General features: G+C 66.0%; 106 protein-coding genes and 3 rRNA genes (1 of these 109 only partly in view). 59 read left to right on the top strand and 50 right to left on the bottom strand.

Annotated elements, in window-relative coordinates; all coding sequences use genetic code 11:
* On the top strand, positions 1-718 hold the 3' portion of the coding sequence (locus ACEN9K_RS00545) for an IclR family transcriptional regulator (protein ID WP_134164958.1). Its footprint begins 26 nt before the window's first position; the window shows 718 of its 744 coding nt (coding positions 27-744); its start codon lies off the left edge, out of view; its stop codon occupies positions 716-718.
* Positions 719-831: 113 nt separating this feature from the next.
* Positions 832-2019 (top strand): 4-hydroxybenzoate 3-monooxygenase, encoded by a 1188-nt coding sequence (locus ACEN9K_RS00540; protein WP_134164884.1) that lies wholly within the window; start codon positions 832-834, stop codon positions 2017-2019.
* Between the two features lie 40 nt (positions 2020-2059).
* Here the strand turns inward: ACEN9K_RS00540 and ACEN9K_RS00535 are convergent, their stop codons facing one another.
* On the bottom strand, positions 2060-2599 hold the full coding sequence (locus ACEN9K_RS00535; RefSeq protein ID WP_018769775.1) for a TetR/AcrR family transcriptional regulator: 540 nt from the start codon (positions 2597-2599) through the stop codon (positions 2060-2062).
* A gap of 57 nt (positions 2600-2656) precedes the next feature.
* Between ACEN9K_RS00535 and ACEN9K_RS00530 the strand changes: the two genes are divergently transcribed.
* Complete coding sequence (locus tag ACEN9K_RS00530) at positions 2657-3712, top strand: FAD-dependent monooxygenase (RefSeq protein ID WP_018769774.1); 1056 nt, start codon at positions 2657-2659, stop codon at positions 3710-3712.
* Between the two features lies 1 nt (position 3713).
* Here the strand turns inward: ACEN9K_RS00530 and ACEN9K_RS00525 are convergent, their stop codons facing one another.
* From ACEN9K_RS00525 to ACEN9K_RS00505, 5 genes are all read right to left on the bottom strand, one after another.
* Positions 3714-5507, bottom strand: coding sequence for an ABC transporter permease (locus ACEN9K_RS00525; RefSeq protein WP_495635030.1), 1794 nt, complete (start codon positions 5505-5507; stop codon positions 3714-3716).
* 23 nt (positions 5508-5530) lie between these two features.
* Positions 5531-6595: an ABC transporter ATP-binding protein gene (locus ACEN9K_RS00520; RefSeq protein WP_018769772.1), complete on the bottom strand. Its 1065-nt coding sequence runs from the start codon at positions 6593-6595 to the stop codon at positions 5531-5533.
* A gap of 45 nt (positions 6596-6640) precedes the next feature.
* On the bottom strand, positions 6641-7717 hold the full coding sequence (locus tag ACEN9K_RS00515; protein WP_026265846.1) for an extracellular solute-binding protein: 1077 nt from the start codon (positions 7715-7717) through the stop codon (positions 6641-6643).
* A 168-nt stretch (positions 7718-7885) separates the two neighbouring features.
* On the bottom strand, positions 7886-8320 hold the full coding sequence (locus tag ACEN9K_RS00510) for an acyl-CoA thioesterase (RefSeq protein ID WP_018769770.1): 435 nt from the start codon (positions 8318-8320) through the stop codon (positions 7886-7888).
* A gap of 77 nt (positions 8321-8397) precedes the next feature.
* On the bottom strand, positions 8398-8901 hold the full coding sequence (locus tag ACEN9K_RS00505) for a GNAT family N-acetyltransferase (RefSeq protein ID WP_018769769.1): 504 nt from the start codon (positions 8899-8901) through the stop codon (positions 8398-8400).
* A gap of 156 nt (positions 8902-9057) precedes the next feature.
* Between ACEN9K_RS00505 and ACEN9K_RS00500 the strand changes: the two genes are divergently transcribed.
* From ACEN9K_RS00500 to ACEN9K_RS00490, 3 genes are all read left to right on the top strand, one after another.
* Positions 9058-9573: a MarR family winged helix-turn-helix transcriptional regulator gene (locus tag ACEN9K_RS00500; RefSeq protein ID WP_043425008.1), complete on the top strand. Its 516-nt coding sequence runs from the start codon at positions 9058-9060 to the stop codon at positions 9571-9573.
* A 76-nt stretch (positions 9574-9649) separates the two neighbouring features.
* Positions 9650-9964 carry a hypothetical protein gene (locus ACEN9K_RS00495; protein ID WP_018769767.1) on the top strand — a complete coding sequence of 105 codons (315 nt, stop codon included), beginning with the start codon at positions 9650-9652 and terminating at the stop codon, positions 9962-9964.
* Positions 9961-10953: a serine/threonine-protein kinase gene (locus ACEN9K_RS00490; RefSeq protein WP_144601158.1), complete on the top strand. Its 993-nt coding sequence runs from the start codon at positions 9961-9963 to the stop codon at positions 10951-10953. Before ACEN9K_RS00495 ends, ACEN9K_RS00490 begins: the two co-directional genes overlap by 4 nt.
* On the opposite strand, the gene ACEN9K_RS00485 is transcribed toward ACEN9K_RS00490, so the two are convergent.
* The gene (locus ACEN9K_RS00485; RefSeq protein ID WP_018769766.1) at positions 10950-11627 is read right to left on the bottom strand and encodes a histidine phosphatase family protein; all 678 of its coding nucleotides are present in this window, start codon (positions 11625-11627) and stop codon (positions 10950-10952) included. The genes ACEN9K_RS00490 and ACEN9K_RS00485 overlap by 4 nt on opposite strands.
* Positions 11628-11760: 133 nt before the next feature.
* Complete coding sequence (purB, locus tag ACEN9K_RS00480; protein WP_018769765.1) at positions 11761-13203, bottom strand: adenylosuccinate lyase; 1443 nt, start codon at positions 13201-13203, stop codon at positions 11761-11763.
* Positions 13204-13370: 167 nt separating this feature from the next.
* On the opposite strand from purB, the gene ACEN9K_RS00475 reads away from it, so the two are divergent.
* Positions 13371-13673 (top strand): hypothetical protein, encoded by a 303-nt coding sequence (locus ACEN9K_RS00475; RefSeq protein WP_018769764.1) that lies wholly within the window; start codon positions 13371-13373, stop codon positions 13671-13673.
* A complete protein-coding gene (locus ACEN9K_RS00470) occupies positions 13673-15019 on the top strand; it encodes a hypothetical protein (RefSeq protein WP_495635029.1) in 1347 nt (448 codons plus the stop codon). Before ACEN9K_RS00475 ends, ACEN9K_RS00470 begins: the two co-directional genes overlap by 1 nt.
* Before the next feature lie 31 nt (positions 15020-15050).
* Here the strand turns inward: ACEN9K_RS00470 and ACEN9K_RS00465 are convergent, their stop codons facing one another.
* Together ACEN9K_RS00465 and ACEN9K_RS00460 are read right to left on the bottom strand one after the other, a co-directional pair.
* Complete coding sequence (locus ACEN9K_RS00465; protein ID WP_495635028.1) at positions 15051-15959, bottom strand: hypothetical protein; 909 nt, start codon at positions 15957-15959, stop codon at positions 15051-15053.
* 195 nt (positions 15960-16154) lie between these two features.
* A complete protein-coding gene (locus ACEN9K_RS00460) occupies positions 16155-16580 on the bottom strand; it encodes a phage holin family protein (RefSeq protein ID WP_495635027.1) in 426 nt (141 codons plus the stop codon).
* 105 nt (positions 16581-16685) lie between these two features.
* On the opposite strand from ACEN9K_RS00460, the gene ACEN9K_RS00455 reads away from it, so the two are divergent.
* From ACEN9K_RS00455 to ACEN9K_RS00435, 5 genes are all read left to right on the top strand, one after another.
* Positions 16686-17804 carry a histidinol-phosphate transaminase gene (locus ACEN9K_RS00455; protein ID WP_495635026.1) on the top strand — a complete coding sequence of 373 codons (1119 nt, stop codon included), beginning with the start codon at positions 16686-16688 and terminating at the stop codon, positions 17802-17804.
* Between the two features lie 150 nt (positions 17805-17954).
* Positions 17955-19187: a pyruvate dehydrogenase (acetyl-transferring) E1 component subunit alpha gene (gene pdhA / locus ACEN9K_RS00450; RefSeq protein WP_018769759.1), complete on the top strand. Its 1233-nt coding sequence runs from the start codon at positions 17955-17957 to the stop codon at positions 19185-19187.
* The gene (locus ACEN9K_RS00445; protein WP_018769758.1) at positions 19187-20167 is read left to right on the top strand and encodes an alpha-ketoacid dehydrogenase subunit beta; all 981 of its coding nucleotides are present in this window, start codon (positions 19187-19189) and stop codon (positions 20165-20167) included. The genes pdhA and ACEN9K_RS00445 overlap by 1 nt, the downstream gene beginning before the upstream one ends.
* A 7-nt stretch (positions 20168-20174) precedes the next feature.
* On the top strand, positions 20175-21644 hold the full coding sequence (locus ACEN9K_RS00440; RefSeq protein ID WP_056392469.1) for a dihydrolipoamide acetyltransferase family protein: 1470 nt from the start codon (positions 20175-20177) through the stop codon (positions 21642-21644).
* 15 nt (positions 21645-21659) lie between these two features.
* The gene (locus ACEN9K_RS00435) at positions 21660-22277 is read left to right on the top strand and encodes a phosphatase PAP2 family protein (RefSeq protein ID WP_026265843.1); all 618 of its coding nucleotides are present in this window, start codon (positions 21660-21662) and stop codon (positions 22275-22277) included.
* A 3-nt stretch (positions 22278-22280) separates the two neighbouring features.
* Here the strand turns inward: ACEN9K_RS00435 and ACEN9K_RS00430 are convergent, their stop codons facing one another.
* The 5 genes from ACEN9K_RS00430 to ACEN9K_RS00410 all read right to left on the bottom strand — a co-directional run bounded on the left by ACEN9K_RS00430 (position 22281) and on the right by ACEN9K_RS00410 (position 26071).
* Complete coding sequence (locus ACEN9K_RS00430; protein ID WP_018769754.1) at positions 22281-22616, bottom strand: hypothetical protein; 336 nt, start codon at positions 22614-22616, stop codon at positions 22281-22283.
* Between the two features lie 179 nt (positions 22617-22795).
* The gene (locus ACEN9K_RS00425) at positions 22796-23224 is read right to left on the bottom strand and encodes a universal stress protein (RefSeq protein ID WP_018769753.1); all 429 of its coding nucleotides are present in this window, start codon (positions 23222-23224) and stop codon (positions 22796-22798) included.
* Between the two features lie 43 nt (positions 23225-23267).
* The gene (locus tag ACEN9K_RS00420; RefSeq protein ID WP_056392471.1) at positions 23268-24560 is read right to left on the bottom strand and encodes an aminotransferase-like domain-containing protein; all 1293 of its coding nucleotides are present in this window, start codon (positions 24558-24560) and stop codon (positions 23268-23270) included.
* Between the two features lie 69 nt (positions 24561-24629).
* Positions 24630-25196, bottom strand: a complete 567-nt coding sequence (locus ACEN9K_RS00415) for a GerMN domain-containing protein (RefSeq protein ID WP_223993104.1) — start codon at positions 25194-25196, stop codon at positions 24630-24632.
* Between the two features lie 317 nt (positions 25197-25513).
* Positions 25514-26071 carry an NAD(P)H-dependent oxidoreductase gene (locus tag ACEN9K_RS00410; protein WP_018769750.1) on the bottom strand — a complete coding sequence of 186 codons (558 nt, stop codon included), beginning with the start codon at positions 26069-26071 and terminating at the stop codon, positions 25514-25516.
* A gap of 119 nt (positions 26072-26190) precedes the next feature.
* Between ACEN9K_RS00410 and ACEN9K_RS00405 the strand changes: the two genes are divergently transcribed.
* The 7 genes from ACEN9K_RS00405 (at position 26191) to ACEN9K_RS00375 (ending at position 34279) form a co-directional block, all read left to right on the top strand.
* Positions 26191-26802, top strand: a complete 612-nt coding sequence (locus ACEN9K_RS00405; RefSeq protein WP_395858357.1) for a TetR/AcrR family transcriptional regulator — start codon at positions 26191-26193, stop codon at positions 26800-26802.
* Positions 26803-26938: 136 nt separating this feature from the next.
* On the top strand, positions 26939-27067 hold the full coding sequence (locus ACEN9K_RS00400) for a hypothetical protein (RefSeq protein WP_018769748.1): 129 nt from the start codon (positions 26939-26941) through the stop codon (positions 27065-27067).
* 90 nt (positions 27068-27157) lie between these two features.
* Entirely contained in the window at positions 27158-28141 is a 984-nt protein-coding gene (locus ACEN9K_RS00395; protein ID WP_056392475.1) for an ABC transporter permease, read from the top strand.
* Between the two features lie 2 nt (positions 28142-28143).
* Positions 28144-29133, top strand: a complete 990-nt coding sequence (locus tag ACEN9K_RS00390) for an ABC transporter permease (protein ID WP_018769746.1) — start codon at positions 28144-28146, stop codon at positions 29131-29133.
* Complete coding sequence (locus ACEN9K_RS00385) at positions 29130-31328, top strand: ABC transporter ATP-binding protein (protein WP_495635025.1); 2199 nt, start codon at positions 29130-29132, stop codon at positions 31326-31328. The genes ACEN9K_RS00390 and ACEN9K_RS00385 overlap by 4 nt, the downstream gene beginning before the upstream one ends.
* A 49-nt stretch (positions 31329-31377) precedes the next feature.
* Positions 31378-33093: an ABC transporter family substrate-binding protein gene (locus ACEN9K_RS00380; protein WP_056392480.1), complete on the top strand. Its 1716-nt coding sequence runs from the start codon at positions 31378-31380 to the stop codon at positions 33091-33093.
* Between the two features lie 124 nt (positions 33094-33217).
* A complete protein-coding gene (locus ACEN9K_RS00375) occupies positions 33218-34279 on the top strand; it encodes a Gfo/Idh/MocA family protein (protein WP_495635024.1) in 1062 nt (353 codons plus the stop codon).
* An 84-nt stretch (positions 34280-34363) separates the two neighbouring features.
* On the opposite strand, the gene ald is transcribed toward ACEN9K_RS00375, so the two are convergent.
* Positions 34364-35482, bottom strand: coding sequence for an alanine dehydrogenase (gene ald, locus ACEN9K_RS00370; RefSeq protein ID WP_026265840.1), 1119 nt, complete (start codon positions 35480-35482; stop codon positions 34364-34366).
* A gap of 234 nt (positions 35483-35716) precedes the next feature.
* On the opposite strand from ald, the gene ACEN9K_RS00365 reads away from it, so the two are divergent.
* A complete protein-coding gene (locus ACEN9K_RS00365; RefSeq protein ID WP_056392484.1) occupies positions 35717-36937 on the top strand; it encodes a PucR family transcriptional regulator in 1221 nt (406 codons plus the stop codon).
* Positions 36938-36953: 16 nt separating this feature from the next.
* Here the strand turns inward: ACEN9K_RS00365 and ACEN9K_RS00360 are convergent, their stop codons facing one another.
* The 3 genes from ACEN9K_RS00360 to ptsP are packed head-to-tail and all read right to left on the bottom strand — an operon-like array spanning position 36954 to position 39921.
* Positions 36954-37763 (bottom strand): alpha/beta fold hydrolase, encoded by an 810-nt coding sequence (locus tag ACEN9K_RS00360; protein ID WP_495635023.1) that lies wholly within the window; start codon positions 37761-37763, stop codon positions 36954-36956.
* 5 nt (positions 37764-37768) lie between these two features.
* Positions 37769-38191: a helix-turn-helix domain-containing protein gene (locus ACEN9K_RS00355; RefSeq protein ID WP_495635022.1), complete on the bottom strand. Its 423-nt coding sequence runs from the start codon at positions 38189-38191 to the stop codon at positions 37769-37771.
* A 44-nt stretch (positions 38192-38235) separates the two neighbouring features.
* Positions 38236-39921 carry a phosphoenolpyruvate--protein phosphotransferase gene (gene ptsP, locus ACEN9K_RS00350; protein WP_495635021.1) on the bottom strand — a complete coding sequence of 562 codons (1686 nt, stop codon included), beginning with the start codon at positions 39919-39921 and terminating at the stop codon, positions 38236-38238.
* A gap of 161 nt (positions 39922-40082) precedes the next feature.
* Between ptsP and ACEN9K_RS00345 the strand changes: the two genes are divergently transcribed.
* The 6 genes from ACEN9K_RS00345 (at position 40083) to ACEN9K_RS00320 (ending at position 46533) form a co-directional block, all read left to right on the top strand.
* Complete coding sequence (locus ACEN9K_RS00345) at positions 40083-40811, top strand: TetR/AcrR family transcriptional regulator (protein WP_026265838.1); 729 nt, start codon at positions 40083-40085, stop codon at positions 40809-40811.
* A gap of 87 nt (positions 40812-40898) precedes the next feature.
* The gene (locus tag ACEN9K_RS00340; protein ID WP_495635020.1) at positions 40899-42962 is read left to right on the top strand and encodes a PTS mannitol transporter subunit IICBA; all 2064 of its coding nucleotides are present in this window, start codon (positions 40899-40901) and stop codon (positions 42960-42962) included.
* Positions 42962-44125: a mannitol-1-phosphate 5-dehydrogenase gene (locus tag ACEN9K_RS00335; RefSeq protein ID WP_495635019.1), complete on the top strand. Its 1164-nt coding sequence runs from the start codon at positions 42962-42964 to the stop codon at positions 44123-44125. The genes ACEN9K_RS00340 and ACEN9K_RS00335 overlap by 1 nt, the downstream gene beginning before the upstream one ends.
* A gap of 179 nt (positions 44126-44304) precedes the next feature.
* Positions 44305-44796 (top strand): GNAT family N-acetyltransferase, encoded by a 492-nt coding sequence (locus ACEN9K_RS00330; protein WP_495635663.1) that lies wholly within the window; start codon positions 44305-44307, stop codon positions 44794-44796.
* Positions 44797-44837: 41 nt separating this feature from the next.
* Positions 44838-45278: a MarR family winged helix-turn-helix transcriptional regulator gene (locus tag ACEN9K_RS00325; protein ID WP_056392494.1), complete on the top strand. Its 441-nt coding sequence runs from the start codon at positions 44838-44840 to the stop codon at positions 45276-45278.
* Positions 45279-45306: 28 nt separating this feature from the next.
* Entirely contained in the window at positions 45307-46533 is a 1227-nt protein-coding gene (locus tag ACEN9K_RS00320; RefSeq protein WP_018769732.1) for an MFS transporter, read from the top strand.
* Positions 46534-46652: 119 nt separating this feature from the next.
* On the opposite strand, the gene ACEN9K_RS00315 is transcribed toward ACEN9K_RS00320, so the two are convergent.
* From ACEN9K_RS00315 to rraA, 3 genes are all read right to left on the bottom strand, one after another.
* The gene (locus ACEN9K_RS00315; protein ID WP_026265837.1) at positions 46653-48092 is read right to left on the bottom strand and encodes a sugar porter family MFS transporter; all 1440 of its coding nucleotides are present in this window, start codon (positions 48090-48092) and stop codon (positions 46653-46655) included.
* Between the two features lie 200 nt (positions 48093-48292).
* Complete coding sequence (locus ACEN9K_RS00310) at positions 48293-49957, bottom strand: MDR family MFS transporter (RefSeq protein WP_142070177.1); 1665 nt, start codon at positions 49955-49957, stop codon at positions 48293-48295.
* A gap of 71 nt (positions 49958-50028) precedes the next feature.
* Positions 50029-50550 carry a ribonuclease E activity regulator RraA gene (gene rraA, locus ACEN9K_RS00305; protein WP_495635018.1) on the bottom strand — a complete coding sequence of 174 codons (522 nt, stop codon included), beginning with the start codon at positions 50548-50550 and terminating at the stop codon, positions 50029-50031.
* Positions 50551-50693: 143 nt separating this feature from the next.
* On the opposite strand from rraA, the gene ACEN9K_RS00300 reads away from it, so the two are divergent.
* The 6 genes from ACEN9K_RS00300 to ACEN9K_RS00275 all read left to right on the top strand — a co-directional run bounded on the left by ACEN9K_RS00300 (position 50694) and on the right by ACEN9K_RS00275 (position 56229).
* The gene (locus ACEN9K_RS00300; protein ID WP_495635017.1) at positions 50694-51977 is read left to right on the top strand and encodes an MFS transporter; all 1284 of its coding nucleotides are present in this window, start codon (positions 50694-50696) and stop codon (positions 51975-51977) included.
* A 137-nt stretch (positions 51978-52114) separates the two neighbouring features.
* The gene (locus ACEN9K_RS00295; RefSeq protein WP_134164906.1) at positions 52115-52723 is read left to right on the top strand and encodes a TetR/AcrR family transcriptional regulator; all 609 of its coding nucleotides are present in this window, start codon (positions 52115-52117) and stop codon (positions 52721-52723) included.
* A 288-nt stretch (positions 52724-53011) separates the two neighbouring features.
* Positions 53012-54211, top strand: a complete 1200-nt coding sequence (locus tag ACEN9K_RS00290; protein WP_018769726.1) for an NAD(P)-dependent malic enzyme — start codon at positions 53012-53014, stop codon at positions 54209-54211.
* Positions 54212-54305: 94 nt separating this feature from the next.
* Positions 54306-54809, top strand: coding sequence for a DUF456 domain-containing protein (locus ACEN9K_RS00285; protein WP_018769725.1), 504 nt, complete (start codon positions 54306-54308; stop codon positions 54807-54809).
* Between the two features lie 40 nt (positions 54810-54849).
* The gene (locus tag ACEN9K_RS00280; protein WP_134164907.1) at positions 54850-55242 is read left to right on the top strand and encodes a nuclear transport factor 2 family protein; all 393 of its coding nucleotides are present in this window, start codon (positions 54850-54852) and stop codon (positions 55240-55242) included.
* Positions 55243-55251: 9 nt separating this feature from the next.
* A complete protein-coding gene (locus ACEN9K_RS00275; RefSeq protein ID WP_478222682.1) occupies positions 55252-56229 on the top strand; it encodes a hypothetical protein in 978 nt (325 codons plus the stop codon).
* A gap of 13 nt (positions 56230-56242) precedes the next feature.
* On the opposite strand, the gene ACEN9K_RS00270 is transcribed toward ACEN9K_RS00275, so the two are convergent.
* A complete protein-coding gene (locus ACEN9K_RS00270; RefSeq protein WP_495635016.1) occupies positions 56243-56902 on the bottom strand; it encodes a LysE family translocator in 660 nt (219 codons plus the stop codon).
* 107 nt (positions 56903-57009) lie between these two features.
* Here ACEN9K_RS00270 and ACEN9K_RS00265 point away from each other — a divergent pair, with 107 nt between their 5' ends.
* Complete coding sequence (locus tag ACEN9K_RS00265) at positions 57010-57465, top strand: Lrp/AsnC family transcriptional regulator (RefSeq protein WP_081620204.1); 456 nt, start codon at positions 57010-57012, stop codon at positions 57463-57465.
* Positions 57466-57483: 18 nt separating this feature from the next.
* On the opposite strand, the gene ACEN9K_RS00260 is transcribed toward ACEN9K_RS00265, so the two are convergent.
* From ACEN9K_RS00260 to ACEN9K_RS00250, 3 genes are all read right to left on the bottom strand, one after another.
* Positions 57484-57996, bottom strand: coding sequence for a hypothetical protein (locus tag ACEN9K_RS00260; protein ID WP_377204916.1), 513 nt, complete (start codon positions 57994-57996; stop codon positions 57484-57486).
* 140 nt (positions 57997-58136) lie between these two features.
* Positions 58137-59612 (bottom strand): WXG100 family type VII secretion target, encoded by a 1476-nt coding sequence (locus tag ACEN9K_RS00255; RefSeq protein ID WP_495635015.1) that lies wholly within the window; start codon positions 59610-59612, stop codon positions 58137-58139.
* Between the two features lie 99 nt (positions 59613-59711).
* Positions 59712-60179 (bottom strand): Lrp/AsnC family transcriptional regulator, encoded by a 468-nt coding sequence (locus tag ACEN9K_RS00250; protein ID WP_018769718.1) that lies wholly within the window; start codon positions 60177-60179, stop codon positions 59712-59714.
* 325 nt (positions 60180-60504) lie between these two features.
* Here ACEN9K_RS00250 and gluQRS point away from each other — a divergent pair, with 325 nt between their 5' ends.
* Positions 60505-61404, top strand: a complete 900-nt coding sequence (gene gluQRS, locus ACEN9K_RS00245; RefSeq protein ID WP_495635014.1) for a tRNA glutamyl-Q(34) synthetase GluQRS — start codon at positions 60505-60507, stop codon at positions 61402-61404.
* A 9-nt stretch (positions 61405-61413) separates the two neighbouring features.
* Entirely contained in the window at positions 61414-62037 is a 624-nt protein-coding gene (locus tag ACEN9K_RS00240) for an HD domain-containing protein (RefSeq protein ID WP_495635013.1), read from the top strand.
* On the opposite strand, the gene ACEN9K_RS00235 is transcribed toward ACEN9K_RS00240, so the two are convergent.
* The 3 genes from ACEN9K_RS00235 to ACEN9K_RS00225 all read right to left on the bottom strand — a co-directional run bounded on the left by ACEN9K_RS00235 (position 62004) and on the right by ACEN9K_RS00225 (position 65030).
* Positions 62004-62552: a flavodoxin domain-containing protein gene (locus ACEN9K_RS00235; RefSeq protein WP_495635012.1), complete on the bottom strand. Its 549-nt coding sequence runs from the start codon at positions 62550-62552 to the stop codon at positions 62004-62006. The genes ACEN9K_RS00240 and ACEN9K_RS00235 overlap by 34 nt on opposite strands.
* A 90-nt stretch (positions 62553-62642) precedes the next feature.
* Positions 62643-63959, bottom strand: a complete 1317-nt coding sequence (locus ACEN9K_RS00230; protein WP_495635011.1) for an ATP-binding protein — start codon at positions 63957-63959, stop codon at positions 62643-62645.
* A gap of 123 nt (positions 63960-64082) precedes the next feature.
* Positions 64083-65030 carry an L-lactate dehydrogenase gene (locus ACEN9K_RS00225; RefSeq protein ID WP_495635010.1) on the bottom strand — a complete coding sequence of 316 codons (948 nt, stop codon included), beginning with the start codon at positions 65028-65030 and terminating at the stop codon, positions 64083-64085.
* A 90-nt stretch (positions 65031-65120) separates the two neighbouring features.
* Here ACEN9K_RS00225 and ggt point away from each other — a divergent pair, with 90 nt between their 5' ends.
* Positions 65121-66974, top strand: a complete 1854-nt coding sequence (ggt, locus tag ACEN9K_RS00220) for a gamma-glutamyltransferase (RefSeq protein WP_495635009.1) — start codon at positions 65121-65123, stop codon at positions 66972-66974.
* 82 nt (positions 66975-67056) lie between these two features.
* Here ggt and ACEN9K_RS00215 read toward each other — a convergent pair whose 3' ends face one another.
* From ACEN9K_RS00215 to ACEN9K_RS00180, 8 genes are all read right to left on the bottom strand, one after another.
* Complete coding sequence (locus ACEN9K_RS00215; protein ID WP_134164919.1) at positions 67057-68571, bottom strand: amino acid permease; 1515 nt, start codon at positions 68569-68571, stop codon at positions 67057-67059.
* A gap of 27 nt (positions 68572-68598) precedes the next feature.
* On the bottom strand, positions 68599-70014 hold the full coding sequence (locus ACEN9K_RS00210) for an aspartate ammonia-lyase (RefSeq protein ID WP_056391096.1): 1416 nt from the start codon (positions 70012-70014) through the stop codon (positions 68599-68601).
* 40 nt (positions 70015-70054) lie between these two features.
* A complete protein-coding gene (locus ACEN9K_RS00205; protein ID WP_495635008.1) occupies positions 70055-71095 on the bottom strand; it encodes an asparaginase in 1041 nt (346 codons plus the stop codon).
* Between the two features lie 30 nt (positions 71096-71125).
* Positions 71126-71833 (bottom strand): FadR/GntR family transcriptional regulator, encoded by a 708-nt coding sequence (locus ACEN9K_RS00200; RefSeq protein ID WP_495635007.1) that lies wholly within the window; start codon positions 71831-71833, stop codon positions 71126-71128.
* A 42-nt stretch (positions 71834-71875) separates the two neighbouring features.
* Positions 71876-72511 carry a DedA family protein gene (locus ACEN9K_RS00195; protein WP_495635006.1) on the bottom strand — a complete coding sequence of 212 codons (636 nt, stop codon included), beginning with the start codon at positions 72509-72511 and terminating at the stop codon, positions 71876-71878.
* A 9-nt stretch (positions 72512-72520) separates the two neighbouring features.
* On the bottom strand, positions 72521-73276 hold the full coding sequence (locus ACEN9K_RS00190) for a phosphatase PAP2 family protein (RefSeq protein ID WP_223993053.1): 756 nt from the start codon (positions 73274-73276) through the stop codon (positions 72521-72523).
* A gap of 83 nt (positions 73277-73359) precedes the next feature.
* Positions 73360-73977: a uracil-DNA glycosylase family protein gene (locus ACEN9K_RS00185; protein WP_018771934.1), complete on the bottom strand. Its 618-nt coding sequence runs from the start codon at positions 73975-73977 to the stop codon at positions 73360-73362.
* Positions 73978-74107: 130 nt separating this feature from the next.
* The gene (locus ACEN9K_RS00180) at positions 74108-75346 is read right to left on the bottom strand and encodes an HNH endonuclease (protein WP_495635662.1); all 1239 of its coding nucleotides are present in this window, start codon (positions 75344-75346) and stop codon (positions 74108-74110) included.
* 300 nt (positions 75347-75646) lie between these two features.
* On the opposite strand from ACEN9K_RS00180, the gene ACEN9K_RS00175 reads away from it, so the two are divergent.
* Positions 75647-76159 carry a hypothetical protein gene (locus ACEN9K_RS00175; protein ID WP_134164923.1) on the top strand — a complete coding sequence of 171 codons (513 nt, stop codon included), beginning with the start codon at positions 75647-75649 and terminating at the stop codon, positions 76157-76159.
* A gap of 17 nt (positions 76160-76176) precedes the next feature.
* Here the strand turns inward: ACEN9K_RS00175 and ACEN9K_RS00170 are convergent, their stop codons facing one another.
* A complete protein-coding gene (locus ACEN9K_RS00170) occupies positions 76177-76560 on the bottom strand; it encodes an RNA-binding S4 domain-containing protein (RefSeq protein ID WP_018771931.1) in 384 nt (127 codons plus the stop codon).
* Positions 76561-76714: 154 nt separating this feature from the next.
* Between ACEN9K_RS00170 and ACEN9K_RS00165 the strand changes: the two genes are divergently transcribed.
* On the top strand, positions 76715-77071 hold the full coding sequence (locus ACEN9K_RS00165; RefSeq protein WP_495635005.1) for a hypothetical protein: 357 nt from the start codon (positions 76715-76717) through the stop codon (positions 77069-77071).
* A 46-nt stretch (positions 77072-77117) separates the two neighbouring features.
* On the opposite strand, the gene ACEN9K_RS00160 is transcribed toward ACEN9K_RS00165, so the two are convergent.
* From ACEN9K_RS00160 to ACEN9K_RS00145, 4 genes are all read right to left on the bottom strand, one after another.
* Positions 77118-78245, bottom strand: a complete 1128-nt coding sequence (locus tag ACEN9K_RS00160; RefSeq protein ID WP_495635004.1) for a sulfite oxidase — start codon at positions 78243-78245, stop codon at positions 77118-77120.
* A 106-nt stretch (positions 78246-78351) separates the two neighbouring features.
* Positions 78352-79227: an SDR family oxidoreductase gene (locus ACEN9K_RS00155; RefSeq protein ID WP_495635003.1), complete on the bottom strand. Its 876-nt coding sequence runs from the start codon at positions 79225-79227 to the stop codon at positions 78352-78354.
* Positions 79228-80232: an aldo/keto reductase family protein gene (locus ACEN9K_RS00150; RefSeq protein ID WP_018771927.1), complete on the bottom strand. Its 1005-nt coding sequence runs from the start codon at positions 80230-80232 to the stop codon at positions 79228-79230.
* A 54-nt stretch (positions 80233-80286) separates the two neighbouring features.
* On the bottom strand, positions 80287-80964 hold the full coding sequence (locus tag ACEN9K_RS00145; protein WP_495635002.1) for a hypothetical protein: 678 nt from the start codon (positions 80962-80964) through the stop codon (positions 80287-80289).
* Between the two features lie 144 nt (positions 80965-81108).
* Here ACEN9K_RS00145 and ACEN9K_RS00140 point away from each other — a divergent pair, with 144 nt between their 5' ends.
* The gene (locus ACEN9K_RS00140; RefSeq protein WP_223993039.1) at positions 81109-81507 is read left to right on the top strand and encodes a YchJ family protein; all 399 of its coding nucleotides are present in this window, start codon (positions 81109-81111) and stop codon (positions 81505-81507) included.
* Here ACEN9K_RS00140 and ACEN9K_RS00135 read toward each other — a convergent pair whose 3' ends face one another.
* The 3 genes from ACEN9K_RS00135 to ACEN9K_RS00125 form a co-directional block, all read right to left on the bottom strand.
* Positions 81508-82341 carry a TIGR04086 family membrane protein gene (locus ACEN9K_RS00135; protein ID WP_223993038.1) on the bottom strand — a complete coding sequence of 278 codons (834 nt, stop codon included), beginning with the start codon at positions 82339-82341 and terminating at the stop codon, positions 81508-81510.
* Between the two features lie 64 nt (positions 82342-82405).
* Positions 82406-84406 (bottom strand): acyl-CoA dehydrogenase family protein, encoded by a 2001-nt coding sequence (locus tag ACEN9K_RS00130; RefSeq protein ID WP_018771923.1) that lies wholly within the window; start codon positions 84404-84406, stop codon positions 82406-82408.
* Between the two features lie 61 nt (positions 84407-84467).
* Positions 84468-84770: a hypothetical protein gene (locus ACEN9K_RS00125; protein ID WP_026266177.1), complete on the bottom strand. Its 303-nt coding sequence runs from the start codon at positions 84768-84770 to the stop codon at positions 84468-84470.
* A gap of 269 nt (positions 84771-85039) precedes the next feature.
* Here ACEN9K_RS00125 and ACEN9K_RS00120 point away from each other — a divergent pair, with 269 nt between their 5' ends.
* From ACEN9K_RS00120 to ACEN9K_RS00105, 4 genes are all read left to right on the top strand, one after another.
* A complete protein-coding gene (locus ACEN9K_RS00120; RefSeq protein ID WP_268002180.1) occupies positions 85040-86497 on the top strand; it encodes a DUF3375 family protein in 1458 nt (485 codons plus the stop codon).
* The gene (locus tag ACEN9K_RS00115; RefSeq protein WP_495635001.1) at positions 86490-87302 is read left to right on the top strand and encodes a DUF4194 domain-containing protein; all 813 of its coding nucleotides are present in this window, start codon (positions 86490-86492) and stop codon (positions 87300-87302) included. The genes ACEN9K_RS00120 and ACEN9K_RS00115 overlap by 8 nt, the downstream gene beginning before the upstream one ends.
* Entirely contained in the window at positions 87299-90772 is a 3474-nt protein-coding gene (locus ACEN9K_RS00110; protein WP_495635000.1) for an ATP-binding protein, read from the top strand. Before ACEN9K_RS00115 ends, ACEN9K_RS00110 begins: the two co-directional genes overlap by 4 nt.
* Positions 90773-90989: 217 nt before the next feature.
* Positions 90990-91619 carry a hypothetical protein gene (locus ACEN9K_RS00105; RefSeq protein ID WP_495634999.1) on the top strand — a complete coding sequence of 210 codons (630 nt, stop codon included), beginning with the start codon at positions 90990-90992 and terminating at the stop codon, positions 91617-91619.
* Positions 91620-91673: 54 nt separating this feature from the next.
* Here ACEN9K_RS00105 and ACEN9K_RS00100 read toward each other — a convergent pair whose 3' ends face one another.
* Positions 91674-92168, bottom strand: coding sequence for an FBP domain-containing protein (locus ACEN9K_RS00100; protein ID WP_018771917.1), 495 nt, complete (start codon positions 92166-92168; stop codon positions 91674-91676).
* A gap of 351 nt (positions 92169-92519) precedes the next feature.
* On the opposite strand from ACEN9K_RS00100, the gene ACEN9K_RS00095 reads away from it, so the two are divergent.
* The 7 genes from ACEN9K_RS00095 to ACEN9K_RS00065 all read left to right on the top strand — a co-directional run bounded on the left by ACEN9K_RS00095 (position 92520) and on the right by ACEN9K_RS00065 (position 100949).
* Positions 92520-93608 (top strand): iron-siderophore ABC transporter substrate-binding protein, encoded by a 1089-nt coding sequence (locus ACEN9K_RS00095; protein ID WP_134164932.1) that lies wholly within the window; start codon positions 92520-92522, stop codon positions 93606-93608.
* A 13-nt stretch (positions 93609-93621) separates the two neighbouring features.
* The gene (locus ACEN9K_RS00090) at positions 93622-94701 is read left to right on the top strand and encodes a FecCD family ABC transporter permease (RefSeq protein WP_495634998.1); all 1080 of its coding nucleotides are present in this window, start codon (positions 93622-93624) and stop codon (positions 94699-94701) included.
* The gene (locus tag ACEN9K_RS00085; protein WP_495635661.1) at positions 94701-95732 is read left to right on the top strand and encodes a FecCD family ABC transporter permease; all 1032 of its coding nucleotides are present in this window, start codon (positions 94701-94703) and stop codon (positions 95730-95732) included. Before ACEN9K_RS00090 ends, ACEN9K_RS00085 begins: the two co-directional genes overlap by 1 nt.
* 1 nt (position 95733) lies before the next feature.
* Positions 95734-96546 carry an ABC transporter ATP-binding protein gene (locus ACEN9K_RS00080; RefSeq protein WP_268002176.1) on the top strand — a complete coding sequence of 271 codons (813 nt, stop codon included), beginning with the start codon at positions 95734-95736 and terminating at the stop codon, positions 96544-96546.
* A 59-nt stretch (positions 96547-96605) separates the two neighbouring features.
* Positions 96606-97628 carry a siderophore-interacting protein gene (locus tag ACEN9K_RS00075; protein WP_495634997.1) on the top strand — a complete coding sequence of 341 codons (1023 nt, stop codon included), beginning with the start codon at positions 96606-96608 and terminating at the stop codon, positions 97626-97628.
* A gap of 180 nt (positions 97629-97808) precedes the next feature.
* Positions 97809-100004 carry a CBM96 family carbohydrate-binding protein gene (locus tag ACEN9K_RS00070; RefSeq protein ID WP_495634996.1) on the top strand — a complete coding sequence of 732 codons (2196 nt, stop codon included), beginning with the start codon at positions 97809-97811 and terminating at the stop codon, positions 100002-100004.
* Between the two features lie 99 nt (positions 100005-100103).
* Positions 100104-100949 (top strand): SGNH/GDSL hydrolase family protein, encoded by an 846-nt coding sequence (locus ACEN9K_RS00065; protein ID WP_026266174.1) that lies wholly within the window; start codon positions 100104-100106, stop codon positions 100947-100949.
* A gap of 14 nt (positions 100950-100963) precedes the next feature.
* Here the strand turns inward: ACEN9K_RS00065 and ACEN9K_RS00060 are convergent, their stop codons facing one another.
* Positions 100964-101269 carry a YciI family protein gene (locus ACEN9K_RS00060; RefSeq protein ID WP_018771909.1) on the bottom strand — a complete coding sequence of 102 codons (306 nt, stop codon included), beginning with the start codon at positions 101267-101269 and terminating at the stop codon, positions 100964-100966.
* Positions 101270-101329: 60 nt separating this feature from the next.
* On the opposite strand from ACEN9K_RS00060, the gene ACEN9K_RS00055 reads away from it, so the two are divergent.
* Together ACEN9K_RS00055 and ACEN9K_RS00050 are read left to right on the top strand one after the other, a co-directional pair.
* Positions 101330-101827 (top strand): MarR family winged helix-turn-helix transcriptional regulator, encoded by a 498-nt coding sequence (locus ACEN9K_RS00055; RefSeq protein WP_026266173.1) that lies wholly within the window; start codon positions 101330-101332, stop codon positions 101825-101827.
* 43 nt (positions 101828-101870) lie between these two features.
* Positions 101871-102632 (top strand): SGNH/GDSL hydrolase family protein, encoded by a 762-nt coding sequence (locus ACEN9K_RS00050; protein WP_018771907.1) that lies wholly within the window; start codon positions 101871-101873, stop codon positions 102630-102632.
* 30 nt (positions 102633-102662) lie between these two features.
* On the opposite strand, the gene ACEN9K_RS00045 is transcribed toward ACEN9K_RS00050, so the two are convergent.
* Genes ACEN9K_RS00045 through ACEN9K_RS00035 form a run of 3 tightly spaced genes read right to left on the bottom strand, consistent with a single transcriptional unit; the run spans position 102663 to position 105386 of the window.
* On the bottom strand, positions 102663-103439 hold the full coding sequence (locus ACEN9K_RS00045; RefSeq protein ID WP_495635660.1) for an FAD:protein FMN transferase: 777 nt from the start codon (positions 103437-103439) through the stop codon (positions 102663-102665).
* A 28-nt stretch (positions 103440-103467) separates the two neighbouring features.
* The gene (locus ACEN9K_RS00040; RefSeq protein ID WP_018771905.1) at positions 103468-103917 is read right to left on the bottom strand and encodes an FMN-binding protein; all 450 of its coding nucleotides are present in this window, start codon (positions 103915-103917) and stop codon (positions 103468-103470) included.
* Positions 103914-105386 (bottom strand): ferredoxin reductase family protein, encoded by a 1473-nt coding sequence (locus ACEN9K_RS00035; protein WP_495634995.1) that lies wholly within the window; start codon positions 105384-105386, stop codon positions 103914-103916. Before ACEN9K_RS00035 ends, ACEN9K_RS00040 begins: the two co-directional genes overlap by 4 nt.
* Before the next feature lie 318 nt (positions 105387-105704).
* Here ACEN9K_RS00035 and rpmB point away from each other — a divergent pair, with 318 nt between their 5' ends.
* The 6 genes from rpmB (at position 105705) to rrf (ending at position 112516) form a co-directional block, all read left to right on the top strand.
* Positions 105705-105941: a 50S ribosomal protein L28 gene (gene rpmB, locus ACEN9K_RS00030; protein WP_013602738.1), complete on the top strand. Its 237-nt coding sequence runs from the start codon at positions 105705-105707 to the stop codon at positions 105939-105941.
* Positions 105941-106108, top strand: a complete 168-nt coding sequence (gene rpmG, locus ACEN9K_RS00025; RefSeq protein WP_013602737.1) for a 50S ribosomal protein L33 — start codon at positions 105941-105943, stop codon at positions 106106-106108. Before rpmB ends, rpmG begins: the two co-directional genes overlap by 1 nt.
* A gap of 2 nt (positions 106109-106110) precedes the next feature.
* Positions 106111-106416 carry a 30S ribosomal protein S14 gene (gene rpsN, locus ACEN9K_RS00020; protein WP_009358853.1) on the top strand — a complete coding sequence of 102 codons (306 nt, stop codon included), beginning with the start codon at positions 106111-106113 and terminating at the stop codon, positions 106414-106416.
* Between the two features lie 641 nt (positions 106417-107057).
* Positions 107058-108580 (top strand): 16S ribosomal RNA (locus tag ACEN9K_RS00015).
* Positions 108581-109096: 516 nt separating this feature from the next.
* Positions 109097-112226, top strand: a 23S ribosomal RNA gene (locus tag ACEN9K_RS00010).
* Between the two features lie 173 nt (positions 112227-112399).
* A 5S ribosomal RNA gene (gene rrf, locus ACEN9K_RS00005) occupies positions 112400-112516 on the top strand.
* Together the 16S, 23S and 5S rRNA genes form the textbook arrangement of a ribosomal RNA operon.
* The last annotated feature ends 38 nt before the right edge of the window (positions 112517-112554 follow it).

Here is a 112554-nt window from a genome sequence, read left to right as displayed (position 1 = left end):
CGTGGTGGACCGGATCGTGCGGCTGATCTCCGCGTTTCCCCAGGATGTCAATGCCCTCCAGTTGTCTGACCTTGCCGGGCGGGCAGGCCTTCCGCTGACCACCACCCACCGGCTGGTGGGCCAGCTGGCAGGTTACGGACTGCTGGAGACTGCTCCCGGCGGGATGGTGCGGCCTGGACTCAGGCTGTGGGAACTGGTGAACCGTGCCTCGCCGGCGCTGGCGCTCCGGCAGGCAGCCATGCCCTTTATGGAGGACATCCAGCAGGTCCTGAACCAAAACGTGAACCTCGCGGTGCTGGATGGCTGGGAGGCGCTCTTTGTGGAACGGCTGTCCCGCCGGGGCTCGGTGGCCAACCGGGCGCAGGTAGCGGGCAGGATGCCCATCCATATCTCGTCCGCCGGACTGGCGCTGATGGCCCACCAGGACAAGGCCATGCAGCAGGAGTACCTGGGCCAGTTCACCGATCCCGAAGGAAGGCTGGCTGCGGCCGACGTCCGGGCGCTGCTGGCAGAGACCGCCCATCAGGGCTTTGCGCAACTGAAAGGCGTGGTGGATGCGGGCACCTGGGGGATCGCGGTGCCCGTGCTGGACCGCCGGCAGCGGGCCGTAGCCTCACTGGGCGTCGTGGTGCCCCTGCAGGAGATGCGCCTGCAGGCACTGGTTCCGGCACTGCAAACGGCCGCCCGGGGCATTGCCCGGCAACTTGCGGACGCCTGAACCATTCAACGGAATTTCTGTAACGCCGGTCACCCGGCTTCCCCCACACTGATGGCAGACAAACCGGTCCGGTGCCGCCCGTGGCGGGACCCGCAACGAAGCGAGACGCAGTCATGGCACGAAAAACCATCACCACCCAGGTGGCCATCATGGGAGGCGGCCCGGCAGGGCTGATGCTGTCCCATCTCCTGGCGAAGGCAGGCATCGAGTCAACGGTCATCGAGGTCCGCAGCCACGAGGAGATTGCCCACACCGTCCGCGCCGGCATCCTGGAGCACGGGACGGTCAACCTGCTGGTGGACAGCGGGGTCTCGGACCGTGTGCTGCGCGAGGGCGACCGGCACGATGGCATCGAACTGCGGTTCAACGGCGAGAGCCACCGCATCGACTTCAAGGACCTCGTGGGCGAGTCCGTCTGGCTGTACCCGCAGACGGACGTCTTCCTGGACCTCGCCGCGCGGAGGAAGGACGACGGCGGCGACGTCCGCTACAGCGTCACCGACACCACTGTCCATGACCTGGAAGGCAGCCCGAAAGTCCGGTTTACCGACTCCGAAGGCGTTGAGTTCGAGATCCAGGCGGATTTCCTGGTGGGTGCCGACGGCTCCCGCAGCCACTGCCGGTTCCAGATCCCGGAAGCCCACCGCAAGTGGTACTTCCACGAGTACCCCTTCGCCTGGTTCGGCATCCTGGCCGAGGCCCCGCGCAGCTCCGATGAACTGATCTACGCCAACTCGGCCAACGGATTCGCCCTGATCAGCCAGCGTACGGAGACAGTCCAGCGGATGTATTTCCAGTGCGACCCCAAGGAGAACGTGGCCGACTGGGACGACGAGAGGATCTGGGCCGAATTCCGGAGCCGTGTCAACGGCAACGGCTTCGAGCTCAAGGAAGGGCCCGTCCTGGAAAAGATGGTGCTGCCGTTCCGCAGCTTCGTCCACACCCCCATGCGCCACGGCAACCTCTTCCTCGCCGGCGACGCCGCGCACACCGTGCCGCCCACCGGTGCCAAGGGCCTGAACCTTGCCATCAACGACGTCAAGGTCCTCTTCGAGGGGCTGGACAGCCACTACAACTCCGGTTCCGGCCGCCTGCTGGAAACCTACAGCGACCGGGCCCTGGAGCGTGTCTGGAAGGCGCAGCAGTTCTCGTACTGGATGACCACCATGCTGCACACCCCCGCCGACGCGGACGATTTCTCCCGCGCGCGCCAGCTCGGCGAGCTGAACTCGGTGGTCTCCTCCCGCCACGGCATGGCTTACCTGGCCGAGGCCTACACGGGCTGGCCCGGCGGCGCCTAAAGCCGCGGGAGAAGGACGACGGCGGTCGGCCGGGGTGGGTTCAGGGGCCTGCCAGTCGCCGGACGGCCGCCGCGATGGCGGCAGCGTCAGGCTGCTCGTCGCGCCTGACGGTAAGCAGGTGCAACAGCACCCCGTCGCCGTAGTCCGCGATATCCCGGGCGCGTGCTGCTGCGTCAGCCACCCCCAGGGCTGCAAGAGCCTGTTCCAGCCCGCCCACCAGCAGGTGGTGCCCGCCGGTCACCGCCTCCGGATGGTCCAGGGACAGGGCCAGCCGGGCCCTGGTGAGGCCGGCATGCTGCCGGGCCAGCGCGAGAACCATCGCGGCCAGTTGCCCGGCCAGCTGGTCGACGTCCCGTGGGGGACCGGCCGGGCCAACGCGCTGCAGGAGCTCTGCGTCCAGCTGCAGCAAACGGTCCAGGACGCCTTCCACCAGTGCTGACCGGTTGCGGTAATAGTTTGACGTCGTGCCTTCGGACACGTCGGCGGCGGCATCCACGGCCCGGTGCGTGAGGCCTTTCAGCCCCTTGTTTGCCACCACGGACAGCGCGGCATCAAGGAGCTGGGTACGTCTGTCGCGCATGGCCACAGTCTAGTGGGACTCCTTTCAATTCACTACAAAAGTAGTAGAATCCTGCGTATGGAGACGATCACCATCGTGGGCGGGGGCATCTCCGGGCTTGCCCTCGCGGCGGCGTTGGACCCCAACCGCTTCCACGTGACGGTGTACGAGAAGCGTCCGGAACTGCCCGCCGTCGGCAACGCTCTCGGGATGTGGCCCAACGCCCAACGCGCCCTGGCCCGGCTGGGGATACTGGACCAGGCGCGGGCGGTGAGCCCGGTGCTCGGGAGCGGGTCGGTACGTAACGCCCAGGGGGAGCCCTGGGTTACGGTCGATGCCGGGGAAATGTTCGGCATTTCCCGGACCGACCTGCTGCGGCTCCTGGACACGGCCGTCCCGGGGAGCGTCCGCCGGGCCACCAGCCAGATACGGGGGCTGCCCGCGGACGGGGGACTGGTGGTTGGCGCCGATGGCGTCCACAGCGTTGTCCGCAGCACGGCCTGGGGTCCCGGCGCGGACGCACGTCTGACGCCCTACCTCGCCCTCCGCGGGACCCTGCCTACTCCAGTTGCCCCGGACGAGGTGGGCGAGTACTGGGGCCGCGGGGACCTGTTCGGCATGGCCGCCGCCCGGGGCGGGTCCTTCTGGTACGCCAGTTACCGGTCCGGACTTGGCCCCTACGGGATCGACGTTCCGTCAGCGCTGGAACAGGCCAGGGAGCGCTATGCGGGCCACGCACCTGCCATCCGGCGCGCCCTTGCTGCAGCCACGCCGGAGGAATGCCTGGTCCAGCGCCTGTGGACGGTTCCGCGCCTGGGCTCCTACGTCAGTGGCAGGATTGCGCTCATCGGTGATGCGGCCCATGCCATGATGCCCACACTTGGCCGCGGCGCCTGCGAGTCGCTGGTTGACGCGGTGACACTTGCAGACCTGCTTAACACGCTGCCCGAAGACCAGGCACTGCGCGCCTACGACCGGCAGCGGAGGTTCCGGACCCGCGCGGTGAGCCTGGCGTCCTCGGCGCTGGGCCGCGTCGCGCTCACCGAACGCGGCCAGCCGCTGCGTGATGGCCTGCTCAACCTGGCCCGGCGGCGCAACAAACGCGCCGCCGTCGGCAGCAGTGCCGGCAGGTGATTCAGCGCACGGCCGCGGCAGGCCGTGTTGCGTCGTCCCCGCCCGGGGCCTGGGCGCCGGGGAGTCCTCCAGGAGCCTGCTGGACGGGCGGTACCGCGGGCAGTCGTTTCCTGGTCCGCCTCCGCCCCGACCTGCCGTAGACCAGGTACATCGTCACGCCGGTGATGATCATGAGGAGCACCGTGTAGACGAACGTGTTGGCAATACCCTCGGTGCCTTCTGCGCCATCGGTGTTGGCCTTGATCACCAGGCCCAGCGGCTGTACCAGCGGGTGGGCCAGGAAGATGGCTGTGTCATAGTCGTCCAACAGGCTGTTGAAGTTCAGGGCGGTTATGGCTGCTGCCGCCGGGAGTACCAACGGCAGGAGGATGCGCCGAAAGACGTACAGCGTCTTGGCGCCCATGATGGATGCAGCCTCCTCCAGCGATGAATTCACGGAGGCAAAGGACGCTTTGAGCATCCGGAGGGTGAACGGAATCTTCACCGTGACGAATGCGATGAGCAGGATCACCGTTGTTCCGGTGAGCACGGCACCGCCCACCAGCGGGCTGGGGTGGTCGTAGCTGACGATCAGGCCCAAAGCCAGCAGCGCAGACGGCAGGATCCAGGGAATGTGCAGCAGGTACTCGAAGGCCGAGGCCACCCAGTTTTTGTATTTCTGCAGCAGCCGGGCCACGAAGAGCAGTCCGCCGACGGCAATAACGGCCGCCAAGGCGCTGTACACAACACTGACGACAAATGGACGGAGCCCGGACTGCTGGGTGAGGACGCGCACGTAGTTGTCCAGCGTGAGGTTGGCCGGCGACAGCTGCCCCGTCTGGATGGCCGCGCCGTCGGCAAACGAGTAGAGCACGATCAGGGCCACCGGGAGCGTGTAGATGGCAAAGAGGAGATATGCCACGGCGTGGACGGCCATGTTGGCTGTGGGGTTGGTGATGTCCTGCTTCTGCAGCTCGGAGGACACCTTGGACACCGAGAAGTAGGTGCCGCCCTTCTCAAGCCGGGACATGACGGCGAGCATCAGCATGGTGGCCAGGCCCAGGATCACTGCCAGCAGCGCTGCCAGGTCCCTGGACGTGGGGCTGTTGGTGAAGGTCAGGATCATCGGGGTAATGGTCTGGAATTCGCGGCCGCCCAGCACCTGCGGTGCGCTCAAAGCCCCCAGCCCGGTCAGGAACGACAGGATGGTGACGGCGAACAGCGTGGGCTTGAGCATTGGCAGGACGATGCGCCGAAGAATCGTCCAGGGGGATGCGCCAAGGTTCCGGGCGGCCTCGATGGTTTGGTAGTCGATCCCCTTGAGTGCGTTGGCCACGAAGAGCATGTGGTTGGTGGTGGTGGCAAAGGTCATGACCACCAGGACGGCGAAAGACCCGGAGAACCATCCCGGGTCCATTCCGGGGATCAGCTTGACCAGCAGCGAGGTGACGATGCCCTTGTCCCCATAAATGAATTTGTATCCCGCAGCCAGCACGATGCCGCCATAGATGAAGGTGGAGGCGTAGCCAAGGAAGAGGATGCGCGAGCCGCGGATCCGGAAATAGTGCGTCACCAGCACGATGAAGACCCCCACCAGGTTGACGGTGACGGAAAGGGCCACGGCCAGGAGGAAGCTGTTGCCGAGTGCCTTCATGGCCCGCTGCGACGAGAACAGCTTCTCCGCGGCGCGCCCCGAGAAGCTGCCGTCAGGAAAGAAGGTGGCAATCAGGATATTGACGTTGGGCCAGACCAAAAACGCGGTGATGAACCAGGTGAGGACGACGCCCACCACCAGGACGAAGGGTGAACGGCCCATGCTGCGCACAGTGGCGTTGGCGCTCATGGCAGGGCAACTGCCCGGTCCCGGCGCAGCGACGCACCGGTTTCCGGATGGTACTGGAGGATGTGTTCAGGCTGGACATAGACGGTGGTGTTCGTGCCGGCCTCCGGGTGCGTGCCTCCGTTCTCCCTGACAAGGAGGCGGATGTCCGCGCCGTGGCTGCGCACAACGTAGCGGCTGTGGAGGCCATGATAGGTGCGGGAGACCACAGTGGCCGGAAGCCCGACGGCGGTGCCTCCGCCGGAGGGCCGGTCCAGTGAAGCCTTTTCCACGCGGAGGTAGGATCTGGCGTCGGTGCTGAGGCCGGCCCCCGAAAGTTGGTTCACCTCGGAGACAAAGTCCGGAGTCAGGGTTGAGCTGTCGCCGATGAAGTTACAGACGAACTCCGTGGCGGCATGGTCATAGATGTCCTGGGGTGTCCCCACTTGCTCGATGACGCCCTTGTTGAACACCGCGACGCGGTCACTCATGGCGAGTGCCTCATCCTGGTCGTGAGTGACATAGACGGTGGTGATGCCAAATTCACTCTGCAGGTCCTTGAGCTGCTGGCGCAGCTGGTGGCGGAGCTTGGCATCGAGATTCGACAGCGGCTCATCCAGCAGCAGGATCTTGGGCCGCAGCACCAGGGCGCGGGCCACGGCAACGCGCTGCTGCTGGCCACCGGACAGCTCCGCCACGTTCTTCGCCAGCTGCTCATCACTGAGCTCAACGCGCCGCGCGATATCCCGCACAAGTCGGTCGCTCTCGGCAGGTTTTTCTTTCCGGACACGGAGCCCGAAGGCGATGTTTTCCCACACGCTCATGCTGGGGAACAGGGCGTAATTCTGGAACACCATCCCCACCTGCCGCTTGTCGCTGGGAAGCCGGGTCACGTCCTTCCCATCCACCCGGACCGTACCCTTGGCCGGCTGGATGAAGCCGGCCAAGGTGCGCAGCGCCGTCGTCTTTCCACAGCCCGAGGGCCCCAGGAGGGTGAAGAACTCGCCGGGGCGCACATGCAGGTCCAGCTGCGGAATGGCGGTGAAATCGCCAAAGGTAACTTCGATGTTTTCCAAGCGGATCATGGCATACCTGTCTGATGGAAAGCGGAACGGTGACTGGCAGGACGGTTACGTCATGTACTCGAGCTCGATCTTCTCCACCCAGGCACCCATGTTCTTCTGGACGAAGTCCCAGTCGATGTCCTGCTGCTTAAGATCCGCGAAGAAGCCCACCACCTCGGGATTGGCCTTTGCCTGGGCGCCCTTGTTGACCGGCATGGAGTTGAACTTCTGGGCGAACTCGCCTTGGACCTCGGCGCTGCCAAACCAGTCGATGAACTTCTGCGCCTGGTCCTTTTTCTTGGTCCCCTTCACCAGCGCGATCTGCTCTACCGCCAGCGGGACGCCAACCGCAGGGATCACCGTGTCGACGTTCACCTTGAAGGACTTTTCGCGGTCGGCAATGATCGAGGACGGCATCTGCCCCATGTCCACTTCACCGGATGCGATGCGGGCGAACAGGTCGGTTTTCGCCACGGCGGGACTTCCGTTCTTGAAGTACTGCTCAACCTGCTTCCAACCGTCATCGGAGATTCCCAAATCCCCTGAGTCATCCCGGTAGCGCGAGAGGATGCCGGCAAAGACCAGCTGGGCTGTGGCGGTGCCCAGGCCGGTGACCCTTTCATAGCGGCTCTTGAACTCATCCTTGGCCCACAGGTCAGTCCAGTCCTTCGGTGCTGCATCCTTGGCGAACTTGTCAGAGTTGTAGCCAAGGAGGATCGCCTGCTTCACGAGGGGCCAGTACGTCTCGCCGTCACCGAGTCCCTTGTCTACGTCACCTGCCCACGCCGGCTGATAGGCCTCCAATGCGCCCTCGTTCTTGATCTGCGAGAAGTACATGTTGTTCAAGCCGAATGCGACGTCCGCGATCGGGTTGTTCTTCTCGGCAATGAGTTTATTGGTGGCATCAGCGCCGCCGGCCCCCACGATCTCAATCTTGAATCCGGCCTCGGCCGCCTTGGCGGCCAGCCAGTCACCCCGGCCTTCACCGTTGGAGTTGGTGTAGACAACCAGGGTGTCCCCGGAAGCACCTTGCGGAGCTTTGGAAGCTTCCCCCGTTGAAGTTGGTGGGTTCGATCCACCACCGCATCCGGCGAGGAGGGTGACGGCGACGGCGGCGGCAACCAAAGTCTGCAATTTACGCACGATCAGGACTCATTTCTGGACTGGAATCGGAGCATGTCCGCACAGCCTATAGCCGCGCATGACAAAAACCGGGCTGTTATACCTATCGATTCGATAAACAGCCCGGCTGTCCACTTTGGACCAGATGGGGAAACTCTGGGGGCCCGCGGCGTGAACCGGGGGCGAACGTTAGTCCTTGACCGTGGTACCGCTGAGGTGGTGCGTGGGAATCCGGTCCCGGTCGTAGGTGATCTCCGTGTAGCCGTGCGGCTCGGGCTTGCCGTCCTGGTTCAGGTTCACGAACACGATCTCCTCGATGGTGAGGATGCTTTGCCGCGTGATCATGTTGCGGACCTCGGCGCGCATGGTGAGGGAGGTCCGGCCAAACCGGGTGGCCGTGAGGCCCATCTCGATGAGGTCGCCCTGGACGGCCGAGCTGACGAAGTTGATCTCCGAAATGTACTTGGTGACGGCGCGGCCGTTTCCCAGCTGGAGGATGGCATAGATGGCGGCCTCTTCGTCAATCCATTTCAGCAGGCTGCCGCCGAAGAGCGTCCCGTTGGCGTTGAGGTCCTCGGGCCGCACCCACTTGCGGGTCCGGAAGGTGATGTCCGCTGTTTCCATAGGCTGAGATTAGCCGAAGGGGCGGTGCGCCCTTCCAGTGTGACGGCGCGCCGGCACCGGTGCCACGGGCTCCACTGCTAGGCCATGGCGGTTTGCGCCGCGCTGCGGGCATTGATGCTCTTGGCGTAGCAGTACGAGTGTTCCACCCCGACGTAGGGACCGAAGTTCGGGATGGCCTCGAATCCTGAATTCTCGTAGAAGTTCCGGCCGTCCGGCTGCGCGGACCCCGCCTCTGCCTTGATGCGGGTAATGCCCTGCCTGAAGGCCTCCGCTTCCAGGGCCGCCAGGATGGAGCTGGCCACCCCGGATCCCCGCGTGTACGGCAGTACGTAGAGGCGCTTGATTTCCGCCGTCGATCCGTCCAGGAGCCGCAGCCCCCCGCAGCCCACAGGCTGCCCCGAACCCTTGTCGTACGCCACCAGGAACACCGCACAGTCGGCGCCCGACGGCGGCGGGCCGGGTTCGTGGTCAGGCCGGCCAAAGCGGGCGTCAAGTTCGGCCTGCTGGGCGCGGCGGAGGTCGGCGCCCACGGGGTTGGACCAGGGGACCTGCCGGATGTTCAGCCTGGGGTTGGTCTGCATATCTGCCTCGATTCGCCGGAGGGGTATGCCTGATAAGGCTAGGCGCGGGGAGTTACACAGGTGTTTCCTGGCGGTAAGCACCTGGATAACGCGGATGTTGACGCGGCTGGGCAGGTTACTTGGCAGCCTAGTTACCAGCTGGTCTAAAATAAATCCATGGCTTCTATGGGCAACGAGGGATCCGGCTACTGGTACGGGCCCGACGGGCAGCTGGACTACAGTGCTGCGGTGCTGAAGTCGCTCCGCGACTACCGCGCGGCCGAAACCGAAATCCGCCGCACCACCAGGGACTCCATGGGCATGGGGGAAACCGACATTCTCGCGCTGCGGTATCTGCTGCGTGTGCAGGCCTCAGGCAAGCAGGTTGTCCCCAAGGACCTGAGCCAGTTCCTCAATATTACTAGCGCTTCCACAACCTCGCTGATCGACCGGCTGGTGGCCAGCGGCCACGTTCGCCGCGAGGCGCATCCCTCGGACCGCCGGTCCGTGGTGGTCATCCCCACCGTTGAATCGGACAAGGAGGTCCGCGAGACGCTCGGCGCCATGCACCGGCGCATGATGCAGGTGGCGGAAGGCCTGACCGCGGAGGAGGCCCGGGTCGTGGTCGATTTCCTCCAGCGGATGACGGACGCGCTCCAGGCGCCCGAAGGCAAGGACCAGAAAATTCACTAGGTGGACTAGCTAGATCAACTAGTTATATGTAAGCTTACGATTGTTCCCAAAGTTGCTTCCCAACGGAGTCGTGAGTGTGTTGGTTACTTTCACCGAAGTTTCACCGCCTGAACCCCGCTTGGCCGGGGCGGTCCTGACAAGCGACCTGCTGGAATCCACCTTGGACGGCACCACTGCGCCGCAGGGAGATCCGGCAGTCCACTGTGGTGCCGCCATGCAGCTCGTGACGCCGGCTGTGGGATGGCACCGCGCCAGCTACACCTTCACGCCGGCCGACGCAGGGGGTACGGAGCTTCCGCCCGTGTGGCGCTGCGCCTGCGGATTCCAGCTGGATGCCTGGCAGCCGGCCGATGTCCGCGCCACGCACACCTCCGCTGCCCTTTCAGCATGAGCATCGCCGGGACGGCAGCGCCTGTACTGCCGCTCAGCCCGCAGAAACCTGGCCCGGACGGTCTCATTGCCGGGCGCTACCAGCTCAGGGAACGCCTGGGCCGCGGGTCCGCTGCCGAAGTCTTCCGTGCGGTTGACCTGGAGGGCGGTCCTGATGCCGCAGTCAAGATCGCGGCAGTCAACGGCCGGAAGCAGCACCAGCGCATCCGCAATGAAGCAAGCGTGCTGGCGGGGCTCAACCACCCGTCCATCGTGCGGCTGCTGGCCCAGGGCGTCATGCCCGACGGCGGGCGCCATTCCGGGCGCCCCTTTCTGGTGGAGGAACTTGCGTTGGGCGCGAGCCTGGCCGAAACCATCCGGCTGCAGAATTCGGGGCCCGGGGATGTTGCACTCTGGGCACAGGGTTTCTTCCGTGCACTGGCGCACCTTCACTCCAGCGGGCTTGTGCACCGGGACATCAAGCCTGCCAACCTGATGCTGAGCGGGCTGCGCAGGAGTCCGGTCCGGATCATCGATTTTGGAATCGCCGCCGCGGCGGGGTCGGCTCCCGAGCCCGGAATTTCCTCCGGCACCGTGCATTACATGAGCCCCGAGCAGGCCTCCGGCGGCACGGCTGACCCCTCCTGGGATGTGTACGCCATGGGCCTGGTCCTGCTGGAGCTTCTCACCGGCTCCAAGGCGTTTCCGGGCACCGCCATCGAATCCCTTGTGGCCAGGACCCTGCGGTCACCGGATGTTCCGGACCACCTCGGTGAATGGGCCATCCTGCTGCGGTCCCTGACAGCCATGGATCCCGTCGAACGGCCGACGGCGGCAAGCGCCGCGGCGATGGCAGCACGGCTGATCCCCGCGGCCCCGGTGCAGGCCCAAGACAGCCGGCCCGGCGGGGACGACCAGCGCAGCCGTGTAAGTCAGCGCGTGGAGCCGGGTGCCGTCCCGTGCAAGGCAATGCGCATCTTCTCTCCCCGGCGCCACCGGCAGCAGGTCTAGGGGGCGCCCGCGTCCCGCCCTGTCGGGTCCTCGGCGGTCGGGTCCGCCAGGGCGAGGCCGCCCACCGGGCTGCCGTCCCAATGGATCAGGTTCCAGCCGGCACGCAGGTCGCCCTCCAACGCCACGATCCCGGTATTGGCAAGGACATGACGGGCGGCGAACTCGTGGTCAACGCCGTCGGCCCGCAACCCGGCCCACGTGCGGATGGCTGCACCATGGCTGACGACCGCAACGGTGCCGTGCTGGTGATGTTCGGCCCGCTCCACCACCCGGGCGATGGCACCGTCAAACCGTTCGAAGAAGGCGTGGCCGTCCGGACCCGCCGGCATGCGGAGATCCAGGTCCCCGGCGGCCCAGGAGATGACCGTCCCCATGTAGCGCTTGTGGGATTCGTGGTCGGTGAGCTTCTCCAGCGATCCGGCCTCGATTTCGTGCAGCCCTTCCAGCACTTCGACATCGAGGGTCTGCAGCCGCGCCAGCGGGGCGGCGGTGATCTGGGTCCTGATCAGCGTTGAGGCGTAGAGGGCCCCGATGCGTTCGTTGGCCAGGGCCCGCGCCATGGCCTCCGCCTGGCGCTCGCCCAGTTCGGTCAGCCCAGGGCCGGGATGGTCGGTATCAAGCTGGCCCAGCACGTTGCCGGGGGTTTCGCCGTGGCGGATCAGGAGCAACTTCATGGTCCCAGTTTCGCACTCCGGAATGCTGCCGGCGTACGGCCGGAACGGGCGTCACATCGCCGGGGTCGCAGAAAGGCGCCGGGCCCTGGGGAGCCCGGCGCCGCCGTCGTAATCTTCTGCGTTGGTGCGGAGCCTACTTCAGGTGGTCCACCAGCTGGTCAGCGATGCCCGTGTACTTGCCCGGGGTAAGGGCAAGGAGGCGTGCCTCGGCATCTGGGGAAAGGCCCAGTCCCTGAACGAACTCGCGCATGCGCGCTGCGTCGACGCGCTGGCCGCGGGTGAGGTCCTTGAGGCGCTCGTACGGGTTCTCCATGCCTTCGACGCCGGCAATCGCCTCCGCGCGCATGACCATCTGGATGGCTTCACCCAGCACTTCCCAGTTGGTGTCCAGGTCCGCTGCCAGCACGTCCCCGGCAACGTCCAGGCGCTCCAGGCCCTTGGCCACGTTGGAGATGGCGAGAAGGGAATGGCCGAATGCCACGCCGATGTTGCGCTGGCTGGAGGAGTCGGTCAGGTCGCGCTGCCAGCGGGAGGTGACCAGCGTCGCGCCCAGGGTGTCCAGCAGGCCGTTGGAGATCTCCAGGTTGGCCTCGGCGTTCTCGAAGCGGATGGGGTTCACCTTGTGCGGCATGGTGGACGAACCCGTCGCGCCGGCCACCGGAATCTGGGCGAAGTAGCCGATGGAGATGTAGCTCCAGATATCCGTGCAGACGTTGTGCAGGATGCGGTTGAAGCGTGCCACGTCGGCGTAGAGCTCTGCCTGCCAGTCGTGGCTCTCGATCTGCGTGGTCAGCGGGTTCCAGGTCAGGCCCAGCCCCTCCACGAAGGTCTGGGACACCTGCTGCCAGTCAGCGCCCGGGACGGAGGCCACGTGCGCGGCGTAGGTGCCCGTGGCACCGTTGATCTTGCCCAGGTACTGCGTCTTTTCGATCCGGTCCAGCTGGCGGGTCAGGCGGTGCGCGATGACAGCCAGCTCCTTGCCCAGGGTGGTGGGCGTGGCCGGCTGGCCGTGGGTCCGGGACAGCATGGGGACGGCGCGGTTGTCTTCCGCCATCCTGCTGATCTGTTCCACCAGGGCGCGGGCGGCGGGCAGCCACACATCCTTCACGGCGCCCTTGATGCCCAGCGCGTAGGAAAGGTTGTTGATGTCCTCGGAAGTGCAGCCGAAGTGGACCATGGCGGTCAGGTTTTCGATGCCGATAGCGGGCAGCCGGCGGCCGATGTAGTACTCCACGGCCTTCACGTCATGGACGGTGACGGCCTCGATCTCTGCGAGTTCGGCTACCGAGGCGGCGTCGAATTCGGTGACGATGGCGCGGAGCTGGTCCTGCTGCTCCTTGCTGAGGGGACCGGCTCCCGGCAGGACGTTGTTGCTGGTCAGGTGGATGAGCCATTCGACTTCCACAGCCACCCGGTCGCGGTTCAGGGCGGCCTCGGACAGGTAGTCCACGAGGGGGGCGACGGCGGACTGGTAACGGCCGTCCAGGGGTCCGAGCGCGATTTTTTCCGATGACGCGGCGAGGGCCAGGCGTCCTGAGGGCGTACGGGTATCAGCTGTGGCGGCAGTTTCAGGCATGTGCTGATTCTTTCATGAAGTCCGGCACCGCCTTAAGCCGGGCGGCCACGTTACTTGTCCACATAGCCGACGGCGGTGCTTACCCCGCGGGGGCTGCCTGCCTAGCGTTGGACACAGCAGGGAGATGGCGAAACATCTGGCCGGGAAGGCCGTGACGGGGAGCTGGCATGGGGAACGATCTGACGGACGGGATATGGGGCAACGGGCTGGGCGTCAGCCTTGAAGTCCAGGAACTGGGGCGAAGGGTGGCGCAGTGCTGTCACACGGCGGAAGAGGTGCTCGCAGGATTCCACGAGATCCAGTTGGCGAACTGGGAATCACCTGCCGGGCAGGCATACCGCGATTCGGTCAGCCTGCAGGCGGTGGCGGTCCGCAGGGCGCTTGACCGGGTGCGGGAGGCGTCTGCCGCGGTGGCCGCGCACGCCAGCGCGGCATTGACGGCCGAGTGCTCGCCGGGCAGCCGGTTCTGATGGCCGATGTGACGCCCTCCGGTTCAGGAGGTCCCATCCACGTTTCACCACCGCCCCCGGACGGCATCCTGACCATTTCCGGTGGCGTGGGTGGAATCACCGTCCAGCTGGAGGAACTGGATGCGGGGGCCGCGAAGCTCGATGGACTCGCCGGCCGTCTCGCTGCCATCGAGGCGGAGCTTTTCACGGTCTGGCGGGAGCTTGGTGAGTACCAGAACCAGCCGCGAACCACGGGGACTGCAGCGCTTATTGCGGTGGGGGAGTCAAGGGAGGCGGTCCTCAGGGTCCGGCTGGAGCTCCAGCGGATCAGCGGCCAGGTACGGAGCTGCAGGTGGGATTACCAGATGGCCGAATCCATTGCCCACACGCAGTGGATGCTGGGCCTGTCGAATCCGGACGTTGAACTCCGGAAGCATGTGGACTTCTGGCGGACGGGATTCCTCAATGGGGATGCCATGGAGATGCTGGTGGCCAATGCCGTCACCACCCTTCCCTTGATCAAGTCTCTGGTCGAAGGCGTCAACCCCGCGCTGCGTCCGGGCCCGGTGACGGCCAGGCAGGAAGAGCGCGTGCCCATCGACCTCGACGCCACCCCCGCCGGGCTGCTTGAACGGGTCAGGCTGGTGGAGGAGCGCGGCAGTGGCTACATCGAAGTCATCGAGGTGGACAACGGAGGCGGAAAGGCCTACGTGGTGGTGGTTCCGGGAACCCAGGTCCATGACGAAGACGAAGGCACCAACCCGTTCGATCTTGCCGGAATCGTCGACGGCCTGGGCAGCGATTCCCGGCAGGTGAATGCCGCCGTCCTGCAGGCACTCCGGGAGGCCGGCGCCGAGCCGGGAGCGGACGTCGTTGCGGTGGGGTACAGCCAGGGCGGAATCCATGCCATGAACCTGGCGGCGGACAAGGAGTTCCTCAAGGAGTACGACATGAAATACGTCCTGACTGCGGGATCGCCCATTTCGCGCATAACGCCTCCCCCCGATGTCAGCACTCTTCACCTGGAACACCGCACGGACTGGGTGCCCGGCAGCGATGGCCTGGACAACCGGGATGCCAGGAACCAGGTCACGGTGACCGTGAACAACGACCTCTACGTGCGCGGGGGAGAAGACGCCGGCTTGGGGCCGGGCCACCGCCTCACCGGCTATGAGGAGGCAGCCCGCCTGGTGGGCGCCAGCAAGGACCCGTCCCTGGCCCAGTCCACGGCGGTGCTGGGCGGGGTCCTGGGTGCCGGCGGTGCTGCCACTGCCACCAGGTTTTCCCTGTCCAAGCCGCCACCGCCTCCTCTTCCCAGGGAACGCAGGGACCCCTTTTCGGGGCGGCCGCAGCCGGGTGCCAGGTAAAACTTGCATCCAGCCAAAGCAGGGCAGGCCCTCAGGAGATCTGGGCGGCGTGCATTTCCGCGAACCTCTTGGTGCGCGTCTTTCCCTGCGGGTCCGGCTGCGGGGCGGGCTTCGGGGCCGGCGCCGGCACGGCGGCTGTGCACCGGTAGTTGTAGTCCAGGTCGCCTTCGGTGAACTGGGTCAGCGTGACGGTCCCGCCCGGCGCCAGGGGGGAAGCCGAGCAGTATTCGCGGGCAGAGTCCGTGGATTCCGCACCCGCCAGCCAGTTCCTCAGCCGGTAGAGGTTGCTGCCGGGGCCCACTTCCCCCACAATTTCACCGAATTGATAACCGGTGGAATAGATCCCCACGTCCAAGCCAGTGCCCTCCAGGAACGCGGTCATGCCCTCCAGCTCCGCAGCATTGGCGCTCTTGTCCCACAGCCAGCTGTTTCCGGTTTCAACATCCAGCCACCACATGCGCCGCAGCTCCCCGGCGCCGGAGTCCTTCAGGATGGCAACGTCATTGGCGGCCATGGCGTACCCGTGGACGTAGGCGCAGGCAGGTGCCCCCGTGCCGTCACACACTCCGTAGGGGTTGCTGACGTCCATGCCACGGTAGCTGTTGCTCGCAGGCCACCACACCGACTCCACCGGTCCTGTTGCGGCGGTGTTCACGTACACCGCCGCCGGAGTTCCCCCGGCGGCATCCGACGTCTGGTCCGCCCACGCCAGTTGGGCAGCCAGGCATGGGTTGACGGTGTCCGGCCGTCCCCCGTTGACGCCCACGATTGCGAATGCCGGGGGTGCGGGGAGGTCTGCGCCGCACTGGGGCCAGGAGATGTCGTTGCCAAGCGCGGTCATGCTCCGCGGTGCCGGCCCTGTTTCGGCGTCTGCTTGTGCAGGGCCTGCCTGCCACGCCAAAAGCAGGCAGGCGGCAAGCAGGAATCTCATGGGCTTCATGCGTGGGCCCCCCGTGGTCCGGAACTGACAGCAACAGGGCCTCTGGAGGCCCCGGTTCGCAGCCTAAGCGGCCCGTCCGGCAGGGGTCATGGGTGGCGGGTACTGCTGTTTTGGGAGCTGGGTGGCGAAACGGCACCTGCCGGGTACCTGTTTCCGCCCGCCTTCCTACTTAGAGGCTGGATCCCGGACCGGGGGTCAGCGCCTGCCGCCCGGGAGCAAACCTGCCACCAGTGAGACCAGGGAGATGATGATCGCCGCCAGGACGGCGGTCCAGAAGAAGGAATCGATAGTGAGGTGCACCGGTGTGTAGCCGCTGATCCAGGCTGTCAGGTACAGCATGGCGGCGTTGATGACGATCGCGAACAGGCCCAGGGTCAGGATGGTGATGGGAAGCGCCATCAGTCTGACCAGCGGCCGCACGAAGGCGTTCACCACCCCGAAGATGAGGCCGATGAAGAGGTAGGCCAGGACGATCCCGATGGCATCGGTGTCCTGTGAAATACCACTGCGGGCCACGGCATCCGATGCCGCCGTGCTGGAGATGTCCATGCCCGGCAGGATCCAGCTGGCCACCCAAAGAGCTGCGGCATTGACGATGACCCGGAGGATGAATGAACCCATGGCACCATGCTTCCACAAGGTGCTGATGTGCGGCCGGCAGCGTGCCCTGAATTTCGGTGCATGGTCCCCCGATTCCCGTGGGGGCTTGGAAGTAGGCTAGAAGCCATGACCTCATCTGAGACCAGGGCAGGCGGCATTGCACCCCGCCCGGTGCTGGAGCGGCTGCCCCGCTACGCTGCAGGAAAGCCACCGGCCGCCGTCAGCGGGCTGGCCAGCTACAAGCTGTCGTCCAACGAGAACCCGCTGCCCCCGATCCCGGCCGTCCTCGAGGCGATCGCCCGGCAGCGGGACTTCAACCGGTACCCGGATCCGCTGAGCAGCAAACTCCGGGCGGCGCTGGCGGAATTCCTTGGCGTGCCCGCCGAGGACATCGTCACCGGCGCCGGCAGCCTGGGCGCACTGAACCAGATTCTGGCTGCCTTTGCGGGCCAGAACGAGGACGGCAAGGCGGACGAGGTCATCTATGCGTGGCGTTCCTTTGAGGCGTACCCCATCAGCGTGGGCCTGGCAGGTGCGGAAAGCGTGCGCATCCCCGTGACCGCGGACGGACGGCATGACCTGGAAGCGATGGCGGCTGCAGTAACGGCCCGCACCAAAGTCATCCTTCTCTGCACGCCCAACAATCCCACGGGCCCGGCACTCGGCGCTGCTGAAACCGAAGCCTTTATCCGTTCCGTGCCGGCGGACGTGGTGGTGGTCATCGACGAGGCCTACCAGGAGTTCGTCAGGGCCCAGGACGCCGTTGAGGGGATCGACCTCTACCGCAAATACCCCAACGTGGTGGTTTTGCGGACCTTCTCCAAAGCCCACGGACTGGCCGGCCTTCGGGTGGGCTACAGCGTCTCCCAACCGGAACTGACGCAGTACCTCCGCGTTGCCGCCACCCCGTTCGCCGTGTCCCAAATTGCCGAGGACGCGGCAATTGTTTCCCTTGGGAATTACGCCCAGGTTGTGGAAAGGGTACAAAAGCTCGTGGACGAGCGGGCGCGGGTAACCGCCGGCCTGAAGGAGCTCGGATGGGCCGTCCCGGATGCCCAGGGCAACTTCGTATGGCTGGCACTCGGTGCTGAAAGTTCAGCCTTTGCGGAGCTGGCGGGGACGCGTGCCCTCTCCGTGCGGGCCTTCCCCGGGGAGGGCGTCCGGGTCAGTATCGGGGAACCCGAGGCCAACACCCGGTTCCTCCAGTTGTGTGCCGACTATACAAAGGCAGCGGCAACTTCCTAGCACTTAACAAGTAGCCCTCCCGCTACTTACCGAAGATAAAGTTAGGATCAGTAAGCCAATGTATATGCCGCAAGGGGAATGTATTCCTTTTGAGGCATATATCCCAGCGACATTTGCATTGCATCCGGATGCGGCAAGCAAGGAGACGGTATGGGCACTCATCTGCCTTCCACCGAGTTCGACGGAACAGCGGTAGACGATCAGCGGGAAGCCGATGCTGAAGCCGTCATGGGCGAGCCCGCGGCCCAGATGGTGCAGCTGCTCGGCCCCGACGGGAAGCTCGGCAGCGATCCGGTCTTCAGCGGCTACGCGGACAAACTGACCCCGGAGGACCTGCGTGGGCTGTATGGGGACATGGCCGCTATCCGCCGGTTCGATATTGAAGCCACCGCCCTCCAGCGCCAGGGCCAACTGGCACTGTGGGTACCGTTGACCGGCCAGGAGGCAGCGCAGATTGGCTCGGGCCGTGCCAGCCAGCCGCAGGACTACATTTTCCCCACGTACCGGGAGCACGGCGTCGCGCTGACCCGCAACGTGGACCTGGCCGAACTCCTGCGCCAGTTCCGCGGAGTTTCCAACGGCGGCTGGAACCCCAAGGACACCAACTTCCACCTGTACACCCTGGTCCTGGCTGCCCAGACCCTCCACGCCGTGGGCTACGCGATGGGGATCCAGCGCGACCAGAAGCTCGCCGCCGCCACGGATGCGGCCAACGAGCAGCCGAACGCCGCCGTCATCGCCTACTTCGGTGACGGCGCCAGCTCGGAAGGTGACGTGCACGAGTCCATGGTGTTCGCCTCCTCCTACAAGGCGCCGGTGGTGTTCTTCTGCCAGAACAACCACTGGGCCATCTCCGTACCCACCAACGTCCAGACCCGGGTTCCGCTGTCCAACCGCGCCAAGGGCTATGGTTTCCCGGGGATCCGGGTGGACGGCAACGACGTGATCGCCGTGCATGCAGTCACCGAATGGGCCCTGGAGCATGCCCGCCAGGGCAACGGACCTGTCCTGATCGAGGCCTTCACCTACCGGGTGGGCGCGCACACCACCGCCGACGACCCCACGAAGTACCGCCCGTCGACGGAAGAAGACGCCTGGCGGGCCAAGGATCCGCTGACACGGCTCGAGAAGTACCTGCGTGCCGAAGGCCTGGCGGACGACGACTTCTTCGCCAAGGTCAAGGCCGACGGCGACGAGCTGGCCGCGTATGTCCGGCGCACCGCCCATGATCTTGAAAACCCGGACATCCGGCAGGCCTTCGCCAACGTCTATGCCCAGGCGCATCCGCTGGTGGCCGAGGAACTGGCATGGTTCGAGGAGTACAGCGCAGGATTCGCCGGCGAGGAAGAAGCCGCCGCGCAGGAAGCAAAGGCAGGCCACTGATGACCACCATGACCATTGCCAAGGCCATCAACGAGGGCCTCCGGGCCACCCTGGCGGCAAACCCCAAGTCGCTGCTGATGGGCGAGGACATTGGTCCCCTGGGTGGTGTGTACCGGGTGACCGACGGGCTGATCGGCGAGTTCGGCCCGGACCGCGTGGTGGACACCCCGCTGGCCGAATCCGGCATCATCGGCACCGCCATCGGCCTGGCCCTGCGCGGCTACAGCCCCGTCTGCGAGATCCAGTTCGACGGCTTCGTCTTCCCCGGCTTCAACCAGATCACCACCCAGCTGGCCAAGATGCACGCCCGCAGCCACGGCAACCTTACGGTTCCCGTCGTCATCCGCATCCCGTACGGCGGCGGCATCGGCTCCGTGGAGCACCACTCCGAGTCCCCCGAGGCGCTGTTCGCGCACACGGCAGGCCTGCGCATCATCACCCCTTCCAACCCGCACGACGCCTACTGGATGATCCAGCAGGCCGTGGAATGCCAGGACCCGGTGATCATCTTCGAACCCAAGCGGCGCTACTGGCTCAAGGGCGACGTCGACGTTGACGCTCCGGGTCCCTCGGAGGACCCCTTCAAGGCCCACGTGCTGCGTGAGGGTACTGATGCCACCATTGTTGCCTACGGCCCCCTGGTTCCCGTGGCGCTTGCGGCCGCCAACGCCGCGGCGGAGGACGGCAGGAGCGTTGAGGTCATCGACCTCCGGTCCATCTCGCCGATCGATTTCGACACCGTCACCGCCTCCGTCCAGAAGACCGGACGGCTGATCGTGGCGCACGAGGCGCCCACCTTCGGTGGAATCGGCGGCGAAATCGCCGCCCGCATCAGTGAACGTGCCTTCCATTCGCTCGAGGCCCCGGTGATCCGCGTTGGCGGATTCCACATGCCCTATCCCGTTGCCAAGGTGGAGGAAGACTACCTTCCGGACATCGACCGCATCCTGGAGGCGCTGGACCGCGCCCTCTCCTACTGAGGACACCATGACCCTGAACAAGTTCAACCTGCCCGATGTCGGCGAGGGCCTCACCGAAGCGGAAATCGTCTCCTGGAAGGTCAAGCCGGGCGACGCCGTCGCCATCAATGACGTCCTCTGCGAGATCGAAACCGCCAAGTCCATCGTGGAACTGCCGTCCCCGTTCGCCGGGACGGTCACCGAACTGCTGGTGGGGGAAGGGGTGACCGTGGACGTCGGCACGGCCATCATCAGCGTCAGCGACCACGTGTCCGGCGATCCCACACCCGCTGACGTCCGTGCACCGGAAGCACCAGTGCAGCCGCTCTACGGCAAGCTCCCGCAGGATGCGGCAGTGGACACAACGGCCGACGGCGGCGCTGGCGGAAGTGCCCCGGCCGCCGGCCCGCTGGTGGGGTCCGGCCCCAAGGCCGACGCGGTCAAGCGGCGCCCGCGGAAAACGGCGCCGGCCGCTGCCGTGACGGTCAATGCCCCGCAGGTTGAACCTGTCCAGCCGGGCACGCCGGCTGCAGTGTCCGCCACCGAACCCGCGGCCGTCGACAACCGTCCTACCCTTGGCGGTACCATCACGGGCCTGGTCAACCGGGTCCTGGCCAAGCCGCCCGTCCGGAAAATTGCCCGTGACCTGGGCATCGACCTGGCAGATGTTGTTGCCACCGGTTCACGGGGTGAAGTAACGCGCGAGGACCTGGTCAGCTACCAGTCTCAGCGCGATGCCGAGCTGGACAAGGCGGACGGCTTCTGGGGCAAGGCCGGAAAGCCGCAGGACCAGCGCGTGGAGCGGATTCCGGTCAAGGGCGTCCGCAAGGCCACCGCAAAGGCGATGGTGGAATCCGCCTTCGCAGCGCCGCACGTCAGCATCTTCGTGGACGTGGATGCCAGCCGCACCATGGAATTCGTCAAGCGGCTCAAGGCCTCCCGGGACTTCGAGGGCATCAAGGTCTCGCCGCTGCTCATCCTGGCCAAGGCCGTCATCTGGGCCGCGGCCCGGAACCCCAGCGTGAACGCGTCGTGGGTGGACAACGAAGACTCCGACACCGCTGAAATCCATGTCAAGCACTTCATGAACCTGGGGATTGCCGCCGCAACCCCGCGCGGCCTGATGGTCCCGAACATCAAGAATGCCCAGGACCTGTCCCTGAAGGAGCTGGCGCTGGCGCTGAACAACCTGGCCACCACCGCCAGGGCCGGGAAGACCCAGCCGGCCGAGATGCAGGGCGGCACGCTCACCATCACCAACATCGGTGCCCTGGGCATCGACACCGGCACGCCCATCATCAACCCGGGCGAGGTGGCCATCGTTGCTTTCGGAACCATCAAGCAAAAGCCCTGGGTCCTGGACGGTGAGGTGATTCCCCGCTGGATCACCACCTTGGGAGGATCCTTCGACCACCGCGTGGTGGATGGTGACCTGTCCGCACGCTTCATGGCCGACGTCGCAGCCATCCTGGAAGAGCCCGCGCTCCTGCTGGACTAGGGCCCGGACCAGGACGTGACGGTAAGCAGCGGCTCAATCCGGGCCAGGAACCACACCGCCAGGTGGCTGACTGAGGTCTTCCAGCCGCCGGTGGTGGTGAGCATCCAGCTGTTGATCAGCCCCCTGACGGAGGCAGGATTCCCCGGGACCATGGGTTACGGGGCGCTGGCGGCCCTCTTTGTGTGCGTGCTTCCGCTTGTGGTGCTGCTGGTGCTGGTCAGGCTGGGGAAGGTGACGGACCATCATGTGAGCGACCGCAGGCAGCGCGCCCCGGTGCTGCTGATGGCGCTGGCCTGCATTGCCGTGGGGCTGCTGGTGCTGGACACCGTGAACGCCCCGCAGAGCGTGACCGCCATGGTCCTGGCGGTGGTGGGCGGCGTGGCCGTGCTGGCAGTCGTCAGCCCGTTCTGGAAAATGAGCGGCCATGCCGCTGCAGTGTCCTGTGCCGCCGTCGTATTGGTGCTGATGCTTGGCGCGGCCTGGGCCCCGCTGCTGCTCCTGGTTCCGGCGGTGGGCTGGTCACGCGTTGTCCTGCGGGCGCATACCCCGGGGCAGGTGGTGGCAGGTTCGCTCTTTGGCGGAGTGGTGATGGCCGGGATCTGGTGGCTGCTCCAGGGCTGGCTGGTGGGCTGAACGCTAGTACGCGGAGTAGGCCGTGAGGGCCTCAAGCAGGGCAGGATCAGCTGTGGTTCCCAGAACCACAGCGGCTGCGGTCATCAGGCCGCCCATCAGGGCCGCCATCCCGGCCCAGGCGCCCAGCAGCTTCCAGTCCTCGCGCAGGACGCTCCGCACGGTCTGGGGAAGCTCGAGTCCCGGCGCGATCAGGTTGGGGGCGCTGTCCAGGCTGCCGTCGTCAAGCAGCGCAACTACCCTGCCGTTGCTCCGGTCCACGCGCATGGAGGAGATGTGGTTTCCGTGGCGGGCCAGGAGGATGTCGTGGCCAACGAGCTGCCGGCGCTGCAAGGTGATCAAGGGGGAGCCCTTCGATGGGGGTGGATTTGTCAATGTCCACGCCTTTGGGGCCTTTTCCAATTTTATCGTTGGAGAACGCAGCGAAACCGGTTTCAGCCGGTGAGAACGGACACCCCCCGCAGCGACATGCACCACCACGGGGAGTGTCCGGCGTTACGCCGGCGGCCGGTCCTGACGGTTCAGTCGGCGTCGTAGGTGTTGGCGATGTACACGTCGCAGGGTGCGTTGTGGGCAACGCTGTTGGCCACGCTGCCAAGGACGCGCCCGATGCCGTGCATGCGCCGGTTGCCCACCACGATGATCCTGGCGTCCATGCGGATGGCTTCCTTGATGAGGGCGTCGGCCGGGCGCCCGCGCGCTGCCGAATACGTCACCGTGATGTCGCGGCCCAGCGATTCCGCCACCGTCCGGGCCACCTGCTCCGCGGCGTCCGCGTCGGAGACGATCCAGCGGTCGCTGCCGCTGCCGAACACCTCGGTCCGGTCGCTGTCGAAGGCGGACACGACGTGCAGGGAAGCGCCCAGGGCCGCAGCCAGGTCCCTGGCTGACTGCGCCGCCTTCTTCGCCGTCTCGCTGCCGTCAACCCCTACAACGATGATTCCAGCCATATGCATGCTCCTTTGCTAGGTTTCGGCACTCGTGTGGCTTACGCTACAGCGCGGCGATGGCTTCCTGCAGCACCGGCGCCAACCGGCGCACTCCCTCGGCGATGGCATCGGGTGGTACGGCGCTGAAGGCGAGCCTGAGCTTATTGGACGGTTCGTCCGACGGCGTGAAGGCGGCGCCGGGGATAAACACGACGCCGGCATCGATCGCCTTGTGCAGCAATGGGTAGGTATCAACACCCTCCGGCAGCGTCACCCAGACGAAGAAGCCGCCCTGCGGGTTGGTCCAGGTGGTTCCCGCGGGCATGTATTCCCTGAGGGCGGCCAGCATGGCGCGGCAGCGCTCGGCGTACAGCCGGCGGTAGGTCTCGATCTGTCCCTTCCAGTCGTAGTCGCGCAGGTAGGCCGAGACAAGCATCTGGTTCAGGGCGGGCGGGCAGAGCGTCACGGCTTCGGCGGCCAGGTAGTAGCGGCGCTGCAGGTGCTCCGGCACGAGGGCCCAGCCAATGCGCAGGCCGGGCGCGAAGATCTTGGAGAATGATCCCAAATAGATGACATCGTCTGGGTTTGCGGCCCGTAAGGGAGCCAAGGGCTCCCCCTCGAAGCGGAGCAGGCCATAAGGGTTGTCCTCGAGGACAAGGATATTCGCCCTGCGGCAAATATCGACCACCTGCTGCCGGCGTTCCCTGGCCAGGGTGATGCCGGATGGATTGTTGAAGTTGGGGATGGTGTAGAGGAACTTGATGCTCCTGCCCGCCAGCTGCAGGGCGGCGATCCGCGCCTCCAGCAGTTCCGGAACCAGGCCGTACTGGTCCATCTCCACGGTCTCCACCTGGACCTGGTATGCCTCGAACGTGTTCAGTGCGCCCACGTAGGTGGGGTCCTCCACCAGCACCACGTCGCCCGGATTGCAGAACAGCTTGGTGGCAACGTCCTGGGCGGACTGGGAACCTGCGGTGATCACCACGTTCTGCGGACGGGCATCCAGGATTCCTTCTGCAGCCATGACATCGCAGATCTGTGCCCGGAGTTCCGCTGTGCCCTGCCCGGCCCCGTACTGGAGGGCGGTAAGGCCGTCCTCCGCGATGATTTTCGCCGCCGTGGCTGCGAGCCGGTCCAGGGGGAGCGACTGCAGGTACGGGCTTCCCCCCGCCAGCGACACCAAGCCGGGCCGCATGGAGATGTCGAAGACATCCCTCACCGCCGACTGCCGGATGTTCGCCGCGCGCTCGGAGAACAGTTCCTCGTGCCGGTGTGCCGACGTTGCCGCCCGCTCGATTGCATCAATGGCTTCCGCCGGCAGCGTGCCTGCCGCGGTGTCAAGTGTCTCGTGGGTCACAGAGTCAGGATACAGCCAGTTGTTGCTCTAAAAGCAACATATGTTTATTACTGATTTACCGACGGCCGGCTACTTCAGTTTCAGGGAGTCCGCCAGGGTCTTTCCGTTGATGTAGATATCAGCCCGGACTGCACCCACTGCCTCAAGGGCGGTCTGGGTGAGCTGGGCGTCAATGCGCGGAAGGTCGCAGGTTCCGCCGGGCTTCAGCGCGCCCGCCAGGTAGACCGTGACCGTGGTGCCGTCAAAGCTGCCGGACAGGAACTTCAGCCTGGAGCCGCCCAGCGCGTTGTACAGTCCATCCGCCTGCTGTCCGCCGTCAAGGAGCGCAGCGATTGCAGCCTTCAGCCGGCCATCCCCGGCGCCGGCCAGTGGGGCGGAGGCGACCAGGCTGTCATTGCAGCCAAAGCGGATACCGTGCCTCCCGCCGTCGTCCACCATCACGAAGTAGGCCGTTACCGGCGGGGCCGTGGCGGCGGCGCTGGCCCGGGGACCTGCGGGTGCCGCTGCCTGGGGCGTACTTTGCGGCCTTCCGGCCGGTCTTCCTTGCTCCGCCCCCGGAGGGCTGCTTTCCATCGTCGCCGGAAGGAGGGCCAGCGGCGCTGCGCTGGTTCCGGCATTTCCGCCGGTGGCAGGCACGGATGGCCCTTCCGGTTGGGGGAGAGGGGCGCTGCAAGCGCTGAGCAGCAGCGCAAGGCACCCTGCTGCCGCTGCCAGGCTGCCGCTGCCACCGCCGCCCCAACTCCGTCTCTTTGCCATGCGGCACGCAATCCCATCCGGTAGGTCCAGTGGATTAACGCTACGGCGGCCCTGGTCCGCGCAGATGTCCGGAAGGTACCGGTTGGGACAAGAGTTGGTCACGGCTGGGAAGTGCCCCTTAAGCCGGCAGCGCCCGGCATGCAAAGCTGCATGCCGGGCGCTGCCGGGCTCCCTAAGCTGCCAAGTGGCGCGGGAGGTTAGGCTGCCGGTGCTGCGGCGGCCAGGGTGTCGAAGATGCCCTTGATCTGCTCCACGATTTCGGCGTCGTCCTTCGGGTGGACCTCGGCGAAGCGGACCATGGAGCCCGGGACGGCCAGCTTGACGTCGTCGAGGATCTGCGCGCCGGCGATGCCGGCGGCCTTGCGTGCCTCATCCTGGGCCCACACGCCGCCGTACTGGCCAAATGCTGTACCGACGACGGCGGTCGGCTTGCCCGCCAGGGCGCCGGCACCGAAGGGGCGGGACAGCCAGTCAATGGCGTTTTTCAGGGCGGCGGGAACGGTGCCGTTGTGTTCGGGGGTGACCAACAGGAGGGTGTCGGCCTCTTCGGCGGCGGCGCGCAGTGCCGCGGCGGCAGCCGGGACCTGGCCTTCCACGTCCAGGTCCTCGTTGTAAAAGGGGATGTTGCCCAGGCTCTCGTGGATCACCACGTCCACCTGCTCGGGCGCGTTGAGCTGGATGGCTTCCGCCAGCTTCTGGTTGGTGGACTCGGCGCGGAGGCTGCCGACAAGGGTAAGGACTGTGCTCTTGGTCATGGAATCTCCTGGCTAGGGTCGCGGCGGGGACCGCGTTCGGGTGAACAGAGGCTCATGGAGCCTTCACCGTACTAAACGGACCGCAGTCCGCTTATATTCCCGGTGGCTACACTGTCTGTGTGAGTTCCATCCCAGTGCGGCCGGGAATGACCCCGGTAACGGCCGCGGAACGCAGCGACGCTGCCCGGAACCGGGAACGTCTCCTGCTGGCTGCCCGGGAGCTGATTGCGCAGGGCGGAGCGGCGGCGCTCACCATGGACCGCCTGGCCGGGCACGCCGGGGTGGGCAAGGGCACGGTCTTCCGCCGCTTCGGCAGCCGCGCCGGACTGATGCTGACATTGCTGAACGATTCGGAGGCCGCCTTCCAGGCCCGCGTCCTGTTCGGCCCGCCGCCCCTGGGTCCAGGGGCTGCGCCGCTGGACCGGCTCATCGCCTTTGGCACCGAGCGGATCGCTTACGTACTGGAATACGGCGACCTGGTCCTCGCTGCCGGACACGCCTCCCGCAGCAGGTTTGACGTCCCGGCCGCCGCCCTCTGGAACCGGCACGTGGAGATGCTCCTGCGCGAAGGCGGCTTCGAGTCCCCCGAACCGTGGCTGATGGCCGGATCCCTTAATGCCAGCCTGGACCCCGAGCGGCTCCTGCACCTTGTCCGCGAACATGGGGTCACCAGTGAACGGCTGGCAACTTCCTGGCGCGATCTTGTCACACGCGTGGCGGGCGGCGCGTAGATTACGCGGTGGAACGCCCTTGCGTCCAGTCAAACCAACTTCACAGAACTATTCATAACGATCTGATACGGCCCGCCTGATTTCGGGGGATTGCGGCGCTTTTCCGGTGAATGCTTGTGATAGTTTCCTCTGGAATGTGACCCGCGACATAGTCCACCAGGACCTGCCCATGGGGCTGCGGGAGGCCAGCTACCCGCTGGTGCAGAACCCGGTGAGGCGGCACAACCCGTGCTTGTCCGGGGACGACGGAAGGATCCAGCAGTGATGGTTGACTTGGCCAGCGGCACGGCACGACATCGGACATTGGAGTGTTCCTCCGTCCAGCATCCGGCGGCGCGGCCAAAGAAATAGCCCCATGCTCAAGTACCTCGCCAAACGCGGCCTCACGTACGTGGTGATGATCTTCCTCACCACATCCGCCGGATACTTCCTGGCTGTCAGCTCGCTCAAGCCGGCGCTGCTCGAGCAGGAACGCATCCCCCGGCCCACCCCGGAGCAGGTGGCCAACTCCATGCGCCTGAAGGGCTTGGACCCGGGCCTCAGCCCGTGGGAGCGCTACGTTGACTGGCTCACCGGGATCGTCACCCGCTGGGACTGGGGCCGGAGCCCCAACGGCGCCTACATCAACGCCGAGTTTGGGGACCGCGTCTGGATCTCCACCCGGCTCTTCCTGGCGTCCATCATCCTTACCCTGGTTATCGGCGTCGCGCTCGGCGTCTATTCGGCCGCACGGCAGTACAAGTTCCAGGACCGCGTCATCACGTCCTACAGCTACCTCGCATACATCGTGCCCGCGCCCATCGCGTACTTCCTGGTTCAGCTGGGAGCCATCAACATCAATGAGTCCGTGGGGGACCGGATCTTCTTCGTCACCGGCATCTCCACACCGGGCGTAGCGGCCGGCTGGCCCCAGGCCATGGACCTGGCCGCGCATTACGTGGTGCCTACGGTGGCCATCACACTCGTGGGCTGGGGCGCCTACCAGATTGCGCAGCGGCAGTACCTGCTGGACAACGTGAACGCCGACTTTGTCCGCACCGCCCGGGCCAAGGGGCTCAGCCGGAACCAGGCAATCGCCCGGCACGCCCTCCGCGTCTCCTTCATTCCGGTGGCCCAGAGCATCGCGTTCACCATCCCGGCCATCTTCGCCGGCGGCTTCTTCGCCGAAAAGATCTTTGCCTGGCCGGGTGTTGGCTCCTGGAGCATTGACGCCATCTCGCTGCAGGACGTCAACGCCGCCACGGCCACCCTGGCCTACGGCTCCGTGATCTTCGCCCTGGGCGCCATCCTGGCGGACTTCGCCACCACGCTTGTCGACCCGAGAGTGCGGGTGCAGTAGCCATGACCAACCTGAACGCCGTTGACCCGGCAGCCGTGGCGCAGGACGCGCACCTGGAGAGCGCCGACGTCGTCATCGGCAAAAACACCATTATCTTCCGCCGCTTCCTGCGGAACAGGACCGCAGTGGCGGGCCTGGCCATCTTCCTGGCCCTGACGGTTTTCTCGTTCATCGGGGGGTTCTTCACCCCGTGGGACAAGGAAACCATCGACCCCTTCAACATCGGAATGCCGCCATCGGCCGACCACTTCCTCGGTACGTCCCAGGCCGGAATCGATCTCTACGCCATGACCGTCGAGGGCACCAGGATCTCCATCCTGATTGGCCTGGTGGTAGGCCTCGTGTCGGTCCTGATCGCCGCCGTCTACGGCTGCAGCATGGCCTACTTCGGCGGCAAGGTGGACAAGGTGATGCTGTTCATCCTGGAGGCCCTGATCATGATGCCGGCACTCCTGGTGGTGGCCGTCGCCACCAGCGGCGGCGCTGCGGGCCTCAAGCGGGACCTTCCCTCGTGGCTGCTGCTCATCATCGTGCTGCTGGTATTCAGCTGGATGGGGACGGCCCGCCTGATCCGTTCCATGTCCATGTCCCTCATGCAGCGTGACTTCGTCAAGGCCGCCCAGTACATGGGCGTGCCGCCGCGGCGGATCGTCTGGCGCCACCTGGTTCCGAACATCGGCTCGCTGCTGATCCTGGACATCACCCGCGGGGTCACGGCGGCCATCCTCGCCGAGGTGGCCTTTTCCTTCATCGGCATCGGGATCAAGGTCCCGGACGTGAGCCTCGGCGTCCTGATCGGCGGTGCCACCTCCCAGGTGCAGACCTTCCCCTGGATGTTCTGGGTACCGCTGACCGTCATGTTCCTCCTGACCGGCTCGCTGGCCATGATGAACGACGGCCTGCGGGACGCCTTCGACCCCAGCTCCAGTTCCACCGGCAAGGCCAGGAAGGCCAAAGCCCGGACCATCCCCGCGGAAAAGAAGACGGCATGAGCAGCGAAACCACCACCGGAGCCATGGAACCCGCCCGGTCGGACGTGGAGCGCCTGCACGTGGCAGGACTGCACGCCCCTGCCGACGCAGTGCTGTCCGTCCGCGACCTGAATGTCCGCTTCAGTTCAGAGAACGGCGTTGTCCACGCCGTCAGGGGCGTCGACTTCGACCTGATGCCCGGCAAGACCCTGGGGATCGTTGGTGAATCAGGCTCCGGCAAATCGGTCACCTCGCTGGCCATCATGGGACTCCTCCCGCCCGCGGCCCAGGTCTCCGGCTCCGTCCGGCTCAACGGCAGGGAACTGCTGGGGCTGAGCGACAAGGCCATGTGCCAATTCCGCGGGAACGACCTTGCCATGGTGTTCCAGGACCCCCTCTCCTCCCTTACTCCCGTCTTCACGGTGGGCACCCAAATCATCGAAGCGCTGGCCATCCACCACCCCTCCATGAGCAGGAAGGCCAAGGAAGCCCGCGCCGTCGAGCTTCTCGCCATGGTGGGGATCCCCAGCCCCCGTGAACGGCTGAAAGCCTTCCCGCACGAGTTCTCCGGCGGCATGCGCCAGCGCGTCATGATCGCCATCGCCATCGCCAACAACCCGCGCGTCCTGATCGCGGACGAGCCGACGACGGCCCTGGACGTCACCATCCAGGCCCAGGTCCTCGAGGTGCTCCACGCGGCACAGGAGGAGACCGGTGCCGCCGTCGTGATGATCACGCACGACCTCGGCGTGGTGGCCGGGATGGCAGACGACATCATGGTCATGTACGCGGGCAAGCCGGTGGAAACCGGTGCCGTGGACGACATCTACTACAACCCGCGGATGCCCTACACCATGGGCCTGCTGGGCGCCGTGCCCCGGGTGGACGTGGCGGAGAAATCCTCGCTCGTCCCCATCGAGGGAATGCCGCCCAACCTGCTCCACGCCCCCACCGGATGCTCGTTCGCACCCCGCTGCCCCCTTGCCTCGGAGGCCTGCCTTGACGGCGAGCCCGCCCTCGCACCCGTCGACGGCGGCGCACTGCACCGTGCCGCCTGCATCAAGTCCGGATCGCTGGGCGGAACTGTGGATGTCCACGACGTGTTCGCCGCCCCGCCGGTGCCTGTGTCCCGCTTCGACGCCATCCCCCGTGCCCAGCGGGACACCGTGCTGAGGCTCAAGGACGTGCGGAAGCATTTCCCGCTGACCAGGGGCGCCTTGATCAAGCGCAGGATCGGCACGGTCAAGGCCGTGGACGGCGTGACCTTTGATATCCGCGAAGGTGAATGCTTCTCCATCGTGGGCGAGTCCGGATCGGGAAAGACCACCACGCTCCTGGAGATCATGGAGTTCCATCCGGACCAGGACGGCGAGGTGGTGATCGGCGGGCTCAGCAACAAGCAGGCTGCCGACGCAAAGACCAAAGCCAGGATGCGCCGCGAGCTCCAGATGGTGTTCCAGGATCCCACCGGCGCCCTGGATCCCCGGTTCACGGTGTACGAGGTCCTTGCCGAACCCCTGCAGAACGCGGGCATGGACCGGGCGGCCACCAGGAAGCGGATCATGGAGTTGATGAAGCTCGTGGGCCTGCAGCCGGACCACGTCAACCGCTTCCCCAACCAGTTCTCCGGCGGCCAGCGCCAGCGGATCGGGATCGCCCGGGCGTTGGCCGTGAACCCCAAGCTGGTGGTTTTGGACGAACCCGTCTCCGCCCTGGACGTATCGGTCCAGGCCGGCGTGATCAACCTCCTGGACCACCTGCGCGCCGAACTGGGCCTGAGCTACCTGCTGGTGGCGCACGACCTCTCCGTGGTGCGCCACATCTCCAACCGGGTGGCGGTGATGTACTTGGGCAAAATCGTGGAGATCGGTGCCGTGGACCGGGTGTTCGACAACCCCCGGCACCCTTACACCCGCGCGCTCCTCTCCGCCATTCCCGTTCCGGACCCCCAGCTGGAACGCACCCGCGAACGCATCATCCTGCAGGGTGACCTGCCCTCGCCGCTGCAGGCACCCAAAGGATGCAACTTCGCCACCCGTTGTCCTGTCTTCGCGGCGTTGCCGCCGGCCAAGCAGGAAAAGTGCCTCACCCTGGAACCGCCCCTGGAAGCTGCGGCATCCGCCGCGGACCAGCAGTTCGCCTGCTTCTTTCCGGATGGGGAACTGGATGAGGACATGCTGGTGGTCCACGAACCGGCGGACCACCATGCGCCCTAGGACTTCTCGACCCACAAGCACCACCACTCGCACCAATGAAGGGAAAACCATGAGGAAACTGAACAGGATCGGCGGAGCTGCAGCTGTTGCTGCGGCCCTGGCGCTGACGGCCTGCGGCGGTGGCGGTGCCAGCGGCCCCGAAACGGCCAAGGCACAGGCATCGGGAAGCGACCTGGCCAAGCTGATCAGCATCAACGAGAAGCCGGCGGCCGACCTGCAGCAGGGCGGCAAGGTTACCCTTCCGTTGGGCAACATCGGGCCGGACTTCAACGGGTTCTCCAACAACGGCAACAGTGCGGACAACTCAGCGCTGCAGGTTCCCATGAACCCGGTCGCCATGAACGGCGGCGGCATGGGCGGCTGCTGGAAGGTGGACTTCAAGGGCAAGGTCACGCCGAACACGGATTTCTGCGAGTCAGTGGACAGCGTGGTCAAGGACGGCAAGCAGACCATCACCATCAAGGTGAACCCCAAGGCCACCTACAACGACGGCACCCCGATCGACGTCAAGGCCTTCAAGAACACCTGGAACATCCTCAAGAGCCCGGATGCCGGCTACGACATCGTCAGCTCGGGCGCCTACGAGTTCGTTGACTCCGTCGAAGCGGGCAGCAACGACAAGGAAGTCATCGTCAAGACCAGCCAGCCGGTCTTCCCGGTGGATTCGCTGTTCTTCGGACTCATCCACCCGGCCGTCAACACCCCCGAAATCTTCAATGAGGGCTTCAACGGCAACATGCACCCCGAATGGATGGCAGGTCCCTTCAAGCTGGACCAGTACGACACCGCCGCCAAGACCGTCACCATGGTGCCGAACGACAAGTGGTGGGGCCAGAAGCCGGTCCTTGCCAACGTGACCTTCCGGCAGCTGGAAACCAGCGCCCAGATCGCCGCGTTCAAGAACGGCGAGATTGACGCGATGTCGGCCAACACCATCTCCCTCTACAAGCAGCTGGACGGCACCAAGGACTCCGACATCCGACGCGGCCAGCGGCTGTTTGCCGGCGGCCTGAACCTGAACGCCCAGCGCATCACCGACGTCAACGTCCGCAAGGCCATCTTCGCCGCCGTCGACCGTGAAGCCCTGCGCAAGGTCCGCTTCAACGGGCTGAACTGGGAGGAGCCCAGCTCCGGCTCCATGATGCTCCTGCCGTTCTCGGACTACTACCAGGACAACTACCCGGTCAAGGAAACCGGCGCGGACGCCGCCAAGAAGGTCCTCACCGACGCCGGCTACACGGCCAACGCCAACGGGATCATGGAGAAGGACGGCAAGCCCGCCGCCTTCAAGATCAGCAACTTTGGCGACGACCCCACCACCCTGGCAGTGGCCCAGACGCTCCAGAAGCAGCTCCAGGCCGGCGGCATGGATGTCGGGATTGACCAGCGCGCTTCCGCCGACTTCGGCAAGGTCCTGGGCAGCCGTGAGTTCGACCTGAGCATCTCCGGCTACACGGTTGGTCCGGACGCCACCGATGCCGTCAAGCAGTACTACGACTCCAAGACCAACGAGAACAAGCTGGGCGACGCCGAGCTGGACAAGAAGATTGCCGACCTCGCCTCGATCGAGGACAACGCCGCCCGCAACAAGGCAGCCATGGATGTGGAGAAGGAGCACATGGCCAAGTACTACTCCATGGGCGTGGTCTTCAACGGCCCGCAGATCTCCTTCGTCCGCACCGGCCTGGCCAACTACGGCCCGTCCCTCTTCAAGAGCCTCTCGCAGGTTCCGGACTGGACCACCATCGGCTGGGAAAAGAAGTAACGTCCCTCCCGCGGCAGTAGCCGCACAACGCCGAAAGACGGCACCCCTGGTCACCAGGGGTGCCGTCTTTCGGCGTTTAACGGGTCTTGTTCGACGCCGCCACGCCAGGGGTAGCGTTGGTTCCATGACCGGAACTGAAGGCGACCAGCGCACCATCCGTACCGCCGTCGTCGGCTATGGGCTCGCCGGCAGCGTGTTCCACGCGCCGTTGCTCGCGGCCAACAGCAGCTACTCGCTGGACGCCGTGGCCACGTCCGACGCCGGGCGGAGGGCGGCTGCCTCATCCAGGCTTCCAGGGGTGGAGGTAATGCGGGACGGGGCCGCCGTCCTTAAGCGGGCAGCCGACCTTGACCTGGTGGTCCTGGCGACGCCGCCCGCGACGCATCATTCGCTGGCCAAGGCAGCGTTGGAAGCGGGGCTGGACGTGGTGGTGGACAAGCCCTTTGCGGTCACCAGCGGGCAGGGGCAGGAACTAATCGACCTGGCGCGGCAGCTGGGCCGCGTGCTCTCGGTGTTCCACAACCGGCGGTGGGACGGGGACTTCCTCACGCTGCGAAAGCTGCTGGCCGCGCAGTCGCTGGGAAGCGTCACCAGGTTCGAGTCGCGTTTCGAACGCTGGTCCCCGGCCATCAGCAAAGCCTGGAAGGCCCGGGCCACAGCCGTCGACGGGGGAGGCATCCTGTTTGATCTTGGCAGCCACCTGATCGACCAGGCGCTGCAGCTGTTCGGCCCGGCCGCCGTGCTCCACGCCGAGCTGAAGGCGCGGCGCTCGGATGAGCGGACCGATGATGACGTCTTCCTGGTCCTGCGGCACGATTCGGGGGTGACCAGCCACCTGACCATGAACATGCTGTGCGCGCAGCAGGGTCCGCGCTTCCGGGTGCTGGGCTCGATAGGCGGCTTCACCAAGAACGGTGTGGACCCCCAGGAGCCCTACATGGCGGCCGGCGGCAGCCCCCTGGATCCCGCCTACGGCCAGGAGGCGCCGGAGTGGGCCGGCCACTTGGGCCGCGACGGCCACCTGGACCGGCTCCCCACCGAACGCGGCGCGTACCCCGAGTTCTACCGGATCCTGGCGGACAAGATCCTCGACGGCGGCACCGCGTCGGCCCGTCCCCTCCCGGTAGACCCGGAGGACGCGGTCGCGGCCCTGAAAATCATGGAAAAAGCGCGCGAACTGGCTTAGGCCCGTCGATTGCTCCCCACAGGGCCCCCGTAGACGCCGTTTTGAGGGCTCAAAAGGGCGAGTAGGAGCAATCGACGGAGGGGCTTACGCGGAGACCAGTTCGTGCCAGTCCTTGACGAGGGGCAGGTTGTGGGCTTCGGACACGGAGTGGTGTGCCACGTGGCCGGCGGCGATGTTCAGGCCGGCGGCGAGGGCGGGGTCGCGGTCGAAGGCGGCCCTGACCCCCAGGTTGGCCAGGGACACGGCGTAGCGCAGGGTGACGTTGGTCAGCGCGTAGGTGGAGGTGTTGGGCACGGCGCCGGGCATGTTGGCCACGCAGTAGAAGATGGTGTTGTGCACCTTGTACGTGGGTTCCTGGTGCGTGGTGGGGTGCGTGTCCTCGAAGCAGCCGCCCTGGTCCACCGCGATGTCCACCAGGACCGAGCCGGGCTTCATCCGGGCCACGAGGTCGTTGGTGACCAGCTTGGGGGCCTTGGCGCCCGGGATCAGGACGGAACCGATCACCAGGTCGGCGTCCACCACTGACTTTTCGATCTCGTACTTGTTGGAGGCAACCGTCTTCAGCCGTCCCTGGTACTGGGCGTCCAGTTCGCGCAGGCGGTTGATGTTGATGTCCAGGATGGTGACGTCGGCACCCAGGCCCAGGGCCATGGCTGCGGCGTTGGTGCCGGCAACACCGGCGCCCAGGACCACCACTTTGGCGGGGCGCACGCCGGGAACGCCGCCCAGCAGGACGCCCTTGCCGCCGGCCGGAGCCATCAGCGAGGTGGCACCCACCTGGACGGAGAGGCGGCCGGCAACCTCGGACATCGGAGCCAGCAGCGGCAGCGAGCGGCCTTCCTGCACCGTTTCGTAGGCGATGGCAGTGACGCCGGAGTTGATGAGTTCGCGGGTGAGTTCCGGCTCGGCAGCCAGGTGCAGGTAGGTGAAGAGGATCAGGCCCTTGCGGAAGCGGTGGTACTCGGACTTGATGGGCTCCTTGACCTTCATCACCATGTCGGCCCGGGCCCAGACATCGTCCGCCTCGTTAACGATCTCGGCGCCCGCGATCGAGTATTCCTCATCGGTAATGCCTGAGCCCAGGCCGGCACCGCGCTCCACCAGGACGGTGTGTCCGTGGGTGCGGAATTCGTGGACTCCGGCCGCGGTGATGGCCACGCGGAATTCGTTGTTCTTGATTTCTTTGGGGACGCCGATGATCATCGTCTGCTCCAGTGTGCGGGGCCGGTGGGCCGAAAAAACGGAAAGGATTTCGTGTTTCAACGATAAATCCGGCTGTGAGCCACGTGACACGGAGCGGGCTTGCAGCCATGCCAAGGACCCCCGTGATTCCGCGGTTTTGACGCTTCAGTGCTCGACAGGTGTCGAGCACTGAAGCGTCAGGTGTCGCCTCGTGTCCGTTCGTCTGTAGAGCTTCCAGCGCAGTAGTGTTGCCCCATGCAGCAGCAGGGTGTGGAACAGCTCGTCGAACAGGTGGCGCAGAAGCTGGGGCGCGGCCTGTCCCTCGAGGACCTGGACGGCCTTTTGCTGGCCTACAGCTCCAACCAGTCCCACGCCGACCGGGTGCGGGTGAACTTCCTGCTGAGCAAAAAGGTCCCGGCGGACGTGAGCGCGTGGCAGCTCTCGCACGGCATCGCCACCGCCGTGCGGCCCGTTGTGGTCCCGGCCAACCCTGATCTGGGCATGCTGGGCAGGGTCTGCGTTCCGCTCATGGTGCGGGGCTTCCGCGTGGGTTACCTCTGGGTGCAGCAGGACTCCGCGGAGGAAAGCCCGACGGCGATCCTCACCCAGTTGCCGGGCGTGAACCATGAGCTTGAGCTGCTGTCCGGCCTCCTGCTCGATTCGAATACGGCCGAATCCGAATTCCGGCGGGGCCGGGAGCGGGAGTTCCTGGCCGCCTGCGCGGGAGAACCGAACGCTGTGGCCGCCGTGGCCGGGTGGAAGGAAGTCCAGGGCCGCGGTCCGTGGCAGATGGTCACGGTGCTCGATGCGGACGGCTGGGCCAGCGGCCCGGACCCCATCGCGTCCACCCTGATCCACCGCTCCACAGCGCTCCAGGCAACCGTGGGCGTGGACGCCGCCCTTTTCAGCGCCGGTACGGAAACCCACTCGGTGGTGCTGTTTCGCGAGTCGACGGGCCGGGCCAACCACGCCCAGGTCCTGGTCCACTACCAGCTGGAGCTGGCCAAACGGTCCGGCCGCCCGGTCCACCGGATCATCCTGGGCATCAGCGAGGGCTTCTCCAAGACCCGCCAGCTCTCCGAGGCATACCGGCAGTCGCGGGTGGCAGCGCAGGCGGCAGCCGTGGACCCGCAGCTGGGTGAACTGGTGGACATCCGCGCAACGGGCGTCTACCAGCTTCTCGCCTCGGCCGGGGGAGGGGTGGGGGCCTGGGCGGATTCCGGTTCGGTGTACTTCCGGATGCTCGAGGACCACGACCGCAACGGCGAGCTCATCCCGGTCCTTGAACTCCTGTATGACAACGATGGGTCCGTGCAGGATGTGGCCGGCAAGCTCCACCTGCACCGCAGCAGCATCTACAACAGGCTGGGCCGGATCCGGCAGCTGCTGGGGGTGGACCCGCTGAAGGGGATGCCCCGCCTGGAGCTGCACGCCGCGTTGAAGATGCGGCGCTGGGCGGCGAGGCCAAGGATCTGAGTACCCAGACCTGGCGTTAGGCACCGGCCCCGGTGAAGGACATGATGGCGGCCGCTACCTGCCGTGGCCGCAGGTGCTGGGCCACGTGTCCTGCCCGGTCGATCTCAACAAAGCGTCCCTGCGGCACCACCTGGGCGAGGAGGCGCGACCAATCCGCGCCGGCCACCGGGTCCTGTTTCCCGCGCAGGACCAGCACCGGCACATTGATGCCCGCCAGCCGCAGCTCCGTGGGGTAGCCCATCATCACGGGGAGCACGGTGAAGTACCATCGCGGACCGCAGCGGAAGTAGTCCGACACCACCAGCCAGTTGGAGGAGGCGCTTTCCCGGAGGAGCGAGTCCAGAAACAGTGCCAGGCCCTGCCGCCCCACGCTGCGGTGCCGCGAATCGACCACGGGACCCATCAACACCAGCCGCAGTGCCTGGTCCGGTGCGCAGAGTGCCGCCTCGATGGCGAACTGGACGCCCATCGAATGTCCCACCAGGATGTACGGGCCAATGCCGCTGGCCTTCAGAGCCTGCGCGATGAAGGCGCCGTAGTCCTCCACGGACAACTGCCTCCCCGGCCTGGGGGTGCCGGCAAAGCCAGGCAGGTCCAGGGAATAGGTGGGGGCAGTGGCGGCGAGCTCACCGTGCAGGCGGCGGAGGTAGCGGTGGGAAACGCCGATGCCGTGGATGAGGATGTATGCGGGCTCTCGCGAACCGTCCGCGCGTTCCAGCCCCGGTGCAGGTGTTCCATCAGCCCACAGGATCCGGCCTTTCAGCCCGTGGGCTTCCAGGTCGGCTGACTGCAGCGGAGGGATTGTCCCGCCTCCGGCCTTCGCCATGGGCACTATTCCCGCGGGCCGGCGTCTGCCCCGGCGTTCTTGTCCTGCCTGCGCTTGTGTTCGGCAAGTTTCTGGCTTTCGAGCCACGCCATGATGTCAGCCTGCCGGATCCGCCGGTGCGAGCCGCGGTACTCCACCGGGATCTCACCGCGGTCCGTCATGTTGCGCAGGTAGGTGTGCGAAATCCCCGCCAGCTCTGCCGCCTGCGACGTGGTCAGCATTTCCGCCACGCTGCTCACGGTCACCGTTTCGCCGCGGGCCAGCCGGGCAAGGAGGTCCACGACGGCGTCCCGCGCCTGCCCGGGCAGCCGATGGACCGTTCCGTCGACGAAGACAGTGATGTCATTGCTGTCCTCGAGGGCGCGCGTCAGGACGCGGGCTTCGCCGGCGGGCAGGCCGGCCGTGACGCGGGGGGCTATCAATGCCATGAACGTAGCCTATCCCGGCCGCAGCCCGCGTGGCCGCGGACCCGTCAGAGCCCCAGCTCCTCCAATACCGGCAGCTTTTCCCGGACCCACGCCCGCGCCTCGGTGGCGCTCGGCGCGGACAGGGCGAGCTTGGCCAGGTCCTGGGCTTCGGACAGGGTTACCGTCTTCAGGACTGCTGCCACCGCGGCGAGGGACCGCGCCGTCATGGACAGGGTGCTGACGCCCAGGCCGGTGAGGACAACGGCGAGGGCGGGATCGGCGGCGGCCTCGCCGCAGACACCCACCGGTTTGTTGTGGCCCTCGGCCCGGGATCCTTCAACCGTCAGTCCGACCAGCCGCAGGACGGCCGGCTGCCACGGGGTGTTCAGGTTGGCCAGCGGGCCGAGCTGGCGGTCGGCGGCCATGGCGTACTGGGTGAGGTCATTGGTGCCCAGGCTGGCAAAGCTGACTTCGCGGAGGATGGCCTCGGCGGTGAGGGCCGCGGAGGGGACCTCCACCATCACGCCGGGGGTCTTGATGCCCGCGTCGGCGCACATGGAGGCGAACCGGGCCGCTTCTTCCGCAGTGGAGATCATCGGGGCCATGACCCAGACGTCGGCTTCTGACTGCTTCTGGGCCAGGGCAATGGCTTCCAGCTGCCGGTCCAGGACGCCGGGGGTGGTGAAGTCGGTGCGGTAGCCGCGGACGCCAAGGGCCGGGTTGGGCTCCGTGGAATCCGTCAGGAACGGCAGCGGCTTATCCGCGCCGGCATCCAGCGTCCGGAGGACCACCTTCTTGCCGGGGAAGGCATCAAAAACGCTCTTGTAGGCAGCAGCCTGCTCTTCGACGCTGGGTTCGGTGTCGCGCTCCAAAAAGCAGAACTCGGTGCGGAACAGGCCCACGCCCTGGGCGCCCAGCTTGGCGGCCGCTTCGGCGTCCTTGCCGCCGCCCACGTTGGCGAGCAGCGGCACCTCGTGGCCGTCCGCCGTCGCGCCCGTGCCGGTGAATTCAGCCAGCAGCGACGCCGTGGCGGCCCATGCTTCCGCTGTTGCCCGGAGGGATTCGTCGGGGTCGGAAGTGATGAGGCCGGCCGCGCCGTCCACGTACACCTCGGTGCCGTCCGGCAGTTCGTCCACTCCCACGGCGGCAACCACGGCGGGCAGGCCAAGGGACCGGGCGATGATGGCGGTGTGGGACTGGGGGCCGCCGCCGGCGGTGACCAGCGCCAGGACCTTGTTCGGGTCAAGCGTTGCGGTGTCCGCGGGGGCCAGGTCCTCGGCCACCAGGACGAACGGGGTGTTGGACGCGGGAATGCCGGGCGCGGGCACGCCGCGGAGCTCGGCCACGATGCGGGCGCGCACGTCCAGGACGTCGGTGGCACGTTCGGCCATGTAGCCGCCCAGGTTGTGCAGCATTTCGGAGACGGAGGAGCCGGACTCCCAGATGGCGCGTGCGGCAGAGGTGCCGCGGGCCACCAGCTTGGCCGCACCCTTGATCAGCATGGTGTCCTTGGCCATCAGGGCGGTGGCCTCCAGGACGGCCTTGCCGTCGCCGGTGGCATGGGCGGCGCGGTCCTTCAGTTCGTCGTGCACGGCCTGCGCGGCGGCCTTCAGTGCTGCGGTGGCTTCTTCTGCAGTGGTGTCCGGGGCCAGCTGTTCACCGGCGGGAGGCTCACTGATCGGTTTGGGCATCTGCCGGATGGTGCCGATGACGCGGCCTGGACTGACGCCTACTCCTGGGAAGTTCTGCACTGAAGGTCCTCATTCTCTGCCGGTAGACAGGCCCGCCAAGTTCCCCCGGCGCCGTGCCGGGTCCGCCGGAGGACTGCTACGTCCAGGGCGGGAAACGTGCCTGAAAAAATTGTATGTGATTCAGTTCATATAGCAACGCTATAGGTGCTAGGGTAGCGGTTATGAGTTTGGATGGCCAGCTTCCCCCCAAAATGCGGCTGCTCCGTGCTGCCGCGGAACTGCTGGCGAAATCCGCGGGGGCTCCGGTGTCCACGCGCCAGATCACGCAGCTGGCCGGGGTTTCGGCTCCTACGCTGTACCACCACTTCGGTGACAAGGAAGGTTTGTTCGACGCCGTCGTCGCCGCAGGGTTTGAAGAATATGTCGCGGGCGAAAGGGATTTCGCCCCCTCCGGACAGCCCATCGAGGACATCCGGAGAATGTGGGACAACCACGTCCAGTTCGGACTGAACCAGCCCGAGCTGTACCTGGTGATGTTCGGCAATATCCGCCCGGAGAGCCGGCCTGCCATCGTGGCGGACGCCGAGGCGCTCATGGAGGAGATGCTGAACAAGGCAGCGGCGGCGGGCCAGCTGAACGTCCAGCCCCGGGAGGCAGCCAGGTCCATCCTGGCCGCCAACGTGGGCGTGACGCTGATGCTGATTGCGGAGCCCGCTTCCGAACGCAACCTCGAACTGTCCACCATGACCCGGGACGCCATGATCTTCGCGGTGTCCGCCGAGCCCGCCAGCGGCCCGGCCCCGGGCGGCACCGGAAAGTCCTCGGTGGTGGTGGCAGCGATCGCCCTGAACGCCGCACTTCAGGCTTCGCACTCTGACCAGCTTTCCAGCTCGGAACTCAAGCTCTTCCTCGAATGGCTTCACCGGATCTCCACCAGCCCTGCCGGCTAGCCCCGGACCCCCGTAGTACCCAGCAGTACGTCGTCGTAATCATCGGACCACTCCTGCGGAGCAGCAGGAATGAGGTTAGGAAATCACATGGCAACAGAGACAGTTGCAAAACCCCGCACCAGCGCGCGCGTGCACGTCCAAAAGTTCGGGACATTCCTGTCCGGCATGATCATGCCCAACATCGGGGCGTTTATCGCCTGGGGCATCATCACGGCCCTCTTCATTGAGAAGGGCTGGCTGCCCGTACCCGTCCTCGGTGGCTTCGGTGAGACCGGCGGGAAGCCCAACGTCGGCCTTGTGGGCCCCATGATCACCTATCTCCTGCCACTCCTGATCGGCTACACCGGCGGCAAGAACGTCTATGACGTCCGCGGCGGCGTGGTGGGGGCCATCGGCACCATGGGCGTGATCGTCGGTGCCGGCATCCCCATGTTCATCGGCGCCATGATCATGGGCCCGCTGGGCGGCTGGACCATGAAGAAGATCGACATGCTGTGGGAGGGCAAGATCCGCCCCGGCTTCGAAATGCTGGTCAACAACTTCTCTGCCGGCATCTGGGGCGCATTGCTCGCGATGCTGGGCTTCTTCGGCATTTCACCGCTGGTCACGGCCTTCAGCACGGGCGCCGGGAACGTGGTGCAGTTCCTGGTCAACAACGGCCTCCTGCCGCTGACCAGCATCTTCATCGAGCCCGCCAAGGTCCTGTTCCTGAACAACGCCATCAACCACGGTGTGCTGACCCCGCTGGGCGTCCAGCAGTCGCTGGACCAGGGCAAGTCCATCCTGTTCCTGCTCGAGGCGAACCCGGGCCCTGGCCTCGGCATCCTGCTGGCCTACATGTTCTTCGGCCGCGGTGCCGCCAAGGCGTCGGCGCCCGGTGCTGCGATCATCCACTTCCTGGGCGGCATCCACGAGATCTACTTCCCGTACGTGCTCATGCGCCCGCTGCTGATCCTGGCCGCAATCGCAGGCGGCATGACCGGCATCGCCACCCTGGCCGTCACCGGCGCGGGCCTGGTTGCGCCGGCCGCTCCGGGATCCATCCTCGCCGTGCTGGCCCAGACGTCCCGCGACAGCTACCTCGGCGTGATCCTGTCGGTGGTGCTCGCCGCCACGGCATCCTTCCTGGTGGCCTCCGTCATCATGAAGACCACCAAGCACAGTGACGAAACAGACCTGGGCGACGCCACCGCCCGCATGGAGGCAATGAAGGGCAAGAAGAGCTCGGTTTCCTCCACCCTGACCGGTGCAGGTGCAGGTGCAGGCGCTTCCGCAGGTGCCGCGTCCGGCGGCCGCGGCGGAGTGGGCGTGCTGGCCGGACCCGTCCGGAACATCGTGTTCGCCTGCGACGCCGGCATGGGCTCCAGCGCCATGGGCGCCTCGGTGCTGCGGAACAAGATCAAGGCGGCCGGGTTCCCGGACGTCAAGGTCACCAACGCCTCCATCGCCAGCCTCAGCGACACCTACGACGTGGTGATCACGCACCAGGACCTGACCGAGCGGGCCAAGCCGGCCACGTCCAGTGCCGTCCACTACTCGGTGGACAACTTCATGAGCAGCCCGCGGTACGACGAGATCGTCGAGCTGGTCCGCGAGAGCAACACGGAAGGCGGAACGTCCGACGCCGGCACCGCCCACGGTGCGCACGCCGCCGAGGCGCCGGTGGACGCAGCGCCTGCCGCAGCAGGTGCGGCAGCGGCAGCTCCTACCGCCGGCAGCTCCGACATCCTGGCCCGCGAGAGCGTGGTCATGCGCGGTTCGGCCACCACCCGCGACGCCGCCATCGACGAGGCGGGCCGGCTGCTGCTGGCCCGTGGCGCCGTGGATGAGGGCTACATCGCCGCCATGCATGAGCGGGAAGAGTCCGTATCCACCTACATGGGCAGCTTCCTGGCCATCCCGCACGGCACCAACGCCGCCAAGGACCACATCCGCAAGTCGGCGGTTTCCGTCATTCGGTACCCGGAAGGCATCGACTGGAACGGCAAGCAGGTGAAGTTCGTGGTGGGCGTCGCCGGCATCAACAACGAGCACCTGCACATCCTGTCGTCCATCGCCAAGGTCTTCACCAACAAGGAACAGGTTGCCCGGCTCGAGGCCGCCACATCCGAGGATGAAGTCCTGGAGCTTTTCGGAAAGGTCAACGCATAGTGAAGGCAGTACATTTTGGGGCCGGCAACATCGGCCGCGGCTTCGTGGGGCTGCTCCTGCATGACGCCGGCTACGAAGTGGTGTTCGCGGACGTGGCCGAAGACCTGATCAACCGGCTGAAGGAAGCGGACAGCTACGCCGTGCACGAAGTGGGGGAGAATCCCGCCGTGCGGACCGTGGACAACTTCCGGGCACTGAACTCCAACGCCCAGGAAGCGGAACTGGTCTCCGAGATCGCCACGGCGGACATCGTCACCACCGCAGTGGGCCCGCACATCCTGAAGTTCGTGGCGCCGGTGATCGCCAAGGGCATCGCCGCAAGGGAACCCGGCCGGGCGCCCCTGCAGGTGATGGCCTGTGAGAACGCCATCAACGCCACGGACATCCTGGCCAAGGAGGTGGCCGCCCAGCCAGGGGCCACCGCCGCAGTGCTGGACGGCAAGGCAGTGTTCGCCAATACTGCCGTGGACCGGATCGTGCCCAACCAGGAGGCCGGGCAGGGGCTGGACGTAACAGTGGAGACTTTTTACGAATGGGTCATCGACCGCACCGCGTTCGGTGACTCAGCGCCGGCCATTCCGGGCGCCACGTTCGTGGACGACCTCTCGCCCTACATCGAGCGGAAGCTGTTCACCGTGAACACCGGCCACGCCTCGGCGGCATACTTCGGGTTCGAGGCGGGCCTGGAGAAGATCTCCGACGCCATGGCGGACCAGGACGTGGCGGAGGATGTCCGGGCGGTGCTGGAGGAAACCAAGCAGCTCCTGGTGGCCAAGCACGGGTTCAGCAACGATGAGCAGGAAGCCTACGTCCAGAAGATCCTGGTCAGGTTCTCCAATCCCTATCTTCCGGACACCGTCAACCGGGTGGGCCGTGCTCCGCTGCGGAAGCTGAGCCGGAACGAGCGCTTCATCGGCCCCGCCGCCGAGCTGGCCGAACGTGGCGTGGTGCCGGAGGCCCTGCTTGGTGCCATCGCATCAGCGCTCCGGTTCAACGACCCCGCTGATACAGAGGCCACGGAGCTGGCAGAAATCCTTCGCTCCACCAGCCCCGCCGACGCTACGGCAAAAATCACCGGGCTGACGCCTGGCCACCCGCTGTTCGCCGCCGTTGCCACCCTCGTCGAGGAGCGGCAGGCCGAAATGGCCGGCACCCCCGCCTGACGCGCCAACTGACACGCTCCATCATTACCTGCGCCCTCAAGCGCAAGGCTCCATCAGATCCTGCAGGAATTCCGGCGACGCTCCATCAGAACGACGCCGGCACTTACCCAAGTGCCGGCGTCGTTCTTTGTCTGTGCAAAGCTGGGCGGGTGAACCAGAACCCAAATGCCGCGCCTGCTTTGCTCACCGCCGACGTTGACGGCGGGACGTTCCGCCTCAGGCACGCGACGCGTGCCGACATCCCGGACATGGTGCGCCTGCTGGCCGACGACGCCCTGGGCGCCGGCCGCGAGACCGCGAAGGATATGGAACCCTACGAACGCGCCTTTGACGCGATCCACGCCGACCCCGCCCATCTCCTGCTCGTCGGCGAAAGGGTGCCGCAGGGGGAAGAGGAGGGGCCGGTGGTTGCAACCTTCCAGCTGAGCTTCCTTCCCGGCATCTCCAGGCAGGGCGCGTGGCGCTCGCAGCTCGAAGGTGTCCGCGTGGCCGCGTCCCTTCGCGGGCAGGGCCTGGGGAGGCTCATGGTGGGCTGGGCCATCGCGGAGTCGCGGCGCCGGGGCTGCGACCTGATGCAGCTGACAACGCACCATAGCCGTTCGGCCGCCCACAGGTTCTACGAACAGCTGGGCTTCGAAGCAAGCCATGTCGGGATGAAGCTGACCCTCTGACCCTTGACCGTTAGGTTCCCTAACTGTTAGGCTACCTAACGATGACTGACGACGATCCCCAGCTCCACGAACTTGCCGGCGCCTTCCGTGAAGCCCTGCGGCACAGCGTCTACCTGGTCCGGCGCCTCGACGCGGACGGCGAACTCAGCGCCGCCCAGCTCAGTACCCTCAAGATGCTGCTCGGCGAGGGCCAGCGCGTCGGTGAGATCGCCCGGAACCTCGGTGTCCGCGTGCCCAGCGCTACCGAACAGATCATCAAGCTCGAACGCGCAGGCCTGGCGCGCCGGGAACCGGACCCGGATGACTCCCGCGCCGTCAGGGTGATCCTGACCCCCGAAGGCCGTGCCGCCGTCGACTCCGCAAACCGGCGGCGCAACCAGGTGATGGCCGCCATCCTCAGCACGCTCACCGACCAGGACCGCCAAGCCCTGGCGGAGGCCCTGCCGGTCATCGACAAAATCAACGCATCCCTCCAGAACTGAACCAGCCACGAACTTAGGAGCACCCTCCATGGACGGCCAGCTCGCAGAAACCCTGCAAGCACCAGAATCAACCTTGACGGCCGAAAAGGCCTCATTCCTCAAACAGCCGAAGGCGGTATGGGCCACCGCCCTCGCCGCAGTGTTCGCCTTCATGGGCATCGGCCTGGTGGACCCCATCCTTCCGGCCATCGCCACCAACCTGGACGCCAGCCCCAGCCAGGTCTCCCTCCTCTTCACCAGCTACTTCCTGGTCACCGCGCTGGCCATGCTGATCACGGGGTTCGTCTCCTCCCGCATCGGCGGCAAGCGGACGCTGCTGATCGGCCTGGCCGTCATCGTTGTCTTCTCCTCGCTGTCCGGCCTGTCCGGCAGCGTCGATGAGCTGGTGGGCTTCCGCGCCGGCTGGGGACTGGGCAACGCCCTGTTCGTCGCCACCGCCCTCGCCGTCATTGTTGGGGTGGCCAGCGGCGGCGCCGGCACCGCCATCATCCTCTACGAAGCCGCACTGGGCCTGGGCATCTCGCTCGGCCCGCTGCTCGGCGCCCTCTTGGGCGGCTGGCAGTGGCGCGCCCCGTTCTTCGGCACCGCCGTCCTCATGGCCGCCGCCTTCATCGCCCTGATCGCCCTCCTGCCCAGGACGCCGCTGCCTGAGCGCAAGGTGCGGTTGCGGGACCCCCTGCTGGCGCTGGGCCACAAGGGACTGCGGACGACGGCGGCAAGCGGCTTGTTCTACAACTACGGCTTCTTCACCATCCTGGCTTTCACCCCGTTCATCCTGGGCATGGACGCGTACGGCATCGGCGGCGTCTTCTTTGGCTGGGGTGTGGCCGTGGCGGTATTTTCCGTCTTCGTTGCACCGGTCCTGCAGACCCGCTTCGGCGCGGTGAAGGTACTGACCGGCACTTTGTTCGTCCTCATGCTGGACCTGGCCGGGCTGGGACTGGCCGCGGGGCACTCGGTGCCTGCCGTCGTCGTCCTGGTCATTGTTGCCGGCGCGCTGCTGGGCATCAACAACACCATCTACACGGAACTGGCCATGGGCGTCTCTGATTCGCCCCGGCCGGTGGCTTCCTCCGGCTACAACTTTGTCCGCTGGATGGGCGGTGCCCTGGCCCCGTTCGCGGCGGCGCAGCTCGGTGAGCACTTCGGCCCGCAGGTCCCGTTCTTTGCCGGGGCGGTGGCCATGGTGATCGCCATCCTGGTCGCGTTCGGCGGCCGGGCCTACCTGTCCTCGCACGAACCGCACGTCGTGTAGCCGCTGCCGGCGCACCAACACCAAACCCTCCATCACGGCATGTGATGGAGGGTTTGGTGTTTTCCTGCTGAAGCTGATGGAGCGTTCCAGGGAAGGCCGCCAAAAGTGATGGGGCGTTGCTAGGCCTTGGCGGAGCCCTTGGGTACGAACAGCGTCTCGGCCTGCTCCAGGGACATGCCGTTGGTCTCCGGGACCTTGAACATGACGAAGAAGAAGGAAGCCGCAGCGAACAGGGCGTACATGGCATAGGTCAGCGGCAGCGAGCCCGCTGCCATGACCGGGAAGCTCAGGGTGATCACGAAGTTGGCCACCCACTGGGCCGCTGCGGCCAGGCCCAGCGCCCGGGCACGGATCCGGGACGGGAAGATCTCGCCCAGGAGGACCCACACCAGCGGTCCCCAGGACGCGCCGAAGCTGATCACGAAGACGTTGGCGGCCACCAGGGCCACGGGGCCCCACGCGCCCGGCAGGCTGATGTTCTCGCCGCTGCCTGTTGCCGAGGAGAACGCCACGGCCATGGCGCCCAGGGACACGGCCATGCCCACGGACCCAGCCAGCAGGATGGGCCGGCGGCCCACGCGGTCCACCAGGGCGATGGCCACGAGGGTTACCAGGATGTTGGTGACGGAGGTTGCCACCGAGATGGCCAGGGAGTCCTTCTCCTGGAAGCCCACCGCCTTCCACAGGGTGGTGGAGTAGTAGAAGATCACGTTGATGCCCACGAACTGCTGGAGCACCGACAACGTGATGCCCACCCAAACCACAGCCTGCAGGCCAAAGGCCTTGCCGCGGAGGGACCCCTTTTGCCCGGCCAGCTTGTCTTCCTCAATGGCTTCCCGGATGTCCCGGATATGCCGACCGGCATCCTCGGTGGGTGCGATGGACTCAAAGACTTCCCGGGCCTGGTCCTCTTTGCCCTGGAACACCAGGAACCGCGGGGACTCGGGCAGGGTGAACGCCACCCAACCGTAAACGACGGCCGGGACGGCGGCGGCCAGGAACATCCAGCGCCATGATTCAATGCCCAGCCAGAAGGCCTGGTCCGCACCGCCGGCACTGGTGGCCAGGAGCGCGTCAGACAGCAGCGCGGCAAAAATACCCGTAGTGATGGCCAGCTGCTGCAGCGAAGCCAGGCGGCCGCGGACCTTTCGCGGCGAAATCTCGGAGATGTAGGCGGGCGCGATGACGGAGGCCAGCCCAATGCCCAGGCCGCCCACCAGGCGCCAGAACACCAGGTCCCAGACGCCGAACGCGAAACCCGTGCCCACGGCGCTGACCAGGAACAGCAGGGCGCCCAGCTTCATGGCCGGAATGCGGCCGTAGCGGTCCGCCACCTTGCCTGCCAGGAAGGCGCCGGCCGCGCAGCCCAGCAGGGCAATGGCTACGGCGAAGCCCGTGACGGCCTCTGACAGGGCAAATTCTTCCTTCATGGCGTCCACGGCGCCGTTGACCACCGATGAGTCGAAGCCGAAGAGGAATCCGCCCACCGCCCCCGCGAGCGCCAGCCAGATCACCCGCCGCGGTATCCCGGTTGTGGTCTGCTCCTGTGCAGTGGGCATGGTTCTCCCTGGGTTTGGGGGTTTTATGGATGCGGTGCGGACGTCGTCGGCTGCGGTACCGGCAGAATGGCCGGCGCACACGCGCTAAACAGTGTGGCACGTCACCGCCCGAGGTTCCACTTGGCGCCGTTTGCCCCGTTAACGCAGGACGACGACGGCGGGCTGTGCCGCCGTCGTCGTCCCACCCGTGCGCTTACGGGCTAGTGCGCCGGAATCTCCATGCTGTCCTTGTCCTGCGGGGATGCCTTCTGGTCGGTCAGCTTCTTCCGCGGAAGGGCGAAGCTGATGAGGAACGCCAGGCCGGTGAGCGCCGCGGCCGTCAGCATCACGGTGTCGATGGACGTGGCGAAGCCCTCGGTGATGGGCCTGGTGAGGGTGCTGTTGGCGGTATGCAGCCAGCTGGTGTCGTTCAGGGAGTCGTTCGAGGCGCCGTTCTTGAAGAATTCATAGAGCTTGGCGTTGGCAGGGTCCGACGCGACGGCAGGGTCCTTCAGGACGGCCAGGTAGGCCGGGTCCGTGGTGGCGGCCTTCATGCCGTCGGCAATGCGGCTTGCCGCCATGCTGAAGAGCATGGAGATGAAGACGGCGGTGCCCACGGCGCCGCCCATGGAGCGGAAGAACGCTGCGGAGGAGGTTCCCACGCCCATGTCCCGCGGCGGTACCGAGGTCTGCATGGCCAGGGTGAGCGGCTGCATGCAGAAGCCCAGGCCGACGCCGAAGAAGACGGCGATGAGTCCGGGGACCCAGAGTTCGGTGTCCACTGCCAGTGAGAAGCCCATCACCAGGGCGGCGGCGGTCAGGATGCCGGTACCCATGATGGGGAAGATGCGGAACGTGCCGGAGGCCGAGATGGTGCGGCCGGCGGTGATGGAGCCGAACAGGATGCCCACGGTGAAGGTGATCATCATCAGGCCGGCCTCGGTGGGGGTGAGGCCCTTGACCAGCTGGAGGTACATCGGAAGCATGGCGATTGCGCCGAACATGCCGATGCCGATGATGAAGTTCAGCAGCGAGGACAGTCCGAACGTGATGTTGTGGAAGAGCCGGAGCGGGATCAGGGCGTAGTCGCCGGCGCGCTTCTCCGCCAGCAGGAACCAGGCAATGCCCACCACGCCCAGGCCGTAGCAGAGGAAAGAGTTCACGGAGGTCCAGCCCCACGTGCGGCCCTGCTCAGCCACCAGGAGGAGCGGAACGATGGCCACGGTGATGGCGGCGGCGCCCCAGTAGTCGATTTTTTGTTTCAGGTGCTTGGCGGGCAGGTGCAGGAAGAGGAACACCACCGTCAGCGCGGCAAGGCCAATGGGAATGTTGATGAAGAAGACCCAGCGCCAGCCGTCAAAACCGAGGATGTTCGCCGAGCCGGCGAATGCCCCACCCACCACCGGGCCCAGGACCGAGGAGATGCCGAACACGGACATGAAGTAGCCCTGGAACTTGGCGCGGTCCTTGAGCGAGACGATGTCGCCGATGATGGTCAGCGCCAGGGCCAGCAGGCCGCCGGCGCCAAGGCCCTGGATGCCGCGGGCAACTGCGAGTTCGGTCATCGAGTGGACCGAGCCGGCGTAAAGCGAGCCCACCAGGAAGATGAGGATCGCGGTCAGGTACAGCGGGCGGCGGCCGAAGATGTCACTCAATTTGCCGTACAGCGGGGTGCTGACGGTGGACGTGATGAGGTACGCGGTGGTGGCCCACGCCTGCAGGGAGAGCCCGTCCAGGTCGTTGGCAATGGTGTAGATGGAAGTGGAGACGATGGTCTGGTCAAGGGATGCCAGGAACATGCCCAGCATCAGGCCCACCATCACGGTGACGATCTGGCGTTGCGTCAGGGTTTCTCCGGGGCCGGGTGCGGCCGTGGCTTTGGACATGGGTGCTCCAAGGGGAAGGAAAGGATATAAGCAGCGATAGTTGCTTTCAGTAACTATCTTACTCGTTGTTTTTATTCCCCGCCCTGCCGGGCTTCCTGCTGGCGCTCCACGAGGATGCCGTCCGGATCGCACCAGACGGTGGCTCCGGGACGGAAGGTCACGCCGTCGATCACCACATCCACGTCAACCTCGCCTGCCCCCGCCTTCCGGCTCTTCCTGGGGTTGCTGCCCAGGGCCTTGACGCCGAGGTCCAGGTCTGCGATGGCCAGCCGGTCACGGATGGCGCCGTTGATGACGACGCCGGCCCAGCCGTTTGCCACGGCGCTTTCGGCGATCATGTCCCCCATCAGGGCCGTGCCCAGCGATCCGCCGCCGTCCACCACCAGGACCGCCCCGTTCCCCGGTGACCCCAGCGTGGACTTCACCAGGGCGTTGTCCTGGAAGCAGCGGATGGTGCGGACCGGGCCGCTGAAGTGCGAGCGGCCGCCCAGGGACTGGAACTGCAGGGAGACGGACGCCAGCTCGTCGCCGCGCTCATCGTAGAGGTCGGCGGTATTGACCGCTGTGCCTTCGGCCGGGGTGGGTGCGCTCATCTGGTTCTCCTCGATACTCGGCAATTTGTTACCCGGCAACGTGATCCCCCGGGCGGCGTTGACCGCCGCGTGCCCGGTGGCCCGGTACCGCCCACGATAGTCTGATTCCACCGCCAGCCGGCCGCACCAGGGGGAGCACGCCAATGAGTCCGTTCAACACGCCCGCGCCGCCGGATGATGCCGCAGGCAAAACCGCGACGGCGGCGCTCGCCGAGCCGGTGCAGAAGGTCACCGCCCGTTGGGTCACCGGCCTGGTGCTGGTGAACGTGGGCATCAACGCGGCGTTCTTCGGTCCCATCAACGTGTTCATCGGCCAGCAGGCGATCAGCATTGATGCGCCTTCCAAGGAAGCCATCCTCTCGCTGGTGACGGCCTGCGGTGCGGGGGTTTCGCTGGTGGCCAACCCCCTCTTCGGTGCCCTCTCGGACCGGACCACGTCCCGGTTCGGCCGGCGGTCCCCGTGGGTGCTGGCCGGGGCAGTCCTGGCCACGGCGGCGCTGCTGGCCATGTCCTTCTCTGCCGCGGTGGCCCTGATGGTGCTTTTCTGGTGCCTGGTGCAGCTGGGTGCAAATGCCGCGTACGCGGCCATTACCGCCGCCGTCCCGGACCGGGTTCCCGTCATCCAGCGCGGGGGAGTGGGCGGACTCGCGGCCATGGGGCAGACCCTTGGCATCCTCACTGGCGCGGTTTTCGGGGCAGTGGTCTCCGGCAACTTCATGGTGGGCTACTGGCTGTGTGCGGGCGCCCTGCTGGTGTCCGTGCTGCCGTACCTGTTCCACCGGAATGATCCCGCCCTGCCCAAGTCCGGGCTGGAGGCTTTCCGGCCCAGGGTTTTCCTCAAGGGTTTCTGGATCAGTCCCCGGCGCCACCCGGATTTCGCCTGGGCCTGGCTCACGCGCTTCCTGGTCAACGTGGGAAACCAGCTGACCATCGTCTACCTGCTCTTCTTCCTGCGTGACGTCATAGGCCATGAGGATCCTGCCGCGGGGGTTCTGGTCCTGACGGGTATCTACGCGGTGATGGTCATGGCCACCGCGGTGGTGGCCGGTCCCTGGAGTGACCGGGTGGGCAGGCGGAAACCGTTCGTCATCGCCTCCTCGGCCACAATCGCCATGGCCGGAGCCATCATGGCCTTCTTTCCCGTCTGGCCGGGCGCGCTCGCCGGCGCCGCCGTCCTGGGCGTCGGTTTCGGCGCCTACCTGGCCGTGGACTTTGCGCTGCTGACCCAGGTCCTGCCGTTCGCCGTCAGCCGCGGCAAGGACATGGGGATCATCAACGTGGCCAACTCGCTGCCGCAGGTGGTTGCCCCGGGACTGGCGCTGCTGGCCGTGGCCTACTGGGGTGGCTACCGGACGCTGTTCCTCACGGCGGCTGCCATCGGGCTGCTGGGTGCCGTTTTCGTGGTGAAAATCAAGGGCGTCGACTGACCTGCCGGCGCCCGAAACTAAGGCCGCTGACTAATTAGGGCACACGCCTGTGCCGTATAGTTGAACCGGGCTGCAGGGCGGTACGGAAGTGGGGGCGCTCCTGGCCGCAGTCCCTACGACACAACCCCGGAATGCTGATGCCCGAGACTTTTTCAGACCATCCGCCCATGGCCGCCCGGCCTTCCGCTCCACGCCAGCGCCTCCGCTACACGCGGATCCTGGACACCGCCGCAGGGTTCGCCCGCACGGGTCTTGACGCCGTGGAACTCTCCGAAGTCGCAGAAAAAGCGGACGTGCCACTGGGAACCCTCTACCGCTACTTTCCGTCCCCCACTCACCTGATGCTGGCGCTGTACCGGCAGCAGCTGGACGAGCTGCAGGCCGGTTCCCGGGGCTCGTCGCCGCGCTTCCGGGGCCGGGCACTGTCCGGCCTGCTGATGGAAATCTTCCACATGCGCGTCATGCAGCCCGCGGTGGAGCAATGCCTCAGCCGGGGCGTGTACCACCCGGACAAGGACACTACCGCACTCCTGCGCGAGATTGATGCACTCAGCGAAAAGCTCGTTGCGGGTGCCTGCGGCGACGCCGTGGGAGCCAGGGTCCTCCTCCTGACCGTCACTGGTCTGGTCCAGTCCGTCCGGAACCGGCGACTGTCCCTCTTCGAAGCCGAGGAGGACCTGAAAAAGGCGTGCGGTCGGCTGTCCCCCGGGGCAGAGGCGGGCTTCACAGTGTCCCGGTCGGCGTAACTGGTCTAGACCAAAAGGCAATTAAATACGCCATAATGCCGTGATCTGGATCACAAAACGTCCTGCATAAACGTTTTGTCAGGCTAAAGCTGTGTCAAGCAGGACCCGGCAGCCCTTTCGGGCCTGCCTACCATTGGGGCACAGGAGCGGCAGGGCGGAAACATCCCCGGCGTTCCCGCGGACCCGCCACCCTTGGGTTTCCTGTCGCACTACCTTCCACGCCTGGGCCCGGGAGGGCCCGGTTCCCGATGTGCCGTGTGCCCACGGCCAGCACCAGGAGACAACGACGTGTCCATTGACGCAATCACAGCCACCGACGATTCAGCAGCCACGGCCTTGACCGAAGACGAAATCTTCACGGCCCACCAGGGCGGCAAGCTCTCCGTCACCAGCACTGTTCCGCTGTCCAACAAGCGGGACCTGTCCATCGCCTACACCCCCGGAGTGGCCGAGGTGAGCCGGGCCATCCACGCCAAGCCCGAACTGGCCCGCACCCTGACCTGGGCCGAGCGCCTGGTGGTCGTGGTCAGCGACGGCACTGCCGTCCTGGGCCTGGGCAACATCGGGGCCAGCGCCTCGCTGCCGGTCATGGAAGGCAAGTCCGCCCTCTTCAAGACCTTCGGCGACCTTGATTCCATCCCGCTGGTCCTCAACACCACGGACGTGGACGAGATCGTGGAAACCCTGGTCCGCCTGCGCCCCAGCTTCGGCGCCGTGAACCTTGAGGACATCTCCGCCCCGCGCTGCTTCGAGCTCGAGGAAAAGCTGATCGAAGCCCTTGACTGCCCGGTCATGCACGACGACCAGCACGGAACCGCCGTCGTGGCCCTGGCAGCGCTGACCAACGCCGCCAAGGTGACCGGCCGCGGCCTCGAGGGCCTGAAGGTGGTGGTGTCCGGCGCCGGCGCGGCGGGGATCGCCGTCGCCGAAATCCTGCTCGCAGCCGGGATCACCGACGTCGTCCTGCTCGACTCCCGCGGAGTCATCAACAGCGGCCGCGCCGACCTCGCTGCCAGCCCCGACAGCAAGAAGGCCGACCTCGCCGGCCGCAGCAACCCCCGCGGCATCACCGGCGGACCTGCTGAAGCGCTGGCCGGTGCCGACGTCTTCATCGGCGTCTCCTCCTCGAAGCTGGACGAGGCGCACCTGGCATCGATGAACCAGGACGCCATCGTGTTCGCCCTGTCCAACCCGGATCCCGAAGTCCTGCCCGAGGTGGCCGTAAAGTACGCCGCCGTGGTGGCCACCGGCCGCAGCGACTTCCCCAACCAGATCAACAACGTCCTGGCGTTCCCCGGCATCTTCCGCGGTGCCCTCGACGCCGGCGCCCGCCGCATCACCCCGGCCATGAAGCTCGCAGCGGCGCGCGCCATCGCCGGGCTCGCCGCCGAGGACCTCTCGGCCGACTACATCGTCCCCAGCCCGCTGGATCCCCGCGTGGCACCGGCGGTCACCGCGGCCGTCGCCGCGGCGGTGGAAGCGGAGTAAATCCCCTTTCCGACACAAACCACGACGGCGGTGCCTCCTTCCCCGAAGGAGGCACCGCCGTCGGGCGTTAAGGGCCGGCCCTAGACTGAAGTCCATGAGCTCCGAAACCGTGGTGACCATCCTGTGCGGCCTGGCGATCCTGGTGGGGGTGGCCGGCACCATCATTCCCGTCCTGCCAGGCAGCGTCCTCATTGGCGTGAGCCTGCTGGCGTGGGCCATCTGGGGCGGCGCCGGGTCTGCGGGGTGGGTCGTATTTGCGGTGGCCATGATCTTTGTCGCCGCGGGGATGACGGCGGGTGCCGTCCTCACCGGCAGGAAGCTCAAGCAGCATGCCATTCCCAGCCGCAGCATTGTGGTGGCCCTCGTGGCGGGCGTGGTGGGGATGTTCATCATCCCTGTGGTGGGCCTCTTCGTTGGTTTCGCGGCCGGGCTGCTGGCCAGCGAGTTCCTCCGGACTCGGAATTTTTCGACGGCGGCGAAGTCCAGCTGGGCCGCGCTGAAGGCCACCGGGCTGGGGATGCTCGCGGAGTTCGGGCTGGCCTGCCTTGCCGCCAGCACCTGGGTCATTGGTGTGTGGATCGCCGCCGCCAACGGCTGAGTCCATTGCGCCCCGGACCCTGCCCGGGTACAACCAAGGTATGACCCAGCCAGCTTCAGCCCGGGACCATGTCCACGCCTGGATGGAAAAATACCAGGCTGCCTGGACCAGCAACGGCGCCGATGACATCCGCAACCTGTTTGCCCCGGACGCGCTCTACGAGACGCGTCCCCATGATCCCGAACCCTGGCGCGGCCAGGACGGGATCGTCCAGGGCTGGCTGGCGGCACGTGACGAGCCAACCGACTGGACGTTCAGCTGGGAACTGCTGGGGTGCGACGGCGACACCGCCTTTGTCCAGGGCCTCACCACCTACTCGGGCGGCAGGCCCACGTACGACAATCTGTGGGTGATCAGGTTTGATGGATCCGGCCGTGCCCGCTCCTTTACTGAATGGTTCATGGCGGGGAAGCCGGAGATCCCTCCCGGTTAGCATGGAAAGATGAGCGCCGGGGAGACCGCACCGATCTACTGGGACAACCGCGACCTCACACCGTTCGGGCAGGCCCAGCTGCGCACCCCTGTCCACGACCTTGCCGGGGGAGTGGGCGGCCTGCTGACCGGCGTCCTCGGCGGCCGCAACCCTGCCCTGCTCTCCATCGACGGCGAGGTGCCGCGGCTCAAGCGGCTGCTGCCCAAGCCTGCCAAGGCGGTTCATGAAGCCGTCTTCACCAGCCACGAACCGGAGCGCCTGATCACCCTGGCGCGCGCCTACCCCGGGTGGGCGGGGCTCTGCTACCTCATGGGCGGGCTCCTGGCGTACAAGCACGGCGGCTACCTGCGGGCGTCGGAACTCCTGCAACGGGGGCTCGCCACCCGCAATGACGACGAAGCCAACCGTTACTCATCGACCTACCTCACCCGTATCGTCACCCGGATCGAACTGGCCGAGCGGGTGGAGATCCCCGTGCTGTTCAGCGAGGAATCGGTGTTCCTTGCCCTGTCCCATGCGCTGCGCGAGACGGGCCGCACCGAAGCGGCGCTCGACGCACTGGGCGGGCTGCCGCCATCGCTTCCCATGGCCCTGGCGCGCTGCTCGCTGGCCCTCACCCTGGGACGAAGCCGCACGGTCATTGACTGGACGGAGGGGCTGCTGAACGCGGACGATCTCTCCGCTGCCCTGCTGCTGGTCCGCGCCCGTGCCCTGCGGCGTGAAGGCCGGCTGGAGGCTGCGCACCAGGCCATCGCCGAAGTTTTGCGCCGCCGCAAGACACACCTTGTGCTCCGCAACGACGCGCTGACGGACCGGGCATTGCTCGTGCTGGAATCGGGCCGGCGGTCGCTGAATCCCCGCGACTGGGGACGCCGGCGCGGGGACCCGGAACCGCAGCGCGAACTCGAGGCGCCGCCGCGCATCCGCAAGGATGAGGAGATGCGGCGGATCTGGGAGCAGGACTGGAAGGAACTCGGCGGAGAGTAGGAACCCGGACCGGCTACTGGGGGCGGCCGGCCAGGAACGGCACCAGCTGCTCGCCGAGCAGCACGGCCCCCAGTGCCACCATGATGATGCCGCTGGCAAGCGTTACTGCCCGGGCGGCGCCGGGCCTGCTTTGCAGCAGGGAGCGCGAGAGCAGGGCCACCACCGTGTAAACCAGGCCCGCCAGTGCCACGAACGTCATGCCCAGCAGCCCGGACTGCACCGGCACGGGCAGGGAGGCCTCGGAGCTGACGAACTGCGGTATGAGGGCCACATAAAAGAGCAGGCCCTTGGGGTTGATCCCGCTGGTGCCCATCCCCTGCAGGAAGGTGCGCAGCTGTGTTCCGGCGGCCTGTATTCCGGCGGCGCCGGGCGCGTCCGCGCTGAAGCTCGCGCCGCGCCAGGACCGGAGGGTTCCCACCCCCAGCCACAGCAGGTAGCCCGCGCCGGCCAGGGTAATCCAGCCCAGGACCCCGCGCATGCCTGCCAGCACGGCGGCCAGCCCGGCCACCAGCAGGACGGTGTGAAGGACGTATCCGCCGCAGAGCCCGGCAACCGCGGGGACGAAACTGCGCTGCCGCAGGCCCGCCGCGATGGTGTAGGCCCAGTCCACCCCCGGCGTGCAGGCCAGGGCTGCAGCAACCACCAGGAAGGCAAGGAACAACTGCGGGTTCATCGGGTTTCTCCTGTCGAAAGGCTCTCAGGAGCAACCATAGGGAGAATCCAGCCATAAGTGCTGTCCTGTTTTCGCCCGCCCCGCGGTGACAGCAGTATGTTTATTGCGTGATAGACAAGATTGACAGGAATATCTTGCGGCACCTCCAGGAGGACGGGCGCATGACCGCCACCGCGCTGGCAGCGAAGGTGGGCCTGACGGTGGCTCCCTGCCACCGGCGGCTGCGCGACCTGGAGCGGTCCGGGGTGATCCGCGGGTACAAGGCAGACATCGACCCCGCGGCGGTGGGCCTGGGGTTCGAGGCGATCGTTTTCGTCACGCTCCGCCAGGTGGACCGCCCCACCATGGAGATTTTCGAGAACCGGGTGGCGGACAACCCGAACATTGTGGAGGCACAGCGGCTGTTTGGTTCACCGGACTATCTGCTGAAGGTCATAGCGGAGGACCTGCCGGCGTACCAGCGCTTCTACGACACCGAGCTCACATCGCTGCCCGGCGTTGAACGGCTGACGTCAACGCTGGTCATGAAGAACCTCAAGTCCAACGCGGGTCCGCCCGTCTAGGTCCCCGCGGTCCGCAAGTCAGTCGGCAGGCAGGATGTGGACGATGATCACCTGCGTGTCCTTGCTGCCGTCGTAGCGGAGATCGTAGTTCACCGTCAGTCCGGTGCCTGTTCCCGGCGTGATGGAGAAATCGCTCTTGGAAGCAGGATCCGCCTGGGTGCTGCTGATCCATTCTTCAGCCGGCTCCGCTGCTATCCCGTAGCGCTGCACGCCGTCCCTGATCAACTCAAAGTACTCGTCAGGTGAGCCGGCGGTGAGGAAGTAGGTGACCTCGCTGAAGTCCGTCCGCCGGTCCGTGGTGTTGAAACGGATCCGGTCCGTTTCGGCGGTTATTTCGCCGTTGGGCGCCAGGATGCTGAGGCTGATCTTGCCCGAACCCCGGGTATTGATCTCGGGGCCGTAACTGTCCTTGGTGACGCGGACGGCGTCCTTTTCCAGGCGTCCCGAGCTCATATCCAGGCGGGCCGTCCCGGTGGTGCGGATACTTTCCACGCCGGCGGCGTCAAGGGTGGAGAAAGCGGAGGTTTTCACGGGGCTCCCTGCAGAAGATGAAGTGGCGGTGGTCGGATCGGCCGGAGTTGGCGCTTTGCAGCCGGCCAGGACAAGGAGTGAAACGAGGGCAATGACGACGGCGGTCCGTTCGCCGGGTGCGGCGCGTCGGCGGGGCGCAATCACTGGGTGACCTCCGCGTCGAACCCGTCAAGGAACCGGTCCATGATGCCGGGAATGTTGTTGGTGGGACGGTACTGGTCCACCCGGCCGTCAAAGTCGGAGCCGATGATCTGCGCCGCCCGGTCCGGGTCCGTGGCCAGAAGATGTTGGTAAGCGGGGAGGGTGTCCTGCCGGATGAGGTTCCAGCGCTGGTCCGCGTTGGCGATGTTGCCGTCGGGGAAGCCCGTGGTGAAGTCGGTGCGGAACTGGGCGGGATTGTCCCAGCTGGTGAAGGGGATGTTCTCGGGACCGGGGCTTTCCACGCTGAAACTGTAGGGAAACACCTCAGGGTAGCTTTTGGCGCCCGGGATGGAGGGTTCCCCGGCGAGCGTCACCATATAGGTCACGGCTTCCCCTCCAGGGTGGCCGCGCATGTTGTCGTAGTCGTCCGCGATAATTTCGTTCTGCTCGCGGTACAGGAGGGCCGTGTTTCCTTCACGGACCTGGTCGGGATCTCCCGAATCGATCTGCGCCCACGCGTTGGCCGTGGCCTGGTCGATGGCGCCGGAGTCGCGAAGGCGGTTGATCTCATCGATGCCGCCGTTCAGATACGCCTGGTGCTGGCGCGCCTGGTCCAGGAAGATTTCCTTGTTCATGTCCAGCATGCTGGTTTCATAAAAGCGGATTTCCGCATCCGTCATCCCTGCGAGCTGTTCCAGCTGGTCCAGGACGGGAAGGGGGATGTCCGAGGCTGGATTGTCGGTGATTTGTTGAGCCAAATCCCGCAGCATGGCCATGTCCCGGAATCCGCCGGCGAAGGACGGGCCAATCATATTGGCCATGCCTGCCCACTGCAGGTCCGGGTTGGCAAGGTAGGCCTGGCCGTAAAAGTCGTAGACCTTGGTGATGGTCTCCCAGTTGTATTCCGTACCTTTTGACGTGTCCCAGTCGGCTGGATCAATGCCCATGTCCAGCATCGCCTGCCGGTTCCAGTAGGAATTGAGGAAGTCCTGGTAGCCCTTGGAGTTCTTGCTGACCAGGCCGGAGTCCGCCGCGGCGTCCATGGCGGTTTTGGCTGCCTCCGGGTTCGCCTGGGCCCACTGGCGGAACCCGTCGCTCAGCAGGTAGGCGCGCCGCTCGGCCGGGGTCATGGCATTCAGTCTGTCTGTCAGGTCCTGGGCGGATCCGCCCGACCCGGACCATCCCGACCCGGGGCCTCCCGGTCCACCAGTGCTGGCCTTCTCTTGTTCGTCCGCGTTGGCGAGGAGTGTCCTGGCGGCCGACTCCAGCCCTGCCGTTGCCGACCTCAGCAGCCTGGCGTGCGATGACGTCCACTCGCTGCGGAACCTGTCGCCGTCGCGCCCTTTCCACAGGCCGGAACCAATGCTGCTGCTGAGCTGCTGCCCCAGGACGTTGAGCCGGTTGGCGCCGGCAGCCAAGTCCTTGGCGAGTTGCCGCAGCTGGGCCACATCGCCGCCGTAAAAGTTTCCCGCCATGCTGCCCCCTGTTGGCTCCCCCGCTGTTGGCTCTTCCGTGCCAGCCTAACGGGGCATCCTCCGTGCGGCGATGGGGAGTGGTGCCCCTGTGGTCCCCGCCTACTCGGCCTGGTCCCCCAGGAGCCCGGTGGTCCGGTACGGGATGACTTCGCGGAGGAACATGCTGGTGGACGTGCGGACGATGCCCGGGCAGAGCCGGATCTCCTCCGACACCCGGTAGAGGTCGTCGGGGCTCTTGGCCACCACGCGGATCAAGAGGTCGGTATCGCCGGCCGGCGCATGGCACTCCAGGACTTCGGGAATTTCACGCAGGGCAGCGATAGCCTCGTTCAGGTGGCTCTGGTCCAGCTCTGCGCTGACCGCGGCGGCCACGCCCCGTCCCAGGGCCGCCGGAAGCACCCGGCTGCTGTTGGGGCGGAGGGCGCCGGATGCCGTCATCCGCTCCAGCCGGCTCTGGACGGTTCCGCGCGCGAGGCCCAGCCGCTGGGCAAGCACCATGATGGGGACACGCGGATCCTGGTCCAGGGCATTCAGGATGCGCCGGTCGGTGGCGTCCAGTTCCTGCAATCTGACCACTTCCTGTTGCTGCTGGCCTCTGGGATTGATCAAACTGATCAACTCAAGTTGGGCCAATTGTCCCAACTGTATGTTCTCTGCTGGAATAGTGGCAACAAGGACAAAAGCTACCGCTGGTCCGCGCAGGCTACAGTTTCCCCGGCACACCACCCGGCACCTGGACACCGCTTCCCGCAAGGAAGCCGCCGCTGATTGACGCTTGTTCACACCACGCTCATTCTGCAAACACGGCAAGAGCCCCTGAGCTACCGACGCCCGCCTACCGGAGTCATCGGTAGCTGAGGGGCTCTTGTGTGCTTCCGTTTAGGGTTGATCCATGACCTCCGCCGGCCGCTTCGCCCCCAGCCCGTCCGGTGAGCTGCACGTGGGAAACCTGCGGACCGCAATCCTCGCCTGGCTTTTCGCCCGCTCCACCGGACGCCGCTTCCTGCTGCGGGTGGAGGACCTGGACCGCGCCCGCGCAGGAGCGGAGGCCGTGCAGCTGCGCGATCTGGCGGCAGTGGGCATCACCTGGGACGGCGATGTGGTCCGGCAAACCGACCGCGGGCCCCTCTACGCCGCGGCGATCACACGGCTTGAAGAGTCCGGCCTGACGTACGAGTGCTTCTGCACCCGCCGCGAGATCCAGGAGGCGCCGTCCGCCCCGCATGCTCCGCAGGGTGCCTATCCCGGCACATGCCGCAACCTGGACCGGGCGGAACTGGAGTACAAGCGGTCCACGCGGCCGGCCGCCATCCGCCTGCGGGCGGATGTGCGGGAATACACGGTCCAGGACGTCCTGCACGGCGAGTTCACCGGGGCTGTGGACGACTTCGTGCTTCGCAGGAATGACGGGGTAACCGCCTACAACCTTGCCGTCGTGGTGGATGATGCCGCGCAGGGCATAGACCAGGTGGTCCGCGGCGACGACCTGCTCCCCTCAACGCCCCGGCAGGCTTATCTCGCCTCGCTCCTAAATATTCCCCTCCCGGAATATGTGCATGTTCCCTTGGTGGTGAACCGCGACGGCGTGAGGCTGGCAAAGCGCGATGGAGCGGTCACGCTGGCGGACCTCGCCCAGGCCGGGGTGGGTGCCCACGAGGTGCGGAACCTGCTGCTGGAGTCCCTGGGATTACCCGCCGGAACGCTGGGCCACGCACTGCAGGTCCTGGACCCGGCACGGTTGCCCCGCGAACCCTGGGTGTGGCCCGGGATGGACCGCCCGGCCGCTGGCTAAGCTTGGTAGATGTCAGACGAGCACATTCCGGCCCAGGCCCGGACGCCAAGGTTCACGGTGGAGACCGCCAAAGTCCTCGCGGAGGTTGCCCACAACCGGCAGAAGGACAAGCTGAAGCGGCCCTACCGGGACCATGTCCTTGCCGTCGGGGATGCCCTGGCGGACTTCGACGACGAGATCCGGATCGCGGGTTACCTCCACGACATCGCCGAGGACACACCGATGACACGGCAGGCCCTGCTGGACATGGGGGTTCCCGAGCGCTCCGTGGACATCATCGAGCGCGTCACCAACCGCCTGCACAGCGACCCCGACGATTACCAGTCCGGCATCCGTGAGATCGCCGGGGACCATGACGCCGCCCTGGTCAAGATCGCCGACAATGCGCACCACTCCCTGCCCGAACGCGTCCAGGCGCTGGCGGAGAAGTGGCCGGACAAGCCCCCGGTGACAAAGTACCGGGACGCCAGGCCGGTGCTTTACGCAGCCGTGGAGGTGGAGGAGGTCCGCAAGATTTTGGCTCGGGCCAATCCGTGGCTGCTGGAGGAATTCGACGCGCAGCTGGATGAGGCCGATGACACCGACTACGAGAACCTCCGCTACGATTCCGGCCCGGGCTCCCGCTCCAAGTAGACCAGGAACTCCTCCGCGAACCGCCGCACCCCGTCCCATTCCGTGTAGATGTAGTCGCGGCCGGTGTCCGTATCCGGGCTGCCCTGGCCGCTGACGATCTTCTTCATCATCATGCGCTTGAGGAATCCGTACTGGGTGTAGAGGAGGGCGCCGCCGAACATCGCCACCTTGTCAGGATGCCAGCCGGTGCTGTCCTCGAACTCCGCAACGTACTTTTCCGCCTCTTCCGGCTCCGCGTGCGCCGAGAGGCTGACCGAGAACAGGGCGGCCGGCAGGCGCTCCAGGCCGGACCGGTTCCGGCGGACAAAATCGGCCACGTAGCCCTCGTGTTTCCCGGCATGGATGGAGGCACCCACTATGACGCCGTCATAGCCGTCAGGCAGGTCGTGGTCTGCGTGCTTGAGGTCCAACGTGTCGGCCTGGTGCCCGTGGGCCTGCAGGACATCAGAGATGTAGTCGGCGATGCGGGCCGTTTGCCCTTCCGAAGTTCCGTACGGGATCAGGATTCTTGCCATGACCACTACTCTGGCGTCCGCCCGGAACCGGGCAAAGGGGCAAAGGTCCCTGCATGCGGTGCCCTGCAGGCGTCCTGCGGCAGCCGGGGACTAGACCCGTCCCAGCGCTTCGATGTCCTCCAGGAAGTCCGCCTGCACCTCCGCGCTCACGGTGGTGCGGGTATCACCAATGGCGTCGAGGTAGTCCTGGGTGGAGGGACCTTTCCTGACGGCGGCGCGGACGGAAACGCCGCCCCCGGAGGCCAGCCCGCCGTCGTCGTACACGGCTTTTTCCAGCGCCCGCTGGGAGGCGCTGCGGGCCGCGTACTCGATGTCGGCCGGGGAGAAGCCCTCGGTACGTTCCACCAGGAGTTCCACGTCCACGGCATCCACCACGGCCGCCGGGATGAAACGCTGCCACATCGCCTCCCGGGCCTGCCGGTCCGGCAGCCCGATGGGGATGACGTAGTCGAACCGCCCGTGGCGCAGGAAGGCCGAGTCGAGGGCGCGGATGAAGTTGGTGGCGCAGACCAGGAGCCTGCCGGGCTGTTCCCGGAATGCGGGAATGATCTTCAGCAGCTCGTTGGTCACCCCCTGCAGCGGTGACGGCGGATCACCGGCGCGCTGGGAAGCGATCTCCTCCACCTCGTCGATGAACACCACCGCGTGCTCCAGTTCCGCGATTTCCAGGAAGGTCTCGCGCAGCGCGCCGGCCAGGCCCTGAGGGTCGCCGGCCAGGCGGGACGGGAAGACCTCCACGAACGGCCACTCCAGCCGGGAGGCGATGGCCTTGGCAAAGGTGGTCTTGCCGGTGCCGGGAGGCCCGAAAAGGACGACGGCGCGCGGCGGCACCACGCCGAATTCATCGGCCAGGTCCGCCTGGGCGAGCGGCAGCACCAGGCGCCGTTCCAGCAGTTCCTTTTCCCTGCGCATGCCGGCAACGTTTTCCCAAAGGTCGCGGGCCAGGACGCGGCCGCCCAGCTGGCCCAGGGCGCCGAGCTCCTGGCGCTGGACGGGAATGGTCCGCTCGAAGTAGCGCAGGTTCTTCTTGAGTGCGAAGCCGCGGCCCAGGAAGGCCTCCACGCGGGTTTCGGACTCAGGCATCAGGGCGGAGAGCTTGTTCAGGCCGTGCGGGGCCATCCGGTTTTCGACGGCGGCGAGCAGCGAGGTGCCGATGCCCCTGCCGCGGTACTCGGGAAGGGTGGCCAGGAACACGATCCAGCCTTGGTCGTGCGCGGCCCGCCCCACGGCGGCGCCCACCACCTGCTCGCCCTGCACCGCAACCACCGCATGGTCTTTTTCGCACGATGCCAGGACCTCGGACAGGGCGTATACGGGTTCGACGTTGTGGGCCTTGAGCGTCTCCCACAGGTGCAGGATGCCGTCCAGGTCCGCCGAGTGGAAATCCCTGATCCGCCAGTTGGTCATGCGTTACTCCTGTTGGTTCGTCATTGAGCCAGTCGTGGTCGAGCCAGCGTGGACATCTCAGGTGAGCATATGTGAAGCAGGCACCGGGCGGGGTTGCGGTGGCGTTGCATGACGTGCCGCTGCTCAAACTCCCAGCATGTCCATTGTGTTCCGCAGCGTGTCCGCGGAATGGTGCAGGGCGGCCAGCTCGACGTCGTCCATGGGCGTTTCCAGGACACGGTGCACCCCGCCCCTTCCCACCACGCTGGGGAGGGACAGCGCCACGCCGGAAATCCCGTACAGCCCCGACAGCACAGTGGAAACCGGAAGGACAGCGTTGTCGTCCCGGAGCAGCGCCTCCACAATGCGGGCACCGGACAGGCCGATGGCGTAGTTCGTGGCCCCCTTGCCGGCGATGACCTTGTAGGCCGCCTGCACCACTTCACGGGCGGTGCCGGCGAGGTATTCGGGCGTGAAGATCCGCTTCCCGCCCACCGTCCAGTCCCTGATGGGGACCGGACCGATCGTGGCGCCGGACCACAACGGGAACTCCGTGTCCCCGTGCTCTCCCACCATGCTGGCGTGGACGCTGGTAACGGAAACCCCGGCCTCCAGGGCCAGGAGCCACCGCAGCCGGGACGTATCCAGCACCGTGCCGGAGGAGAAAATCCGTTCCGGTGGCAGCCCGGAGATGCGCTGGGCAGCCACCGTCAGGACGTCGCAGGGGTTGGTCACCAGGACATAGACAGCATCCGGCGCACGTTCCAGCAGAGGCGGCATCAGCTGCTCGAGGATCCGAACATTGGTCCCCGCCAGGTCAAGGCGGCTCTGGCCTGGGTTCTGCTTGGCACCGGCCGTGATGACCACGACGTCGGCGCCTTCCGTGACGGCGATATCCCCGCCGCCGGTGACGGTGGCCGACGCCGCGGCGAACTGGCTGCCGTGGGCAAGATCCAGTGCTTCCGCCTCCGCCTTGGGCGTGTTGACGTCGTACAACGCGATACTGCTGGCGGAGCCGCGGATCAGTGCGGCGTACGCCAGCGACGTCCCGACGCTCCCGGCGCCCACCACAGCGAGCTTGGATCCTGCCATGGTGCACTCTGCCTTTCCGGAGCCGTTGAGTGTGTCCTACCCGAAGAGTAGCGTGGCCCACATCACTCAAATCCCCAATTAGGAGCCACCATGCCACATTATGGAGGCCGGCTCGCAGCTGTTACTGCAGCGCTGGCTATGAGCGTTACCACCGGGGCCATCAGTCCTGCTTTTGCCACCAACCAACAGGGCGCCGATGAACGGCACACGGACAAGAATCCCACCGCCACCGGTTACGGCGGTGCCGTCAGCACCGTGGACCCGGAAGCTTCAGCGGCGGCCATTGACGTCCTCCGTCACGGGGGCAACGCGGTGGACGCCGCCGTGGCTGCTGCGGCCACCCTTGGCGTCACCGAACCCTACAGCGCCGGCATTGGCGGCGGCGGTTATTTCGTTTACTACGACGCGAAGTCCGGAAAGGTCAGCACCATTGACGGCCGCGAGACGGCTCCGGCGGGGATTACCCATGATGCGTTCATCGATCCGGCCACCGGCAAGCCCTACCCGTTCACTCCCGAGCTTGTCACCAGTGGCGTCTCGGTGGGTGTTCCGGGGACGCCTGCCACCTGGGAGCGCGCGCTGGAGCGCTGGGGAAAGTTCAGCCTGAAGAAGGCGCTCGAACCCGCCATCGAGGTGGCGGACCGCGGGTTCGTGGTGGACGAGACGTTCCGGAGCCAGACGGCGGACAACCAGAAACGGTTTGAAGGCTTCACCTCAACCATGGACCTGTACCTGCATAACGGGAAGCTCCCGGAGGTGGGCTCGGTCTTCAAGAACCCTGACCTCGCCGACACCTACCGGCTGCTGGCAGACAAGGGCATGGACGCGTTCTACGACGGAGCGTTGGCCAAGGAGATCGCCAAGACCGTACAGAACCCGCCCAAGTCTCCGGACACCAAGCTTCCTGTGCCCAAAGGCTCCATGACCGAGGAGGACCTGGAGCACTACAAGGCCCTGGACCAGGACCCCACCCACGTGAACTACCGTGGCTATGACGTCTACGGCATGGCACCCTCCAGCAGTGGCGGCACCACCGTGGGTGAGTCGCTGAACATCCTGGACGTGTTCAACGTCCCGTCCCTCAAGGCTGACCAGCCCGCCGTGCTGCACCACTACCTGGAGGCCAGCGCCCTGGCTTTCGCGGACCGTGCCAAGTACGTGGGGGACCCCGCGTTCGTGAAGGTGCCCACCAAGGCGCTGACCGATCCCATCTTCGGCAAGGAGCGTGCCTGCGAGCTTGATCCCATGCACGCGGCTATTAAGCCCTTGAAGACCGCAGGCGATGTCACCTCCTACGACGGCACCTGCCCGGTCAAACCGGCTGCGCTCGCGGATGAGAAGGATACGGAAAACATCTCCACCACCAACATGACCGTCTCGGACAAGTGGGGCAACGTCGTCGAGTACACGCTGACCATCGAACAGACCGGCGGCTCCGGCATGGTGGTTCCCGGCCGCGGGTTCCTGCTCAACAACGAGCTGACCGACTTCTCCACGGTCTATGACCCTGCCGACCCCAACCGGATCGAGCCGGGCAAGCGGCCGCGGTCGTCCATGTCGCCCACCATCCTGCTGGAGGACGGCAAGCCGTTCCTGGCCCTGGGCTCCCCGGGCGGCTCCACCATCATCACCACGGTGCTGCAGACGCTGGTCAACCGCATCGACCTGGGCATGAGCATCCCGGACGCCATCGCCGCTCCCCGTGCTTCACAGCGGAACACCAAGGCCGTCACTGCTGAGCCGGCGTTCATCGACAAGTACGGCGCAGCACTGACGTCGCGCTTCGGGCACACCCTGACCCCATCGGGCGACTCGTTCTCCTCCGCCTCGGAGATCGGGGCGGCCACCGCCATCGAATTCCTGGAGGACGGCCGGACACTAGCGGCAGCCGAGCCGGTCAGGCGCGGCGGCGGATCGGCCATGGTGGTCAAACCGTCAAAGTAGAAGAGCCACTGCATTAAACGCCCGACGGCGGCACCCGGCTCCTGGATTTCCAGGACCTGGGTGCCGCCGTCGTTCAGGGCAGCTACTTTTTGAAGGTCTCCGCCGGGGCATTGGCAACCACCGGCGACATGCCGGTGTAGCCGTCGCGGGTTTCGGCGATTTGGCGGATGCGGGTGCGGCAGGCGTACCAGCCGGCGACCATGAGGATGGAGGCGATGGCGGTGACGAGCATGGTCAGGGGTGAGTCGATGAAGACCATGATGAGGACGCCGATGAGGAAGAGCAGGGAGAGGTAGCCGGTGTAGGGGGCGCCGAACATGCGGAAGGAGGGGCGGGTGACCCAGCCTTTGTCGGCCCAGCGTTTGAGTTGGATTTGGCACAGGACGATGGTGGCCCAGGTCATGATGATGCCGACGGAGGCGATGTTCAGGACGATTTCGAAGGCTTCGGCGGGGACGAGGTAGTTCAGGGGGACGCCGAGGAGGGAGACGGTGGCGGTGATGGCGATGCCGCCGTAGGGGACGCCTGCTTTGTTCATGCGGGAGGCGAAGCGGGGTGCGGAGCCGTTGACGGACATGGAGCGCAGGATCCGGCCGGTGGAGTAGAGTCCGGCGTTCAGGGAGGACAGGGCGGCGGTGAGGACGACGAGGTTCATGATGACGTCTACGCCCTGGACGCCGATGGAGCCGAAGAAGGTCACGAAGGGGCTGACGCCTTTTTGGTAGGAGGTGAAGGGCAGCAGCAGGGCCAGGAGGATCACGGAGCCGACGTAGAACACGGCGATGCGGAAGACCACGGAGTTGATGGCCTTGGGCATGATTTTTTCGGGGTTTTCGGTTTCGCCGGCGGCGGTGCCGACGAGTTCGATGGAGGCGTAGGCGAACAGGACGCCTTGCATGAGGATGATCATGGGCAGCAGGCCGTTGGGGAAGATCCCGCCGTTGTCGGACAGGAGGCTGATGCCGACCTGTTGGCCGTCCACGGGGGTGCCGAAGATGACGAAGTAGGTGCCGATGATGAGGAACGCGACCAGGGCGGCGACCTTGATCAGGGCGAACCAGAATTCCATTTCGCCGAAGACCTTGACCGAGACCAGGTTCAGGGCCAGGACGACGATGAGGGCGGTCAGTGCCCAGGCCCACTGGGGGACGTCGGCCATCCAGGGGATGTAGTTGCCGAAGAAGTGCATGTAGAGGGCGGCGGCGGTGATGTCCACGATGGTGGTGGTGGCCCAGTTGATCCAGTAGAACCAGCCGGAGACGAACGCGGCTTTTTCGCCGAAGAATTCGCGGGCGTAGGAGACGAACGAGCCCGAGGAGGGCCGGTGCAGGACCAGTTCGCCCAGGGCGCGCAGGATCAGGAACGCGAAGAATCCGCAGACCGCGTAGGCGATGACCAGGGACGGGCCCGCGGCGTTGAGCCGGCCGCCGGCGCCCAGGAACAGGCCGGTGCCGATCGCGCCGCCGATCGCGATCATCTGGATCTGCCGGGGCTTGAGGTTCTTGTGGTAACCCTTGTCCTCCGCGTGCAGGGAGGTCTCGGACGCATGCGCGTGACCACCATCAATCAGGTGGTCGGGAAGGGGAGTATTTGTCATTGGTGTGTCCTTCGGAGCAGGTGGGGACTACTTGCTGAGGTTTGCCAGGCGTTCGGGGCTCAGGAGTTCCTGGAGCTGGGCGTCGGTGAGGAGCCCGTGTTCCAGGACCAGTTCAGCCACGCCCTTGCCGGTGGCAAGCGCCTCCTGCGCGATGGCGGTGGCGGTGGCGTAGCCGAGGTGGGGATTCAATGCGGTGACCAGGCCGATTGACTGCTCCACGGTGCGGCGCAGGTGCTCGGTGTTGGCGGTGATGCCACGGATGCAGCGGGCCGTAAGGGTGCGGCATGCTGCTTCCAGGTGGGAGATGCTCTTGTGGAGGCTGTGGACGATGATCGGTTCGAAGGCGTTGAGCTGCAGCTGCCCGGCCTCGGCGGCCATGGTGATGGTGACATCGTTGCCGATCACCTCGTAGGCCACCTGGGAGACCACTTCCGGGATGACCGGGTTGATCTTGCCGGGCATGATGGACGATCCGGACTGGACGGCCGGCAGGTTGATCTCGCCGAAGCCGGCGCGGGGGCCTGAGGAGAGCAGGCGGAGGTCGTTGCAGATCTTGGACAGCTTGACCGCCACACGCTTCAGCACGCCGGACAGGTGCACAAAAGCGCCCACGTCCTGGGTGGCTTCAATGAGGTCGACGGCGGTCACCAGCGGCAGTCCGGTGACCTCCGCAAGGTGCCGGCAGGCCGTTGCGGCGTAACCGGCCGGGGCATTCAGGCCGGTGCCGATGGCGGTGGCCCCGAGGTTGATCTCGTGGATCAGCAGCTCTGCCTCCGCCAGGCGCAGCCGGTCCTCGCCGATGGTGACGGCGTAGCTGCCGAACTCCTGGCCCAGGGTCATGGGGACGGCGTCCTGCAGTTGGGTGCGGCCCATCTTGACCACGGTGCGGAATTCCATGGCCTTGGCAGCGCAGGCATCCTCGAGTTCTTCGAGTGCAGCCAGCAGCTCCCTCGCGGCGAAGATGGTGCCCAGCTTCACGGCCGTGGGGTACACGTCATTGGTGGACTGGCTGAGGTTGACGTGGTCGTTCGGGTGCAGCCGCGCGTAGTCACCCTTGGGGTGGCCAAGGATTTCCAGCGCCCGGTTGGCGATGACCTCATTGGCGTTCATGTTCGACGACGTCCCGGCACCGCCCTGCACCACGTCCACCACGAACTGGTCGGCAAGCCGTCCGGCCAGGACGTCCTGGCATGCCTGTTCGATGGCGTCGGCGCGTTCGGCGTCCAGCAGGCCAAGCTCGCGGTTGGTGCGGGCGGCGGCCAGTTTCACGGCGGCAAGCCCGCGGACCAGGTGCATGTTGGAGGACAGCTTCTGGCCGGTGATCGGGAAGTTCTCTACCGCGCGGAGCGTGTGCACGCCCCAGTAGGCGTGGGCCGGTACGTCGCGGTCGCCGAGCAGGTCGTGCTCGGACCGGACGTCTGCGGTGGTTTGGGTGATGGTCATGGGGTCCTTACGGGGCGTCGTTGTCGGGTTCGGACGGTGGTTATGCGGAAACAGGGGCAAGAAAATCGGTGGCCAACAGCCGGCCCACCTGGTGGCCGCCGCCCAGCACGGGTGCGGTGGCGATACCGGTGAGCGGTTCGATGTCCACGCCCAGCGCATCCAGCAGGCGGACGGTGGCGGGCATCCGGGCGCGGTCGCCGCCGTCGGAAATTTTTACACCCACGGCGCTGCCGTCGGCCAGGCCCACCAGCTGCACGCCCTCAAAACCGTCCTTGGCCACGGCGCCGGGCAGCAGGCGCATCAGTTCGGTGACGTCGCGGCCTTCCCCGGCCACCATGTGCGGGTGCTGCTGCATGGCCAGCCCGACGGCGGCCTCCGCACTTCCCGAATCCAAGGCGTCATTGTGCGCGGCCGCTTGGGCGATCCGGCCAAAGGCGCGGGCCATGCCGCGCAGGCTCAGGGCAAACAACGGGGTCCCGCAGCCATCGGTGCTCGCCGCGGCCGGCTCCTCGCCGGTCAGGTCGGTGACGGTCTCCGCAACGAGCTGCTGCAGCGGGTGGGCGGGATCCAGGTAGCCCTGCACGGACCAGCCGTTGATGGCGCAGGTGGCGGCCATGGCGGCGTGTTTCCCGGAGCAGTTCTGGGTGATCCGGGTGGCGTTTCCGCCGTTCCGCAGCCAGTCCTCACGCTCGGTAGTGCCGTAGGGAAGGTCGGTGCTGTTTTCCAGGTCGGTGGGGCCGAGTCCGTGCAGTTCCAGGATGCGCAGGGCGCCGTCCCGGTGGACTGCGGCACCCGAATGGCTTGCGGCGGCCAATGCCAGGAGGTCTGCGGGGAGTTCAAGGCCGGCGCGGACCAGGGCGACTGCCTGGAGGGGCTTGAGCGCAGAGCGGGGGTAGAAGGGAGTCTGGGGATCCCCAGCGGCTGCCGCCACTGAACCGTCAGCCGCAAGGGCGATCGCTGAGCCGTAGTGGACACTTTCCACCAGGCCGTCACGGGTGGCGGCCACCAGCGGGACGTGCTGCGGCAGGGCCAGCTGGGCCGGGGCAGCGGTGTGGGCAGCAGAAAACACGGGGGATGGCATGGAGTCCTAGGAAGGTTTGGTTGGATACGGCTAGTTGTTAAGGATGGAGTCCAGGGCCACGCCCACGGCTTCCAGGTGGTGGGCCATGGCGGCGCGGGCGTTTTCCGCCGAGCCGGCCTCGATGGCAGCGAGGATCTGCTGGTGCTCAATATCGGAGGCATGCTGGCGGTCTGCCACCATGTTCAGGGTCTCGGACTGGTGCGCCAGAGCGTCGCGGATGTCAGCCACGACGCTGGCAAACACTTTGTTGCCGCTGGCGCGTGCGATCGCGGCGTGGAAGCTGGAGTCCAGGGCCACCCAGGATTCCGGATCGGTTTCCGTGGCCATGGCGGCAACGATCCCGCGGAGGACGTCGAGCTCCTCCGGAGTGCGGCGTTCCGCTGCCAGCCCTGCAGCCGGGACCTCGATGTGCGGACGCGCTTCTGTCAGGTCCCGCGCCGAGTATTGCCCCAGCATGAGGTCGTTGGCCACCTTGCTGGCAATGACGAACGTGCCCTTGCCGGTCCTGGTGACCGTGAGGCCCAGCGCGGTGCAGGAGCGGAGGGCTTCCCGGATTACCGATCGGCTGACTCCGTACTGCCGCGAGAGGGTTGCCTCCGAGCTGAGCTTGCTTCCCACCGGAAGCGCGCCGGACTCGATGTCCTCACGGATGGCGTTGAACACCGCCTCGGCAGCGCTCAGCCGGGCAAGGGGGCGGAATGCAGGCTGTCCTGCTGTCCGGCTGTCTGACAGGTTCACGCCTTAAATATGGCACTGGTCACAGTTGCTGTCAAGCTCTCCCTAGTCCTGCCGCCGGCTGGCCGCACGCCGCCGGTCGCGCCGCCGTCGTGACCGGACGTGCCAGATGATGAGCCCTGCCACCGCCACGATCGCTATGACGACGGCGAGATCCCGGCCCACTGCCTGGGCAACGGCTTCGTAGGAGTTGCCCGCGAGGAAACCCAGCAGGACGAAGCCGATGCCCCACACCATGCCGCCCACCGCGTTGTAGGCAAGGAACCGGCCATAGGGCATCCGGGACGTGCCCGCGAGGGCGGGCATGACGGCCCGGAAAAAGGCGGTGAAGCGGCCCAGGAAGACTGCCGAACCGCCCTTGCGGCGGAGGAAGTCCTGCGCGTTCTCCAACCTCCCGGCATGGCGGCGCAGCATTCTTGCCTTCATGATGCGCGTGCCCAGATGTTTGCCCACTTCGTAGCCCACGCTGTCGCCGATGATGGCGGCAGCGACCACCAGGGCCATCATCGCGCCCAGCTGCACTTCACCGCGGCTGGCCACTACTCCACCCAGGACGGCCGCTGTCTCACCTGGAACCACGAAGCCCACAAACAATGCGTCCTCGGCAAAGACCAGGCAGAAGACGGCAATATATGCCACAAGCGGGCTGACGTTAAGGAGGCCGTCGATGAAGCCCGTCATGGCTGCTGGTCAGCCTTGCGGGGCCGGGACGGGGCCGAGCTTTGCCAGGAAGGGGACCCGGGCCAGCAGTGACAGCCCAAAGCGGTTCCACAAGCCGGTCAGGAACGCGGCTCCGGTAGCTGCGGTAAGGAAGGATGCCGTGACGTCGGTGGGGTAGTGCACGCCGAGGTAAACACGGGAGAAGGCCACGAGGACCGCCACGGCGATTCCGAGGACGGCAGCCGGCCGCTGCCACCTGGTGCCGCGGGCCAGCAGGAAGACGGCAATGGCCAGCGCGGAAGCCAGCGCCACATGCCCGCTGGGGAAGCTGTCCGTTCCCGGCTCCGGGATGAGCGGGTTGTACAGGGCTGTCGAGTCCGGGCGGTGCCGGGCCACCAGCACCTTGAACAATTCGCTGCTCACCCAGGCGCCGGCCGCAACCAGGCCCGTGGCGACGGCGTTGACGGGGCTGCGGCGGACCAGCAGCAGATAGAGGCACAGGGCTGCGATCATCAGCACCCCGCCAGCCGGGCTGAACACCACATTGATGAACATCGCCATGCCGGTCAGGGGTGCGGTGTGGTCATGGCTCAGCTCGGCGTCCACGGACATGTCCGCTGACGTCAATGCCGGGCTGAACCTCAGCGCCAGTCCGCCTGCCACAATCAGGACTGCTGCGATGACGGGCACGGCAATCCAGTGCCGAAGCTGGGGGAGCACGGCCATGCGGATGGCTGCAGCCTCCGCTGGAGGTCCTGCCTCATGGGAACGGTCGGGGTGGGACATCAAGGTCAGCCTGGTTCTCTCGCCGGTCAGGGTACCTACGAGTATGCGCCTGCGCGGCTGGAAGAAAGCTGGGAAACCGTCCGCTAAAGGTGCTGGATGCCTGCCCGCTGCATGGCATCACGGTAGGTGTCCACGCTCTTGGCCAGCAGTTCTTCCTGCTTGGCTTCGGAAACAGCAAAGGCCCTGCCGCCGAGGGCAGAGGCCTTGTAGATTTTGATGCCGGCGTTCTTCAGCGATGAATGGTAGGTCTTCTCGAACAGGGTCAGGAACGTGGAGGCGTCCGTGCCGTGCGCGATGATCGCCGAAACGCGGGAATTGATTTTGAGGAACTGCCGGAAAGGACGCAGGCCGTCGGTCTTTTCCTGGACACTCAGGGCCGATGGGCTGCCACTCTCGCGGACCCACGGGTAGGCGTTCCACGGCATGACGTAGCGCGGATCCAGTTCAGCGAGCTCATAGATCTGGGTGGCTCGGCGGGCCGCTTCGTCGTCGTTGTTGTGGGAGACGAATCCGGACTCCGTCCCCTTGCCGGGGCTCGCCTGGAGGCTGATGATCCTGCACTCGTCTTCGTCGTGGACGGGGTCGATATAGGGGACGACGGAACCGGGCTTCTTTTCCATCAGTTCATCGCAAAGCTGGGTTACCTTCGCGATATTTGGTTCCTGTAGCAGGGCCTTTTTTTCGTCCCAATCAATCGTCACGATTTCTCCCTTTGCAGCGAGGCGTCCAGAATCAGGCGTCCTATGCCACTCTACGCTTTTGCGGGGAGGGGTGGGCACACCAAATTTGGGCCGGCCGGGCTGTGGGAGTAAATGACGACGTCAGAGGGCCTCATGCGCGAACGGCAGCCACTCTTCGTGGGAGTTGCGTGATCGTGCTCCTGCCGGCGGGCGAGCAGGGGTGTGGCGTTCCGGGTGGTGGTGGTGCGGTGGAATGGTAGGTGTGGCCGGTGGGGGTGGTGGTTGCCACCGTATGCCGCGGGCCGGGCACCTGTTGGGCGGTCCAGCCGGGGGTTTCCTTGGTGTGGTTGCAGGCTTCGCAGAGGCCCTGGCCGTTGCCGGCGCTCGTGGAGCCGCCATCGTGCCAGGCGGCGATGTGGTCGTGGTGCCGGATCGGGGCGTCGCAGTACGGGGTGCGGCAGGTATCGTCCCGGATCTGCAGGAAGCGTTTCAACCCCGCCGGGAACAGCCGGGCCCTGGAATCCATGCCCACCAGATCCCCGCTGCCGGGGGCGGTGTAAAGCCGGCGGACCCACAGGCTGGGTTCGGTGTGGCCGGCGCCGGTGAGGGCGATGTTCCGGGCCCCGGCGGCGGGGATGGTGCCGTAGCCGGGGAGCCGTGCGGGTTCGGCATCACCGTGGAGGAAGGTCCGGTCGGTCATCACGAGCTGGATCTCGACCCCGCTGACACCTCCACGGGTCCCGGTGACGCGTTCGACGAGGGCGTCAGCCATGACCTGCCCCCGGGAGCGCCCATCCCCGGCCGAACGCACCGTATCCGCCTCGCGGGACAACGCGGCGTAGGCGGCCACGGCCTGGGCGACGGGCAGCAGCGCGGTGAGGTAGGCCATGGTGTCCGGGGCCGGCCGCAGGGTTACCGTCCGTTCCGTGACCGCACGGGCGGCCCGTTTGGCGACCGCTGCCGGGTCCCGCCGGTACGCGGCGGCCCGGACCGCGGCAATGATGGCCTTGTCGCCGGCGCCGTCCAGGGTGCCGGTGTCGGCGGCGAGTGCCTCATCCACCCCGGCCCGGTCCTCCGCTGACAGACAGATGGTTTCCTTCACGATGAGGGTTGCCCGCCATTCATTCAGCCGGCCCGCCCGGAACGCCGCGAACGTGCGCGGCATCCCGGGAAGGGTTCTGGCCAGGCCGAGCAACCGGGACCCCCTGGCCGGGGATTCCCGCCGGGCCAACGCGAGCTGCGCCGCGACCCCGGCACCCTGCTCATGAGCCGGGACCCCGGCGGCGGCCTGCTCACCCCGCTGCTGTAGATCAAACGCCACCGCGGTATCGGCCTGACGGGCACCGGCAAGGCACTTCAAATCCTCCAGCCCACGCATCTGGTCGATCATCCCCGCGCTGTCGGCAGCCAGCGGAACAGAAGCGAGCAGCTTCAAGACCTCACCAATCGAAGGCGCAGCAGGCGGGAACGGAAGCCCATCCTTGACACCCGTAACAGCAAACGTGCGATGCGGCGGACCAGCAGCCAACAGCCCCCGAGGCTCCGCCCCAAGCACTGCCGCCATCCCACCAACCGCTTCCATGACCAAAGTCTTCCACCAGGGTCCGACAACGACAGCCACCCAAAAGCCCTATGTGGAAAACGGCAGGCTGCAACAGTGAGGGTCCGAGGACATGCTGTTCAATGGATTATGCAGTTCACCAGGAAGGGCCTGAAGGCCGAAGGTTTCGCTGGCTTCCGGCCCATCCAGGATCTCGAGACCATGAGGATCCCGCAGGCAACAGGCCTCTTCACCGTCGTGGCTCCGGAAGGTTTCCAGCCGCGCTTCCTCACGAAAAGCACAGCAGGAGTCTTCAAGAAGAAGGAGCCATCCCTCTCCGCCGCCGCTCTGACCGCCGAGTGGGTAGAGGGCGCCGTCGTTCTCTATGTCGGAAAGGCCGGGCCGGGAAGCAAAGGTAACCGGGGGCTGCGACGTCAGATCCAGGAGTTTGTGGACTTCGGGCAAGGAAAGCCGCCCGGGCACTGGGATGGGCGGGCGATCTGGCAGCTGGCGAATGCTGGATCACTGGCCATTGCGTGGAAAGAACTCCCGGCGGAACAACTGAATGACGCAGAAGCGGCCTGCCATTCAGCTTTCGTGGCGGAATTCGGCCGGTTGCCGTTCGCTAACCTCGTGCAGGCGCGCACCAAGTCTGGCGGTTGACCTCTGCAGCACGCTCCTCACGCAGGGCCGCGCAAACGCTCCATCTCGCGACGGTCCTTCTTGGTGGGCCGCCCGGCGCCCCGGTCCCGTTGCGGCAGGCCAAGTGCCGGCAGGACAGGCCGCGGGGGAGTGTGGTCGGTAAAGCAGTGCGATGCCGCCTCGGCTCCCACACGTTTGGCGATCAGCCGCCGAACCTCCAGGATGCGCTCGTATCCCGGCATGCGGACGGTCACGGTATCACCGGTGACGAGGGTGGCTGATGCCTTGGAAGGGCTGCCGTTGAGGCGGACATGCCCGGCGCGGCAGGCTGCTGTGGCGGCGGACCGCGTCTTATAGGCGCGAATGGCCCACAGCCAGGCATCGATTCGGACACTGGCGGGGGAGGAGGGGAGGCTGGTCATGGTTGGCACCGAGTATAGCCGCGGCCGCGTCGTGCCGTCCCGCGCCTCGTGCAAGACTTGGAGCACCTGCCAGGAAGAGAGAAACGTGGAGCCCTACCGCCCTCACCAGCACCAGGACCCCAGAGCCTATCCGGATTCATCACAAAGGCCTGCGTTGCCTGCATGGGCGGGGACGTTCCGGACGGTCCTGCTGGTCCTGGCCGCGATTTTGTTGCTGCTTCTGCTGCTCCTGCTCATGATGGGCACGTCAAGAGTCGGGGACATGTATGCCGGCGGCACTTCGGCAGTCCTGCAGGCGACCATCTGGATTGGATTGGCGCTGCCCGCCCTGGGCGTCCCGTACGTGGTGGCCAGCATTGCCTACGGAGCCTTGTGGACGGCAAGGCTGCGGGGCAGGGGCTACCGCCGCTACCCGGCCACGACGTGGATGCTTGTGGCAGGGCCGATTGTTGTGGGACTCTCCATCACGGCCCTGGTCGCGATGGTCATGGCACCGGCCAGCCTGCTGTGATGCCCGGTAACCCTGACCGGCCGTACCCTTGCACGCAGGACTAACTTCACTCCACCGTCACGCTGACCCGCTGCACCACGTTGTTGCCCATCCCCTGGTAGTTCCAGTTCTGTTCCAGGGGCTGGGTGGCACCAGTGACGTCCGTGGCGCGGCAGGCCAGGACGTGCTCGCCGGGGTCGGCCACCCAGGGCAGGCTCCATCTCCGCCACGCGAATCCGCCGGACGGCTTGTCCAGATGGGCCGGCAGCCAGGTGCCGTCAATCCCCACCTCGACGGCGGTCACGGCGCCTTCCCCTGACCAGGCCCTGCCTTCCAGCATGACCGGGCCCGGGCGAAGGAACCGTTGCCGGGTGAAGAAGTCCGGAACGCCCGGCGGAACCATCAACGAACGCACCCTGATCCGCGTGACCGGCCTGCCGGCGTCGTCCGCGGAACTCTGGTAGCGGTAGGCGGACTGCTGCTGGAACCCGGTGAACGGCGCCCGGACCACGTCGATGGACTGCAGCCACTTCACGCTGGCCATGCCGTACCAGCCCGGCACCACCAGCCGCAGCGGGTACCCATGCTGCGGCGGAAGGTCGGTGCCGTTCATCTTGTAGGCAAGAACGACGTCGGGACGCAGCGCTTCACGGATCGGCAGGCTCCTCGCGTACTGCTGGGGGACGCCGCCCTGAACACCGGCATCGGCTCCGGTGAAGACCACCTCCACCGCGTCCGGCAGCACCCCCGCCTTGCCCAGGAGGTACGCCAGCGGCACCCCGGTCCAGTGCGCCGTGCCCACCGCCTCCAGCACCCAGGGCTGGCTCAGGGGCCGCGGTTCCAGGAGCGAGCGGCCGTTGCCCGCGCACTCGAGGGTGACCGGGACGGTGATGGCCGGATCCCTGCGAAGTGCCGCCATTCCCAGCTCCAGGGCACGTTCCACTGCGCCGCCGATCCGCAGATGCCAGGACGAAGCATCAAGGTCTGGAATGTCGAAGTGGGTCAACACGTAGTGAAGCCCCGGCGGCGTGACGTCGCGGCGGAGCGCCTCCAGCGGCAAGGCATGGTTCCGGGCGGCGAGCTGCAGCTCCTCACGCGTCAGTGGACCTGACACGGGCTGCGCGGCCGGGGACAGCACCGGCGCCTGCCCTGCCGCCGGCTCCTGGCCAATGGACTGCTGGTTGCTGTGATTCATGGCGGTGCGATTCTGCTTGGCGTAGTAACCCTGCTTGGCGGAGTAAAAGGTCCCCGCCACAGGTCTACGCCGGGTCCACCCGCCCGTCAACGCATAAAACTGCCCGCTACAGCACCGGCCGCGTCAGGAACTCGGCAAGGCTGATGGGGTCCTGGCCGGTCAGCCCATGGACGTCCGGCGAGAGCCCCGCCATCTCACCGGCGGCCATCGCCGTGTAGGTGCTGACCCAGGCGTCCAGCTGCCACTGCGGCACACCGCAGGAGGCCCGGGACGCATAGGCTTCCTCCACCGTCTCGGGGTGGTAGCTGATGGTGCGCCCGGTCCCGGTGCTCAGCACCTCCGCCGCCTGTGCCAGGGTCAGTTCCTCCGGACCGGTCAGGTCATAGGTCTTGCCCTTGTGGATGGCCGGATCCCGCAGGACCGCATGGGCGCAGCGGGCAACATCCTCCCGGGCCACGCCCGAGAACACGCCGTCGCCGGCAGGCCCGCGGATCACGCCGTCCTCCCCGGCCAGCAGCGGCAGGAAGTCGAGGTAGAAGTTGTCCCGCAGGAAGGTGTATTGCATCCCGGACGCCCTGATCCGCTCCTCCGTGGCGTGATGGTCCCTGGCCAGGGTGAAGGTGGCGTCCGGTGCGGCCTGGTAAAAGGACGTGTACACCACGTGCTCCACGCCGGCATCAGCAGCGGCGTCCACAAATGCGTAGTGCTGCTGCAGCCTGTCTTCGGCCTCCGCGGCGGACACCATGAAGAGGATTTTCGCCCCCTCCAGGGCGCGCCGGGAGGCAGCGCCGTCCCCGTAGGAACACACCACGGGATGGGCGTCATCCAGCTGTGGCGCCCGTGCCGCATCGCGCACCAGCAGGCGCTGGGCGAAGCCGGAGGCGGCAAGCTGCCGCGCCAGCATTCCGCCCAGGCCTCCGGTGGCCCCGGTGACCGCAAGCTCCGGGAGCTCTGACGGGGACAGTTCCGACGGGGACGCCACTTACGCTTCCCGCGTGGCCGGCGACTTGGTCTGTGCTGGGTCCCGTTCAGCAAGGCCACCGACGGCGTCGTCGATCTTCTTGAGGACCTCCGCCTCCAGCTTCACGCCGGCTGCGCCCACGCTGTCGGCAATCTGCTCGGGCCGCGAGGCACCCACGATGGCTGACGCAACGTTGGGGTTCTGCAGCACCCATGCCACAGCCAGCTGCGGCATGGAGAGGCCCGCTTCCTGGGCGATCGGCTTCAGTTCCTGCACGGCTGCCAGGACGTCGTCGCGCATCCAGCGCTGGATCATCTTGGCGCCGCCCTTTTCATCCGTGGCGCGGCTGCCCTCCGGAGCGGGCTGGCCGGGCTGGTACTTGCCGCTGAGGACGCCTTGGGCCATGGGCGACCAGACAATCTGGGAGACCCCCAGTTCCTCCGACGCCGGGACCACCTCGGCTTCGATCACGCGCCACAGCATGGAGTACTGCGGCTGGTTGGAGATGAGCTGGAAGCCAAGCTCTTTGGACAGCTTGTGGCCCTCGCGGAGCTGGTCCGCGGTCCACTCGCTCACGCCGATGTACAGCGCCTTGCCCTGCCGGACGATGTCCGCGAAGGCCTGCATGGTTTCTTCCAGCGGCGTTTCGAAGTCATAGCGGTGGGCCTGGTAGAGGTCCACGTAGTCCGTTTGCAGCCTCCGCAGCGAGCCATTGATGGACTCCATGATGTGTTTGCGGGACAGGCCAAGATCGTTCTTGCCCTTGGGGCCGGTGGGGCCAAAGACTTTGGTGAAGATTTCCAGGGACTCGCGGCGCTCGTCCTTCAGGGCCTGGCCCAGGACGGTTTCCGCGGCTGTGTTGGCGTAGACGTCGGCGGTATCGAAGGTGCTGATGCCGGCGTCGAGGGCAGCCCGCACGCACTGGGTGGCAACGTCGTTTTCCACCTGCGAGCCGTGCGTCAGCCAGTTGCCGAACGTGATTTCCGAGACTTTGAAGCCGCTGTTTCCGAGGTATCTGAATTCCATATGTTCACGCTAACCCAGATGGTTGCTCAGGGTAAGGGCTTGGCCGTTTCTCCCTTACGGCTGGGGGCCCGGATCCTGCGCCTTCTCCTTGAGCACCTGCTGCGGGCCGGCTATGGAAACCAGGGACCCGGTATCCAGCGGCGGTACCGGATGAGGCGGCTGGGGCTTCTTGAAGGACCTGGGCAGCTCATGCGGCGGCCGGTGGTTGTGCAGGGCGGACTCCACCAGCGGGGCTACCTCGGACACCTTGTCGGCAGGGACGGCCGGGTCTGGAAGGTCCCGCACCGACAGTTTGATTTCGGGTGCCGCGGCGCGCGCCCTGGCCTGGGCGCGCTTGTCGGCCTCGGCGACCGCGGAGGCCCAGTCCTCAGCGAGGACCGGGGGGTCGTGGCGGGCGGCGGCAAGCTTGGGATGGCGTTCGACGGCGGTGCGGAGCGACTTTTTCAGCCGGTCCGGCTTGAGTGCGGAGGCCCGAGCCCGGAGCGGCCTGCGGGCTTGGCCCGGATTCATGGGGGCGCCGGCGGTACCGGGAGAATCCCTCCTGCCGGGAACGCGCCCGAACAAGGCCATCAGCACAAGGGCGGCAAACCGGCCCAGGCCCGCGAGCACCAAGGTGATAACGCCCAGCAGGAAGAGGACCAGAAACATAAGGAGGGCAACGCCCACCGTGCCCAGGAATGTCAGGTTGAGGACGAGAGTGTCCGGGTTCTCCACGTCTTCTCTCCTCTCCAATCAACATCCTGGGCCGCCCCGGCACTCACGGCCGGCGGCAGGCTCCTTCTCCACCATACGGATTTTTACCAGGCGATGCCGCCGCCTGCCCGGCACGGTTCGAGGTTGTAGCGAAGCTGTTACCGGATATGGCAGCATCACCGGATGACCGAATCGATGGAGTCCGCGAACTGCACGTGCCTGTCCGGGGAGCCGTACGCCGAATGTTGCGGCAGGTTCCTTTCCGGCCGCGCATCTGCAGCCACTGCCGAACAGCTGATGCGGTCACGCTACAGCGCCTTCGTCCGGCTGGATGAGGACTACCTGCTGCGCACCCACCATCCGTCCACCGCGCCGGCCAGCCTGGACCTGGACACGGCCATGGAATGGCGCCGCCTGGACATTGTGTCCACCAGCAACGGCGGTCCCTTCGATTCCGAAGGGACCGTCGAATTCAAGGCCTACTACCGGCAGGGCCGGGAACGCGGGGTCCTGCACGAGAACAGCAGGTTTGTCCGGGAGGATGGCCGGTGGCTGTATGTGGACGGTGACATCCTCGCCTGACTACTCCCCGTCGTCGTAAAACTCGCTGTCCGGGGTGAATCCGGCGCGGTCGACCTTCCGGTGGAACCGCATGCCCGCCAGGCCGCCCAGCAGCGCGCCGACAAGGGCGACTGCCGCCACCACGATCGCGGCGATGATGCTGGTGGTGGTCAGCTGTCCCTCGTTGATTGGGATCCGCGGGAAGCTGTTCAGGTTGGCCAGGACGTTGAACTGTTGCCCGGCCACCAGGCCCAGGATGGCCACCACAACGGCTGCGATCAGCGCCCAGATCCAGACCATGAGTCCCTGCTTGAGGCCGTTGAAGCGGGCCATCCGCCCGGCCACGTAGCCGCCGCAGTAGTAGGAGAGGAAGAGGATCACCAGCAGCACGATGATGCCCACCAGGCCAACCGTGCCGCTGTTCTGCGCCGCCTGGTTCACGGCCTCGTTGACGTCGGTGTTGCTGGCCAGGCCCACGGCGGTTCCGGCGGCTGCCACCAGTGCCGTGAGGAGCACGGCCATCCCGGTGGCGGTCAGCCATCCGAAGAAGGCCGAGCCCACTTTGATGCCGCCAAACCGCTCCTTCTGGCGCGCGACGGCGGTTTCCCGGTTCGCAAGCGTTGGGTCTGCCACCGGTTCCACCACTGGTGTGGCCCTGGTGGGGGCAGGCTGGTATTCGCGCTCCGCGGCGGGGGCGCGGGTGTAGTCCCGCTCCCGCTGGCCGGCCGGCGCCTGGTCCATCGAGCGCGTGGCGGCATCGTCTGCGGCTGCCTCCCGGTAGCTTCCGCTGCGGGTGGTTTCGTCCTCCCGGGCACGCCGGGGAGGCAGGTTCTCTGGTTCCGTTGAGCTGCTCATGGCTCAACTCAACCACCCGCCCCGGGTGATAGCAAGCGTGCTTACTATTTTGTGACCTGCGGCTTTACCGGTATTTCCGGTGCAGGTCCTCCTTCCTGGATGGGCCCGGCGAGGCATCGGCGATCCACGGGCCGGTGCCTTCGGACTGGTCCAGGACCCCTGCCTCAAGCCATAGGTAGTCACCGGCGAGGACCTTCCGCGTCAACGCCCGGTCGGCATCGTCGGTGTTCCGCCACAGCTGGTCAAAGTACTCGTCCACCCGCACCCTGGCCTGCTCGCAGTAGGCGTCGGCAAGCTCGTAGGCGCCGGCAGCCTTTTCCGGGGCGGTTTTCAGCAGCATCTCGGCACGGGAGCAGCATGCAGTCATGGCGAACAGTTCGGCGCCGATATCCACCACTCGGCCCAGGAACGCCTGCTTCCGCTCCAGCTTGGCCTGCCACCGGCCCATGCCATAGAAGGTCTGCCGGGCCAGCCGGCGCGACGACCGTTCAACGAACCGAAGGTGTTTGGCCAGCCTGCCGAACTCCCCGTAGGAGCGGGGGTCCATGCCGGCGCCGGCCACCAGCTTGGGCAGCCACTTTGCATAGAAGCCGGAGGCGCCGACGGCGGCCTTCGCTTTGTCCGCCATGCTCGCATCCAGCGAAGCAAGGTCGCCGGCGGCAGCCAGGTGCGCATCCACCGCCTCGCGCGCAATCAGCAGCCGCATGATTTCGGAGGACCCCTCGAAGATCCGGTTGATCCGCATGTCCCGCAGCTGCTGCTCCGCCGCTACGGCACGTTCACCGCGCGCGGCCAGTGATTCAGCGGTCTCAAACCCCCGTCCGCCGCGGATCTGGACCAGTTCGTCCGCGATCCGGCAGCTGATTTCCGTGGCCCAGAGCTTTGCGAGCGCGGCCTCGATCCGGACGTCCTTCTGCCCGGCATCGGCAAGTTCTGCGGAGAGTTCGAACACGGCATCCAGGGCAAAAGCCGTGGCCGCGATGAAGGCGATCTTCTTGCCGACTGCCTCATGTTCACCCACGGGCCTGCCCCACTGGGTGCGGGCGTTGGACCATTCACGGGCAATCTTCAGGCTCCAGCGCCCGGACGCCACGCACAGCGCCGGAAGCGCCAGGCGGCCGGTGTTGAGCGTGGTCAGCGCGATCTTCAGTCCCTGGCCCTCCCGGCCCAGCCGGTTGGCGGCCGGCACCCGCACCTGGTGGAACCGGGTAACCCCGTTCTCGATGCCGCGCAGGCCCATGAAGGCATTGCGGTTTTCCACCGTGATGCCCGGCGAGTCCATTTCCACCACGAACGCGCTGATGCCGCCCTTGTGCCTGGTGCCGTCCGGATCGGTGTGCGCCGGGACAACTGCCATGACCACCACCAGTTCCGCGATCACCCCGTTGGTGGTCCAAAGTTTCACGCCGTCCAAAAGGTACGCGTCGCCGTCGTCCGTGGGAGTTGCCGTGCTGCCCAGCCGGGCGGGATCGCTGCCCACGTCCGGTTCGGTGAGGAGGAAAGCAGTGACGGCGCCGGCAGCGCACCGCGGCAGGTACTCACGCTTCTGTTCGGGCGTGCCGAACACCTTGACCGGCTCGGGCACGCCGATGGACTGATGGGCGGAGATGAGGGCGCCCAGGCTGGGGTGCACGCTGCCCAGCAGGGCAAGGGCCCTGCCGTAATAGACCAGGGAGAGGCCCAGGCCGCCGTATTCCTCCGGGATTTTCATCCCGAAGACGCCCAGGGCTGCCAGGTCCTTGATGTATTCGTCCGGAATCTTCGCTTCCCGTTCAATGACCCGTCCGGACATGGTTTTGGCGAACTCCGTGAGGCGGGCCATGAATGCCTCGCCCTTGTCCACGGAAGCGGGGTCGGCAGCCGGCCAGGGATGGACCAGGCCCAGGTCGAAACTGCCCAAATAGAGGCCCTTGGCGAAGCTGGGACGGTCCCAGCCGGATTCACGGGCGGCTTCGGCAACGGCCCGGGCATCTTCGGCGGTGGCTCCGGCGCCGATGTTGCCGGCGGGGACGGGGGTTTCTTCAGCCGGGGCGTCTTTGGCCTGGCTGTCAGTTGCGGAGGTCATGGGTTATCTCCTTGGCCGGAGTGGCCGGTGTAGCCATGGATCCGCCGGGTTGGAGAACCCTTCAGCTGTCCCTCAAGATTACCCGCGGGTAGGTTCCGGTGCTAGGGGATGGCTGCGCCTGGAAATCGCCGGGCAGTTCCACGGTGGAGGCCCGGTGGACCAGCCGGTCCCAGCCGGAGTTGATCCCGTGGACCACCGCCAGGAGCGTATTGGCCACCACCATCCAGGTGAGCTTGCCCACCCCCAGCAGCGCCAGGGCAACCAGCCCCGCCGAGAGGACGAATGCGGCCAGGACTGCGCCGAACACCAGCGTCCCGATGAAGACCAAGGTGGCTGTTTCCACTGAGCTTAGATCGAACTGCATGAATCCCCCTGCTGCGACGTTGCTTTGCATAAGACTGCGGTGGCGAAGACCAGTAGCAGAAGCGTAGGGGGACAGCTGCGCGGCCAGCCAGACCCGGCACGGGCGGGGGAGCCTGTTGATATGGGATCGAAATGCTACCGGCAGGTAGGTCACGGAGCGGTCGCGGCGGCTGCGTTAACCTTGTAGTTGGCAGTTTTCCGGTTCGTCCCCTGCGTGCCGCCCCTGCCCGGTCCCCGTTCAGCCCCCGTTCAACAGTCCAAGGAGAGTGCGTGCCCCGCTCCGCCAGGTCATCCGCTGACGCCATCAGCGCCCGGCTCCGGGACCTCGAACTCCTCACCAAGGGGCCCGCGTGGGCACTGACGCGTTCGGCGCCCTGGGTGATCGCCGTGCTCCAGGCTTCCTTCACCCGCACCCGGCCGCAGGTGCCGCTCGAGGAATTCCATGCCGACGTCGACTCCTTCCTTGAGGAGCTCCGGCGCCAGGATCCGGGCCTGGGCGGAGGGGCCAGCGGAAAGGCGTTCGGGGATGAGTGGACCCGGCGGCAGTTCCTGACCCGGCGGAACCAGTCAGGCCAGATCGTCTACGAGGCCACCGAGCCTGCAGCACGCGTGCTCGCCTTCCTTGACAGCCTTTCCAGCGAGCGGTCCACGTTGAACGGTTCCCGGCTGGGCACCCTGCTGGGGGACGTGGAAAAGCTCGCCAACGAGACCAACCCGGACCAAAGTGCGCGCCTCGAAGCCCTGGAAGAGGAAATCGAAGAGCGGCAGCAGCTGATCCAGGACATCAGCACGGGCGACTTCGACGGCCTGCTTGACGACGACGAGGCCGTGGAGGCCGCCGGAAACATCCTGGACCTGGCCGCCAGTTTGCCCGCGGACTACAAAAAGATGCGCGACCGGATCGAGGAACTGGTGGGCGGACTGCGCAACCAGATCATCGAGGAGTCGCTGACCAAGGGCGCCACCATGGCCCAGGTCCTGGAGGCGGACAAGCGGCTCCGCCAAAGCCCGGAGGGCAGGACGTTCCGGTCCTTTACCGCCTTCCTGGAGGACCCGCAGCAGCAATTGCGGTTCCGGTCCGCGATTGGGGAGGTCCTGAGCCGCCAGTTCGCGGATGACCTGTCACCTGACGACCGGGAGACACTGAAGAACCTGGTGGCCGAGCTCCGGCAGCAGCACAGCCAGATCCAGCGCATCTACGGCAAGCTCAGCGAAAGCCTGAACACGTACGTCCAGAGCGACGACTTCCGCCAGTCGGTCCGGCTCCGGAAGGTCCTGCGTGAGGCAGAACAGGCCATCCGTTCACTCCCGTACGAGCGTGAACGGCCCGGCCTGGTTCCCGGCCCCGTCCTGTACAACGCAGGGTTTGAGTCACTGTCCATGGTGAAGCTCTTCGACCCCGACGAGTTCGCGGCACCACCCAGGCTGGCCGATCCCATCGCGTTTACCGACTCGGACCGGGTGCGCTCGCCGCGGACGGGCAAGGCCAGGCCCGACGTCGTCCGGTCCGCCATGGCTGGGGCTGCCACGCTCGCCGACGCCTGGCAGCAGCTGCCGCCCGAAGAGCAGCACATCAACACCATCCGCGCGCTGCTGTCCGAGGCCCTGCACGCCGGGGCCGACTTCAACCGCAGCGCCTGGGATGGCCTGGACTTCGAACAGATAGACGGCTCCACCCGCAGGGCCTACCTGCCCGTGGTTACGCTCGCAAAGGATCCACATGACTGAAGTTTCAAACGCTGAGGGCCCAGAGCTGATCGAAGACCAGCCGCGCGGCGAACGGGCGGGGGCGGCACCGGGCGTTGAGCGCCCCTTCGCAGTGTCCCCGCGCGATACCTTCGTCGACGGCGCTGCCCTGTTCCCCGGCGATACCGGCGTCCTGTCCATGAAAGTGCGCCAGGCCCTGGTGAAGCTGTTGAAGGGCCCGTACATCGACGGCGGCCGGGACGAAAAGCTCTGGACGGTACTGCTGGACAACCAGGTGATCCTGCGCAGCCGCCTGTCCGAGCTGTTCCTGACCCTGCAGCTGGACCACGAGCGGAAAATCGCGGTCCTTCGCCCCGTGGACCCGGACGTCATCGGCGGCAGCGCCCGGTCCAGCATCCTGCGCCAGCAGCGTGCCCTCAGCCGGGTGGAAACCATTGTGCTGCTCCGGCTCCGCCTGCTGCTGGACCGGCACGTCACGGCCCAGACCGACCCCGCCATCACCCGCGAGGAGATCACGGACCTGGTGGCGCACTACCAGCCCGCCGGCCAGCAGGACGCCCTGCGCGACTCCGATGTGGTCACCCGTGCCATCACCAAGCTCCTGGCCCGCCAGCTCCTGCTCCCCACCGGACTGGACGACGTCTACACCATCTCCAACGCCCTGCCCGTGGCCCTGCCGTTCGAAAACATCGGCGACATCCCGGCCCACATCGAAGCCCTCGTAGCCGCCTCGGCTGACCAATCAGGAACGGAGCCGCTCCTGGACCTGGAGGACACAGCCGCCGCGGAGACGAACGGAACCACGTCCGAGGAGGATGACCAGTGACCATCGCAAGCATGCTCCCGCTGGGGGATGTCACCAACCCGGGCCAGATGCGGCTTGCGTTGGTGCAGGTGGTCAACTGGGGGACGTTCCATGGAGCGCACACCATGCACGTTGACCGGAACGGAACCCTGCTGACCGGTAACTCGGGCGTGGGTAAATCCACGCTGTTCGACGCGATGCTGCGGGTCTTCGATGCGCGGCCGCGGTCCAACGAGGCGGCGGCGCAGCGGTCGGGCGGTGCCGTGGAGGACAAGCGGACCACCTTCACGTACATGCGCGGCAAGGTGGGGGACAAGGCGGTGGGGGAGGGCTCGGCGAGTGCGTTCCAGCGCCCGGGTGCCACCTGGTCCGCCGTCGCCCTGACCTTCGACAACGCCGCCGGGACGCGGGTGACGGTGTCGGCGCTGTTCGACCTGCCCAAGAACGGCACGGAGTCCAGCGTGGGCCGGTTCTACCTGATCGACAACGTGCCCCTGGACCTTGAGGCGGTTGAGGGCATCGCCGACAAACGGTTCACCAAGGGCGCGCTTGAGGCGATCTTCCCGCACGCCCAGGTCTTCGACGTGCACAAGGCGTTCGCGGAGCGGTTCCGCCGGCTGCTGGGGATCAACTCGGACCAGGCCCTGCCCCTGCTGCGCGTCATCCAGGCCGGCAAGGGCCTGGGCGGCAGCGTCAACACCTTCTTCCGCGACCAGGTGCTGGATGCCCCGGCAACCCTTGCCGCCGCCGATGACGTGGTGGAGGAGTTCAGCAACCTGATGTCCATCCGCCAGCGGCTGGAGGATGTCCGGCAGCAGCGCGACCAGCTGGCGCCGGTGCCGGGACTGAACCGCGAATATGCGCAGTCGCTGCTGGACGCGAACCGGCTGCGGGAGCTGGTGGGTGGGGAGTTCGAGGCGTACAGGCAGCAGCTCGCCGTCACCGTGCACCAGAAGACGCTGGTCCGTTTCCGCGAGCTGGCGCAGGCAAAGGCGAAGGAACTCGGCGCCGAGCGTGCGGTCCGCGACAACCTGGCCAAGGAACTGCGGCAGCTGGAAACCGAGTACAACAACCAGGGCGGCAACGCGATCTCCGCGATTGAGCAGTCGCTGGAGAACGCCCGGGTTGGCCTGAAGCTGCGGCGCCAGGTGGAGGAGGCGGCGCAGCAGGCATTGGCCGACGCCGGGCTGCAGCTTGAGTGGAGCGCGGCCGGCTGGGAGCAGGCACACGAGCAGGCGGCGGCACGGTCGGCCGAGCTGAAGGATGATTCGCAGGCCCTGCAGGAGCTGCGGTTCGAGGCCTTCGACGCCCACGCCAGCCGCAAGCGGGAGCTGGCGGCTGCCGAGCAGGAACTCGTGTCGTTGAAGACGCGCAAGTCCCTGCTGCCGCCGTCGAGCATTGAAAACCGTGCCGCCATCGCCGCCGCCACCGGTATTGCGGAAGACCGCATGCCCTTTGCCGGCGAGCTCATGGACCTCGCAGACGGCGAGGAACGGTGGCGCCCCGCTGCCGAGCGTGCGCTCCGCAGCCTGGCCACCACCCTGCTGGTGCCCGGTGAGCACTTCGGCGCCGTCACCCGCTACCTGAATGACCACAACGTCCGCGGCGCGCTGCGGGCAGTGGACGTCTCCAAGCCGCTCGCCGGCGGCGCGCTCGCTGTGGAGGACGTGCGCGACGGCGACCTGCTCACCAAGCTGGATATCCTCGAGTCCGGCGCGGCGGCCGAAGCCGGCGGGTGGGTCCGTGAGCGCATCGCGCTGGACTTTGCCTACCCCTGCGTGGAGGACCCGGACGAGCTGGCAGCCCTGGACAAGGGCCTGAGCCTGGGCGGCGTGGTCAAGCGGAACCGCCACACGGTGGAGAAGGACGACCGCTTCACCAGCCGCCAGGACTACGTCCTGGGCTTCGACAATGCCGCCAAACTGGAACTCGTGGCCGGCCAGGTGGAGGACCTCCGGCAGGAAGTGGCCAAGGCCGCCGAACTGGCGCAGAGCCGCGAGGACTCGCACCAGGGCATGAGCCGCCAGCTCGACGCCCTGCGCCGGATTGCCGAAGACGACCGGCCCTGGGAACAGGTGTCCGCGGCCGTTGCTGCCGATGAGCTCACCAGGATCGAGCAGCGGCTCAAGGACGCACTTGCCGCGCAGGCGGACCTGGAGCCCCTGCGCGCCACCATCGAGGAGGTCCGGCAAAAGCACCAGACCAGCACCGAGTCCGCGGCCGTCCTGCAAAGCGAATACAAGGCATTGGACCGCCAGCTCACGGCTGCGGATTCACTGCTGGAAGCGGCGCGTGACCGCCTGGCCCAGGCGCCGCCGTCGGACGCTACCGTGACGGCGCTGGAACCGTACTTTGCGGAATTCGGCGACGTTACCGAAATGCACGAGCTGGACAACCTTGCCAACCGCGTCCGGACCACCCTGCTGGGCGAACTGCACACTGCTGAATCACGGGGGCAAGGGACAGCCGAGCGGCTCACCCGGATTTTCGAAGGCTTCGTCCGGGAGTGGGGCAGCGCCATTTCGGCGGACCACGGCACCAGCATCGGCGCGGCCAGCGAATTCGAATCCCGCTACCATGCCATCGTCAACGACGGCCTGCCGGCGCAGGAGGCGGAGTTCCGGCAGTTCTTCAACCAGCGCACGCACGAATCCTTCAGCACCCTGCTGCACCTGCTGGACGAGGAACGCCGCTCCATCACCAGCCGCATCCTGCCCCTCAACGGCATCCTCTCCCAGGTGAACTTCCATGAGGGCAGTTACCTGGAGCTGGACATCAAGCAGACGCTGCCGCCCACTGCCAAGCAGTTCAAGGACGCCATCCAGAACGCCTTGAAGGCCCGCCACGCTCGGCCGGCCAGGACGGACGCCGCCAGGGGGGAGGGGCCGGACGGTGACGACGCCGAGCTCACCGCGCGCTACAAGTCCCTGGAGACCCTGGTCAAGAGGCTTGGCTCGCAGGCGCCGGAAGACCGGCGGTGGCGGGCGGAGGTGCTCGACGTCCGCGGCCACCTGTTCATCCAGTGCAAGGAGCACCGGGAAGTGACCGGCCCGGCGGCTGGCAAAAAGAAGGGCGGCGGCACGAAGACCGAGGTCTTCATGCACGCAGACACCGGTTCCATGTCCGGCGGCGAGCGGCAGCGGTTCACCGCGTTCATCATGGCCGCGGCCCTGAGCTACCAGCTGGGGATCGCCGAGCAGGGCTTCACCACCTACGGCACCGTGATGATGGACGAAGCGTTCGTGCTCGCCTCCGAGGAATTCGCCGGCGCCGGCATCAAGGCCCTCCACGAATTCGGGTTCCAGCTGCTGCTGGCCGCCCCGGAAAACGTCATCGATCTGTCCCGGCACCTGGGCTCCGTCACCGAGATCCTCCGTGACCGCCGCACCAACCGCTCCGGCGTCCTCACGGCCCCGGTGATCCGGCCGCGTCCGGGGGAGGAAGGAGCCTGGCGCTCCGAGGCAAACCCGGTGGATATCGTCCTGCGCTGAAACCGGATCCAGCAATATAACAAATTGATGGATTTATCGCTCCGGCCGTGGTGGCCGGTCTTTTCGCTGTGCCACTCTGGGCTTTACCAACTCACCTCGCCAGAGTAGATCCCATAGGTACTGCAGGATGCTGGGTCCGCACTTTCTCCGAGAGAACGATGGCGTCCTCTTGAAAGGCACCCCCATGCGCCCACGGCACCCCGCTCCAATCCTCCTTGTGATAACAGCCGCAGCGGCGCTGTCCCTCGCCGCCTGCGCGGACTACGCCCCCGCAGGGAGCGGGGGCGCGTCCACGGAGACTGCCGTTCCGCCGCCCTCGCCTGCTCCCACGTCCGCGCCCACTCCTGCCGGGATGGTGACCTATACCTTCCCCGATGGCCGGCTGTCCTTTGCCCATCCGGCGGACTGGCGCGTGGTACATGAGCAGGTTTCCGCATCACCCCCGGTGGAAACGGCCGCCGTCATTGATGCCAACGGCGCCGGGCGGGTCAACATCTACTACAGCCAGGTGGGTGACGCCGTGGCCGGTCCTGATGCCAGGTTTGTCCTTGCGGCGGACCCTGTGCCGGGGCTGGTGAGCCACACAGTTCCCACGCCCCATTCGTCGTTCTTCGCCGATCACGTCAATGGTGCCGTTGAGTACCGCATGGGGCTGACGGCGGGATTGCCGGTGTCACCGGACGGCAAGGTGCAAAACGGGCCCGTCATGCTCGGCGACCGCATTTTGGCCGCAGACGTGCTGTTCACCGGTCCGCCGTTTGCCAATGACGAGGCGGCGAAGGCGTGGTACTGGGGCGGGGATGGCCAAAAACTGAAGGCGTTGCTGATGAGCTTCTCTTACCGCTGAGGCACATGGGGAAGCCCTCCGTCACCGGAGTGATGGAGGGCTTCCGCTGCCCGCCTACTTATTCTGCACGCGGGCCAGGAACTGCGCGGTGCGGTCCTGCAGGCCCTGGATCTGGCGTACCACGACGGCCGCCGGATCGGGGTTGATCTCGTTGGCCGGCGGTTCCTTGCGGACGTTGCCACAACACAGGAAGTCGGCGCAGATCAGGGTCCCCACGGTGTTGCCGTCGCGTCCTGACTGGCCTGCGCGCCTTGCGACCCAAAGGAGCACGTCCTCCTTCGAGAACACATCCCGGCACAGTTCGCACAGTACCGAGCGGTTCTTCCTGGCTCCTCCTTCGGGCGCCCGGAGCAGGATGCCCGTGAGGCCCTTGGGGCCGGGAACCACCAAGTACCCGCGCAGCGGCATCTTTTCATCGCGCCAGCCCAGGAACTCCAGGCTGTCCCAGTCCAGGGCGTCGAAGTTCCTGGGCAGTGTCAGCTTGGCTGCTTCTGAGCGGCTGGCGTTGACGAAGGATGAACGGATTTGTTGGGGCGTGACTGATTGCATGGCTGAACTTTCGTAAAGGGTGGGCGGCCCTAAGCCGGGCCGGGGTAACAGGGGAGTCAGTCAGTCTCCGCGGAGCAGGCCAAAGCGGCCACCCCGCTTCCCATGGCAGCGGCGGCCGGAACGACCTTTTGCATGCGCATTGTTCCCGTTGTTCCGTTTCTGTTTCAGCGTGCCCTGGTAAGGGTGCCCTGCCGGCAAGGCAATCCTGCCAAATGTGCCCCGCCCTGTCCAAGAACCTGATGGCGGATGTGGCCTTTGTCACGTTGCGGGATTAGGTGACAAAAACGTTGCGTAATCGACATTTACATAGGTTAGCCTTACTTAAGTTTGCAGCCTGATCCAAGGAGCCCCGTGACATCCCCCCTCTTTTCCGGCCCTCTCTCCACCCGCCGGACGCTTTTCTCTTCCGCCGGCAAGGCGGCTGCGGTGCTCGCCGCGGCAGCCTTGACCCTGTCCGCCTGCAGCACGGGTCCGGCCTCTTCAGTGGCTGGCACGGGCGGCACCGGCAGCAGCACCCAGTTCCCGGTGACCATCGGGCATGCATTCGGCCAAACCACCATCGATAAGCAGCCCGCGCGCGTGGCGACGGTTTCATGGGTGAACGACGACGTCGCGATTGCCCTCGGCGTGGTGCCCGTCGGTGTCCCCAGGAACGATTGGGGTGGCAATGACAAGGGGTCCACCCCCTGGAAGGACGCGGCGCTCGAAAAGCTGGGGGCCGGATTCGGATCGGCCAAGGCCCCCGTGCAGTACTCGGAGGCGGACGGCATCAACTTCACGGAAATCGCCAAGCTCGCCCCGGACGTCATCCTCGCCGCCTACTCCGGCCTCACCGAGGAGGACTACAGGAAGCTCAGCGAAATCGCCCCCGTGGTGGCGCACCCGGAAGTGGCCTACGGAACCTCGTGGCAGGACTCCACCACCATCATCGGCAAGGCCCTGGGCAAGGAAGCGGAAGCGGCCAAGCTGGTCTCCGACACCGAGACCACCGTTAAGGACAAGGTCTCCCAGTACCCGCAGATCCAGGGCAAGAGCTTTATCTACGGCAACCTGGAGCCCGCCCGGGGTGACGGCGTCAACGTCTACACCACCAACGACAACCGTCCCCGCTTCCTCACCGAAATCGGCATGACCCTGGCCCCGGTGGTCGCGGAGAACTCCAAGGGTTCCAAGGAGTTCTACCTTTCCTGGTCCGCCGAGAAGGCGAACGAACTGCAGTCGGACATCTTCGTCACCTGGGTTCCCGACGCGTCCACCGCGGAGGCCATCAAGGCTGATCCGCTGCTCGGGCAGATCCCGGCCATCAGGAAGGGCGCCCTGGTGGCCGACCAGGACAACACCCTGACCCTGTCCATCTCGGCGTCGTCGCCGCTGAGCCTGCCGTGGTCGCTGGATACGTTCCTGCCGCAGTTGGCCACGGCGGCGGATGCAGTGAAGTAGGGGCCGCGCCTTCATGGGTACGACGACGGTACGTCCGGCCGCCGGCACGGGCACCCAGGTGCGGGCCGGGGCAGCCGCTGCTCCCGTCTGCGGTGTTGCGCCGGGAACGCGAGCCGCCTGGCTGACCGGCGCCGTCGTCGTGCTGGTGCTGGTGGCCGGGGCATCGCTGGCCGTGGGGGCCCGGGAGGTTCCCCTTGCGACGGTATGGCAGGCCCTTTCCGCGTTCGATCCCGCCAACGGTGACCATGCCGTGGTGCTGGCCCGCATTCCGCGCACGGTCCTGGGCCTGCTGGCCGGCGGCGCGCTGGGCCTGGCCGGGGCCGCGATGCAGGGAGTTGCCCGCAATCCGCTGGCCGACCCCGGCATTCTTGGCGTCAACGCCGGAGCCGCCCTGGCGGTGGTCGCCGGCATTTACATCTTCGGTGTGGCCACCTTCTCCGGCTACGTTTGGTTCGCCTTGATTGGGGCCGCTGCTGCCGCAGTGGTGGTATACCTCATCGCCTCGCTGGGCAGGGAGGGAGCCACCCCGGTCAAGCTCGCGCTGGCCGGAGCCGCGCTCAGCGCCGGACTGTCCTCGCTCATGAACATCATCCTGGTCTCCAGCCAGGACACCCTGGACAGGTTCCGCTTTTGGCAGGTGGGCGGCATCGCGGGCCGTGACTGGACCGTACTCCTGCCCGGCCTGCCGATCCTGGCCGCCGGTGCGCTCATCGTGCTCCTGGCCGGCCGCACCCTCAACAGCCTGGCGCTGGGGGACGACATCGCGCGGGGGCTTGGCCGGCGCGTCGGGCCCTCGCGGGCCCTGGTGGCCCTGGGCATCGTCCTGCTCTGCGGCACCGCCACGGCATTGGCGGGCCCCATCGGCTTTGTGGGCCTGGTGGTACCGCATGCCGTGCGTGTCCTCACCGGGCCCGACTACCGCTGGATCCTGGCCTTCTCCCTGGTGGCGGCTCCGGTCCTGCTCCTGGCCGCCGACATTCTTGGGCGGGTGGTGCTGCCGCCGGGCGAAGTCCCGGCCGGCATCATGACCGCCCTCATCGGTGCGCCGGTGTTCGTGTGGCTGATCCGCCGCGGAAAGGGGGCCGGGCTGTGATGGCCAAGGGGGCCGGCAACCGGACCGCCGTGCTGGGCGCCGCCGTCGTGCTCCTGTTTTTCGTATCCGTCCTGCTGGGCAGCTACACGGTGACCGTCCCGGACTTCTTCACCATCGTCTTCAACCATGTGACGGGCGGCGCCAGGATTCCGGGCGCCAGCTTCATCGTGATGGAGAACAAGCTTCCGCGGGCCGTCATCGGCACCATGACCGGGACTGCCTTCGGGCTGGCCGGCGCCCTGTTCCAGACCATGCTGCGGAACCCCCTGGCCAGCCCCGACGTCATCGGCATCAGCTCCGGGGCCAGCGCGGCGGCGGTGGTTGCGATTGTCATCTTCGGCGCCTCCGGTGCGCTGGTTTCCGGGGCGGCGCTGGCGGGTGCACTGGCCGTGGCAGGCCTGATCCATGCGATCTCCAGCGGCGGTGCCACCCGCAGGGCAGGCCGGGGGAGCGCCGCCGGAAACCGGCTGGTCCTTGCCGGCGTCGGGATCGCTGCCGCCCTGCACGCAGTGGTCAGCTTCCTGATGGCCCGCGCTGACATCCGCACTGCCGCCGACGTCCTGGTCTGGCTCAATGGATCCCTGAACTCCGCCAACTGGGACCGGGCCGGCGTCCTGTTCCTGGCGCTCGCGGTGCTGGTTCCCGCCGTTGTGCTCATCGCCGGTCCGCTCCGCATCCTGGAACTGGGTGATGATGCCGCGGCCGGGCTGGGGGTCCGCGTCAATGCCGCACGCCTGGCGCTGGTGGCCATTGCGGTATCCCTGGCGGCAGTGGCGACGGCGGCCGCAGGGCCGGTGTCGTTCGTCGCCTTCCTGGCCGCTCCCATCGCCCGCCGCTTCGCCGGCAAGGCCAGCCTGCCGGCGTCGGCCCTGGTGGGCGCCCTGATTGTCCTGGCGGCAGACTATGTCGCCGCCAACCTGGCCCCCCTGTTCCTGGACGGCACCGTCCTGCCGGTGGGTGTTGTCACCGGCGCGCTCGGCGCCCCCTTCCTGCTGTGGCTCCTGGTCACGGCCAACCGAAAGGATGCCTGACGTGGCAGTTCTCGAAGCACGCGACCTGACGCTCACGTACGGCCAGCGCTGTGTGGCGGACGGGCTCAACGTCCGGATTCCCGAGGGCAGGGTGACCATGATCGTGGGTGCCAACGCGTGCGGAAAGTCCACCCTGCTGCGCGGGCTGTCCCGGCTCCTGAAGCCCGCCGGCGGCACCGTGACCCTGGACGGCAGGGACATCCACACCCGTCCGGCCCGTGAACTGGCCCGGACCCTCGGCCTGCTTCCCCAGCACCCCACCGCCCCGGACGGCATCACCGTCCGAGACCTGGTGGGACGCGGGCGCTACCCGCACCAGGGTTTCTTCCGGAGCAGGAGTGACAAGGACGACGCCGCCGTGCAGCGCGCGCTGGAAGCCACCGGGACGCTGGACCTCGCCGGGCGCGACGTGGACGAACTGTCCGGCGGCCAGCGGCAGCGGGCCTGGATTGCCATGGCACTCGCCCAGGAAACCGACGTCCTGCTGCTGGACGAACCCACCACCTACCTGGACCTGGCCCACCAGGTGGAGGTCCTGGACCTGGTAACGGACCTCAACCGCAGACGGGGTATCACCGTGGCAATCGTCCTGCACGACCTCAATCTGGCGGCCCGCTACGCGGACCACGTCATCGCCATGAAGGACGGCACCGTGACAGCGGTGGGGTCCCCGCGCGAGGTGGTGACGGAAGGACTGGTCCGCCACGTCTTCGGCCTGGAGAGCCGGGTCATCCCGGACCCCGTTTCGGCCACCCCGCTGATCATCCCCATCGGCCGCCACCACACTGCCTACGAACTGGAGCCCGTCCCATGACGACCCGCGACACCGCCCGAACACAAACGGCAACTGCACAACCGGCAAGTGCCCAGCCGATGACCACCCAGCCGATGAGTCTCGCCTTTGAGGTCACCGTTTCCTCCGTCCAGCAGCTCAGCCCCACCTTCCGCAGGATCACGTTCGGTGGCTACGCGCTGCGTGACTTCGGCGTCCAAGGCCACGCCCTGGACCTCCGGATCAAGCTCCTGATTCCGTCCCTGGCCCCGGACGGCTCGCAGCTGCCGCTGCCGGCCGTCAACACCGGCCAGCCCGGCTGGTATCGGGATTGGCTGGCCATGGACCCGGAGGTGCGCGGCTCGATGCGGACCTACACCGTCCGTGAGGCGCGGCTGGACGCGGTCTATCCGGAGATCGACGTGGACTTTGCGATGCACAAGGACGGGCCGCACAACAGCGGGCCGGCCGCGGACTGGGCCCTGAAGGCCAAACCCGGTGACGCCCTCACCATCATCGGGCCCAACAACCGTGCCGCCCACTGCATCACCGCCGGGACATACTCCGGCATCGAATGGCGGCCCGGCCTGGCCCAGCGCATCCTCCTTGCCGGTGACGAAACCGCAGTCCCCGCCATCTCCGCCATCCTCGAAACCCTCCCGCCGTACATGAGCGGGCAAGCCCTCCTTGAGGTTCCCCAGGCCGGCGACTTCCTTGACCTGCAGTCCCCGGCGGACATCGAGATCACGTGGCTTGCCCGCGGCGCCGTCATCGGCCGCTCCCGGCCGCACGGCCAGCTGCTGCAGGAGGCCGTACGCACAGCAGTCCCCGTGCCGGGCTGGGTGGGCATCAAAGCGGACGGCGGCGGCGCCGGCCCGGAGCCCGAAGACGTCAACGTGGACACGGACATCCTCTGGGAAACCCCCGCACGCCTCGAAACGGGGGACATCGGCGCCGCCGGCAACCCCGGAATGCCCGCCGGCGCCATGCCCTTCTACGCCTGGATCGCCGGTGAAGCCGCCGTCATCAAGGACCTGCGGCGCTACCTGGTGCGCGACGTGGGGATGGACCGGAAACAGGTGGCCTTCATGGGTTACTGGCGGCAGGGCAAAGCCGAAGGCTAACCCCGGCCCGCTCGGCGCCTCCGCGCAGTAACACAAATTTTCAGCAATTGCCAATTAAGGAAATTGCTGTGTCACAGGGTGTGACACGCGTATGCTTCGGATATTTCAACTGGAACATTAAGGTCTCATTCCATGAAAACTATCCTGCGGCCAGCTGTTTCCGTCCTGACACTCTTAGTCATGCTCGCCTCACTTGCCGTAGTGGGCAGCGTGGCGAACGCGGTGGGAGCGCTGACATTCGCGCCGACCGGCGACAGTTATGTCCAGGCCGACCGGCCAACAGAGAACTTCGGGACCAGTGTGCGTTGGTCCACGGAGGGCCGGACAAGCATCTCGCGGAGCAGTCTCCTGCGGTTCAACGTCCAAGTCCCCGCCGGGGAACACGTCGTCTCGGCAAAGCTGCGGGCATATTCTGAGGCGGCGGCAACCTCGACCGAGTTTGTGGACGTTTACACCACCAGCGGCACATGGGCCGAAACGGGCGTCACCTGGAACAACGCACCGGCCCGCGGGAGTTGGCTGGCCAAGGCCGGCGGGTTCGCCACGGGGGCCTGGGTGGAATGGGACGTTACCAAGGGCGTCGGCGCCACCGGCGGCGAGCAGAACTTCCGGCTCGAATCCAGCGCGCAGAAATGGCTGGGCTTCAAATCGAACCAGGCCCTGGACGCGGCACTCCGCCCAAAGCTGGTTGTCACCACCGCCGCTGACGCCGTGGTGACAAGCCCCGCCCCGACGCCAACCCCCACCCCTACCTCCACCCCTGCGCCCGCGCCCGTTGATGCGGGCGGAGTCCAGGCTGCTGCCACGCAGAACTGGGGCGCACCTGTGGCCGGGGACGAGTTCAACTACACCGGAGCCCCGGACGCCACCAAATGGAGCGTGTACAACAGCGCAGGGCACGCCGGCCAAGGTATCCGCAGCCCGCAGCAGGTAACAGTGGACGGTTCCAAGATGGTCATGAGCGGGACCCCGGACGGGACCACTGCCGGCATGTCCGCGAAGTTCGCCAAACAAAAGTACGGGCGGTGGGAAGTCCGCGCCGCCGGGTCGGGCGACAATGAGTACCATATGGTTTCGATCCTGTGGCCGGACAGCGGAAACTGGCCTTGCGACGGCGAAGTGGATTACGCGGAAACAACGGGCGCCTGGAACGTGATCAACTTCTTCCAGCACTTCTCCTGCAGCAACTCCCAGACCAGGGCCAGCAAGACGCTGGACGTGACCCAGTTCCACAACTACGCAGTGGACTGGTCCCCCGCCGGGATGGTCGGATACGTGGATGGCGTGAAGTGGTTCGAGGACACCGACCCCACCCACCAGCCTCCGGGCAGTATGCACCAGACGCTGCAACTGGACTGGTTCCCTGATTCCACTGCTGACGGTGCTGCGGAAATGCGCGTGGACTGGATACGTGTCTACCCGGCCGCCGGCGGGACGAGCCCCACCCCGACTCCAACCCCCACCCCGACTCCAACCCCCGCGCCTACCACGCCGCCGGCGGGTGATTCCTTCGAGTTCGCCGCTGTTGGCGACATGAACCCGTCAGGAAATACGTCCACGAGTTCGGCGTCCGGCAAGAACGCTGCCAGCATCATCAGCGGCCTCAACGATGGTTCGTTGGATAATTTCCTTGCCATCGGCGACTTCCAGTACGACAAGGGGACCTGCTCGGCGCTTGGAGCGTGGAACACGCTGTGGGGCGGGTTGAAAGCCAAGACGTACTGGACCACGGGCCCCAACCACGATGTGGAGCCGGGTGTGAACGATGACGTGGACCGGTTCATGGACGGCCAGTGCGTCGACACCACCAAGTCCGCTACCAGCACCACTCTGGGCCGGTTCCAGGATGCGCTGGAGTGGTATTCGTTCGATAAGGGGAACTGGCATATCCTGGTGGCGCCCACGGCCACATGGCGCTACAACGTGGCCCGGGCGCAGGCGATGACCGCCGAAATGGACGCTGACCTGAAGGCGGCCAAGGCCACGGGGAAGCATCTGGCGGCCGTCTACCACGACCCGTATTTCACGTCCGACACATCCAGCCACACGCGCTTCACCCAGGCGAAGCCCTGGATCGACATGTTCTGGAACAACCGGGTGAAAGTCCTGCTGTCCGGGTCCCAGCACAACTATGAGCGGACCTGCCCGGTGAACAACGCCGACCAATGCGTCCCCGACGGCATGCAGCAGTTCCAGGTGTCCACCGGCGGTATCGGCCTCCGATCGTTCGCGAGCAACCCGGCCTACGTCCAGCGGAAGTTCAGTGATACCTGGGGCCACCTGAGGATGAGCCTGAAAGCGGACGGCTCCTACACCTGGGAGTTCCGTCCGGTTCACGGAGGAATGCAGACGGACAGCGGGTCCCGGACGCCATAAGCGCTCCACGGGATCCCGCAGCGGTTTCCCAAGCTCCCGCTCACTTACTGTTCATCCCGGCGTCGTCCTTGCTTTTCCCAGCGCCGCTACGTTGGGGCGGTGGTGACTGGATCCTTGCTTCCTGACTCCGGGCGGCGGGTGTTTGTGGCCCTTGGCGACTCCTTCACCGAAGGCGTGGGGGACCGGGATGAGCGGCTGCCCAACGGAGTGCGGGGGTGGGCCGACAGGGTTGCCGAGAAGCTCGCCAAGGCGCAGCCGGGGTGGAAGTACGCCAACCTGGCCATCAGGAGCAAGCGGCTGCGGCACATCATCGACGAGCAGCTGGAGCCGGCACTGCGGATGCGGCCAACACTGGTGACCCTGTACGCCGGCGGTAACGACATCCTGGACCTGAAGACCGATATGCCCGCGCTCATGGCGGACTATGAACAGCTTGTTGCCCAGCTCGCCGGCACGGGGGCCACAGTGGTCCTCTTCACGGGGTTCGACGTCAAGGTTTCCGCGCTCCTGGAGCCGTTGAAGAAACGCAACGCCTACTACAACCAGCGGGTGCGGGACATCGCGGAAAAGTACGGGGCCGTGCTGGTGGACTACTGGTGCCTGGATGCCTTCCACGACGCCAGGATGTGGGACTCTGACCGGCTCCACATGTCCAAGGCCGGGCACAAATACCTGGCCGGGCAGGTGCTGGACCAGCTGGGCGTGCCGCACAAGATCAAACCCCGGGACTGGGAGCCACCACCAAGGTTGGGCCTGCGCGAATGGGAACGGCGCCAGCGGCGCTGGGTCCATGACTGGGTCCTGCCGCTCTTTGGCCGCAAGCTCCGCGGGGTGACGCTGGGGGACAGGCTCAGCCCGCGCTGGCCCAAGCCTGTGAAGGTGCCGCGGAAAGGTGGCCTGAAGAAGCTCGCCGCAGAAGGGTACGACGGCGGCAGCCCACCCTAGCGGCCTGCGTCACCTTAGGTGGTTTGCGCGGGCGGGGTGTCCAACAGGTTTTCGAACCCCGGGGCCACCCGGCCGGCGTGGAACTCCAGCACCTCGAAGTCGGCCACGCCGTTGATGTAGAACGGGTCCTGCGCAAGGCTCGCGTCAAGGGTTTCCCGTTCCGCCTGCGAGAGCAGCAGCCCTCCAGTGCGGGGAATCTTGCGGCCGGCGGCAATGAAGACACCGTCGTCGAACGCCTTTTGCAGCCAGGCGATGTGGGCGTCGTTGTGGAAGTCGACGATCTCCTGCGGCACGCGGTAGGTGAGGGAGACAACATACATGGGGCAAGCCTACCGGTGCCGCTTCCAGCTACTTGAAAGATCAATCGTAGAATGGGGGCCATGACCGAACCCCGCTGGCTCAACGCTGACGAACGCCGCGCCTGGCTGGCGCTGGTGAGCATCAATACGCTGCTGCCGGCGGCCCTCGACACCAGGCTGCATGCGGCCGGGAAGCTGTCGCTCTTCGACTACACGGTCCTTGCCATGCTGTCCGAGGCAGACGACCGGTTCCTGCCCATGAGTGAGCTCGCCGCCCGCAGCAGCGCTTCACTGTCCCGGCTTTCGCATGTGGTGACCAAGCTGCAGAAGCGCGGCTGGGTGGAGCGGCGTCCCCACCCCCATGACGCAAGGGTGACCACCGCGCACCTCACGGAGGAAGGCATGGCCACCATCGTTGGGCTGGCCCCGGGCCATGTTGAGGACGTCCGCGACCTGTTCCTCGATGCCCTGACCGGGCAGGATGTGCTGGACCTGGCGCGGATCGGCGAGAAAGTGGTGGGACGCCTGGACAAGGACCACTGGATCCTGCGCGAAACCCAGCCTGACCAAGCGACATAACCGGCGATTGGTTGCTTCCGGCAACGGATGGCAAACTAACCGCATGGATTTCACTTCCCGGTTCGTGGCCCTTGGCGACTCGTTTACCGAAGGCGTCGGTGACGACGACCCCACCCGCCCCAACGGGGTCCGCGGCTGGGCGGACCGGGTGGCGGAGCAGCTCTGCGCCGCTGATCCGGATTTCGGCTACGCCAACCTGGCCATCCGCGGCAGGAAGCTTCGGCAGATCGTGGCCGAGCAGGTGGACGCCGCCGTCGAACTCAAACCCACGCTGGTGAGCATCTACGCCGGGGCCAATGACATCCTCCGCCCGCGCGTGGACATCGATGACCTCCTGGTGGAGTACAACGACGCCGTCGGGAAGCTGGCGGCCACCGGCGCCACTGTGGTGATGTTCACGGGTTTCGATGCCCGGGGTTCAAAGGTGTTCGGCACCATGCGCGGCCGCACCGCCATCTACAACGAACTGGTCCGCGGAATCGCAGGGGACCACGGCGCCCTGCTGGTGGATTACTGGCGCTTCAGCGAGTACTACGACTGGGGCATGTGGGCCCACGACCGGATGCACATGTCCGCCGCCGGCCACGCCAACATGGCCAAGCGCGTCCTCGAGGTCCTCAAGTACGACCATTCCATCGACGTCCCGCCGATGACCCCTGTTCCGGAGTTGAGCGGCGCCGACGCCCTCCGCGCCAACGCCCGGTGGTTCCGCGAGTACGCCGCGCCGTGGGTGGTCCGGCGCGTCACCGGCAAGTCGTCCGGCGACAACCTGCAGCCCAAGTACGCCCAGCTCACCCGGCTGTAGCGGTTGTAGCGGCGGTGGGGCGCGGGCGGTTCAGGCGGGATGGAAGGCCGGAGTCGCCAGCGTGGAGCCGTCAGCGCGGATCGCCAGCACGGCAACATCCCAGGTGTCCGTGGCGCGGTTCAGCATCTGTGTTCCGCCGGCGACGATCGCCGTGGCCAGCACGTCGGCGGTGACAATGTCCGCGGCGGCCACGGTGACCTGGACAAACCCGGCGCCGCGTCCCACCCGCCAAATGTGCTCACCGCGTTCAGCGGAGCCGGAGGTGGCGATCGCACTGTGCCGGCTGCCCGCGCCCAGTGCGTAGCCGGTAATCAGGGTTTGGCGGTCCGCCGGATCCACGATGCCGGCTTTCCAGGGCTCGGCGCTGCCGGGGCGTGGTGAGCCGCTGACCAACACGTCGCCCCCGGCATTCAGGCACCAATCGTGCCGGCCCAGGGCCTTGAGCGACGTGCCCACCTCGCGGATGGCATGACCCTTGATGATCCCGGACAGGTCCAGGACGCCGTCAGGCCGTTCCGGGGTGAAGGCGCCCTCCGTGCGCAGCCGCCATTCGTGCGCCTCGGCGTACCGCTCTCGCATCTGGGCTGAGGCGCCCCGGAGCATCAGCTCGCCGCGGGCCAGCCTGGCCGCTTCCGAATCCGGGCGGTAGAGGCTGAATTGTTCGTCCAGGTCGCGGAAAAGGCGTTCGACGACGGCGGTGGCGGCAGCCAGCTCATCGAGCCCAGGCTGCCCTTCCGCAGGGGAGCTGACGGGCAGCGTCAGCCCGATGACCGTGCCCATGCATTCAAAGGTGCGGGCCTTCAGCATGGCGGCGGGGGTTGCGGCGTCCAGGGGGCTAGAGGTGGGCTGCATCGATGGCCGCCTGGACTGAGGTCAGGTACGCGTCGCTGGTAATGGTGGCGCCGCTGACGGTCTGGACATCCGCCGACTGCGCCGCGAGGACCTTGCTCCGGAGCAGGGGTGCCGCGCGGTTGCTGATCTGGATGGATTTGCCATCGGTGTTGGTGAGCTGGAGGGCGGTGATATCCGTGATCTTCCCGTTGGCCACCGTAATCTGGACCTGCACGGGACCGAACCGGGTCTGCACGGCGGTTCCCTTATAGGTGCCGGAAGCCGAGGTGCCCGAAGAGCCGGACGTACCCGTACCCGTCGAGCCCGTGGTGCCTGTCGCCGTCGTGCTTGATGCGACGGTGCTGATGCCGCCTGCCTGGGTGCCTGTTTGCCATCCCGCCAGGAGGATCCCGGCGGAGGCCAGGGCCGCTGCAACTGTTCCGCGTATTTTCACCAGTCAAACCTTTCGTGATGGATCTGTTCCCCGGAGACGCCGGCTTTCCCGGCATCCGCCATGACGTTGGCCGCCCACGCCGCCGGGCCGCAGACGTAGACGTCCGCATCCGCGATGTCAGGCACGTAGGAGGTGAGGCTGTAGCCGTTCCGCACGGCGTCCCCGGGAAGCCAGGTGGAGTGGCCGTGGGCCCTCGGCCCGGTGAGGTGGAAGAGCCGGACCCCCCTGGCCTGGCAGAGGTCGAGGATTTCGCTGCCCAGGTACAGCTCCTGGTCGGTGTGGCCGCGGAGCAGGACTGTCGCCTCGCCGGGAGCAAACGGCGTGGTTTCCAGCAGTGCGCGCAGGGGTGTGATGCCGATGCCGGCCCCGATCATCACCACCTTGTTCCTGGTCCTGGCAGCCGTGCTGAGCAGTCCGTAGGGACCCTCCAGCGCCACCTTGGTCCCCTTCCGCAGCCGCAGGAGCTGGGCGGAGCCGCTGCCAAGGTTCCGTACGGTGACCCGCAGCGTCCCCTGGCCGTCCGGGCCCTGGAAGACGGGTTCGGCGGACAGGCTGAACGGGTGGGGATGCCACCACAGTCCCGGAGCCAGGAAGCGCCAGATGAAGAACCGTCCGCCCGTGCCCGCCAGCTGGTCCAGTTTCCGGCCATTCATGACGATGTTCACCACGCCCGGCGCCACGGCCTCCACGCGGGCCACCGACAGTTGGTGCCGCGCCGTGGCCAGTACCGGTTCCAGTACCCGGAAATACACCAGGGCAGCGCCGGTGTAGATGCAAATGGCCAGCCAGTACCAGCGCTGCCATGTGCCTGCCGCAAAGAGGCCTCCCACGCTGAACTGGTGGGGCAGCGACGTTGCCACCGCGGCGTAGGTCAGGAGGTGCACCACATACCAGAACTCGTACGGGAAACGACGCCGCACAGCCACCAGGGACGTGACGACGACCGCGATGAACAGCGCCATGGAGACAAACGCCAGCCACATGTCCGGCACCTGCACCCAAAGGTTGACGGACTCGGTGAACGGATCCAGTCCTTCGGCCATGCCGTACCCAGCCGCGACCAGGAGGCCGTGTGCCAGAAGCAGGTACAGCGAAGGCTTTCCCAGCTTCCCGTGGAACTCCAGCGCGCGGTCGTGGCCGATGGTGCGGTCAATGAAGGGAATCCTCCCGGCCAGCAGCAGCATGAGCAGGACCAGGTCCATGCCCGCCAGCCCGGCCACGATGCCCGCCGCCGTGAACAGGGACGCCGGCGACGTGATCGCGGTGGCCCCGCCGTCGGCAAGCCAGAGGGCAATTGCGGCGGCAACGGAGGCCCAGGCAATGACCGTCAGGAGGTCCGTCCGCAGCATGCGCTGCCGGTACTGTCGGGCAAACCAGCCACGGGCGGGCCTCTTCGCTGAAGGTGATGAAGGCTCCGGGCGGCCGGAGCTGCTTGCGGCCGGAGATGCCGGCAGGAGCTGCGTGTTCATGTATCCAAGGTGCTTGGCGAAGCTATGTGCCTGCTGTGAAAAGGACCAACCTGTGGCTGTGACCTTCCGGCGGCCCTTATACACCCGATGACCCCCGATTGGTCTTTAATTGCGCCAACTCGTAGACTTGGTAGGCGCTAAGTGCGCGGAGCGTGCGCAATTGCTCCGGTTGCCCGGTAATTTTCTCCAGGGTGGCCGGTAGTTAGGGGCTCAAGTTGCGTGACTAACCGTTGCCCTTCTGCATTTTTGGGTCGCCCTTAGCAGCATGGTCCAGCAGCAGATATGCGGATCATTACTTTCAATTCTTGAGGAGAAGTCATGGCAGCACACTGCCAAGTGACCGGGGCCGAGCCGGGCTTTGGGCACAGCATTTCGCACTCGCACCGCCGCAACAAGCGTCGGTTCGATCCGAACATCCAGAAGAAGCGCTACTGGGTTCCGTCCCTGCGCCGTAACGTCACGCTGCAGGTCTCTGCACGTGGCATCAAGACCATCGACGTACGCGGCATCGACGTAGTCGTCGCCCAGATCCTGGCTCGTGGGGTGAAGCTCTAGTGGCTAAGGACAAGGACGTACGTCCGATCATCAAGCTCAAGTCGACCGCGGGTACGGGTTACACCTACGTAACCCGCAAGAACCGTCGTAACGATCCGGACCGCATGGTCCTGAAGAAGTACGACCCCAAGATCCGCCAGCACGTCGAATTCCGAGAGGAGCGCTAAACATGGCTAAGAAGTCCAAGATTGCTCGCAACGAGCAGCGCAAGGTCATCGTTGAGCGTTACGCTGCAAAGCGCCTCGAGCTGAAGAAGACCCTGGTTGACGAGAACGCAACCGACGAAGCACGCGAAGCAGCCCGCCTGGGCCTGCAGAAGCTGCCCCGCAACGCGTCCCCGATCCGTCTGCGTAACCGCGACATCATCGACGGCCGCCCCCGCGGTACCTTCCAGAAGTTCGGCATCTCCCGTGTCCGCTTCCGCGACATGGCCCACAAGGGCGAACTCCCGGGCATCACCAAGTCTTCCTGGTAATCCAGCACCGCTGAATCCAGCTGCTTGAGAAGGGTCGGCAACCTTAGGGTTGCCGGCCCTTTTGCTGTCTGCCGTGATGGCTGCCGGATGTGCGGCAGCGCACACAGCGGAATTACGACGGCGGGAGGCCGGCGGGTGCCCCGCATGGCCGTTCCTGCCCGGAATCCCGGGGAATTGCAGCCATTGGATGAGCGGTTTGCGGTGGGCTACGAGTGCGTGTATTGTTTTCTAAGTCGCCGCGGGGGAGACAGCCAAGAGCTGGTAACCGCGGGTGGCCAAACCCCCAAATTCAAGACCAAATTCTGGTCGCTCCTTAGGGCGCCGGAAATTGGTGGGGGACCGTCTTCTGGTCTGATGGGAATCCTGAGAAATGGATTTGCGTCGGGGTGGTTGATCGGGTAAGTTTGGAAAGTTGCTCCGGAGCGAGCCTGGACGTTGGTTTGGGTGGTGCCGGGTGTGTCTGTTGTTTGAGAACTCAATAGTGTGCCAAGTTTGTTGATACCGATTATGTATGTAATTGGTTGATTGTGCTGTGCCGCCACCCCGTGGTGTGCATGGTGTTTTTAGCTGGTTTCAAATTTTGTGCAGCTGTTTCTGCCGTTATTTCCGGTGGTTGTGGTTGTGTCTGTTTTTGTTTTACTTCAACGGAGAGTTTGATCCTGGCTCAGGATGAACGCTGGCGGCGTGCTTAACACATGCAAGTCGAACGATGATGCCAGCTTGCTGGTGGATTAGTGGCGAACGGGTGAGTAACACGTGAGTAACCTGCCCTTGACTCTGGGATAAGCCTGGGAAACTGGGTCTAATACCGGATATGACCTTCCATCGCATGGTGGTTGGTGGAAAGCTTTTGTGGTTTTGGATGGACTCGCGGCCTATCAGCTTGTTGGTGGGGTAATGGCCTACCAAGGCGACGACGGGTAGCCGGCCTGAGAGGGTGACCGGCCACACTGGGACTGAGACACGGCCCAGACTCCTACGGGAGGCAGCAGTGGGGAATATTGCACAATGGGCGAAAGCCTGATGCAGCGACGCCGCGTGAGGGATGACGGCCTTCGGGTTGTAAACCTCTTTCAGTAGGGAAGAAGCGTAAGTGACGGTACCTGCAGAAGAAGCGCCGGCTAACTACGTGCCAGCAGCCGCGGTAATACGTAGGGCGCAAGCGTTATCCGGAATTATTGGGCGTAAAGAGCTCGTAGGCGGTTTGTCGCGTCTGCCGTGAAAGTCCGGGGCTCAACTCCGGATCTGCGGTGGGTACGGGCAGACTAGAGTGATGTAGGGGAGACTGGAATTCCTGGTGTAGCGGTGAAATGCGCAGATATCAGGAGGAACACCGATGGCGAAGGCAGGTCTCTGGGCATTAACTGACGCTGAGGAGCGAAAGCATGGGGAGCGAACAGGATTAGATACCCTGGTAGTCCATGCCGTAAACGTTGGGCACTAGGTGTGGGGGACATTCCACGTTTTCCGCGCCGTAGCTAACGCATTAAGTGCCCCGCCTGGGGAGTACGGCCGCAAGGCTAAAACTCAAAGGAATTGACGGGGGCCCGCACAAGCGGCGGAGCATGCGGATTAATTCGATGCAACGCGAAGAACCTTACCAAGGCTTGACATGAACCGGACCGCTGCAGAAATGTGGTTTCCCCTTTGGGGCTGGTTTACAGGTGGTGCATGGTTGTCGTCAGCTCGTGTCGTGAGATGTTGGGTTAAGTCCCGCAACGAGCGCAACCCTCGTTCTATGTTGCCAGCACGTGATGGTGGGGACTCATAGGAGACTGCCGGGGTCAACTCGGAGGAAGGTGGGGACGACGTCAAATCATCATGCCCCTTATGTCTTGGGCTTCACGCATGCTACAATGGCCGGTACAAAGGGTTGCGATACTGTGAGGTGGAGCTAATCCCAAAAAGCCGGTCTCAGTTCGGATTGGGGTCTGCAACTCGACCCCATGAAGTCGGAGTCGCTAGTAATCGCAGATCAGCAACGCTGCGGTGAATACGTTCCCGGGCCTTGTACACACCGCCCGTCAAGTCACGAAAGTTGGTAACACCCGAAGCCGGTGGCCTAACCCCTTGTGGGAGGGAGCTGTCGAAGGTGGGACTGGCGATTGGGACTAAGTCGTAACAAGGTAGCCGTACCGGAAGGTGCGGCTGGATCACCTCCTTTCTAAGGAGCACCTCCAACTCTTCTGTGCTGGTGAATGCCGGTGTGGGGGGTTGTCAGGAAGCAAGCCCGCAGCATGGACGATTGTTCCGTGGCGGGTGCTCATGGGTGGAATATCAGCAAATAGCGGCTGCGTGTTTTTTTGTCTTGTCTAGTACGAGCCAGTGATGGTTCTGGAACGGTGGGGCGGGGGGATGCGTGGTTTAGTGTTTGGCACACTGTTGGGTCCTGAGGCAACAGGGCCGGGGAGGGGTTGTTGCGGCTTTGGTCGTGGTGGTTCCTTGTCGGGTTTGTTTGTTTCTGGTTTCCCTGCCGTGACGTTCCGTGCGCCTGTTTGGGTGTGTGGGGTGTGTGGTGTGGGGTTGTTGTTTGAGAACTACATAGTGGACGCGAGCATCTTGTATAAGAAGCAATTTCCAAGATTAATGAACCTGGATCTGGCTGCGCTGTTGATGCCCTTTGGGTGTTGGGGTGTGGTTGGTTTCTGTGGTTCTCTCGAGAAATGTTTTTGATCTTTGTGGTCAAGTTTTTAAGAGCACACGGTGGATGCCTTGGCATTAGGAGCCGAAGAAGGACGTAGGAATCTGCGATAAGCCTGGGGGAGTCGATAACCGGACTGTGATCCCAGGGTGTCCGAATGGGGAAACCCCGCCGAGCGCGCGAGTGACTCGGTGACCCGTACCTGAACACATAGGGTGCGTGGGGGGAACGCGGGGAAGTGAAACATCTCAGTACCCGCAGGAAGAGAAAACAATAGTGATTCCGTTAGTAGTGGCGAGCGAACGCGGATCAGGCTAAACCGTTCCATGTGTGATAGCCGGCGGGCGTTGCATGGTCGGGGTTGTGGGACTTTCCATACCAGTTCTGCCGGGCTGGTGGGGTGTGATGTGCGCGCATAGGTGAACGGTTTTGAAAGGCCGGCCAGAGAGGGTGTTAGTCCCGTAACCGTAATGTGTTTGTACCGCCTGTGAGAGTATCCCAAGTAGTACGGGGCCCGAGAAATCCCGTGCGAATCTGTCAGGACCACCTGATAAGCCTAAATACTCCCTAATGACCGATAGCGGACCAGTACCGTGAGGGAAAGGTGAAAAGTACCCCGGGAGGGGAGTGAAACAGTACCTGAAACCGTGTGCTTACAATCCGTCGGAGCCAGTCTGATTCTGGTGACGGCGTGCCTTTTGAAGAATGAGCCTGCGAGTTAGTGTTACGTCGCGAGGTTAACCCGTGTGGGGCAGCCGTAGCGAAAGCGAGTCTGAATAGGGCGTGTGAGTGGCGTGATCTAGACCCGAAGCGAAGTGATCTACCCATGGCCAGGTTGAAGCGACGGTAAGACGTCGTGGAGGACCGAACCCACTTCAGTTGAAAATGGAGGGGATGAGCTGTGGGTAGGGGTGAAAGGCCAATCAAACTTCGTGATAGCTGGTTCTCCCCGAAATGCATTTAGGTGCAGCGTTGCGTGTTTCTTGCTGGAGGTAGAGCTACTGGATGGCTAATGGGCCCTACAAGGTTACTGACGTCAGCCAAACTCCGAATGCCGGTAAGTGAGAGCGCAGCAGTGAGACTGTGGGGGATAAGCTTCATAGTCGAGAGGGAAACAGCCCAGACCACCAACTAAGGCCCCTAAGCGTGTGCTAAGTGGGAAAGGATGTGGAGTTGCCCAGACAACCAGGAGGTTGGCTTAGAAGCAGCCACCCTTAAAAGAGTGCGTAATAGCTCACTGGTCAAGTGATTCCGCGCCGACAATGTAGCGGGGCTCAAGTACACCGCCGAAGTTGTGGCATTCACATTTTAGCTAAGCCCTTGTGGTTCAGGCGTGTGGATGGGTAGGGGAGCGTCGTGTGGGCGGTGAAGTCGCGGTGTAAACCAGCGGTGGAGCCTACACGAGTGAGAATGCAGGCATGAGTAGCGAAAGACGGGTGAGAAACCCGTCCGCCGAATGATCAAGGGTTCCAGGGTCAAGCTAATCTGCCCTGGGTAAGTCGGGACCTAAGGCGAGGCCGACAGGCGTAGTCGATGGACAACGGGTTGATATTCCCGTACCGGCGAAAAACCGCCCATGCTGAGCGGGGGATACTAACTGCCCGAAGCCTGCCCGAGCGCCCTTGTGGTGTGAGGGTTTTGGTGGAGCGCAGGACCTGATCCCGGGAGGCAAGCGTATTAACAGGTGTGACGCAGGAAGGTAGCCGAGCCGGGCGATGGTTGTCCCGGTCTAAGGATGTAGGGCGAGTGGTAGGCAAATCCGCCACTCATGGTGCCTGAGATCTGATGGGACCCCCGTTTGGGGGGATTTGGTGATCCTATGCTGCCGAGAAAAGCATCGACGCGAGGTTTTAGCCGCCCGTACCCCAAACCGACACAGGTGATCAGGTAGAGAATACCAAGGCGATCGAGAGAATTATGGTTAAGGAACTCGGCAAAATGCCCCCGTAACTTCGGGAGAAGGGGGGCCCCAACCTTGATACACCCTTTGCGGTGTGGAGGGGATCGGGGCCGCAGAGACCAGGGGGAAGCGACTGTTTACTAAAAACACAGGTCCGTGCGAAGTCGCAAGACGATGTATACGGACTGACTCCTGCCCGGTGCTGGAAGGTTAAGAGGACCGGTTAGCCGCAAGGCGAAGCTGAGAATTTAAGCCCCAGTAAACGGCGGTGGTAACTATAACCATCCTAAGGTAGCGAAATTCCTTGTCGGGTAAGTTCCGACCTGCACGAATGGAGTAACGACTTCCCCGCTGTCTCAACCATAAACTCGGCGAAATTGCAGTACGAGTAAAGATGCTCGTTACGCGCAGCAGGACGGAAAGACCCCGAGACCTTTACTATAGTTTGGTATTGGTGTTCGGAGTGGCTTGTGTAGGATAGGTGGGAGACGTTGAAGCCCGGACGCCAGTTCGGGTGGAGTCATCGTTGAAATACCACTCTGGTCACTTTGGACATCTAACTTCGGCCCGTAATCCGGGTCAGGGACAGTGCCTGATGGGTAGTTTAACTGGGGCGGTTGCCTCCTAAAAAGTAACGGAGGCGCCCAAAGGTTCCCTCAGCCTGGTTGGCAATCAGGTGTCGAGTGTAAGTGCACAAGGGAGCTTGACTGTGAGAGAGACATCTCGAGCAGGGACGAAAGTCGGGACTAGTGATCCGGCGGTACATTGTGGAATGGCCGTCGCTCAACGGATAAAAGGTACCTCGGGGATAACAGGCTGATCTTGCCCAAGAGTCCATATCGACGGCATGGTTTGGCACCTCGATGTCGGCTCGTCGCATCCTGGGGCTGGAGTAGGTCCCAAGGGTTGGGCTGTTCGCCCATTAAAGCGGTACGCGAGCTGGGTTTAGAACGTCGTGAGACAGTTCGGTCCCTATCCGCTGCGCGCGCAGGAAATTTGAGAAGGGCTGTCCTTAGTACGAGAGGACCGGGACGGACGAACCTCTGGTGTGTCAGTTGTACTGCCAAGTGCACCGCTGATTAGCTACGTTCGGATGGGATAACCGCTGAAAGCATCTAAGCGGGAAGCTCGCTTCGAGATGAGATTTCCATACACCCTCGGGTGTGAGAGGCCCCCAGCCAGACCACTGGGTTGATAGGCCGGATGTGGAAGCGAGGACTAACGACTCGTGAAGCTGACCGGTACTAATAGGCCAACAACTTACACCACACAGATACATACAAAACTCTGCTTGCGTCCACTATGTGGTTCCCAACCAACAACCCCCCAACACGCGGGGTTGTCACGGCACGGAACCACCACAACTGAAGAACAACACCACAATGTTGTAACCACGAGTCTTCCCACCCCCGAAAAAACACCGGGCGGGCGGGTACAAGGGTTACGGCGGTCATAGCGTGGGGGAAACGCCCGGTCCCATTCCGAACCCGGAAGCTAAGACCCACAGCGCCGATGGTACTGCACCCGGGAGGGTGTGGGAGAGTAGGTCACCGCCGGACACACATTGGTCGAGGCCCCAACCACCAGGTTGGGGCCT

It is taken from the genome of Pseudarthrobacter sp. Pseusp20, from assembly GCF_059492155.1.
The sequence above is the reverse complement of the archived record's forward strand: the minus strand, read 5'-3'. Positions and strand labels throughout refer to the sequence as shown.

Bases quoted from the DNA above. Each gene is read 5' to 3' on its own strand.
- ACEN9K_RS00540 (WP_134164884.1), top strand. From the start codon at position 832: ATGGCACGAAAAACCATCACCACCCAGGTGGCCATCATGGGAGGCGGC.
- ACEN9K_RS00535 (WP_018769775.1), bottom strand. From the start codon at position 2,599: ATGCGCGACAGACGTACCCAGCTCCTTGATGCCGCGCTGTCCGTGGTG.
- ACEN9K_RS00530 (WP_018769774.1), top strand. From the start codon at position 2,657: ATGGAGACGATCACCATCGTGGGCGGGGGCATCTCCGGGCTTGCCCTC.
- ACEN9K_RS00525 (WP_495635030.1), bottom strand. From the start codon at position 5,507: ATGGGCCGTTCACCCTTCGTCCTGGTGGTGGGCGTCGTCCTCACCTGG.
- ACEN9K_RS00520 (WP_018769772.1), bottom strand. From the start codon at position 6,595: ATGATCCGCTTGGAAAACATCGAAGTTACCTTTGGCGATTTCACCGCC.
- ACEN9K_RS00510 (WP_018769770.1), bottom strand. From the start codon at position 8,320: ATGGAAACAGCGGACATCACCTTCCGGACCCGCAAGTGGGTGCGGCCC.
- ACEN9K_RS00505 (WP_018769769.1), bottom strand. From the start codon at position 8,901: ATGCAGACCAACCCCAGGCTGAACATCCGGCAGGTCCCCTGGTCCAAC.
- ACEN9K_RS00500 (WP_043425008.1), top strand. From the start codon at position 9,058: ATGGCTTCTATGGGCAACGAGGGATCCGGCTACTGGTACGGGCCCGAC.
- ACEN9K_RS00490 (WP_144601158.1), top strand. From the start codon at position 9,961: ATGAGCATCGCCGGGACGGCAGCGCCTGTACTGCCGCTCAGCCCGCAG.
- ACEN9K_RS00485 (WP_018769766.1), bottom strand. From the start codon at position 11,627: ATGAAGTTGCTCCTGATCCGCCACGGCGAAACCCCCGGCAACGTGCTG.
- purB (WP_018769765.1), bottom strand. From the start codon at position 13,203: ATGCCTGAAACTGCCGCCACAGCTGATACCCGTACGCCCTCAGGACGC.
- ACEN9K_RS00475 (WP_018769764.1), top strand. From the start codon at position 13,371: ATGGGGAACGATCTGACGGACGGGATATGGGGCAACGGGCTGGGCGTC.
- ACEN9K_RS00470 (WP_495635029.1), top strand. From the start codon at position 13,673: ATGGCCGATGTGACGCCCTCCGGTTCAGGAGGTCCCATCCACGTTTCA.
- ACEN9K_RS00465 (WP_495635028.1), bottom strand. From the start codon at position 15,959: ATGAAGCCCATGAGATTCCTGCTTGCCGCCTGCCTGCTTTTGGCGTGG.
- ACEN9K_RS00460 (WP_495635027.1), bottom strand. From the start codon at position 16,580: ATGGGTTCATTCATCCTCCGGGTCATCGTCAATGCCGCAGCTCTTTGG.
- ACEN9K_RS00455 (WP_495635026.1), top strand. From the start codon at position 16,686: ATGACCTCATCTGAGACCAGGGCAGGCGGCATTGCACCCCGCCCGGTG.
- pdhA (WP_018769759.1), top strand. From the start codon at position 17,955: ATGGGCACTCATCTGCCTTCCACCGAGTTCGACGGAACAGCGGTAGAC.
- ACEN9K_RS00445 (WP_018769758.1), top strand. From the start codon at position 19,187: ATGACCACCATGACCATTGCCAAGGCCATCAACGAGGGCCTCCGGGCC.
- ACEN9K_RS00440 (WP_056392469.1), top strand. From the start codon at position 20,175: ATGACCCTGAACAAGTTCAACCTGCCCGATGTCGGCGAGGGCCTCACC.
- ACEN9K_RS00425 (WP_018769753.1), bottom strand. From the start codon at position 23,224: ATGGCTGGAATCATCGTTGTAGGGGTTGACGGCAGCGAGACGGCGAAG.
- ACEN9K_RS00410 (WP_018769750.1), bottom strand. From the start codon at position 26,071: ATGACCAAGAGCACAGTCCTTACCCTTGTCGGCAGCCTCCGCGCCGAG.
- ACEN9K_RS00395 (WP_056392475.1), top strand. From the start codon at position 27,158: ATGCTCAAGTACCTCGCCAAACGCGGCCTCACGTACGTGGTGATGATC.
- ACEN9K_RS00390 (WP_018769746.1), top strand. From the start codon at position 28,144: ATGACCAACCTGAACGCCGTTGACCCGGCAGCCGTGGCGCAGGACGCG.
- ACEN9K_RS00385 (WP_495635025.1), top strand. From the start codon at position 29,130: ATGAGCAGCGAAACCACCACCGGAGCCATGGAACCCGCCCGGTCGGAC.
- ACEN9K_RS00380 (WP_056392480.1), top strand. From the start codon at position 31,378: ATGAGGAAACTGAACAGGATCGGCGGAGCTGCAGCTGTTGCTGCGGCC.
- ACEN9K_RS00375 (WP_495635024.1), top strand. From the start codon at position 33,218: ATGACCGGAACTGAAGGCGACCAGCGCACCATCCGTACCGCCGTCGTC.
- ald (WP_026265840.1), bottom strand. From the start codon at position 35,482: ATGATCATCGGCGTCCCCAAAGAAATCAAGAACAACGAATTCCGCGTG.
- ACEN9K_RS00365 (WP_056392484.1), top strand. From the start codon at position 35,717: ATGCAGCAGCAGGGTGTGGAACAGCTCGTCGAACAGGTGGCGCAGAAG.
- ACEN9K_RS00360 (WP_495635023.1), bottom strand. From the start codon at position 37,763: ATGGCGAAGGCCGGAGGCGGGACAATCCCTCCGCTGCAGTCAGCCGAC.
- ACEN9K_RS00355 (WP_495635022.1), bottom strand. From the start codon at position 38,191: ATGGCATTGATAGCCCCCCGCGTCACGGCCGGCCTGCCCGCCGGCGAA.
- ACEN9K_RS00345 (WP_026265838.1), top strand. From the start codon at position 40,083: ATGAGTTTGGATGGCCAGCTTCCCCCCAAAATGCGGCTGCTCCGTGCT.
- ACEN9K_RS00340 (WP_495635020.1), top strand. From the start codon at position 40,899: ATGGCAACAGAGACAGTTGCAAAACCCCGCACCAGCGCGCGCGTGCAC.
- ACEN9K_RS00325 (WP_056392494.1), top strand. From the start codon at position 44,838: ATGACTGACGACGATCCCCAGCTCCACGAACTTGCCGGCGCCTTCCGT.
- ACEN9K_RS00320 (WP_018769732.1), top strand. From the start codon at position 45,307: ATGGACGGCCAGCTCGCAGAAACCCTGCAAGCACCAGAATCAACCTTG.
- ACEN9K_RS00315 (WP_026265837.1), bottom strand. From the start codon at position 48,092: ATGCCCACTGCACAGGAGCAGACCACAACCGGGATACCGCGGCGGGTG.
- ACEN9K_RS00310 (WP_142070177.1), bottom strand. From the start codon at position 49,957: ATGTCCAAAGCCACGGCCGCACCCGGCCCCGGAGAAACCCTGACGCAA.
- rraA (WP_495635018.1), bottom strand. From the start codon at position 50,550: ATGAGCGCACCCACCCCGGCCGAAGGCACAGCGGTCAATACCGCCGAC.
- ACEN9K_RS00300 (WP_495635017.1), top strand. From the start codon at position 50,694: ATGAGTCCGTTCAACACGCCCGCGCCGCCGGATGATGCCGCAGGCAAA.
- ACEN9K_RS00295 (WP_134164906.1), top strand. From the start codon at position 52,115: ATGCCCGAGACTTTTTCAGACCATCCGCCCATGGCCGCCCGGCCTTCC.
- ACEN9K_RS00285 (WP_018769725.1), top strand. From the start codon at position 54,306: ATGAGCTCCGAAACCGTGGTGACCATCCTGTGCGGCCTGGCGATCCTG.
- ACEN9K_RS00280 (WP_134164907.1), top strand. From the start codon at position 54,850: ATGACCCAGCCAGCTTCAGCCCGGGACCATGTCCACGCCTGGATGGAA.
- ACEN9K_RS00275 (WP_478222682.1), top strand. From the start codon at position 55,252: ATGAGCGCCGGGGAGACCGCACCGATCTACTGGGACAACCGCGACCTC.
- ACEN9K_RS00270 (WP_495635016.1), bottom strand. From the start codon at position 56,902: ATGAACCCGCAGTTGTTCCTTGCCTTCCTGGTGGTTGCTGCAGCCCTG.
- ACEN9K_RS00255 (WP_495635015.1), bottom strand. From the start codon at position 59,612: ATGGCGGGAAACTTTTACGGCGGCGATGTGGCCCAGCTGCGGCAACTC.
- gluQRS (WP_495635014.1), top strand. From the start codon at position 60,505: ATGACCTCCGCCGGCCGCTTCGCCCCCAGCCCGTCCGGTGAGCTGCAC.
- ACEN9K_RS00240 (WP_495635013.1), top strand. From the start codon at position 61,414: ATGTCAGACGAGCACATTCCGGCCCAGGCCCGGACGCCAAGGTTCACG.
- ACEN9K_RS00235 (WP_495635012.1), bottom strand. From the start codon at position 62,552: ATGGCAAGAATCCTGATCCCGTACGGAACTTCGGAAGGGCAAACGGCC.
- ACEN9K_RS00230 (WP_495635011.1), bottom strand. From the start codon at position 63,959: ATGACCAACTGGCGGATCAGGGATTTCCACTCGGCGGACCTGGACGGC.
- ACEN9K_RS00225 (WP_495635010.1), bottom strand. From the start codon at position 65,030: ATGGCAGGATCCAAGCTCGCTGTGGTGGGCGCCGGGAGCGTCGGGACG.
- ggt (WP_495635009.1), top strand. From the start codon at position 65,121: ATGCCACATTATGGAGGCCGGCTCGCAGCTGTTACTGCAGCGCTGGCT.
- ACEN9K_RS00215 (WP_134164919.1), bottom strand. From the start codon at position 68,571: ATGACAAATACTCCCCTTCCCGACCACCTGATTGATGGTGGTCACGCG.
- ACEN9K_RS00210 (WP_056391096.1), bottom strand. From the start codon at position 70,014: ATGACCATCACCCAAACCACCGCAGACGTCCGGTCCGAGCACGACCTG.
- ACEN9K_RS00205 (WP_495635008.1), bottom strand. From the start codon at position 71,095: ATGCCATCCCCCGTGTTTTCTGCTGCCCACACCGCTGCCCCGGCCCAG.
- ACEN9K_RS00195 (WP_495635006.1), bottom strand. From the start codon at position 72,511: ATGACGGGCTTCATCGACGGCCTCCTTAACGTCAGCCCGCTTGTGGCA.
- ACEN9K_RS00190 (WP_223993053.1), bottom strand. From the start codon at position 73,276: ATGTCCCACCCCGACCGTTCCCATGAGGCAGGACCTCCAGCGGAGGCT.
- ACEN9K_RS00180 (WP_495635662.1), bottom strand. From the start codon at position 75,346: ATGATCGACCAGATGCGTGGGCTGGAGGATTTGAAGTGCCTTGCCGGT.
- ACEN9K_RS00175 (WP_134164923.1), top strand. From the start codon at position 75,647: ATGCAGTTCACCAGGAAGGGCCTGAAGGCCGAAGGTTTCGCTGGCTTC.
- ACEN9K_RS00170 (WP_018771931.1), bottom strand. From the start codon at position 76,560: ATGACCAGCCTCCCCTCCTCCCCCGCCAGTGTCCGAATCGATGCCTGG.
- ACEN9K_RS00160 (WP_495635004.1), bottom strand. From the start codon at position 78,245: ATGAATCACAGCAACCAGCAGTCCATTGGCCAGGAGCCGGCGGCAGGG.
- ACEN9K_RS00150 (WP_018771927.1), bottom strand. From the start codon at position 80,232: ATGGAATTCAGATACCTCGGAAACAGCGGCTTCAAAGTCTCGGAAATC.
- ACEN9K_RS00140 (WP_223993039.1), top strand. From the start codon at position 81,109: ATGACCGAATCGATGGAGTCCGCGAACTGCACGTGCCTGTCCGGGGAG.
- ACEN9K_RS00135 (WP_223993038.1), bottom strand. From the start codon at position 82,341: ATGAGCAGCTCAACGGAACCAGAGAACCTGCCTCCCCGGCGTGCCCGG.
- ACEN9K_RS00130 (WP_018771923.1), bottom strand. From the start codon at position 84,406: ATGACCTCCGCAACTGACAGCCAGGCCAAAGACGCCCCGGCTGAAGAA.
- ACEN9K_RS00125 (WP_026266177.1), bottom strand. From the start codon at position 84,770: ATGCAGTTCGATCTAAGCTCAGTGGAAACAGCCACCTTGGTCTTCATC.
- ACEN9K_RS00115 (WP_495635001.1), top strand. From the start codon at position 86,490: ATGACTGAAGTTTCAAACGCTGAGGGCCCAGAGCTGATCGAAGACCAG.
- ACEN9K_RS00100 (WP_018771917.1), bottom strand. From the start codon at position 92,168: ATGCAATCAGTCACGCCCCAACAAATCCGTTCATCCTTCGTCAACGCC.
- ACEN9K_RS00090 (WP_495634998.1), top strand. From the start codon at position 93,622: ATGGGTACGACGACGGTACGTCCGGCCGCCGGCACGGGCACCCAGGTG.
- ACEN9K_RS00085 (WP_495635661.1), top strand. From the start codon at position 94,701: ATGGCCAAGGGGGCCGGCAACCGGACCGCCGTGCTGGGCGCCGCCGTC.
- ACEN9K_RS00075 (WP_495634997.1), top strand. From the start codon at position 96,606: ATGACCACCCAGCCGATGAGTCTCGCCTTTGAGGTCACCGTTTCCTCC.
- ACEN9K_RS00070 (WP_495634996.1), top strand. From the start codon at position 97,809: ATGCTCGCCTCACTTGCCGTAGTGGGCAGCGTGGCGAACGCGGTGGGA.
- ACEN9K_RS00060 (WP_018771909.1), bottom strand. From the start codon at position 101,269: ATGTATGTTGTCTCCCTCACCTACCGCGTGCCGCAGGAGATCGTCGAC.
- ACEN9K_RS00055 (WP_026266173.1), top strand. From the start codon at position 101,330: ATGACCGAACCCCGCTGGCTCAACGCTGACGAACGCCGCGCCTGGCTG.
- ACEN9K_RS00050 (WP_018771907.1), top strand. From the start codon at position 101,871: ATGGATTTCACTTCCCGGTTCGTGGCCCTTGGCGACTCGTTTACCGAA.
- ACEN9K_RS00045 (WP_495635660.1), bottom strand. From the start codon at position 103,439: ATGCTGAAGGCCCGCACCTTTGAATGCATGGGCACGGTCATCGGGCTG.
- ACEN9K_RS00035 (WP_495634995.1), bottom strand. From the start codon at position 105,386: ATGAACACGCAGCTCCTGCCGGCATCTCCGGCCGCAAGCAGCTCCGGC.
- rpmB (WP_013602738.1), top strand. From the start codon at position 105,705: ATGGCAGCACACTGCCAAGTGACCGGGGCCGAGCCGGGCTTTGGGCAC.
- rpsN (WP_009358853.1), top strand. From the start codon at position 106,111: ATGGCTAAGAAGTCCAAGATTGCTCGCAACGAGCAGCGCAAGGTCATC.